A 115,343-nucleotide genomic window follows, 5' to 3' on the forward strand; every position below is an offset into this window, starting at 1 on the left:
TCGCTGCCTGCCGTCCTCGTGGACCGCGTCGGCGTCGTTCGCGTCGGGAGGCGCTTTATAGGCGGACAGACCGAACCCGGCAAGCGCTTTTTTCGCCCTCGCTGCATTTTTCTTCGTCAGAAGGCAGCGTTGGGGATTTCGTCCTCATGCCACGTGCGGCCATCGCGCTCGATGAGGGCGATGGCCTGGGACGGCCCCCAGGTGCCGGCGATGTAGGGTTTCGGCAGGTCATGACGCGCTTTCCAACCATCCAGGATCGCCTCGGCCCACTGCCACGCCGCTTCGACCTCGTCGCGGCGCATGAACAGGGTCGGGTTGCCGCGCACCACATCCATCAGCAGGCGCTCGTAGGCATCGGGGAAGCGGCCACCGAAGGTTTCGGCGAAGCTCAGGTTCAACGGTGCCGGGCGGACGCGCATGCCACCGGGGCCTGGCTCCTTGGTCATCAGATGCAGACGGATGCTTTCGTCCGGCTGGAGGCGGACGATCAGACGGTTGGCCTGCAACTCGCCGGCGCTCTGCGGAAAGATCGAGTGCGGGATCGGCCGGAACTGGATGACGATCTCCGACATCTTGGCCGGCAGGCGTTTGCCGGTGCGCAAGTAGAAGGGGACGCGCGCCCAGCGCCAGTTGTCGATCTCCACCTTCAGCGCGACGAAGGTCTCGGTGCCGCTGCCGGCGGGAATGCCCGCCTCGTCGGCGTAGGCCGGCACGGCGCCGCCGGCAACGGCGCCAGCGCGATATTGGCCGCGCACGGTGCAGCTTGTGATCTCGTCCTCGCCGATCGGCTTCAGGGAGCGCAGCACCTTGAGCTTCTCGTCGCGCACCGATTCCTGGGCGAGCGAGATCGGGCATTCCATGCCGACCAGACAGACGAGTTGCAGCAAATGGTTCTGCACCATGTCGCGCAACGCGCCGGAATGATCGTAATAGTCGCCCCGCCCCTCGACGCCGACCGTCTCGGCGACGGTGATCTGGACATGGTCGATGTGGTTGGCGTTCCACAGCGGCTCGAACAGGGAATTGGCAAAGCGCAGGGCCAGCAGGTTCTGCACCGTCTCCTTCCCGAGATAATGATCGATGCGGTAGATCTGCGGTTCGGCGAAGACGGCGCCGACCCGTTCGTTGATCTCCCGCGCGGAGTCGAGATCGCGGCCGATCGGCTTCTCCAGCACGACGCGGGCGTCCGGCGTCACCAGCCCGGCGGCGCGGAGCCCGTCGCAGATCGGGCCGAACAGGCTGGGCGAGGTCGCAAGGTAGAAGATGCGCACCGGCCCGTCGCGGCCTTCCAGCCGGCCAGCCAGCTCGCCCCAGCCGCTGTCGGTGGTCGCGTCCACCGGCACGTAATCGAGACGCGCCAGGAAGCGGTCGAGCAGCCCCTCGTCCAGCTCGTCGGGCGCCACATGGCGGCGGATCGCCGCGTCGGCCCGCGCCCGGTAGTCGGAGGGGGCGAGCGCGCTGCGCGACACGCCGATGATCCGGCTGCCGGCGGCGACCTGCCCGGCGCGGTCGCGCAGATAAAGCGCCGGCAGCAGCTTGCGCAGCGCCAGATCGCCGGTGCCGCCGAACACCGTGTAGTCGAAGGCGGGCAGCGGTGCGGCGGCGGCGGTGCGGGTGTGCGGCATCGGTCTTCGGCCCTCCGGTCGATCTTGGGGGTTCGGTGGCCGCGACCGGTCGGCCGGCGGCCAGCAGGGACAGGACGGCGTCACCACCGGCACCTGTGCGGCATCGTGCCACAGCGTCCGGCCCACGACAACCGCATCGGCGAATCCGGTCCGGAATTCAAAAGCTTCGCCGCGCGGCCCGGCCGCCTGTCCAGGCTATTGGTTGACCAGGATCTCCCGGCTCGGGCTGTAGTTGAGATGGAGCGGCAGGATCGCCGCTCCCAGGGCCGCCGCCTGCCGCCCGACCTGCCCGAGCCGCAGCGGCGGCGGCCGGCGCGCCTCCGGCACCGCCTCGTCCAGGCAGCGGTTGAGGCGGGATTCCAGGTCGCGCCGCACCTCCATCGGCAGGTCGGCGTCGATGACGATGGCTTCGACGTCGAGCAGGCAGGCCGCCGACAGCAGCGGCATCACCAGCGCGTCGGCGGCGTCGTCCAGCCATTCCGCCACCAGACCGGGGTGCAGCGGGATGGCGCGCTCCAGCTCGCTGCGCAGGACCACCTCGACGCCGTTGGCCCGCAGATGGCGGATCAGCGAATTGATCGAGGCGCGCGTCAGCAGGATGTCGCAGCTGTGGGTCGGGCGCGGGGCGGAGGCAAGACGCGACGGCCCGACCGGCATCAGCCCGATGTCGCCGGCGTTGCCGGTGACGCCCCGGTAATACTCGCCGTTCAGGACCAGCCCGCCGCCGATGGCCGAACCGATGAAGAGATAGGCGAAGGTCTGAAGCTCGCGGCCGCAACCGCGGAACATCTCGGCGACGGCGGCGGCGGTCCCATCATTCTCGCGGAACACCGGCAGGCCGGTCGAAGCGCCGAGCCGGGCGGCGATGTCCACGTCGTTCCACACCCTGTAGGCGTCGACGCGGATGTCCAGCTCGCGCCGCCAGCTTCCCATGTCGTAGGGGGCGGCGACGCCGATGCCGGCCAAGCGGTCCTTGGCATCGGAAGGCAGCGCGTCGCGCATCGCGGCGATGTCGCCCAGCGCCAGCGCCAGCGATTCCTCCGGCATCGGGAAGTCGCGTTCGTGGTGGCGGCGTTCGACGACATGGCCACGGAAGTCGACCAGCAGCGTGTCGACCGAACGGCGGCCGACCTTCACCCCGATGGAGTAGGCGCCTTCCGGGTTGAGCGACAGCAGGGTCGCCGGCTGCCCACGGGCACCGGACCGCTTGCCCTCGCTGCGGATCAGGCCGCGCTCCTCCAGCTCCTTGACGATCACGCCGGCGGTGTTGCTGGTCAGGTTGACGGAGCGCGAGAGATCCGCCTTCGACGCCTGCCCCAGCCGGCGCAGCGCGTTGAGGATCACCCGCTCATTGAACTGGCGCACGTTGACCGAGTTGCTGCCCTGACCGTTCCCGGCTCCATGGCCTGCCCCGGCCCCCGCCACGACGCCGGCCGCGCTGTTCACGCACATGACGTTGGACAACCCGACACCCTCCCCCGACCGCCCGTCCGTTGCGGTTCATTATGGCCGAATCCATGAAACCGGGTGAGCGTCTTGAACGCAACCGTCCGCATGACCACCGGCGTCGGGCGCCGTCACGGCCGGCCGCGCCCGCCGGCAGCCTTTTCCGAACGGCGGGCGAGCGCCGCCTCGATCTCGTCGCCGCCGGCGCCGAGGACCGCCGCCGGATCGACCGCCACCTCCAGGTCGGCCGGAGCGGGGGCGGATGCCGTTCGGCGGCCCCCTTCGCCGAGCAGGACATGGGCGATCACGGCCAGAACCGCCATCCCCGGAATGACGTCGGTCAGCGCCACGAAGGGGTTGGCGAACAGCAGCGCCGCGGCGGTGGAGCCGGCGAGGCCGCCGCCGATCTGGAGAAAGCCGGTCAACGCCGACGCCGCCCCGGCGATGGTCGGGTAGCCGGCCAGCGCGTCGGAGGTCGCCCCCGGCATGACCAGCGCGATGCCGAAGGCCCACAGCGCCGCCGGCCCCATGACGGTGGCGAGCGACGGCGGCAACAGCCGCAGCCCCACCGCGAAGCCGAGCGCGCCGAGCAGGACGAGGGCGAGGCCGGCCGGAATCAGGCGCCGCGCATCCACCTTGTGCAGCAGACGCCCGCTGAGCGCGGCGCCGGCCGTGTAGGAGCCGGTCTGCAACAGCATCGCCATGCCGAAATGGGTCGGGGTCATCCCGACCGTCTCGATCATGACGAAGGGCAGCAGGGCGGCCAGCGTGTAGAGCCCGCCCAGCGTCAGGCCGAGCACCAGCCCGGCCCGCATGAAGCGCCGGTCGGCCAGCAGGGTGGCGTAGTTGCGCAGCACCCGCGACGGGCGGGCGTTGTCCGGGTTGCGGGCGGCGTTGGTTTCCGGCACCCCGGCGAACAGCAGCAGCACCACCAGGCCATAGACCGCCATCACCAGGAAGATCGCGTGCCAGCCGACGGTCCCCAGGATCAGGCCGCCCAGCGTCGGCGCCATCGCCGGGGCGATGGCCAGCATCAGGCCGATCAGGTTGAGGATGCGGGCCGAATTCTGCCCGGTGAACTGGTCGCGCACGATGGCGCGCGAGATGGCGATGCCGGCCGCCGCCCCCACGCCCTGCAACAGCCGCCCGGCGAGCAGCCAGTCGATCGAGGCCGACAGCGCCGCGACGACGCTGCCCAGCGCGTAGACGGCGAAGAAGCCGAGCGCCACCGGCCGCCGGCCATAGGCGTCCGACAGCGGGCCGCAGGCGAGCTGGGAGAAGGCGAAACCGAAGAAATAGACGCTCAGCGTCAGCTTCACCGCCGCCGGGGTGGTGCCGAAGGCCTCCACCAGCATCGGCATCGCCGGGGTGTAGAGCGACAGGCTCAGCGGCCCGAGCGTGACGATCAGCGCGCCGACGACCGCGGTGCGCATTTCCGACATGACCGGTTTCATGGAGTCTCCGTTGGGCGCTGGGCGGAGCGTTCCCCTGGGCGTTTCCCTGGGCGTTCGTCATCCAGCAGCCGGGCGCGCAGGCGCAGCAGCATGGCCTTGCAGGCCGCGATCTCGCCGGGGGTGAAGTCGGCCAGCACCGTCTCCCGCGCAGCGCCCAGCACCTCCAGGGCGCGGGCCAGCAACGGTTCGGCGGACGGGGCCAGACGAACGGTCTTGGCGCGGCGGTCGGACGGGTCCGGCTCGCGCACGACCAGCCCGTTCGCCTCCAGCCGGTCGAGATAGCCGACCAGGGTCATCGGCTCGACGCCCATGACGGAGGCCAGCGCCGCCTGACGCGCTCCGGGGTGGCGCTGGGCGTAGATGAGGGCGCGCGCCTCGCCGGGCGTCAGCCCCAGCCGGGCATCCGTCAGCGCGCGGTCGTAGCGCGCGCGCAGCAGCCGCGCGGCGTCGATCAGCGCGAGGCCGAAGGGAATGTCGTCGTCCATGGTCATTTCATAAGGGACCCTTATCAAATGACGCAACCGCTCGGCGGGCGGGGCTGGCATGCGCCCCTCTTCGTCGCGGGACTGGAACCGTCAGGCCGGCGCGGCGGGCCGGGCGCCGTCCAGGAACAGGGCGATCGCCCGCCGGACGTAGCGGTCGACCTCCTCCATGGGAAGCGGCCGACCGGGCAGGATCAGCCGACGCCACAGGATGTTCCCGGAGATCATTCCCATGAAGGCCTCGGCGGCGGTCTCCGGGTCGTCGATGCGCAGGGTCCCGGCGTCCGACAGGCGCTTCAGATAGTCGGACAGGCGGCGGATGGTGGTTTCCGGGCCGATGTGGAAGAAGGATTCGGCGATGTCGGGGATGCGGGCGCCCTCCGACACCAGGATGTGGACGATGGAGACCGTCCGGTCATTGAGGAGGATCTGGACGAAGCGCAGCGCGAACTTGGTCAGCCCGACCTCGGGCGAGGCGAGATCGTCGGCCTGGGCCTCCGACAGCCCTTCCAGGATGTGGAGGCTGTTCTCCTCCATCATCGCGCGGAACAGCCCCTCCTTGTCGCCGAAATGCTCGTAGAGGGTCGCCCGCGACCCGCCGGCCCGGTTGATGATGTCGGTCAGCGTCGTCTTCTCGAAGCCCTTCTCGATGAACAGGAGCGCCGCGGCTTCGAGGATCGCCTGACGGCGCGCCAGCCCGCGCGGGCCGACCGTCGGGCCGCAGGGCGGCGTGACGGTCGAAGAGTCCTTGTCGCTGCTGCTCATCCTGTCTTCCTTCGACCGGGATTCCGGCCCCTCCGGCCCGCCATGTGACACGCCGGCACGCTAATGCAGAACACCGGCACGGGATAGGTCATCGACGCGCCGGCGGGAGAACGATCCTTGGCCCCCGCCCCGGCCCTTCCCCGCCCAGCGGATGAAGGCCGGGGCGGGGGCTCGCGTGCCAGCCCTTACCGCGACAGCAGGATCGGCACGTCGGCCCGGGCGAGGACGGTGCGGGTGGCGCCGCCGAAGACGAACTCGCTGATCTTGGAGCGTCCGTAGGCGCCCATCACCAGCAGGTCGGCGTCGAGGCTGCGGGCGCGCTCCAGCAGGATGCCGCCGGCGTCCGTCCCCGGACACTGCTCCAACACCACCTCGACCCCGTGGCGGGCGAGGTGGCGGGACATGTCGGCGCCGGGCTCCGCCCCCAGGCTGTTCTGCGCGCCCGGCACCACCACCAGATGCACGGACTCGGCCGCGACCAGGAAGGGCATGGCGTTGGCGATGGCGTTGGCCGCCTCCCGGCTGCCGTTCCAGCCGACGATGACGCGCTGGCCGACCCGGTTGGACGGCCAGCCGGCCGGCAGCAGCAGGGTCGGCCGGCCCGACGCGAAGATCACGTCCTCCGACAGGCTCAGCATCCGCCGCGGCCCCGCCGGGCGGGCGGGCGGACCGACGATGGCGAGGTCGGCGTGGCGGGCGTGCAGCATCAGCGCCTCGCCGTCCTCGTTCTCCGACAGGCGCCACTCACTGGAGACCGTGCCACGGTCGGTCAGGCTCTCGAACGCCTTGCGGGCGCGCGTCTCGGTGTCGCGGACGGCGGCGCGGTGCTTCTGCAACAGCGCCTCCACCCCGCTGCCGCGGGCGAAACCGTTGCTCGGGTGCAGTTCGATCCGGTTGGCGACGAAGGTCGCGATCAGATGGGCGCCCCAGCGTTCGGCGAGCGCGGCCGCGAAGGCCATGCGGCTGATCCGCGTGTCCTCTTCCTCGATGAAAACGACGATGTCCTTGGGAGTCACGGGCCTTGGCCTCTGTCGGCGGGTGAAGGGGAGATCGGGAGCGGAACGGACCGGGCGGCGCTCTCACCCGGTCGCCGGCACGCCCGGCGCGGGTCCGACCCCGCGCAGGAACATCCGGACGGCGGCGCGGACCTCGCGCTCCAACTCGGCGGGCGCCACCGGTTCGGCGGGAAGGATCAGACGCTTCAGCAGCAGATTGCCGGTGATCATGCCGGTGAAGGCGCGGGCCGCAACGTCCGCATCCTGGATGCGGATCCTCCCCAGCGCGGCGAGCCCGCGCAGGCAATCGGCCAGCCGCCGGTTGGTCTCCTCCGGGCCGGCGCGCAGGAAGGACTGCGACAGGTCGGGGATGCGCCCGCCCTCGGACACCAGCGTTCGCAGGATCGCCATCGTCTCGGGTGCCGCCAGGGTGCGGGCGATGTGCAGGCCGAACTCGTTCAGCCGTTCCTCCGGATCGTCCCGCGGCGTTCCCGTCGCAGCGGCGGGAGCCGCCATCCCATTGAGGACACGGGCGCAATGCTCCTCCATCATGCGGCGGAAGAGCCCCTCCTTGTCGCCGAAATGCCGGTAGAGCGTGGTGCGCGAGCCGCCGGCCCGCTCCAGTATGTCGGTCAGCGAGGTGGCGGCGAAGCCCTTCTCGACGAACAGCGCCGCCGCCGCGTCCAGCAGGGCGCGGCAGCGCGCCCAGCCCCGTGGGCGGACATCGGAGGAATGAAGATCGGCCGGATGAAAATCAGGCGGCCGGGCGTCGATTTCCGCGACGATTTCGGCAGGCCGGTCCGTATCAGCCACTGCGAACCCCCCTTGCGCGATGGGTCGATCTGAATGTATCGTCGAGTACAGTGTACTGTATGAGACAGTACTAAGAAAAGCGGTTTGTTTCGAGTGCAAGTTTCGGGCGTCCGGGGTCTCCGGCTCCCGCCCTGTTGAGGTCCCGCCGCACATCGCCCCAGCGCCCTTCGCGCGGCGGGGGCGCCTGACGAGGAAGCAGATGTCGAGAGCGAACACAGCATTGTCCCTGGCCGTGGCGGCCGCGCTGGCCGTGGCGCTCGCCGGGTGCCAGCAGAAGGCGAAGACCAGCGGCCCGCCGCAGGCCGGACCGGCCGAGGTCGCGGTGGCCACCGTCACGCCGCAGCGCCTGACGGTGACGACCGAGCTGCCCGGCCGCACCACCGCCTACCGGGTGGCGGAAATCCGGCCGCAGGTCAGCGGCATCGTGCTGAAGCGGTTCTTCCGCGAGGGCAGCGACGTCAAGGCCGGCGACCAGCTCTACCAGATCGACCCGGCGACCTACGAGGCGTCGCTGGCCAGCGCCCAGGCCGAGGTGCAGAAGGCCGAGGCCAATTTGCAGGCGGCCCGCAACAAGGCGTCGCGCTACAACGACCTCGTGCGCAACAGCGTCGTCAGCAAGCAGGACTTCGACGACGCGCAGGCCTCGCTGAAGCAGAACGAGGCGCAGGTCGCCGCCGCCAAGGCCGCCTACAACCTCGCCCGCATCAGCCTGGACTACACCCGCGTCTACGCGCCGATCTCCGGCCGCATCGGCAAGTCGGCGGTCACCGAGGGCGCGCTCGTCACCGCCAACCAGGCCACCGCGCTGGCGACCGTCCAGCAGTTCGACCCGATCTACGTCGACGTGACGCAGACGGCGACGCAGCTGATGCGCCTGCGCGACGACATGGCGAGCGGCCGCATCCGCCCGGCCGAGCCCGGCAAGATCCCGGTCACGCTGTTCCTGAACGCCGCCGAAAGCCCCTACCCGCAGCGCGGCGAGCTGCAATTCTCCGACGTCACCGTCGATCCGGGCACCAGCTCGGTCCAGCTGCGGGCCGTGTTCCCCAACCCCAACCAGGAGCTGCTGCCCGGCCTGTTCGTCCGCGCGCAGGTCGAGCAGGGGGTCGCCGACGGGGCGATCACCGTGCCGCAGGCGGCGGTGTCGCGCGGACCGGATGGCGGCGCGCGGGTCTGGGTGGTCGGCGACGGCAACAAGGCCACGCTGCGCCCGATCAGGACGGAGCGCGCCGTCGGCAACGCCTGGCTGGTGTCGGAAGGCCTGACCGCCGGCGAGCGCATCGTCGTCGAGGGCTTGCAGAAACTGAAGCCGGGCGCCGAGGTGAAGCCGGTTCCGGCGCCGAGCACGGTGGCCGCCCTGCCCGCCTCCGGACAGCCTGCTTCCGCCCAGCCCTCCCAGCCCGCGCCCAAGGCGCCGTAAGCCGGGAGCCGCAACCATGTCGAAATTCTTCATCGACCGGCCGGTCTTCGCCTGGGTCATCGCCATCGTCATCATGATGGCCGGCGCCCTGGCGATCCTCGGCCTTCCCGTCGAGCAGTACCCGAAGATCGCGCCGCCGACGGTGTCGATCACCACCAGCTATCCCGGCGCCTCGGCCAAGACGCTGGAGGACACGGTCACCCAGGTCATCGAGCAGAAGATGACCGGGCTGGACCATTTCCGCTACATGTCCTCCAGCAGCGATTCGTCGGGCAACGTCAACATCACCCTGACCTTCGAGCCGGAGGCCAACCCCGACATCGCCCAGGTGCAGGTGCAGAACAAGCTGCAACTCGCCGTGCCCCTGCTGCCGCAGGAGGTCCAGCAGCGCGGCCTCCAGGTGTCGAAGGCGGGCAACGACTTCCTGATGGTGGTCGGCTTCGTGTCGACCGACGGGCGGCTGACCCAGGGCGACATCGCCGACTACGTGTCCTCCAACCTTCAGGACACCATCAGCCGCGTCGGCGGCGTCGGCGACGTCACCGTCTTCGGTCCCCAGCACGCCATGCGCATCTGGATCGACCCGGAGAAGCTGAACAGCCACCAGCTCACCACGCTGGACATCACCGCGGCGATCAAGACCGAGAACGCCCAGGTTTCCGCCGGCCAGCTCGGCGGCGCGCCCGCCGTCCCCGGCCAGCGCATCAACGCCACCATCACCGCCCAGACCCGCATGCAGACGCCCGAGGAATTCGGCGGCATCCTGCTGCGCGTCAACCCCGACGGCTCGCAGGTGCGGCTGCGCGACGTGGCGCGGATCGAGATCGGGTCCGAGACCTACGAGATCACCGCGCGCTACAACGGCAACCCGGCGGCCGGCCTCGGCATCAAGCTGGCGACCGGCGCCAACGCGCTCGACACCGCCGCCGCCGTCAAGGCCCGCGTCGCCGAGCTGGCGGCCTACTTCCCGGCCGGGCTGGAGGTCATCTACCCCTACGATTCGACGCCCTTCGTCAAGATCTCGATCCACGAGGTCGTCAAGACGCTGTTCGAGGCGATCATCCTCGTCTTCGTCGTGATGTACGTCTTCCTCCAGAATTTCCGGGCGACGCTGATCCCGACCATCGCGGTCCCGGTGGTGCTGCTCGGCACCTTCGGCATCCTCTCGGCCTTCGGCTTCTCGATCAACACGCTGACCATGTTCGGCATGGTGCTGGCCATCGGCCTGCTGGTCGACGACGCCATCGTCGTGGTCGAGAATGTCGAGCGCGTCATGAGCGAGGACGGCCTGCCGCCGCGCGAGGCGACCCGCAAGTCGATGGACCAGATCACCGGCGCCCTGATCGGCATCGCGCTGGTGCTGTCGGCGGTGTTCGTGCCGATGGCCTTCTTCGGCGGCTCGGCCGGCGCCATCTACCGCCAGTTCTCGCTGACCATCGTCTCGGCGATGGGGCTGTCGGTGCTGGTGGCCCTGGTGCTGACCCCGGCGCTCTGCGCCACCATCCTGAAGCCGATCAAGCCCGGCCACCACCACGGCAAGCGCGGCCCCTTCGGCCTGTTCAACCGAGGCTTCGACGCCAGCAGCCGGGTCTACCTGCGCGGCGTGCGCGGGTCGGTGACGCGGCTGGTCCGCTTCGGCCTCGCCTATGTCCTGATCCTCGGCGGGCTGGCCTACCTGTTCCTACAGATGCCGTCCTCCTTCCTGCCGGAAGAGGACCGTGGGCAGCTCTTCGTCCTGTGGTCGGCGCCGCCCAACGCCAGCATCGAGCGCACGACCGAGACCGCCCGCGCCGTCACTGCCCATTTCCTGGAGAAGGAGAAGGACAGCGTCGAGGGCCTGTTCACCATCGTCGGCTTCAACTTCTCCGGCCGCGGCCAGAACGCCGGCATGGCCTTCGTGCGGCTCAAGGATTGGAGCGAGCGCGAGGCGCCGGAACGCAAGCCCGCCGCCATCGCGCGGCGCGCCATGGGCGCGCTGTCGGCGGTGAAGGACGCGATGGTCTTCGCCTTCCTGCCGCCCTCGGTGCCCGGCCTCGGCAACGCGACCGGCTTCGACATGCAGCTCGTCGACCGCGCCGGCCTCGGCCACGAGCGGCTGATGCAGGCGCGCAACCAGCTCCTCGGCATGGCGGCGCAGAATCCCAAGCTGGTCGGCACCCGCCCCAACGGGCTGGAGGACACGCCGCAATACCGGCTGGAGGTCGACCGCGAGAAGGCGAGCGCGCTCGGCCTGTCGCTCGGCGACATCAACACGACGCTGTCGGCGGCCTGGGGCTCGACCTACGTCAACGACTTCATCGACAACGGCCGCGTGAAGAAGGTGTATCTCCAGGCCGACGCGCCGTTCCGCATGCAGCCGACCGACGTCGACCGCTGGTACGTCCGCAACAACGCCGGGCAGATGGTGCCCTTCTCGGCCTTCACGACGGCGCGCTGGACCTACGGCTCGCCGAAGCTGGAGCGCTACAACGGCGCCTCATCGGTCAACCTCCAGGGCTCGGCCGCGCCGGGCATCAGTTCGGGCGAGGCGATGGCCGAGATGGAGGCGATGGCCGCCAAGCTGCCGCCGGGCATCGGCTACGAATGGACCGGCCTGTCCTTCGAGGAACGGCTGAGCGGCTCGCAGGCGCCGGCCCTCTACGCCCTGTCGATGATCATCGTGTTCCTGTGCCTCGCCGCCCTCTACGAGAGCTGGTCGGTGCCGGTCTCGGTGATGCTGGTGGTGCCGCTCGGCGTCATCGGCGCGGTGCTGGCAGCGCAGTTGCGTGGACTGCCGAGCGACGTCTATTTCCAGGTCGGCCTGCTGACCACCATCGGCCTGTCGGCGAAGAACGCCATCCTGATCGTCGAGTTCGCCAAGGCGCTCTACGACGAGGGCATGGAGCTGAAGGAGGCGGCGATCGAGGCCTGCCGCCAGCGCCTGCGCCCGATCATCATGACGTCGCTGGCCTTCATCCTCGGCGTGCTGCCGTTGGCGATCAGCAGCGGCGCGGGCTCGGAAAGCCAGAACGCCATCGGCGTCGGCGTGATGGGCGGCATGATCGCGGCGACGGTGCTGGGCGTGGTGTTCGTCCCGGTCTTCTTCGTCGCCGTCTACCGCCTGTTCGTGCGCCGGTCGGCCAAGGGTTCCGGCGAAACCGGCCCCGGCGACGCGCCGGGCGCGGCGGAGCCCGTCCACCAGCCGTAACGGGGGCGCCGCATGCCCCCACCCTGCCCCTCCCCCGCCCGGCGGGGGAGGGGCAGGGTGGGGGAGCCCGTGGCCGGACTCCGCTCCGGACCTGCCTAGCGGTCCGCCACCGGCGTCGCGTAGAGGTCGAGCCGGTAGCCCTTCAACCGGTAGCCCAGCCGGTCGGCGACCTCGGCCAGCAGCGCCGCCACCTCCGGCGCCTGGAATTCCACCACCCCGCCGTCGGTCATGTCGAGCAGGTGGTCGTGCGGGGTCTTGTCCGCCTCCTCGTAGCGCATCGTCCGGTCGCCGAAATCCAGCCGCTTCAGAACCCCGATCTCCTCGAAGATCGTCAGGGTGCGGTAGACCGTGGCGAGGCTGATCGAGCGGTCGAGCGCCACCACCCGCCGGTGCAGGTCGGCCGCGCTCAGATGCCCCTCCGCCTCGCTCAGCACCCGGATGATCAGCCGGCGTTTTCGGCCCATCGACAAGCCGTGCTCGACGCAGCGTTGCTCCAGGCTCTTCATTCCATCCCTCTCCCATCCCGCCCGGACGGAAGCCCGACCAGGATTCCGCCACTTCAGATAAGACGGTTGGAAGGGGGCCGGCTTTCATGCAAAAAAGTGAATCCGGCCGAAAAGACTCCCGGCCGGGCTTCCGCACGGCGATCCGCATAGTCCGTTCGGCGGAGTCGGAGGCGTCAGTCGCGGGGCGTCAGGCGCCATCCTCCAGAATCGACCGGCGCAGGGCGTTGCGGTCGGCCTTGCCGGTGCGGCCGAGCGGCAGATCCTCGCCGATGTGCAGCGCGTCCGGCAGCTTGAACCGCTCGATCCGCCCGGCCGCCCAGGCCAGCAGGGCGTCGCGGTCGAGCCGCGCGCCGGGGCGCGGCACCAGCAGCACATGGATGCGCTCGCCCAGCAGGGGATCCGGCACGCCGGTCGCGAGCGCGGCGGCGACGTCGGGGTGGGCGGCGAACAGGCGGTCGATCTCCAGCGGCGCCACCTTGTTGCCGCCGCGCGAGATCAACTCCTTGGACCGCCCGGCCAGCTCGACGAGGCCGTCCGGCCGCTGCCGCGCCAGATCGCCGGTGCGGAAATAGCCGTCGGCGAAGGAGGCCGCCGTCAGCTCCGGGTCGTCGAGATAGCCCAGCATGCCGAAGGGGCTGCGGATCAGCAGCTCGCCCACCCCGCCATTTCCGCCATCAGCGCCGGCCCCGCCCTCCGCGATGGCGATGCGGTGCTCCACCCCGCCGGTCGGCCGGCCGATGGTCCCCTGCCCGGCCGCCGAATCGCCGGGCGACAGGCAGAAGTCGCAGGAGCCGGTCTCGGTCAGGCCGTAGAGGTCGAACACCCCGGCCCGTGGCCAGGCGGCGGCGATCCGCTGGCCGAGCCCGCCGCCGAGCGGCTCGCCGCCGGTGAGGATCTGGCGCAGGGCCGGTGCCTCCCCAGCCCCCCCGGCGTCGGCGAAGAGGGCGCGCATCATCGTCGGCACGAAGGCGGCGGTGGTCGCCCCGTCGGCCAGCGCCGCGCGCGCCAGGGCCGGGGTGAAGCGCGGCATCATGCGCAGCCGGGCGCCCGACGCCAGCGCCAGCAGCCCGACCCAGATCCCGAAGATGAAGGTGATCTGCAACGGCAGCAGCACGACCGAGTTCTCGGAGAAGCCCAGCATCGCCTGGAGGGCGCGGATCTTCCCGGCGAAGCGCTCATGCCCCAGAACCGCGCCCTTGGGCGCGCCCGTCGATCCGGAGGTGAAGATGACCAGCGCGGCGCCGCGCAGCAGCGGCCGGGCGGGCGGCGGATCTCCCCCGGCGGCCAGTTCGCCCGTCGTCCCGTCGACCGTCAGCCGCGCCCCGGTGCGCCCGCGGATGTCGCGGGCGGTGGCGTCGAGCGCGCGGGCGTGCAGCGGCACCACCACGCCGCCGGCCAGCCAGACGCCGAGAAAGCTCGCCAGATCGGCGGCGCTGCTCTCGACCCGGACGATCACCGGCTCGTCCGGCCGGATGCCGGCGGCGCGCAGCCGCTCGGCCACGGTGCCGGCGTGGGCGGACAGCTCGGCGGCCCGCAGGGTCCGCGCCGGATCCTCGACGCGGGGGTCGCGCCCGGCGGCGAAGGCGTCGAGCAGCAGGGCCGCCAGCGGCGGCGGCGCGTCCGGTCGCGTCGTCATGCCTTGCCCCCGTCCGTCCAATCCTCCGCCGGGAAACGGGCGTCGCGCCAGGCGAGCGCCGCGCGCAGCCCCTCGCGGCGGGCGACCTCCATGAACCGGATCTTGTCGGGGCAGCCCTCGCCCTCGATGTGCAGGTCGATGTCGAGCGCCGCCTCCAGCGCCTCCCCCATGCCCATGATCTGGAAGGTCCGGTTCAGCGCGTGCTTGGTCTGGCGCATCAGCGACGGATCGACGGCGGCGACGTGGCGGGCGAGCGTCAGGGCGGTGTGTTCCAAAGCCGCGCCGGGGACGACGCGGTTGACGATGCCGATGCGCTCGGCCCGCTCCGCGGTGATGCGGTCGGCGCCGGTCATGATGATCTCCTTGGCCAGTTTCGGCCCGACGATCCAGGGCAGCAGCATCACCACGATGCCGGCGCCGAACTTCAGTTCCGGCTCGCCGAACAGGGCGTGGTCGGCGGCGACGGTCACGTCGCAGGCCAGCGCCAGCTCGAAGGCGCCGGCCAGGCAATGGCCGTTGACGGCGGCGATGGTCGGCTTCGGGAAATGCCAGAAGCGCATCACCGTGTCGAAGTCCTTGCGCAGCAGGCCGCGCCACTGGCCGACGCCCTGCGGCCGCAGTTCCATCTGGTCCTTGAGGTCGAAGCCGGAGGAGAAGGCACTGCCCGCCCCGGTGACCACGAGCGCGCGCAGCCCGTCATCGGCCGCCACCGCGTCGAGCGCCGCGTTGATCTCGTCCAGCATGGTCTGGCTCATCGCGTTCAGCCGCTCCGGCCGGTTCAGCACCAGCCACGCGACCTCGCCGCGCGCCTCCAGGCGGATGGTGTCGTAGGTCATGCCGTCGCTTTCCTGAGGATGGGGTGAAGAGAGGGCGGCCATCAGCGGCGGCCGTTGGCGATGCGGACCGCCGCCGGATGGGCGCGCAGCCGCAGCATCGCCAGCGTGCCGAGGAGCGGCCCGATGGCGAGGACGGCGAAGGCGTAGCGCCAGCCGACCCAGGCCACCGCGTAGGGGACCAGATGGATGCTGACCAGTGTCAGCAGGAAGCCCAGGCAGGTCTGTAGCGTCAGCATGGTGCCGATCAGCGAGCGGTCCGACAGCTCGGCCACCGTCGCCGAGAACTGGCCGGAATCGGCGATGACGCTGATTCCCCAGACGAGCCCGACGGCGACGATCGCCCAGGGCGGCCCGCCGAACAAAAAGCCGATGACGAGCGCGCAGCCGCCGCTGACCAGCATGGAAACCGAGGTGACCAGCGTCCGTCCCCAGCGGTCGGCGCACCAGCCGCCGCCCAGCGCGCCCAGCGCCCCGGCCCCGACGATGGCGAAGGTGGCGAGCTTGGCCGCCGGCCCTCCGCCGTCCGGCATGACCAGGGCGAAGCTCTCGTTGAGGAACAGGGCCAGCCACGCCCACATGGCGTACAGCTCCCACATGTGGCCGAGATAGCCGAGGTTGGCGAGGCGCAGCGGATAGTTCCGCCACGCCTCCAGCGCGTTGCCGGGCCGCAGCGGCGGCGCCTTGGCGACGTGCGGCCCGATGCCGACGAAGCACACCGTCACCGCCGCCAGCAGCGCGCCGGCCGAGGCGGCGACGTAGGGCACCCGCCAGTCCACCCCGCCCAGCACCGCCAGCAGATGCGGCGAGGCCGACCCCAGCGTCAATGCCGCGATCAGCAGCCCGATCAGCAGCCCGAGGTCGCGCTCCGCCCAGGTCGCCGCCAGCTTCATGCCGACCGGATAGACCCCGGCCATGCACATGCCGGTGACCAGCCGCAGGACCGGCAGCAGCGGGTCGGTCGGCTGGAGCGCCAGGATGGCGAGGTTGGCGACCGCCGCGACCAGCGCGCTGGCGGCGAACAGCCGGCGCGGGTCGAGGCGGTCGGGCAGGCTGAGCAGCGCGCTGACCAGCGTGCCGACGACGAAGCCGGCCTGCACGCTGCTGGTCAGCAGCGCCTCGTGGAACGGACCGAGCGTCCAATGCGCCTTGATGTCGGCCAGCGAGGCGGTGGTGGCGAACCACACCGACATCGCCGACACCTCGGCGACCAGCAGCAGGACCAGCGAGGCGGCCTTGCCCTTGGCGGTCCGGCCCTTGGCGGCGGTGAGGGGAACGGCGTCCATCGGTCGGCCTCTCGTCTCGTTCCTATTGGTTTTCCGCTCTCACTTGCTGGCGGCCACCAACGGGCATTCCGAGGTGGCGAGCGGCCGGAAGGCCTGATCGCCGGGGATCGTCTGCACCAGCTTGTAATAGTCGTAGGGGCCCTTCGACTCCGACGGCTTCTTGACCTCGAACAGGTACATGTCGTGGATGGTGCGGCCGTCGGCGCGGATGCTGCCCTTGCCGAACAGGGGGTCGTCGGCCGGCAGCGCCTTCATCGCCGTGACCGCCTCGCGGCCGGAGCGCGCCGCCTTCTTGTCGGGCATCGCCGCCACCGCCTTCATCCAGTGCAGCACCGACGCGTAGGTGCCGGCCTGGTTCATCGTCGGGTAGCGGCCGTTGGTGCGCTGGACGAAGCGCTTGGTCCAGGCCCGCGTCGCCTCGTTCATGTCCCAGTAGAAGGCTTCGGTCAGCAGCAGACCCTGCGCCGTCTCCAGCCCGATGGAATGGACGTCGGTCAGGAAGACCAGCAGCCCGGCCAGCTTCTGGCCGCCGCTGGTGATGCCGAACTCGGCCGCCTGCTTGACCGAGGCCACCGTGTCGCCGCCGGAGTTGGCGAGCGCGATGATCTTGGCCCGGCTGCTCTGCGCCTGGATCAGGAAGGAGGAGAAGTCGGGGGTCTGGAAGGGCGTGCGCACCGTGCCCAGAACCTTGCCGCCGTTGGCCTTGATGATCTCGGCGGCGTCGCGCTCCAGCGAATGGCCGAAGGCGTAGTCGGCGGTCAGGAAGTACCAGCTGTCGCCGCCCTGCCCGATCACCGCCTTGGCGGTGCCGTTGGCGAGCGCCCAGGTGTCGTAGGTCCAGTGCACGTTGTTCGGCGTGCAGGCCTTGCCGGTGAGGTCGGAGGTGCCGGCGCTGGCGACGAGGAACACCTTGTCCTTGGCCTTGGCGATCTCCGAGACGGCGAGCGCGATGGAGGAGGTCGGCACGTCGGCCACCACGTCCACCCCCTGCTGGTCGAACCAGGCGCGTGTGACGGCGGCGCCGACGTCGGTCTTGTTCTGGTGGTCGGCGGCCAGGATCTCGACGCGGAAGCCCTTGGTCTCGGGCTTGAAATCCTCCACCGCCATCCGCGCCGCCTCGACCGAGCCGAAGCCGGCTATGTCGGAATAGAGGCCGGACTGGTCGTTCAGCACCCCGACCCGGAACACCGGCAGATCCTGCGCGGCGGCGGGCAAGGTGGCGATGGGGGCGGCGAGGACCGACAGGGCCGTCAGGGCGGCCGTTGCGAAAGGACGCATGCTTTCCTCCCATGGTGTGACCGATCGCGCCGCTCCCCGGAAGTGACGGGGGCGGATGCCGCCGGCACCGGAGCCGGGGCGGTCCGGGGACTGGGGCGGGCGATGGGCGGCGGAGCCCACGGCCCCGCTCTTTTATGTCTGGGTCGGGACAGTTGGCCCCACAAACCGACATTTGTCAAACGAATAAAAAGATGTCTTTTTGCGGCCCGCGCGCCCATGTATCCTGCCAAGCTGGGACCGCTTGCGGGAAGGGAAGGACGGACGGCCATGCCGGTGGAGTTCGAGAACGTCGTCACGACGAGTGCCGCCAAGCAGATCGCCGACACGCTGCGGGCGGCGATCATGGACGGTCGGTTGCAGGAGGACGAGCGGCTGCCGACCGAGGAGGAGCTGGCCCAGCGCTTCAAGGTGTCGCGCCCGACGGTGCGCGAGGCGCTGAAGCGGCTGGCGGCCCAGCACCTGATCCGCTCGCGGCGCGGGCCCACCGGCGGGAATTTCGTGGCGAGCCCGGCGCCGGAGGACGCGGCGCTGTCGCTCGCCAACGCGACGACGCTGATGGTGGCGGCCGGCGCCATCCAGCTCGACGACATGGCGACCGCCCGGCTGGAGCTGGAGGGCATCTGCTGCCGGCTGGCCGCGACGGCGCGCACCGACGCCCAGCTGGAGGCGATGCGGGCGGAGCTGGCGCGCCAGCGCGACGTATCCCTGACCGACGAGGAGTTCTGCGCGTCCGACGTGCGCTTCCACCGCGCGCTGGTCGACGCGGCGGGCAACTCGCTGCTGTCCTTCCTGATGCACGCCGTGGTCGAGGCGCTTCAGCCGGTCAGCAACATGATCATCTTCCGGGTGCGCGAGCGTCAGGCCATCGTCGCCTTCCACGAGCGCATCCTGGGCGCGCTGGAAAGCCGCGACGCGGAGGCTGGCGTCGCCGCTCTGGGCGATCTGGTCGCCTACACCCGCGACCGCTACCGCGACGCGCTCGACCGCCGCGCCGAACGCGCCGGCTGACCGAACCCGGTTCGACAGGCACAGCCTTTGGCGGGTCCTGCCCCCGCTCTCGGCGGACCGAAGGTCCGCCGAGAGCGGGGGAGGATGGGTGGGGGTCTAACCTGCCAAAGGTCGCGCCAATCAGGCGGTCAGGTCGAGGACGGCGCGGCCGCGGATCTGGCCGGCGACGATCCGCTCCGCCAGCCCCGGCAGCGCGTCGAAGGGATGGACCTCGTACATCGCGGCAAGGTGCTTGCGGTCGAGATCGCGCGCCAGACGCGCCCAGGCGGCGGCGCGGCGGTCGGCCGGGGCCATCACCGAATCGATGCCGATCAGCGTCACGCTGCGCAGGATGTGCGGGATCACCGTGCCGGGCAGGTCGGCCGAGCCGGCCAGTCCGCAGGCGGCGATGGCGCCGCCCCAGACGGTCTGCGCCAGCGCGTTGACCAGCGTCGTGCCGCCGACCGAATCGACGCCGCCGGCCCAGCGCTCCTTCTGCAAAGGCCCGCCCTTCTCGGCCAGCGCGGCGCGCTCGACGAAGCTGGTGGCGCCGAGCCCGCGCAGATACTCGTGGGTTTCCGGGCGTCCGGTGGAGGCCGTCACCGCGTAGCCGCGCTTGGCGAGCAGCGCCACCGCCACCGAGCCGACGCCGCCGGCGGCCCCGGTGACCAGCACCTCCGCCCCGCCGGGCTTGATGGCGCCCCAGCTTTCCAGCGCCTCGACGCACAGCGCCGCGGTGTAGCCGGCGGTGCCGATGCCCATCGCCTCCTCCAGCGAGAAGGCGTCGGGCAGGCGGATCAGCCACTCCGGCTTGACGCTCTGGTAGCGGCTGTAGCCGCCGTTCTGCGTCTCCGACAGGCCCCAGCCGTTGACGACGACGCGGTCGCCCGGCGTCCAGTCCGGGGAGCGCGATTCCACCACCGTGCCGGCGAGGTCGATGCCGGCCACCAGCGGCAGCTTGCGGGCGATCCGGCCCTTGCCGCTGACGGCGAGCCCGTCCTTGTAGTTGACCGTCGAGTAGGCGACCTCGACCAGCACGTCGTTGTCCGGCAGGTCGGCGCGGGAGATCTGCTTGAAGGCGCCCTTGGGCTTGCCGTCAACGTCCTCGATGACAAAGGCCTTGAAGCGTTCGGTCACGGTGGCTTTCACGGTGGCATGTCCCTTCAGCAAGGAGAATGGCGGGCGGGGCATGGAGCGCGTCCGGGCGGAAACGCCCGTCGCCGCGAGGCTCCCACCCCAGCTGATTCCGACGATGACGTCGGACCCTCTATTTGTCAAACAAATATCCGTCGGTCTCTTGCCGTGGCACGCCCCGCCGGCGAACCGGCAAACGAAAAGGGCCGGCCCGCTTGCGCGCGGCCGGCCCGGAACGGACGGATGAAACGAGGATGTTCAGCGGAACGGGAAGTTCATCTGGACGCTCACGCCCGAGGGCGGGGGCGGCGCGTAGACGACCGCCGGCGGGGGCGCGTAGACGACGCGGGGCGGCGGCGGGGCGTAGACCACGGCCGGCGGGCGCTGCATGACCACGACGGGCGGCGGCGCCTCATAGACAACGACCGGCCGGTCGCGGTGGTGCTTGTGGTGCCCGTAGCCATGCCCATGACCACGCTTGTGGTCATGGGCCGAAGCCGGAGCCGCAAGGACCAGAGAAGCGGCGACCGCCATTACCGCCACGCCCAAACCACGAATCACACGTCCGGTGCCCACACTGTCCTCCCTGGCGCTTTCCAAAGCCGGCCTGAACCGCAGGCTTTCCCCTTTATGCTCAGGCTGACGTTTGCCCGGTTGGGACATTTTTGCGCACTCGCTGCCGTGAATCCTACAGTTTCAACATGTTGAGGCAACAGGAGGCTGTCCACCCCGTCGAAAGCGGTAGCGGCGCGGCGCAAGGGAGGCATCACCCCGCCCGCATGCGGCCGACCAGCGTGTCGACCTGGGAGCCCAGCGAACGCACCTCGTCGGCCACCGTCGAGGAGGCGGTCAGCACGCGCCCGGCCGATTCGCCCGATTCCACCGCCGAGCGCGCCACCGTGTCGATGGTGGAGCGGACATGCTGGGTGCCATCGGCGGCCTCGCCGATGTTGCGGGCGATCTCGCGGGTGGCGGCGCTCTGCTGCTCAACCGCGGCGGCGATGGTGGCGGCGATCTCGTTGATGTCGCCGATGGTGCCGGCGATGGAGCGGATGGCGTCCACCGCCTCCCGCGTCACCGCCTGCATCGCCGCGATCTGGGCCGAGATCTCCTCGGTCGCCTGACCGGTCTGGTTGGCAAGGCTCTTGACCTCGCTCGCCACGACGGCGAAGCCCTTGCCGGCCTCGCCCGCCCGCGCCGCCTCGATGGTGGCGTTGAGCGCCAGCAGGTTGGTCTGGCTGGCGATGTTGTGGATGAGCTGCACCACCTCGCCGATCTTGTTGGCGCTCTGCGCCAGCCCCTCGACCGTGCGGTCGGTGCGCTCGGCGTCGTCGGCGGCCTTGCGGGCGATGCGGCTCGACGCCGTGACCTGGGAGCCGATCTCCTGGATCGAGGCCGACAGCTCCTCGGTGGCGGCGGCGACCGCCTTGACGCTGCCCTCGGCCTGCTGCGAGGTGCTGGCGGCGGTGGCCGCCTCGCCGGTGGTCGCCTCGGCGTTGCGGCTCATGCGCTGGGCCATGTCCTGCATCTCGCCGGCCGCCCGCGACACGCGGTCGAGCACCGAGCGCACGCTGCTCTCGAAGGTCTCGGCCATCTCGACCATGGCGCGGCGGCGCTCGCCGGCGGCGCGGCCGCGCTCGGCCTCGGCCCGCGCGTCGGCCTCGCGGGCCTGGTTGGCGGTGTCGCGGAAGATGGTCAGGGCGCGGGCCATGTCGCCGATCTCGTCGGCGCCGGCGTTGGGGATGGGCGTGTCCAGCCTGCCGCCGGCGATGGCGCGCATGGCGTCGGAGAGCTGCCCGACGCGCGACGCGATGCCGCGTCCGGCGACGAACCAGGCCAGCGCCACGGCGACGACCAAACTGGCGGCGGCGAACAGGACCAGCATCAGGCGGCCGGAATCGATGGCGGCGGTCGCCCCGGCGGCGGCGCTGTCCGCCTCGGCCTTCATCGCGGCGATCTGGCGGTCGACGGTGGCGGCGAACTCCTCGGCCAGCTTGCGGCTCTGCGCCAGCACGCCGTTGTTCTCGCGCTGGGCGGCCAGCTCGGCCCGGCGCAGGGCGAAGACGCTCGCCTCGCCCCGGCCGAAGACGGCGAGCGCCTCGGCGGCGGCGGCCAGACCGCGGACATCGCCCTCACCTTCACTCCCGCCGCCGCGCCCGACCCGCGCCAGCCGGGCGGCCAGCGCCATGGATGCCGCGGCGTGGCGGCGCTCCAGCACGGCCAGACGCTCCTCGTCGGGGGCCAGGGCCGCCTCGTTCAGCGCGCTGGTCACGGCGTCGCCCTGGGTCGAGAGTTCCAGGAAGGCACGGAAGCGGTCGAGCCCGTTGCCCAGCAGGTCGGTCATGGACTCCTGGATCTGCGAGCGCACCTCGAAGTTCGCCCGCTTGATCTCGGACTTCACCGCGCGCAGAGGCGGCTGGAGCTGTTCCAGCAGCACGCCCGAGCGGATGCGCGCGTCAGCCAGCCGGGCGAGGATGCGCTGGTCGAGCGCGGACCGCCCGCCCTCCGGCCCGTCCATCGCGGCGCGGCGCAGGTCGAAGACGCTCTCCTGGCCGTAGCCGAGCTGGAAGAAGGCGTCGAGCGCCCCGGCCGTCTCGGCGCCGAGCCGTTCGCGCAGGCCGTCGACGGCGGTGGTCGCCTGCGACGAGGATTCCAGGAACGCCTGCTGGTTCTGGGTGATGGCGGACACGGTGGGAGCGGTTCCCGCCCGGCTCATCGCCTCGGTGGCGGCGAGGATGTCGCCGCGCAGGTCGTAGAGCGCGATCAGCGCGCGCAGCGCCTCGGACAGGACGGACATCCGCTCCTCGGTGCCGGCGTCGAGCGCGTCGCCCCTGGCGCGCAGGGTGACGCCGGCCCCCTCGACCAGCGGCTTCAGCGCCACCAGGAAGGCGTCGTAGCCCTTGGCGACCGCCCCCATCGTCTCCTCGCGCTTGGCACGGACGGTCAGGTGGCGATCGACGGCGGCGTCCTCCGTCTCCAGCGTCGCGATCAGTGCCTTGGCCTTGTCGCGCACCGCCGGCAGCAGGGGATCGCCGGGGCGCCGGGTGCCCAGCTCGTCGACCAGGGCCAGCAGTCCCCTGGCCCGCTCCATGATGCCCGCGTTCAGCGTCTCCCGCTCCTGCTGGCTTTCCGCCGAGGCCAGGGTCGGCGCCGCCGCCGCGAGAACACCGCTTTCCCCCGACAACCGGGTCGCCAGTTCCATCTCCGGCAGGCTGGTGCCGACGATCCGGGCCAGCGGCCCCTCCACCGCCGAGAAGGAGGTCAGCCCGACGACGCTGGCGGCGACCGTCATGCCGGCCATTCCGGCGAAGGCCAGCATCAGCTTGGCGCGCACCCCGAACCGGAAACCGGCGCGGGGCGGGGTATGAAGGGCGGTGGTCATGCGGGCGCTGTCCCCATGGGCGGGTTCGGGTTGATGGAACGGAGGGCGGCCCACGCCGGAACGACGCACGCACGGACGCAACCCGGCTACCGGCTCGGCGATCGGGGGGTGCCTTGCGGAGGTTGTTCCTGTCTGCGACGTTAAGCCTCACCAGCCGTGGGCCGATGGTTCCGTGCATGGGCGGAGTACGTCAATCGCCATATTCCATTCAGAGAAAAAATTATCCCGTACTTTCCTCCAAGCAAAATCCTTGTTCGGAGGAAGCTGGATAAATTCCACTCAACGACATTTTTTGCATTTGCTTCAAAATGATGGGACGGGCGGACGCGATCCACCGAACTCCCGCCCGGTCCCAGTTCCGCTGGTCCGGTTTCGATTGGCCCGGTTTCGATTGGTTCGGTTTCGACTGAATGAAACGGGGTCATCGCCGGCCGCAGCGACCGGCCCGTGCAGACATGGGAAAAACGGGAGCGGGCGCCCATGCCCCGCCCCCGGCGCGGTGATCCCGCCTAGCGCAAAGCGCGGGCCAGTTGGTCGCCGCGCGTGGCGAGGTCAGCCAGCAGGGCCCGCGCGTCGGCCTCGCCGGTCCAACGGGCGACCGCCGTGACGCCCTCGCCGTCGTCGGGGGCGCCGTCACGCCCGCCGGCCTCGTCGGTCGGCACGCCGTAGACCCGGCCGCCGCGTGTCTCGACCACCGCGTAGCGGCCCTGGCAGGCGACCAACCGGAAGCTGCCATTCTCCGCGACCACCGTGACGTCCTTGCTTGCCCCGCTCATCGTCAACCTCCGTCCGGGTTCCAGTCATGCCCGCGTCAACCGCCGGTGGGGCGGAAGGTTGCGCGGCATGCCGACGGACGCGGCACCGGAGAGGATGGGGCGACGAGGCTAGCCGACGATCTTCCAGGACCCGTCGGGCTGCCGGCAGGCGGTGCCATGCGCCTGCTCGCTGCGCCCGCCGACCACGATGGTCTGCTGGAACTCGCGACAATAGGCGCCACCCTCGGCGTAACCGTCGCGCACCGGAACGATGGTGCCCTGGTTGCCGGACTGCGGGTTGTTCCAGCGGATGGGCTGGCCGATCGGCGAGTTGTAGGCGCGCACCGCCGCCTGGTTGGCGTATTGCTGGTCGGCCCTGTCGAGCGAGGAACCGATCTCCCGGCCGACAAAAGCGCCCAGCAGCGTGCCGACGCCGACCGCCACCAGCTTCCCGGAGCCGCCGCCGAAACGCGACCCGATCAGGCCGCCGGCCACGGCGCCGCCGACGGTGCCCACCCCTTCCTTGGTGCCCATCGAGCCGGTCTGGCAACCGGCCAGCGTGGTGGCGAGCAGAGTGGCGATCAAAGCGGCGGACAGGGTGGAGCGCATCGAAGAACCTCGTGATGGGCATGCCTACGCGCCGGCCTCGGCATGGCGGCACTGTGGTTCCGTATGACACACGGGCACGCACCGCGGGTCAATGGGGCACGGCGGCCGGCAGCCGATTCGGGCCGGGGACCGCGCCCCGAACGGCGCCCCGAACGGCGCCCCAAGCGGCGCAACGATCAGGCGCCGCTCCCGCCCGGCCGGGGGAGGACCGCGCGCCGTCCGGCCAGGGCGCGCAGGTCGCGCAGCGCCGCCTCGAACACCGGCTCCCAATCCTCGTCGGGGCCTTGGCGGTACAGGCGCATCGACGGGTACCAGGGCGTCGTCGTCCCCGACCGGCCATAGACCCAGTAAGGCACGTGCTGGAGCAGGTTCCACACCGGCGTGCCCAGCGATCCGGCGAGATGGGCGACCGAACTGTCGGTCATGATCACCAGGTCGAGCCGCTCGACCACCGCCGCCGTGTCGGCGAAATCCTCCAGCTCAGGCCCCAGCGGGACGATCGGCGTGCCCGGCGGCAGCCTGCCAAGCTCCTCCTCGGGCGGCCCTTTCTGCAAACTGTAGACGGCGACGCCCGGCACCTCCAGGAAGCGCAGGAACCGGTCGAGGGTGGTGGCGCGGATGGCGTTGCTCGAAAAGGCGGCGTTGCCCGACCAGACGACGCCGACCCGCAGCCGGCCGTCGTCCGGCCCCAACAGGCGGGCGGCCTTGGCGCGCGCCTCCTCCGGGACGGCCAACCGCACCGGAGGCGGCACGCTGTCGAAGCGGGTGCCGAAGCGGAGCGGCAGGCTCATGATCGAGCTGTGGACGTGGTAGAGCGGCGTCGGCGCCGCGTTTTCCGCGATGAAGGCGTCCACCCCCTCCATCCCCGCGAACAGGCGGCGCAGTTCGTCGCGCAGTTCGACCATCACGCGCCGCGCGCCCAGCGCCTTCAGCATCGGCAGGTAGCGGGCCATCAGCAGCGTGTCGCCGAATCCCTGCTCCAGCGTCACCATGATGAACTTGCCGTCCAGCGGCGCCCCGTCCCAGCGCGGCCCCCGATGAAGGCGATAGACATATTCGGGCAGCCAATAGCGCGATTCGTAATCGGCGAAACCACCCTCGTAATCCGCCCGGTGCAGGCGGATCTGCGACCGCCCCCACCGCATGACCGGGTTGTCGGGCTCCAGCCGGACCAGCCGCGCCAGCACCGCCAGTTCCTCGTCGAAATCGCCGGCCCGGTAGAGCGTGTTGGTGAGGTTGAGGCTGGCCAGCGGACTGTCCGGCCAGAGGGCGACCGCCACCCGGTTGCAGGCGACGGCCTCGGCGTGGCGGCCCCGCGCCGTCAGGCCCGCCGCCCGATGGGCCCAGGCCAGTTCCCGGGTGGGATCGACGACCAGGGCGCGGCGGTGGCAGAGGGCAGCCCGGTCGCCGGTCTGATCCGGCATCGCGCCCAAGAGGATCCAAGCGTCGGCGTCGGCCGGATCCCCCACCAGCCGGTGCCACGGATGGACCGGAACGGATGGTGCCGATTCCGGCGCCGGCGCACTCGTCGCCACGCCGTCCGAAACGAGTCCCGGCCAGGGAAGCGGGTCAAGCATCGGCGTCCCCATGCCGCCTTCGCCGGGAGAACGAGCCAGGGACGACCGGGCCGGGGGATATCATGCCGGCACCGCCGCACCGGCCGGGGCCGCCGCCGGATGCCCCTGGGGGAACCAGGCCATCTGGTAGAGCGGAGGGGTGACGTCCGTCACCCGGAACCCCAGCCGTTCATAGACCTGCCGTCCATGCGAACCCATCATCGGGGTGGACAGCGTGATCGGCAGCAGCAGGCCGGTCGCCGCCATCTGAAGACCGCGCAGCACGTCGGAGCCGATGCCCCTGCCCCGAGCCCCGATCGAGATCTGGAGCTCGGACACCCGCCAGTCGGAATAACCGAGATCGACCGTCAACCGGCCCACGCGGTCGCCGGCCTTCTCGATGACGAGGTCGATGTGTTCGGGATAGAGGCTCTCCAGCCCGGCCCGCATCGTCGCGTACTGCTGCTCGTGCAGCATGCGCAGGAAATCCCGGCTGCCTTCCGCCCAGGAGAGCCAGGGGCGGGCCTCGATGAACAGCTGGAGAAGGAAATCCTCGTCGGACGGGGTCGCGAAACGCGCCCCCAGATTGCCGGGAAAGGTGAAGGCTCCGGTAAAGCCGGTCATGCGTCGGCTGTTCCCTGGTTGGGGCGCCGTCCGTCCCGCTGGCGGCGGAGCGGACGGCGCCGGTTGCGGCGTCAGTTGAAGATGATCTGGAAGCAGGCCGTCCCGGCGTCGGCGGGAGCGGTGAGGATCCGCTCCACATGCAGCGGCCCGAGGCTCCCGACCACCGGATGGCGGAGCGTGAAGGCGGCGCCGTTGAAGAAGGGCAACCCCTCCGCCGGGCATTCCAGAACGAGGTCGAAGGCCGTCCGCGGGCTGCCGCGCATGGTGCTGCGCGGCCTCTCCTGGCAGTCGGTCAGGGTCGCCGCGATCTCGAGCCCGTCCTCCGAAACCATCGTGAAGACGGTGTTCAGGTGGGGCGTGAAGACGGCGGCGGACAGGAGGTGCAGTTCCATCACGGGCGGTTCGGATAAAGGCCTTGCATGGCGATGACGAAGTTCAGCGCGAGGAAGGGCTGGATGAGCGAGACGGCGGCCGAGCCACCGGCGGGACCGATGCTCACCGCGCCACCGACGACGCTGTTGATGGTGGTGGTCTGCTTGGGAAGGCTGGGGGAACCGGAGACGCTCATCGTCAGGCCGGACAGCGGCACGTTGGTTCCGCCGGCCGGGCCATACATCTTGATGCTGGTCGACGAGGGAGCGCCCAGCCAGGTGTTGGAGCCGCCGGGAATGTTCGTGGCGGTCGTGTTGGTGGTCGCCTCCATGGTCCCGGCGACGGACAGGTTCCCCGCGACCGCCGGAAACTCGATGGTCGTCGGGCTCACGACAGGGGTGAAGCCGGCTCCGTGGGTGTGGGCCGGCAGGTTCGCCTGCGAGAGGGTGACGCTGGCGTCGCCGCCCGCCTGGCCCGTGGGGAGGTTGCTCCAGGTGGCGGTGCCGGTGCCGACCGGCGCGCGCCCCTGGAGGTCCGGAATGCCGAAGGTGTTGAAGTGGTCACCACCATAGGTGCCGCCCAGCAGGGCGAAGAGGGCCTGGTATTGGCGGGTGGACAGGATCTGCCCCGCGCAAAGCAGCGTCCCACGTGGTGCCCAGTCCCAGGGAACGATGAAGATCATTCCGATGGTCATATCCATGCACAAGCCCTCCAGCATTGACGATAAGAAAATCAGTCAAGACGATGTCCGTGACGCCGGCTTCAGCCCCCTGGTTTCCCCGCGGTTCCTTGCCGCACGGCGAAGCGCCGGAACGGCCACGGTCATGCGTCGGCTGTTCCCTGGTTGGGGCGCCGTCCGTCCCGCCGGCGGCGGAGCGGACGGCGCCGGTTGCGGCGTCAGTTGAAGATGATCTGGAAGCAGGCCGTCCCGGCGTCGGCGGGAGCGGTGAGGATCCGCTCCACATGCAGCGGCCCGAGGCTCCCGACCACCGGATGGCGGAGCGTGAAGGCGGCGCCGTTGAAGAAGGGCAACCCCTCCGCCGGGCATTCCAGAACGAGGTCGAAGGCCGTCCGCGGGCTGCCGCGCATGGTGCTGCGCGGCCTCTCCTGGCAGTCGGTCAGGGTCGCCGCGATCTCGAGCCCGTCCTCCGAAACCATCGTGAAGACGGTGTTCAGGTGGGGCGCGAAGACGGCGGCGGACAGGAGGTGCAGTTCCATCACGGGCGGTTCGGGTAAATGCCTTGCATGGCGATGACGAAGTTCAGCGCGAGGAAGGGCTGGATGAGCGAGACGGCGGCCGAGCCACCGGCGGAACCGATGGCCACCGAGCCGCCGACGACGCTGTTGATGGTGGTGGTCTGCTTGGGAAGGCTGGGAGAGCCGGACACGCTCATCGTCAGGCCGGACAGCGGCACGTTGGTTCCGCCGGCCGGGCCATACATCTTGATGCTGGTCGACGAGGGAGCGCCCAGCCAGGTGTTGGAGCCGCCGGGAATGTTCGTGGCGGTCGTGTTGGTGGTCGCCTCCATGGTCCCGGCGACGGACAGGTTCCCCGCGACCGCCGGAAACTCGATGGTCGTCGGGCTCACGACAGGGGTGAAGCTGGCTCCGTGGGTGTGGACCGGCAGGTTCGCCTGCGAGAGGGTGACGCTGGCGTTGCCGCCCTTCTGGCCCGTGGGGAGGGGGCTCCAGGTGGTGGTGCCAGTGCCGATCGGCACCCGGCCCTGAAGATCCGGAATGCCGAAGTTGGAGGCGTTGTCGCCACCGTACCGGAAGCCCAGCAGGGAGAAGAGGGCCTGATTCTGGTTCACGGACACGGTCTGCCCCCGGCAGTAGGCCGTATCCCGCGGCGCCCAATCGAAGGCGACGACGAATATCATACCGATGGTCATATCCATGCGAAACCCCTCCCAAATTGATACCGGAAAGCCATTAAGACAATTTTGATGGCGTCGGCGACCCTTGGATTTCCCTTGGATCGTGCATATTCGGGATATCATTGGAAATTTAAAAAGTCGACAGGTTTTACCACGTTTCTTCCCAAACGATCCGCAGGACACAGCCATTGCGATGCAGCAAGAATACATTCTGCAAGATGTTACGAAACAGCCATGAGGCCTCGATGAACCTGATTCATTTCGTTTCAATATACTTCTAGTGGCAGGCACAACCTGCAACTGCCCGGAAACCGCCCGGTTCTCCGACGGTTCTTCACACGCGGACGGCTGACGGCGGAGCGATACGGGAACACCCGCCCCCGGCCATGGAGACGTCGCCACCTTGCGCAGCCACGGGCCGGAGCGCCGCTCGCTGGTGCTGCGGCGAAGCCCGCCCGCCTCACGCACGACGTGAAATTTGTCACAAGCGACCTGAAGGATAAATGTGCACCTTCGATCGCCATACCCGCGTTACGCTGCAATTTGGCACAGTTTGTCGTATATCTGTATGTTGCATGCAACGCGCGGCTTTTCTATAAATCAACGCTTGGTTTGAAGTCTTTTGTTCCCTGGCTACCGGCGGGCGATGCCATGAAGTCGATGTTCACGCTGTTCGCGAGCGAAGCGAAACCCGAAACCTCGCGTGGCCCGGCCCGGACGGCGGGAACCAGGCCGCCCCTGGCCTTCGCGTTGGAACCGCGCTTCATGTTCGATGCCGCCGGGGCAGCCACCGCCGACCCCGCGGCGGCCGACCACGCCGCCGACCCGGCCGCCGCCACGCACGACACCGCCCATTCCGCCGACCAGCCGCAGACCGACGCGCTCGCGGCCGCCGCCGCCCCAGCCACCGCCCCGGTCGCCCCCGTGGAAATCCGTGCAGCCGACCCGGCGCTGAACGGCGGCAGAAAGGAAGTCGTCTTCGTCGAATCCGACGTCGCCGATTATCAGACCCTGATCGACGGCGCGAAGGCCGGCGTGGAAGTGGTTCTGCTCGATTCGACCAAGGACGGCTTGTCGCAGATGGCTCAGTGGGCACAGACCCACAGCGGTTATGACGCCATTCACATCGTCAGCCACGGCGCGGAAGGGTATGTCTATCTCGGCACCGCTACGCTCAACGAATCAACCGTGGCCGCCCACGGCGCCGACCTCGCCACCATCGGCGGCGCCCTCACCTCTGATGGCGACCTGCTGGTCTACGGCTGCGACATCGCCAAAGGGGGCGATGGACTGACTCTCATCGGGAATTTGGCGTCTCTGACCGGCGCCGATGTCGCCGCTTCGACGGACAGGACGGGCGCCTCCGCGCTGGAGGGGAACTGGCAGCTCGAGCGATCCGTCGGTGACATCGAAACGAATGTCGCATTCCGTGATCTCACCGGCTACGACCATCTGCTCGCCAATGTCACCGTCGCCCCCGAAGCAACCCCAAACGCCGGGATAACGGTGAATGGGACTGCGGGTAGCGATGTATTTGTCGTCGACTACACATCCAATGGGGAGTTTAGTCGCGGAACTATCGTGAACGATAACTCAGGCGCTACACCGGACCAGTTGACGATAAAAAACATTATTATAGATTTCCAAGCCAACACTGACAAAATGTCATTCAGCAGCTATATAGCTGATTTTGATGTTTCCACGTTTGCATTCGAGAAACAAGCAACCTATCTGGCTCCAGACAATGGATCAAGAGCTTCGGCAGATCCAATTGTCGTGGTTACTCCTGGAAAACTCCAATCAGGCTCCGCGTCCACCACATATTCGAATGGGACAGACGGAACGATTGCCGTTATTTATGACGGGATCAATCTTTATCAATTCTTCTTGTCGGGCGTCACCTACACCGATTTGTCCTTGAGCAATTTCTATGTGGAACCCAACGTCGCCCCTGTTCTCGACGCCAACAAGACTCCGGTTCTGACAAACGAGAACCAGTCGGCGGCCGTCTCCACCCCGACGGGCGCGGTGGGCACCTTGGTGTCCAGCTTGGTCAGCATTGGCGGGACGCCCGGCAACGTCACGGACAGCAACGCCGGCGCGGTGACCGGGATTGCCCTGACCGGCACGGCCAACAGCAACGGAACCTGGTATTACACGACCGACGGCGGCGCGAACTGGTCGGCGGTCGGCACCGTCAACGCAGCGAACTCCCTGCTGCTGGCGGCGGATGCGAACACCCGGCTGTTCTTCAAGGCCAACACCGACTACACCGGCACGATCACCAACGCCATCTCCTTCCGCGCCTGGGACCAGACGTCGGGCACAGCGGGCAGCAAGACATCCACGGTCACGACCGGCAACGCCACCGCCTTCTCAACCGCGGCCGACTTCGCAGACATCACGGTCGTCGACGATGCACCCGTGATCCTGTCGGTGTCGGTGCCGTCGAACGGCACCTACAAGGCCGGCGACGTCCTGACCTTCACCGTCAACACCTCGGAAAGCGTCACGGTCACCGGAACGCCGCGGCTGGCGCTCGACATCGGCGGCACCGTGAAATACGCGCAATACACCGCCAGCGGTTCCACGGCCACCGCCTTGAAGTTCACGTACACCGTGGAAAGCGGATTGTCGGACACCGACGGCATCAGCGTCACCGGCGCCCTGCAACCCAACAATGGCACGTTGCAGGAAATCACCACCAACCATTCCGACCTCACGACGACGCTGAACAATCTCGGCAGCCTGACGAACGTCAAGGTGGATTCGGCCGCCCCCAGCTTCGACGTCCTCCCATCGGCGGTCAGCGTCACCGTCTCCGGATTCACCCCGTCGGCGAGCATCGACGAGGCCGGGACGATCTATTACGTGGTGGTCGCCAGCGGCGCCACGGCGCCGAGCGCCGCCCAAGTGGTGGCCGGCCACAACGCCAGCGACACGACGCCGTTGGCGGCAAACAGCCAAGCGGTCGCCTCCGGCCCCTACACCAGCAGCTTCAGCGCCGTCACCGGGCTGTCGGCCAGCACCGCCTACGACGTCTACATGGTGGCGGTGGACAACCTGAACAACATGATGTCCAGTCCGGCGATGGTCACCATCACCACCGCGCCGGCCGCGCCCGGCACACCGACGCTCGACTCCGCGTCGGACAGCGGCGCCAGCGGCGATGGCAAGACCAACGTCGCCACGCCCACCTTCACCGTCACCGGCGTCAGCAACGGCGCCACCGTCACGCTGTTCAACGACGCCAACAACAACGGCGTGGTGGACGCGGGCGAGGAGCTCGCCAGCGGCACCGCCGGCGGCACCAGCATCTCGCTGACCGTCGGGTCGGCGATCCCGGAAGGCACCTACGCCAACATCAAGGCGATCCAGACCATCGGCGGCCAGCCCAGCGCCGCCTCCACCGCCACCAGCCTGACGATCGACACCACGGCGCCGACCATCGGAATCTCCGTGATCGCCACCGACGACCGGATCAACGGCACCGAGGACGACTCGGCGGTCACGATCCAGGGCACCACCTCCGGCGTGGAGGACGGCCAGACGGTGACGGTCCACATCGGGACCGTGACCAAGACGGTCACCGTGTCGTCCAACGGCTGGTCGACAACCCTGACGAGCGGCGAGGTGCAGGCGCTGAGCGAAGGTTCCATCACCGTCACCGCCGACGTGTCGGACGTGGCGGGCAACGCCGCCACCCAGGCGACCCGCTCCATCACCTACGACCGGACCGCGCCCACCGTGAGTTCGGTCGGCGTGCCGACCGACGCGACCTATCGCGCCGGCCAAACCCTGAGCTTCACGATCAACGCACCGGAGAACATCACCGTCACCGGGACGCCGCGAATCGCGCTGACCATCGGTTCCAGCACGGTCTACGCCACCTACCAGTCGGGCGGCGGCGGCACGGCGCTGGTGTTCAGCTACACCATCCAGACGGGGGATCTGGACGCCGACGGCATCACGGTCGGCGCGCTCGAGCTGAACGGCGGCACCTTGGCGGATGCCGCCGGCAACGCCATGACGCTGGCCTTTACCGCTCCGGGCACGAGCGGAGTCCGGGTGGACGGCGTGGCGCCGACCGTGACCTCGATCACCTGGCAGACCCCGTCCACCCTCCACACCAACGCCGACACGCTGGTGTACCGGGTCACCTTCTCCGAGGCGCTGGCCGCCACGCCCAGCGCCTCGGATTTCTCGGTGTCCGGGACCACCGCCACGGTCACCAGCGTCACCTCGGTGGGTGGAAACGCCTACGACGTGACGGTGTCGGGGGGCGACCTCGCCGGCTACAACGGCGACGTGTCCCTCGGCTTCGCAAACAACCAGGGCATCACCGACAGCGCCGGCAACGCCCTGACCGCGACCACCCCGACCGGGACCGACCAGCGGCTCCACAAGCTGGACAACACCGCTCCCGGCGCCCCCGGCACCGCCATCGCCCTGGCATCGGGCAGCGACACCGGCTCCTCCTCCTCCGACGCGATCACCAGCGCGACGGCCCCGGTGCTGCGCGTCTCCCTGAACGCCACCAACGCCGTGGCGGGCGACACGCTGGAACTGCTGCTGGGGGGCGGCGCGCTGACCCACGCGACAGCGAAGGTCCTGGACGCCACCGACATCAGCAACGGCTATGTCGACTTCACGGTGACGAGCGGCGATCTCGGGGCGGACGGCGCCAAAATCTTCACGGCCCGGGTCACCGACGCCGCCGGCAACGTCGGCAACGCCGGCGGATCGCTGACCGTCACGCTCGACACCGCCGGACCGACCACCTCGGTGACGCGGCCGACCCTGAGCAGCCCGTCGGGAAGCAGCGCCTTCACCGTCACCGTGACCTATTCGGAAAACATCGACGCCTCGACCGTGTCGGCCAGCAACGTCACGATCACGGGACCGGCGGCGCTCACCGTCACCAACACCAGCGTGTCCGGCAACACGGTGACCTACACGGTCACCCCGAACAGCGCGTGGAATTCGGCGACCGACGCCGGCTCCTACAGCGTCGCGCTCGGCGCCAACCCGGTGAAGGACACCGCCGGCAACCCCGTCACCACGCTGACCCACAGCTTCAACGTCACCTACAACGCCGCGCCCGTGATCGGCAACCTGGCCGCCGACAGCGTCGCCTGGGCCGGGGCCGGCAACACGGTGGCGCTGGATCTCGGCGGCAACGCCACGGTGTCCGATGCCGAGAACAACAGCGTCGGCTGGGGCGGCGGCTCGCTGACGGTGCAGCGGGTGACCGGCGGCAGCGCCGACGCCACCGCCAAGGACGTGTTCTCGCTCAACGGATCCGGCTTCACCGTCGACGGCACCACCCTGAAGGACAGCGGTGCCGTGATCTTCGGCAACGTCACCACCAACAGCGGCGGTGTCCTGACCATCACCTTCAACGCCAACGCCACCTCGGCACTGGTGCAGACGGTGATGAGAAACGTCCTCTACGCCAACGACACGCCCTACGGCAACGCCACCATCCGCTTCGCGCTGTCCGACGGCAGCGGCAACACCACCGACGCCGACGTCACGGTGACCAGCAGCACCATCTACGTCGACCAGGCCACCGACGACAGCAACGGCAACGCCGCCGACGGCTTCTCCCTGCGCGAGGCGCTGGCGCGCAGCGTGGCGCAGACCGGCACCCCCGACACCATCGTCATCGCGATCGCCGACAGCAGCAGCATCACGCTGGGCAGCAACGTGACGCTTGGAAGCGGCGACACGCTGGACTTCGGCACCACCAGCGGCGTGACCGTCAGCGGCAGCGCCATCCAACTGGCGGGAAGCGCCACCGTCATCGTCGCCAGCGACAAGACCGCGACGGTCACCAGCACGGTGTCCGGCGGCACCTCCCTCACCAAGGACGGGGGCGGAACGCTGACGCTGTCGGGGTCGGGCACCAACAGCTACGCCGGCACCACCATCAAGACGGGCACGCTGGCGGTGGCCGGCGACGGCAACCTTGGCACCGGCACCGTGACTCTGCAAGGCGGCACCCTGGCCGTCACCGGCGCCACCACCATCGACAACACCATCACCCTGACCGCCAACAGCACCATCCGGACCGATGCCGCCGTCACCGTGTCGGGCAACATCTCGGGGCCGGTCGCCGGGCTGACCAAGACCGGCAACGGCACGCTGACGCTGACCGGGCACAACACCTACGGCGGCGCCACCACCATTTCGGCCGGCGGACTGACCGCCAACAGCGCCACAAGCGCGATCGACGACACGTCCACGGTCACGGTCGCCGCGGGCGCGACCTTCACCGTGGAGAAGGACGAGGCGATCGCCTCGATCGCCGGGGCCGGTTCGGTGGTGCTCAACGCGGTCCTGACCACGGCGGACAACACGAGCAACGAGGTCTCCGGCGTGATCTCGGGCAGCGGCAGCCTGATCACCGAGGGCACCGGAACGCTGACCCTGTCGGGCGCCAACACCTACACCGGCACCACGACCGTGCAGTATGGCGGAACGCTGGTCGTGGCGGGCGACGGCAACCTGGGCGGCGGCACGCTGACGCTGAACGGCGGCACGCTGACCGTGACCGGAGCCGGGACGATCGACAACGGCATCGTCATCGGAAGCCAGGACGCCACGGTCAACACATCCGCCGCCGTCACCCTGTCGGGCGTGATCTCCGGCAACAACCTGACCAAGACCGGCAGCGGGACGCTGACCCTGTCGAACGCCAACACCTACACCGGCAGCACCACGGTGTCGGCGGGCACGCTGCTCCTCACCGGCAGCCTCGGCAACGGGGCCGTGTCGGTGGCGTCCGGCGCGACCCTGGGCGGCACCGGAACCATCGGCGGCAACGTGACCGTCGCCAGCGGGGCGACCCTGGCGCCGGGCGTCGCGGGAAGCAGCAACGGCATCGGCACGCTGAGCGTCGGCGGCAACCTGACGATGAACGGCATCCTGGCGATCGAGCTGGCCGGCGCATCCAGCTACGACAAGGTCAGCGTCTCCGGCACCGTCACGATCAACGGCAGCAGCAGCGGCACCACCGGCAACAACTTCATCAGCGTCACCCGCGTGAACGGCTACGCGGCGACCAACACCACCTACGCGGTGATCAACAACACCGGCTCCAGCCCCATCAGCACAACCTTCCCCAGCCTCGCCGAGGGCGGCACCCTGACCACCAACGGCGACCTCTACACGGTCAGCTACGCGGCGGGCACGGGTTCCGACGATCTGGTTCTGACGGCGGTGGTCAACCCCACCGTGACGTCGGTGTCGGCGACGACCGCCGACGGCACCTACAAGGCGGGTGACACGGTGACGATCACCGTCACCTTCAACCGGGCGGTGACCGTGACCGGATCGCCGACCCTGAGCCTCGGCACCGGGCGGACGGCGACCTACACCGGCGGTTCGGGCGGCACGACTCTGAGCTTCACCTACACCGTGCAGGCCGGCGACAGTTCCGCCGACCTGGATTATGCCTCGACCACCGCGCTGTCGCTGAACGGCGGCAGCATCGTCGACGGCACCACCAGCATGGCCGCCACCCTGACGCTGGCGGCGCCGGGGGCAGCCAACTCGCTGGGCGCCAACAAGGCGATCGTCATCGACACCACCACCCCGGCGGTGACGGCGGTGGCGGTTCCGGCCGACGCCACCTACGCCACCGGCCAGACGATGGACTTCACCGTCACCTTCAGCGAGGCGGTGACCGTCACCGGCACCCCGACCCTGCCGATCACCCTCGACAACGGCGAGGTGGTGCAGGCGACCTACCTGTCGGGCTCGGGCGGCACGGCGCTGACCTTCCGCTACACGGTGGGCAGCGGCAAGCTCGACACCGACGGCATCGTCCTCGGCTCGGCGCTGAGCGGCGGCACCATCGCCGACGCGGCCGGCAACGCGGCGACCCTGACGCTGGCCAACGTCGTCGCCACCGCCGGCGTGCGCATCGACAGCGTCGGCCCGACGGTCGCCGCGGTGTCCTCCTCGACCGCCGACGGCACCTACGGCACCGGCGACACCATCACCATCGAGGTCAGCTTCTCGGAAGCGGTGACGGTGTCGGGCACGCCGACGCTGACGCTCAACACCGGGCGCGTCGCAACCTACAGCGGCGGCTCCGGCGGCAGCGTGCTGACCTTCACCTACGTGGTGCAGGCCGGCGACACCACCGCCGACCTCGACGCCGGCAGCCTCGCCCTGAACGGCGGAGTGATCACGGACACCACCGGCAACCCCGCCACCCTGGCCCTGCCGGGCGGCGGCGCCTCGCTCGCCGGCGGCAAGGCCATCGTCGTCGACACCACCCCGCCCAGCGTCGTCGGCGTCAGCGTCCCGGCCGACGGGGCCTACACCGTCGGCAAGACGCTGAGCGTCACCGTGCAGCTCAGCGAGGCGGTCATCGTCAACGGCACGCCGACCATCCTGCTCGACATCGGCGGCGTCCAGCGCGTGGCGGTCTACAACCCGGCCGGGAGCAGCGGAACGGCCCTGCGCTTCGACTATGTGGTGCAGGCCGGCGACAACGACGCCGACGGCATCACCGTCAAGGAACTGGCGCTGAACGGCGCCAGCATCACCGACGCCGCCCGGCTGGCTCTGCCGGCGACCCTGGGCGGCATCCCCGGCACCCAGGGCGTGCTGGTCGACACGCTGGCGCCGGACGCCCCGTCGGTCCCGGTCCTCGCCGCCGGGCAGGACAGCGGCAGCTCGGCCACCGATGGGCTCACCAACGTCGACCGGCCGACCATCGGCGGCACCGCCGAGCCGGGCTCCACCGTCACCGTGATGATCGACGGCGTCGCCCGCGGCACCACGACGGCCGGTCCCGGCGGGGCGTGGAGCTTCACCGTCACCGACCCGTTGACCGACGGCGCCCACTCGATCACCACCACGGCGACCGATCGGGCCGGCAACGTCAGCCCCGCCTCGCCGGCGCTGGCGCTGGTCATCGACGCCACGCCGCCGGTGCTCTCGACGCCGTCGCTCGCCCCCGGCTCCGACAGCGGGGTTTCGGCGACCGACCGCATCACCGGCGTGACGCGCCCGACCCTGACCGGAAGCGCCGAGCCCAACAGCAGCGTCCGCGTCATCCTCGACGGGGTGGTGATCGGCACGGCGACGGCGGGGGCCGACGGGCGCTGGAGCTTCACCGTCGCCGACGCGTTGGCCGACGGCGACCACAGCGTGGCGACCGAAGCGACCGATGTGGCCGGCAACACCGGACGGTCGGCCAGCCAGACCTTCACGATCCGCAGCACGGCGCCCGGCGCTCCCTCGGCTCCGACGCTCGCCTCGGGCGACAGCGGCGCCTCGGCCACCGACGGGCTGACCAGCACGACCCGGCCGGTGCTGACCGGCATCGCCCCGCCCAACGGCACGGTGACCGTCTATGTCGACGGCACGGCGGTCGGCACCGTGCGGACCGACGCGACGGGTGTCTGGAACCTGCCGCTGAACAGCCCGCTGACCGACGGCACCCACCAGGTGCAGGCCAGCGCCACCGACGCGGCCGGCAACGTCGGCACGCAGCGGTCCCAAGCGCTGGTGCTGACGATCGACACGCAAGCCCCGACCGTGACGGCGGGCGGCACGTCGCCAAGCCTGACCAGTGGCGGGACCGTGGCGGTCGGCGCCGGAATTTCGCTGTCCGACGCCAACACGCTGGACCGGGTGGTGGTCAGCCTGACCAACGCGCAGGCCGGCGACGAGCTGGTGATCGGCGCGCTGCCGGGCGGCATCACGGCAAGCCGGGACGGCAACCGGATCGTGCTGTCGGGCGTCGCCTCGGCGGCGGACTACCAAGCGGCGGTGCGGGCGATCGGGCTGCGGTCGAGCGCCGCCGACCCCAGCTTCGGCGGCACGGCGACAAGCCGGTCGATCACGGTGTCGGCGCGCGACGCGGCCGGCAACGAAAGCGGGGCGACGACGGTGTCGGTCAGTGTTCCCGCCACCGCGGTGCCGCCACCGCCTCCGGCGGCGACTCCGGTGACCACGATCTCCGGCAATGGCCCGTCGACCAACACCTCTTCCGGTTCCAGCTCCACCGGCAGCACCTCCACCGCGCTGCCGAGCCTGCCGGGCGGAAGCGGCGCAGCCAGCGGGAACGGCCCGATGATGGGATCCTCCGGCACCGACGCCGGCCGCTCGGTGACGCTGGGCAGCGTCGGCGGCTCGTCGGCCAGCACCGACGCCGGCCGCTCGGTGACGTTGGGCAGCGTCGGCGGCGCGTCGAGCAGCACCGACGCCGGCCGCTCGGTGACGCTGGGCAGCGTCGGCGGCCAGAACAGCGGCGGCTCCAGCAGCAGCTCCAGCGGCCTGTCGGGCGGCAGCGGCAGCACCGGCTCCAGCGGCGGCAGCCCGCTGGCCGGCGGGTTCGGTGGCGGGTTCGGTGGCGGCTTGGGCAGCGGTCTGGGAGGCGTGATCGGCGGGGCGCAGAGTCCATTCTCCGGACCGATCGGCCCACGCACCGGCCTCCAGCCCTCGGCCGGCGCACCGCAGAACGGCAACGCCCAGGGGCCGGGGACCAACGGCCAGCGCACCACCCCCAATCCGGGCAACGCCCCGGCCGGCGACGGCCAGAACCGGGAACCGCAGGGCCAACCCCAGGACCAGCAACCGCAGGGTCAGCAACCGCAGGGTCAACCCGAGGGCGGCGAGGGCGGCGACGACGCGCCGGGCGGAACCGCACCGCAGGGCACGGGAGCCGACGGCAAGCCGGCCGACCGGGCCGACGCGGCGCCGGTCGGCCGGGTGGCGCCGGGCTTCGCCCAGCAGGTCGCCCGTGCCCATGGCGGTCCGGCCGGAGCCTCGGCCCTGCTCGCCGCCCTCGCCAACCACACCCTGCCCGGCAGCCGCGCCGCCTGATGGCGGCGCGGATTCCCGTCTTCCTTTCCGAACGCTCCCGCCCAGCCTCTCCAACGCAAAACGGATCCAACCGTCCCATGAAGATGCCGTCCGCCCGCCTCCGCCGCCGCCCGCTCTCCTCGGTGTTTCCGCTCGTCGCGCTGTCCGCCTCGCTGCTCGCCGCCGGCTGCGCGGTGTCGCCGGAACCGCTGACGACCGAGGACAATCTGGCGCGCGTGCGCAAGGATCTCAGCGTCGTGTTCGCCCCGCAGGAGCCGGTGACCAGGGCGATCTCCATGCACGAGGCGATGGCGCGGGCCATCAAGTACAACCTCGACGAACGCGTGAAGATCATGGAGACGGCGGTCGCCAGCCAGCAGCTCGACCTGTCGCATTACGACATGCTGCCGCGCGTCGTGGCATCGGCCGGCTATGTCGGGCGCAACAACGACAGCGGTTCCGAGAGCCTGAACCTCGCCACCGGCCGGCGCACCGGCGAGAGCACCACGGCGGTCGACAAGCACCGCCGGGTCGGCGATCTCGGCTTCACCTGGAACGTGCTGGATTTTGGCGTCAGCTACCTGCGGGCGCGGCAGAACGCCAACCTCGTGCTGATCGCCGACGAGCGCCGCCGCCGCGTCGTCCAGGGCATCCTCCAGGACGTGCGCACCGCCTACTGGCGGGCGGTGGCGGCCGAACGGATGCTGGAGCGCATCGCCCCGCTGGAGGCGCGGATCGAAGGAGCCCGGCGCGACGCCCGCACGCTGGAGGCGCTGCGCGTCCAGGCACCGTTGCAGGCGCTGGGCTACACCCGCTCGCTGGTCGAGACGCTGCGCCAGTTGCAGTCGCTGCGGCGCGAGCTGGTCGCGGCCAAGTCGCAGCTCGGCGCCCTGATGGGCCTGCCGCCGGGCGAACCCTTCGAGGTCGAGCTGCCGGCCAAGGACGGCACCAAGGCGCCGCCCCGGCTGGAGATCCCGGTGGAGGCGCTGGAGACCTACGCGCTGCTGCACCGGCCGGAGCTGCTTGAGGAGAGCTACAACCAACGCATCTCGGCCGACGAGACGTGGCGGTCGATGCTGAAGCTGCTGCCGGGGGTGGAGCTGAACGCGGCGCTGCGCTACGACAGCAACAGCTTCCTGCTGAACCAGCGCTGGGCCGATTACGGCGCGCGGGTGAGCTGGAACCTGATCAACCTCGTCTCGGCCCCCGGCACGCTGTCCTACGCCAACGCGCAGGAGGAGCTGGTGACCTTCCGCCGGCAGGCGCTGAGCATGGCGGTGTTGAGCCAGGTGCGGGTGGCGATGCTGCAATTCAGGGAGCTGAACCAGGAATTCGGGCTGACCGCCGAGCAGGCCGATCTCGACACGCGCATCCGCACCCAGTACGCCAACGTCGGAACCGCCGGGCAGATCGGCGAGCTGGGAGTGATCCAGGCCGAGGTGACGGCGCTGCTGTCGGACCTGCGGCGCGATCTGGTCTACGCCGACCTGCACAACGCCTACGCCCGCGTGATGGTGTCGGCCGGTGTCGATCCGCTGCCCGAAACCGTGCCCTCGGCCGATCTGGCGACGCTGACCCGGGCGGTCGACCAGGGGCTCGGCTCCTGGCAGGAGCGCGCCAACAGCGCGCTGCGCGTCAAGGACCTCGCCAAGGGAGCCGATCCCAAGACCGAAGCCGCCAAACCCGAACCGGCGAAGCCGGAGACGCCCGCCACCCCGCCGGTCGCCGAAGCGAAACCCGCGCCGATCACGATCGCTCCGATCGCCAGCGGACCGGCCAGCGGGCCGTCGAAGACCGCTCCGGCCGTCGCCGCCGCCTTCTCCCCCGTCATCCAGGTGGAACTCGGGGCCTACACAAGCCACAGGATGGCGCAGAGCGATTGGGATACACTCGCCAAACGGTTGGGTCCGGCGGCCGACGGCAAGGGGGCGTTGTTCGTCACCACCAGCCGCAGCGCCGGCGGCCGGCCGATCGTCCAGTTGCGCGTGGGCGGCTTTACCGACCACGCCGACGCCGAGCGCTTCTGTCAGGATGTGAAGGGTAAGCAGCAGCGATGCACCGTCCGAACCGTCTCCGCCATGCAAGGCGCCCCGGCCGTGGCCGCCTCGTGATCCGTCCCGTCGCGGCGGCCGTCGCGGCGGCGCTCGCCGCAACGTTGCCCGGCTGGGCCGGCGGCGCGGCCCTGGCCCAGGACGCCGCCCAGGGGCAGGTCCGCGCGCTGGTCGAGGCCAAGCGGCACGCCGTGCTGTCGGCCGAAATCCCCGGCCGCATCGCCCGGCTGGGGGTCGAGGCCGGTCAGGGCTTCAAGGCCGGCGAGGTGCTGATCGCCTTCGATTGCGCCAGCTATCAGGCCGAGCTGGACGCCGCGCGCGCCCAGTTGAACGCGGCGGAGGTGACGGCGCGGGTCAACCGCAAGCTCAACAGCCTGCGCTCGATCGGCGAGGCCGAGGTCCAGTTGGCCGAGGCCAAGGCGCAGGTCGCCCGCGCCGACGTCCGCAAATACGACGTCCAGGCCAAGCGCTGCGAGATCCGCGCGCCCTTCGACGGGCGGGCGGTCGAGCGGCGCATCCAGGAGCACGAGTCGGTCCCCGCCGGGGCGCCGCTTCTGGAAATCCTGTCCGACCGCGACCTCAAGGTGGAGCTGATCGTGCCGTCGTCCTGGCTGGTCTGGCTGAAACCGGGTCAGCGCTTCGACCTGCGGGTGGACGAAACCGGGGCGTCGCTGCCCGGCGAGGTGGTGCAGCCCGGCGCCAAGGTCGATCCGGCCAGCCAGTCGGTGAAGGTCACCGCGCGGCTTCTCGGCGACAACGGCCCCGCCACCGGTCTGACCGCCGGGATGAGCGGCACCGCGGTCTTCCCGCTTCAGGCGCTGTCCTCCCTGCCCGCCAAGCCGGCCGCCACTCCGTGAGCTTGGCCCCGATGAATCCAGCATGAGCGAGCCGGGCATGAGCGGCATCAACCCGTCCGCCGCCAACCCGGTCAACGGCCTGCTGCTTCTGCTGGAGTTGCAGCGGCAGGCGTGGCGGCTGACGGCGGCGGCGGAGCTGCGCTACCACATCGTCAACCAGACCCGCCGGCTGATCGCCTACCGGCAGGCCGCCTTTCTGGCCCTTCCGCCCGGACGCAACCGTCCGGCGCTGGAGGCGGTGTCGAACATCGCGGTGCTGGAGCCGAACGCCCCCTTCGCCCGCTGGCTGGAGGACGCCGCCCGTGCCGTCGCCGCCGGGCCGGAGGGCCGGACCATCCACGTCGTCGATCCCGCCGCGCTGCCCCCGCCCGTGCGCGCCGCCTGGGGCGAGTGGGGACCGGCCCAGGCGCTGTGGTGCCCGCTGGCGGGGCCGGACGGCGTGCCGCGCGCCGGCCTGTGGCTCGGCCGCGACGAGCCGTGGACCGACGGCGAGCTGCTGCTGCTTGGGCATCTGGCGGAGGGTTACGGCCACGCCTGGTGGGCGCTTGCCGGCAAGCGGGCGCGCAAGCCGGGGCCGCGGCGCGCGGTGCTGCCGCTGCTGGCGCTGGCGCTGACCGGCGGGGTGCTCGCGCTGCCGGTGCCCATGTCGACCCTGGCGCCGGCCGAGATCCGCGCCAGCGACCCGGTGATCGTCGCCGCCCCGCTCGACGGGGTGATCGAACGCTTCCACGTCCAGCCCAACGAGACGGTGGCGGCCGGCCAGCCGCTGTTCAGCTTCGACGCCACCGTGCTGCGCAGCCGCCACGAGGTCGCCGCCAAGGGCCTGACCCAGGCCGAGGCGGAGCTGCTGACCGCCTCCCAGGCCGCCTTCGCCGACCCGCAGACCAAGGCGCGCGTCGGCCAGCTCCGCGCCCAGGTCGAACTGCGCCGCGCCGAACTGGGGCTTGCCCGCGACCTGCTCGACCGGGTGACGGTGCGGGCGGAGCGCGCCGGGCTCGCCGTCTTCACCGACACCAACGACTGGCTCGGCAAGCCGGTGGCGGTCGGCGAGCGCGTGCTGACGCTGGCCGACCCGCAGGCGCCGGAGATCGACATCCAGGTGGCGGTCGGCGACGCGCTGGTGCTGGAGGAGGGGTCGAGGGTCGAGCTGTTCCTGAACGTCGATCCGCTGCGCCCGCTGCGCGCCCGGCTGACCCACGCCAGCTACGAGGCCGGCCTCTCGGCGGCGGGGGTGCTGTCCTACCGGGTCAAGGCGGCGCTGGAGGCCGACCCCGGCCAGCCGCCGCCCCGCATCGGCCTGCGCGGCACCGCCAAGATCCTGGGCGAGCGGGTGCCGCTGGCCCTCTACCTGTTCCGCCGCCCGCTCGCCCTGCTGCGCCAGACGCTGGGCATCTGAGCGCGCGACCGCCCGAAAGGACGCCGCCTTGTCCATTGCCCTCACCGGCAGCGCCGCTGCTCCTTCGCCCAGCCGCAACCCGCCGGACAAAGTCCGGCTGCCGGCGCTGCGCGACGACCTGGCGCTGCTGCCGGCCCCCGCCGGGCTGGACGGGGCGCCGGGCTGGACCATCCACGACCCGGTGCGCAACCGCTACTTCCGCATCGGCCCGCAGGCCTTCGCGCTGATCGCCCACTGGCATCTCGGCGCGCCGCGCGCCATCGCCGCGGCGGTGGCGGCGGAAAGCCTGTTCGAGCCGACCGCCGACGACGTGATGGGCTTCTACCAGTTCCTCGCCGCCAACAACCTGACCGTCACCGCCGACACCGCCTATCTGGCGCGGCAGGCGGCGGCGCGCGAGACCGGCTGGTTCTGGTGGCTGGTCCACAACTACCTGTTCTTCCGCGTTCCCCTGTTTCGGCCCGACCGCTTCCTGTCGGCGACGGTCGGCTGGGTGGCGCCCTTCTACAGCCGGGCATGGCTGATCATCGTCCTGCTGGCCGGGGTGGCCGGGCTGCTGCTGGCGGCGCGGCAGTGGGACGCCTTCCTGCACACCTTCCAGCATTTCTTCAGCCCGGAGGGGCTGGCGCTCTACGGCGTCACGCTGCTGGGCACCAAGATCTGCCACGAGCTGGGCCACGCCTACACCGCCAAGCGCTTCGGCTGCCGGGTGCCGACCATGGGGGTGGCCTTCCTGGTGATGTGGCCGGTGCTCTACACCGACACCACCGACGCCTGGAGGCTGGTCTCGCGCCGGCAGCGGCTGGCGGTCGGCGCCGCCGGCGTGCTGACCGAGCTGACCATCGCCGTCTTCGCCACGCTGGCCTGGAGCTTCCTGCCCGACGGGCCGCTGCGCAGCGCCGCCTATTTCCTGGCGACGGTCAGCTGGGTCACCACACTGGCGATCAACCTCAGCCCCTTCATGCGCTTCGACGGCTATTACCTGCTGTCCGACGCGCTCGACGTGCCGAACCTCCAGGACCGCGCCTTCGCGCTCGCCCGCTGGAGGCTGCGGGAATGGCTGTTCGGGCTGGGCGAGCCGGCACCGGAGCCGATGCCGCCGCGCCTGCGCACCACGCTGCTGGTCTATGCCTACGTCACCTGGGTCTACCGGCTGGTGCTGTTCCTCGGCATCGCGCTGCTGGTCTACCATGTCGCCATCAAGGTTTTGGGGATCCTGCTGTTCGCCATCGAGATCGGCTGGTTCGTCGCCCGCCCCCTGTTCGCCGAGTTCCGGGCGTGGTGGGGGCTGCGCGACCGTTTCCGCGCCAACGGCCGCACGCTGCTGACGCTGCTCGGGCTGGCCGGCGCGGTCGGGCTGGCGGTGCTGCCGGTGACGACGACGGTGTCGGTGCCGGTGGTGTGGCGGTCCTCCGGCTTCGCGACCATCTACGCCCCCTTCCCCGCCCGGCTGGAGGAAACGCTGGTCAGGCCCGGCCAGACCGTGGCCGAGGGCGAGCTGCTGTTCCGCCTCGCCGCCCCGGACCTGGACGGCAAGCTCCGGCAGGCGACCCTGCGCATCGACTGGATGCAGGACCAGATGGCGAGGCTGTCGTCGAGCCGCGAGCAGCTCGACCGGCTGCGGGCGATGGAGGAGGATCTGGCGGCGGCTTTGGCCGAACGGCAGGGGCTGCTCGACAGCCGGACCCGGCTGGAGGTGCGGGCGCCGCTGTCCGGCACGGTGACCGACCTGGAGGACGCGCTGCTGCCCGGCCGCTGGCTGGGTCCGAAGCTGCCGCTGGCCACGGTGGTGTCGCCGGGGGCGGGCGAACTGGTCGGCTATGTCGGCGAGGGCGATTTCGACCGGCTGCAACCGGGGGCGGCGGCGCGCTTCCATCCCGACGACCCGCTGCGGGCGCGGCTCGGCGCGCGGGTGCGGGCGGTCGATCCGGTCAGCGTGGCGGTGCTGGACGTGCCGGCCCTCGCCTCGCTCCATGGCGGCTCGGTGGCGGTGGAGGGGCAGGCCGGCCAAGCGGGCTCGGGGACGGGACCGGGAGCCGTCTCCAGCCGCGCGGCGCTCACCCCCGTGGAGGCGGTCTACCGCATCGCCTTCGACGTCGAAAGCGGCGGCGACGCGGCGAAGGGGCCGCCGCACGTCACCCGCGGCGTCGCCCGTGTCGAGGGCGAGGCCCGCAGCCTTGCCGAACGCTTCTGGCGCGCCGCCGCCGCCGTCCTCATCCGTGAAACCGGGTTCTGACCGCCGCACGGAACCGCCTTGCGGAGCGGCGGAAGCGGCGGCGCCGTTCACCGCGCGGCCCGGCCCGTGGGTTCAGGTCGCGAACTCCAGCGTCACCTGACTGCCCTGGCCGGGGCGGCTGTCGATCCGCATCTGGCCGCCATGCGCCTCGATCAGCGACTTGACGATCGACAGGCCGAGCCCGGTCCCCTGCCCCGGACGGGTGGTCAGGGCCGATGCCTGGCCGAAGGGCACCACCGCCTGGCGCAACTGCTCCGCCGTCATGCCGACTCCGGTGTCGGTGATGCGCAGGACGCAACGCCCGCTCACCCCGCGCCCGATGGCGATGTGGATGCGGCCGCCCTCCGGCGTGAACTTCACGGCGTTGCTCAGCAGATTCAACAGCATCTGCTTCAGCGCGCGCTCGTCGGCGACGACCGGGGGGATCGCCGGCGGGCGGCTGATCTCCATGCGGATGAGCTTCGGCTCGGCCTGGGGGGTCACGATGCGGACCGCCCATTCGACGACGGCGACCGGATCGACCGGCTCCAGATGCAGCTCCATCCTGCCGGCCTGCAACCGCGACAGGTCGAGAATGTCGTCGATCAGCGTCAGCAGATGCCGGCCGGAGGCGTGGATGTCCTTGGCGTAGTCGGTATAGCGCGGCATCGCCTGCGGCCCCAGCATCTGGTCCTTGATGACTTCCGAAAAGCCGAGGATGGCGTTGAGCGGGGTCCGCAGCTCGTGGCTGACACGGGCCAGGAAGTCGCGGTTGACCGCCAGCGCCGCCTCCAGCCGCTCGGCGTTGCGGTGCTGGGCCAGCAGGAAGCCGGCGACGGTCACGATGGACAGGCTGAGCAGCGCCGCGATGGCCAGCATGTGGCGGCGCAGCCCGGCGACGGCCGTCTCCATGTCGACCAGCGCCGCGCCCACGGCGATGACCAGCGGATAGCCCTGGACCTGCCGGTAGGCGTAGGCGCGGCGCTGGCCGTCGGCAAGGCTGGTCTGCCAATAGACGCCGATCGGCGCCGCGCTCATCGCCGCCCACATTCCCGACCGGCTGATGGACAGGCCGACTCCGTCGTTCCCCCCCTGCTTGACCCCCCGCGCGCGGATGACATGATCGAGCCCGACCAGCGACACCACCCCGTGCGGGCCGATGTCGGCCTGCCGGTAGAAGTCGGACAGATAGTCGGGATCGACGTTGGCCGCGACGACCCCGGCGAAGCGGCCGTCGGCGTCGTCGATCCGGCGGGTGAAGCGCAGCAGCGGCCGCCCGGTTTCCGACCCGGCATAAGGCAGGCCGACGCGCATCAGCGAGCGGCCCACCCCCTGGTGGAAGGGAAGGATGGCCTCGTCGTCCAGCAGCTCGTCCCGCCTGTGTCCGGCGCTGCGGAAGACCAGGGCGCCGGTGCGGTCGAAGACGCTGAAATGATGGATCAGGTTGTGGTCGTACAGCCCCTCGTCGACGATCCGCCGCGCCTGCGCGAGACCGCCCTCGGCATGCTTCGCGACGAAGTTCTTCAGCGTGATGTCGATCTCGTGCAGCGTGCGGCCGGTGCTGCTCTCATAGGCGCGGGCGGTGGTTTCGGCCCCGGCGATGGCGTCGCGCTTCTGGCTCTCGAACAGCGCGTCGGCCATCTGGAAATAGCCGATCCACACCACCGCCAGCGCGATGGCCGCCGCCAACGGCACGCCCAGCCGGAAGGGCACCGGGTTCCTCACGCCGTACGCTCCACCGTTCCATGCCTCCCCGACCGGATTGCTGGGACCGGACCGCGACCACCCCGACCACATCCACGGGCCATGCGCCCCGCGGGGCGATGGGCCAGGGTCGATCGGGCGGAGCGTCGCCGGATCCGTCAGAGGATCCGACAATTCGATTTCAATATAAAATTGGCTTCCCCACCCGGCTGTCAAGGGAAGCGGCGGCGCAGCCTGTCGATGGCGGCGTCGAGCACCTCTTCGCGTTTGGAGAAGCAGAAGCGGATGCAGCTCCGCGGCGCGTTCTCGACGAAGAAGGCGCTGACCGGGATGGCGGTCACCCCGGCCTCGGCGACCAGACGGCGGCAGAACTCCTGGTCGTCGCCCTCGAAGCCGAAGCGCGCGACGTCGGCCACCACGAAATAGGTGCCGGCCGACGGCAGCACGTCGAAGCCGACGGAGCGCAGCCCCTCGGCCAGCCGGTCCCGCTTGGCCTGGAGCCCGGCGGCCAGCCCGGTGAAATAGGCATCCTCCTTGCCCAGCCCGTAGGCGACGGCGGTCTGGAGGTTGGGCGGGGTGGTGAAGGTCAGGAACTGGTGGGCCTTGGCGACCGGCTGGAGCAGATGCGGAGCGCCGGTGACGTAGCCGACCTTCCAGCCGGTCAGCGAAAAGGTCTTGCCGGCCGAGCCGATCTTCAGGCAGCGGTCGCGCAGGCCCGGCAGGGTCATCAGCGGAATGTGGGCGCGGCCGTCGAAGACCAGATGCTCGTAGACCTCGTCGCAGACCGCCAGCGTGTCGAAGCGCAGCATGAACTCGGCGATCAGCTCCAGCTCCGGGCGGCTGAACACCTTGGCCGCCGGGTTCAGCGGGTCGTTGACCAGGACCAGCTTGGTCTTCGGCGAGAAGGCGGCCTCCAGGTCGGCGCGGGTGAAGCTCCAGTCCGGGGCCTTCAGCGAGACGAAGCGCGGCACGCCGCCGGCCAGACGCACGATCGGCAGGTAGCTGTCGTACATCGGCTGGAACAGCACCACCTCGTCGCCGGGGTTGATCAGGCCGAGCAGGCAGGCGGTCAGCGCCTCGGTGGCGCCCGACGTCACCATCGTCTCGGTCTTCCAGTCGACATCGAGGCCGTAGAAACGCTTGGCGTGACCGGCCACGGCCTGCCGCAGATCCGGCGTGCCCATCATCGAGGGGTACTGGTTCCAGCCGGTCAGCAGCGCGTCGGACGCCGCCGCCAGCACGTCGGCCGGACCGCCGTCGTCGGGGAACCCCTGGCCCAGGTTGATCGCGCCATGCTCCTCCGACAAACGGGACATGACCTCGAAGATCGTGGTGCCATAGCTCGACAGAATCGCGTTGCCCGACTTCACCGGTGCCTCCAAGCCTCAAGCGGACGCACAAGATGGAGGCGGCGGCGGGTGGATGTCCAGCGTCACGGCCCTGCGCGGGGCTCAGCCCTGCATGCGCTTCTTCTGGCGGCGGACGCGCAGCTTCACCCGGAAACGCTCGACCGGGCCGAGCACGCGCGGATAGCGGCGCTTCATCCGCACGAACAGGCGCCGCGCGTCGGCGGAGTTGCGCAGCACCAGCACGCCGCCCAGCAGCATGACCGGCAGCCCGCCCGGCCCCGGCAGCGGCGAGATCAGCACGCCCAGCGCGATGATCGTGCAGCCGGTGCCGATCAGCGCCAGCTGGCGCATGCGGGCAAAGGTGGGAATCGACGTCTCGGTGTCGCTGCGAGGCATCGCGGGTTCGAACGCTCCAAATGGCCGGTCACCGCCATATGGGGAGGAACGCCGACGTGAAAAGAGCCCCCTCCCCCTTTGGACGGATTCGCCGGCGGGAAGTCCGTCAATGCAGGGCGTGGCCGGGGACCTTCGGCTCCCGGTCGAGCCGGGCCGGGTCGAGCCGGCTCAGCACGGCGTTCAGCTCGGCCGGCTTCGGGTCCCAGCCGAACTCCCGAGTCAGCAGGTCGCGCGCGGTGCCGGCGCGATGCGCCAGCGGATCGCGGTCCGGACACGCGGCGGACGGCGGACGCCGATCGACGCAGCTTTCCAGCATCAGCCGGATCATCCGCTCCCGCTTGGCGGCGTCGACGAAGCCGGACTTGTCGAAATAGAGCTTGGTGAATTCCATCTCGGCCAGCCGGGCCGAACTCTTGGGGTCGCCGACCAGCACGGCGGCCACCACCTCGACGCAGCGCCCGGCATAGGCCGGCAGGGGCGCCGTTCCGTCGTCCGCGCGGTCGAGGAGCCGCGCCGGCAGATCGACCAGCCGCCCGGAAACGTCCTTCACCAGATACCGGCGCCACACCTGCATGGTTCAGCCTCCCGCCCGGCCGAGCCGGTCCATGGGCCCGCAAGACCCCAAGCCTACACCAGTCGGCGGGGAGACGGAACCTGCCAAAGCGGCCGAGCCCGCGCTTGCCGGCGCCGGGCCTTGAGTTTCATGCGTTCAATAAGAAACGCATGAAACTCCAGCCTTGTGATGACGAGCGGATTCACGCTTCAAACCGATTCCGGTTTTGCGCGATCCGCTCTAGCGCGGCACCAGCGGCCAGAACAGCGCGATGGCGGCGGTGCCCAGCACCACCACCATGATCGACAGCGGCAGTCCGAGCCGCCAGTAATCGCCGAACCGGTAGCCGCCCGGCCCCATCACCAGCGTGTTGCACTGGTGCCCGATCGGGGTCAGGAAGTCGCAGCCGGCCCCGACCGCCACCGCCATCAGGAAGGCGTCGGGGCGCAGCCCGAGATGCTCGGCGAGGCTGGCGCCGATCGGCGCCATCACCAGCACGGTCGCCGCGTTGTTCAGGAAGGGGGTGACCGCCATCGCCGTCATCAGGATCAGCGCCAGCGCCCCGACCGGCGGCAGCCCCTGCGCCGCGTCCGACAGGGCGCTGGCGATCAGCTCGGTGCCGCCGGTGGTGCGCAGCGTCTCGCTGACCGGGATCAGCGCGCCCAGCAGCACCAGGATCGGCCATTCGATGGCGTCGTAGGCCTCCTTCGGCGTGACGACGCCCAGCACGGTCATGGCGACGGCGGCGCCGAAGAAGGCGATGGCGACCGGCACCGTCCCGCTGGCGACCAGCGCCACCGTGACCCCCAGCACCGCCAGCGCGATGGTCCGCTTCGGCGTGCGCCCGATGGCGAGGTCGCGCGCGGCCAGCGGCAGGCAGCCCAGCCCGGCCAGCGTGTCCGGCAATGTGGCGGCACGGCCCTGCAACACCACGAGGTCGCCGGGCTGGAGGCGGACCCGGCGCAGGCGCTGGCGGATCGGCCGGCCCCGGCGGCTGAGCGCCAGCAGGTTGACGCCGTGGCGCTCGCGCAGCGCCACCTCCTCGATGCTGCGGCCGATCAGGGGGGAGCGCGGCTCGACCACCCCCTCGGCCACCGCCATGTCGGCCTCGTTCTCGACGCCCTCCAGCTCCTTCTCGTGCATCATGCGCAGCCCGGCGCGCTTGACCAGGTCGGCCAGCGCCTGGGTGTCGGCCTCCAGCACCAGGATGTCGTTCCCGTACAGCACCCAGTGGCCGGAGGGGACGTAGCGGCGGTGCTTCTCGCGGATGACGGCGGCGACCGTCACCTCGCCCTCGCCGAACCCCTCCAGATCGGCGACCGTCTTGCCGACGAAGGGCGAATCGATGGGCAGCCGCGCCTCGGCCGTGTAGTCGTCGATGGAGAAGACCGGACCGGCGGCGGCGGCGCGCCCCTGCGGCAGCAGCCGGTAGCCGACCGCCAGGAAGGCCACGCCGGTGACCGCGATGACCAGCCCGACCGGGGTGAAGTCGAACATGGCGAAGGGCTCGCCGGTCATCTCGGCCCGCACCCGCGAGACGATGATGTTGGGCGAGGTGCCGACCAGCGTCATCAGCCCGCCGAGCAGCGAGCCGAAGGCCATCGGCATCAGCAGCAGCGACACCGGCGTGCCGTTGCGCCGGGCGATCTGCAACGCGATCGGCATGAAGATCGCCAGCGCGCCGATGTTCTTGACCACCGCCGACAGCAGCGTCACCGCCCCGGTCAGCACCACCACCTGGGCCCAGACGGTGCGCATGCGCGGCGCCAGCGGCCGCATCGCCGCCTCCACCACGCCCGATCGGCCGACCGCCGCGCTGACCACCAGCGCCGATCCGACGATGATGACGATGTCGTCGGAAAAGCCCTGGAACGCCTCCTTCGGCTTGACGATTCCGACGGCCAGCGCCGCGAGGAGAGCGATCATGGCGACGAGGTCGTAGCGCAGCCGGTCCCAGATCAGCAGCGCGATCACCGCGCCGATGATGCCGAACGAGAACATCTGGTCGATGGTCATGGAGAGGGCTTCACGTCCTTCTTGCTTGTGGTGTCCCGCCGGGGCGCCGGGGCCGTGTCACCGGCCGCTGCCGGCCGGGGCCGGCTTGCGGTCGGCCGCCGAACCGCCGGAGGCCTTGTCGTTCCTGCCGGCGCCGGGCTTGCGGGCGTCGCGCACCAGTTGATCGCAGTGTGGCTGCTCGTCGCTGCCCGGGTCAAGGAAGGGCAGCACGCCCGCCAGCGGGGTCAGCAGCGCGCCGAGCGCCACCGCGGCGGCTCCCCGCGCCGCCGATTCCGTCGGATCGATGCCGATCTCGGGGTCGCCGAGCTTGCCCTGCACATGCACCGGAATGTGGGTGGCGAGGAACTGCGGCGACTTGGCGTTGCCGACCACCCGCAGATCCAGCCCCTCGTTGCGCAGGTTGATGGTGCCCTGCCCGGTCACCAGCGTCTCCGGCGTGTCGAGCACCAGCGCCTCCGTGCGGGCGATCCCCTTCTCCACCGACAGGTTGGCGACGAGGCAGGTGAAGGGCAGCGGCTGCGACCCCGACAGCACGACGCCCAGCGTCTCCAGGATGTTGGTCTTCAGCCCCTTGACCGCGAGGCTGGAGATCTTGCCGCCGTCCACCGCCGCACCCAGCTTGCCGTCCGACGAGGCCAGCAGGTCGGCCACCGTGGTGCCGCTGCCGGCGAGCTGGAGGCGCCCCGACACCGTGCCGCCCATCTGCCCGGCGAAGGAGGTCTCGCGGAAGAAGGCCGAGAGCTGCATCTTGCGGATGTCGAGGTTGGTGCGCAGCACCGGCACCTTGCGGCTGCCGTCGACCTGCACCGTCCCGGCGATCCGCCCGCCGCCGATGCCGAGCGACAGCGGGTCGAAGCGCAGGTCGCCGGCGTCCAGCCTGATCCGCATGTCGAGGTCGTCGAGCGGCGCGAAGGGCGACTCGACCCGCTGGCCCTTCAGGCGGATGTCCATGTCGGTGTTGCGCAGCTTCTCGACGTTGACGGGGGTGGCGGGGATCACCCGGTCCTTGGCGCGGGTCGGGTAATCGCCGTTGCCGCGCGGCGAGGCGCCGACCAGGCCGGCCAGATCCTGCGCCGCCAGCCGCTTGGAGGTGAGATCGCCGGTCACCTTCGGCCGCTCGCCGGCGGTCTCCACCGCGACGCTGCCCGACAGGTCGCTCTCGCCGACCTTGCCGTGCATGCCCTCGAACGACCAGCGGGTGCCCTCGTAGCCGAGATGGCCGGAGATGCTGTAGGGCCGCGTCTTGGGCGTCGGAATCCCCAGGATCGGGAAGATCTCGGCCAGGTCGTCGCCGCGAAGGTCGACCGACAGGTCGATGCCCTGCATCTTGACCGGTTCCGCCACCGATCCCTCGATCCTGCCCCTGGTCTTGCCGACCGCCGCCTCGATCTTGATCGGGTAGGGTTCCGGGTCGTCGCGCAGGGTGAGCAGCGAGCCGCCCTCCGCCGCCAGGGTGAAGGGCTTGCCGGCGAAGCTGCCCTTGCCGTCCAGCTTCACCGTCTGGGTGTCGTTGTCGCCGGACGCGGTGTTGATGGTGTTGGCGATGTCGATGTCGCTGGTTGGATCGCGGTAGCGGATTGCGCCGTCGGCGATGGCGAGCTGGCCGATCACCGGGATGTCGCCGCGCTTGTCGGGGGTGGCCGCCTCCTTCGCGACCTCCTTGGTCGGGGTCGGCGCGAAGGTCCAGTTGTTCTCGCCCTTGTCGTTCTTCTCCAGCACCAGCTTGGGACCGTCGACGCGCAGCTCCGGCAGCTCCCAGTTGCCTTTCAGGATCGGCCAGGGCAGCAGCGTGGCATCGAGAACGCGGATGGCGAGCATGTCCTTCTCATCGCTCCACGGCGCGTTGGCGATGCGCAGCCCTTCGAGATGGATGCGGATCGGGTTGCCGAGCCGGACCTTCAGGTCGCCGTCGATGGCGACCTCGCGGCCGAGCGCGGCGCTGGCCCGCTTGGCGACGAATCCGCGCGCGTCGTTCCAGTCGAAGAGCAGCAGGAACGCCCCGATCCCCACCACCACGAGGCCGACCAGCCCCAGCAGCCCGTAGCCGATCCATTTCACCGCCGCCATCGCCCCGCTCCTCCTCCGTCCGCAACCGCCTCGATAAGTTAACGAAGGACCGGGCGATCCGGACGGGGATGGAGCGTAGGGTTAGCCCCAAGGATCCGGCTCCTGCCCGAACGTCATAGAATTCAAGCGCGAGATAGATTGGATTTAACGCAAAATTCAGGGTGTCGGCCCTGTAATGTCTCATCTCTTTTCCGCAGGCACGACCGGCTCCCCATGCGTTCCCTCACCAATTTCGCCCCCTCGACCTTCGAGGACCGCGGCGCCGCCGTCGCCTTCACCACGCCGGTGCTGGCCCAGACCCGTGTCCGCAAGGACAGCCGCGAACAGCTCGAGGTGCTCGTCCCCAACCTGTCGGAAGGGCGCGGCGTCTATGTGGTGCCGTGGAAGTCGCTGCCGCTGGCCTTCCCGATGACGGTCCACGACCGCATGCTGCACGATCTGATCGCCAAGGGGGAGGGCTGCTCGCCCGACGACATCCGCAAGGCGACGCTGGAGGCGGCGCGCTGCGGCCTCGCCGGCCCCGACGCGGTGGCGGCAGCGGAGGCGGCCCTGCGCGACGACGACGAGCAGCGGCTCCTCATCAACTACCAGCTCATCGTCGAGGCGCTGAAGGCGGTCGGGCTGGAATCGACGGAGATCCTGCGCGCCGGCCTCGCCTCGGCCGAAGGGCAGCGGCTGACCCGCGACCTGATGTCGAAGGCGGCGCACAGCCTGGGGCTGGAGCCGACCGAGCTGTATTCGCGCATCGCCGAGCTGGCCGCCTACGTCGAATCGATCGGGCTGGCGACCTCGCCCAAGCCGGCGCGGCTGCGCCGCCTGATGCGCGACCTCCAGGGCTTCCGCGACAGCATGACCGACTGGGCGACCGACAACGTGTCGGAGGCGGCCCCCATCGGCGGCTTCTGCGCCGAGGTGGCGGAGCACACGGTCAACCACGCCCGCACCGTGATGAAGCAGCTCGACCAGGCGGTCGCCTCCTTCGAGGTCCTGATCCGGCAATGGGACGTCAAGCGGGTCGTCGTGCGCAAGGCGGCGACGCGGCTGTCCTGGCTGCTCGACGGCTGGGAGTACCTGATCGCCCTGTGGGCCGATGCCGTCGCCAAGAGCCGGCACGAGCAGGATTTGACCGTCCACGAGATCTTCCGCGTCATTCCCCTGCTGCCCAAGAACGAGGGGCAGGGCGATCAGGCGTCGGCGGCCGACGCGCTGATGCAGAACAACCGGCGGTCCGTGCGCGCCTACGTCGACTGGCGCAGCGGGCAGCTCGACGTCGATCTCGTCATGAGAATCGAGACGATCAAGGGAAAGGCCGCCTGACGCCATGGAGATCCGGGATCTGCTCGCGCTGGGCGACCAGCTGCTCCACATCGACGAACCCAAGTTCCGGCAGATCGTGCAGCTGCTGGAGCAGATGGGCGACCATCCCGACATCCAGCGCACCATCGCCGTCCTCCGCCCGCGCATGGCGGAGCTGCGCATCAACCGCCGGCCGACGCTGAAGCGCCTGTTCTGCGACCCGTTCGAGGATCTGTTCGAAACCTTCGGCAAGAGCGAGCCGGCGCCCCTCAGCGTCATCGAACGCTCGCTGATGAACAGCCTGTGGTCGATGGTCGAGGCGCAGATCGGCAAGGACCGGCTGAAGGGCTACCGCGGCGCCCTCCAGGAGGGACCGCAGCAGAAGGCCGCCACCGAGGCCTTCTGGGCGGAAACCGCCGCCGTCGTCGCCGACATCGCCGCCGAGATGCAGGCCGGGCGGGTCGCCGAGGCGTTCCGCCTGCGCGTCACCCCCGACCGGGTGCGGGCGGTCGCCGACATCGCCACCATCCTGTCCATCGCGCCGGACATCCGCGACCTGAAGGCGGTGCTGTCGCCCAAGCCGGTGACCAAGCTGCACCAGGACCATCTCGACGGCATCCAGGACATCGCCCGCCGCATCGCCCGTGGCCGGCCGGACGCGCTGAAGATCTTCATCCTGGTCGCCGCCTCGCGCCTGTCCGAACCGGCGGTGCTGCTCGGCGGGCTGTGGGACATGGATCTGGGCCGCGCCGACCGCGCCGCCCTGTTCATGGATCTGTCCGGAACGGTGATGGCGCAGATCGAGGGCCGTTCCCGCTCGCTGAAGGGGGGGCCCGGCGCGGCCCCCGACCGGCTGGCGGTGGCCGATCTGGCGGTCGATCTGGTCGCCAGCCTCGACGCCACCCGCGACGCCATGGAGCGGAGCCGCAACAAGTCCTTCGACCAGCGGCTGAAGGAGGTCCGGGGATCGGTCCACGAGATGGTGCGGACCCAGGTCTTGCAGGGCGCCGACGGCGGAATCGTCACCGCGCTCGACGGGCTGGGGGACGGAACCGGCGACCGGGCGCAGATGGCCCAGGCCGAAAACCAGGCGCGCGCGCTGCGCAAATGTGCCACCATCGCAGACCAGCTCGGCCTGCGCGGCGAACTGAAGGCGGTGACGCAGAAGACGACGGCGACGCTGACCGACAAGGCCAGGGCGGCGCTGGGGCGCGGGCCGGCGGGGCCGGCGTCGCGGACCGGCTACACCGCCATCCGCATGATCGAGCTGATCGCCGGATCGGCGGAGGCCAACAAGGTCATGGACGAGATTCTGGGCGGCGGACGCCGTTGAACGGCAGAGGCTGAACGGAAGACACCGAGCGACAGGGGGCGGCATGGCGACGGGATACACGGGATGGCAGTTGCCCGACGACGAGCGGAGCCGCCTGCTGGCGCTGTTTCCCCCACGCTACGAGCGGCTGGTCGCCGACCATGTGACGCTTGAGTTCGGTGTCCGCCCCGACCATCCGTTGCCGGCGGCGACGTCCGGCGAGGTGGTCGGCAGCGTCGACGACGAGGCGGGCGTCCAGGCCCTGATCGTCGCCATCGACGGCAGCAGCGACCGCCCCGACGGCTCGACCCTCCACCTCACCTGGTCGCTGGCGCCGGGGCGCAAGCCGGCGGACTCCAACACCGTCATCGCCGAATTCGGCTGGCGCCCGGTGGAGCCGGTGGCGGTCCGGCTGATGCCAAGATTCTTTGGCCGCTGAGGGCGGGGCAGCCCGACTCCCCTTTCCGTCATGCCCGGCCTTGGGCCGGGGATCCACGCGCAAATCTCAGGTGCACTCGTGGATGACCGGGACGAGCCCGGTCATGGCATGGGTGGGAAAACGTGGGAGAGGAAACCGGCGCGGCTGCTTCCGCCCGTTGCCTACACGTGGTCCGACGCCGCCCCCGCCGCGGCCCCGCGCTTCAGGCTCTGCTCGCGGTGGAAGATGAACAGGCCGCTGCCGATGATCAGCGCGCCGCCCAGCGCCATCCGCAGGCTCGGCTGCGTTCCCCAGACGGCGAGGTCGAGCAGCACCGCCCACAGGATCGACACATACTGGAACGGCACGACCACCGCCGCCGGGCTGAGCTGCAATGAGCGGTTGATCATCGCGTGCCCACCCAGCGCCGTGATGCCGAGCAGGCCGAGCAGGAAGAAGTCCAGCCAGCCCGGCGTCGTCCAGGAAAACGGCAGCGCCGCGCCGCCCAGCACCAAGCCACCCAGCGTCTGATAGGTGACCAGCGGCAGGGTGCCGGCCTCGCGCAGCAGCCGGGTGAAGATCAGGCCCGACGCGAAGATGGTGGCGCCCAGCAACGCCACCAGCGACGGCAGGAGATCGAACTGGCCGGTCGGGTTGAGGACGATGACCACCCCGGCGAAGCCGACCACCACCGCGACCCAGCGCCGCCAGCCGACCGTCTCGCCGAGGAACAGCACCGACAGCGCGGTGACGATCAGCGGCGCCGACATGTAGATGGTCATCACGTCGGCCAACGGCAGATAGGCCACCGCCCAGTAGAAGCAGGCGATGTCCAGCGTCACCAGCAGCACGCGGACCAGATGCATCGGCAGCCGCTTGACCGCGAAGACGGTGCGCACGCCCTCGCGCAGGATCATCGGCAGCAGCACCGCCGTGCCGAACAGGCTGCGGATCGCCAGCAGCATGGCGACCGGGTATTCGGTCACCAGCCACTTGCCGAGCGCGTCGTTCAGCGTGAAGAACGTCATGCCGCCCAGCATCAGGAGGATGCCGAGGCGGCTGTCAGTGGCGGCGGCGGGGGTCGCGGTCATGGTGGGGGCTTGGTACTTTGGAGTGAACGGGACCGCACCCTACCCGCTCAGACGACGCCCTTGTCGCGCAATTCCGCGATGTCCGCCGCGCTCAAACCCAGGGCCTCGCCCAGTACCGCGTCGGTGTGCTGGCCGAGCGTCGGCGGGGCGGTGTCGTGGACCAGCGGGGTCGCCGAGTAACGGATCGGGCTCGCCACCGTCGGGACGGTGCCGAGATCCGGGTGCGGCAGATCCTGGCGGATGTTGCGGGCCTGGACGTGGGGGTCGGCGAAGACCGCCGCCAGATCGTTGATCGGGCCGCAGGGCACGCCGACCGTCTCCAGCGCGGCCAGCCAGTCGGCGCTGTCGCGGGTGCGGACGATCTCCTCCAGCAGCGGCACCAGCTCCTTGCGGTGGGCGACGCGGGCCGGGTTGGTGGCGTAGCGCTCGTCCTTCGCCAGTTCCGGCCGGCCGGCGACCTGGGCGAACTTGGCGAACTGGCCGTCGTTGCCGACCGCCAGGATGATGTGGCCGTCGCGGGTGGCGAAGGCCTGGTAGGGCACGATGTTCGGGTGCGCGTTGCCGAGCCGCTGCGGCGGCTTGCCGCCGACCAGCGCGTTCATCGCCTGGTTGGCGAGCACGGCGACCTGGACGTCGAGCAGCGCCAGATCCACCTGCTGGCCCTCACCGGTGCGGTCGCGGTGGGCGAGACCGCCCATGATGCCGATGGTGGCGTAGAGCCCGGTGAAGATGTCGGTCACCGCGACGCCGACCTTGACCGGGCCGGCGCCTGGCTCGCCGTCGGGCTGGCCGGTGATGCTCATCAGCCCGCCCATGCCCTGGATCATGAAGTCGTAGCCGGCGCGGTTGCGGTACGGCCCGGTCTGGCCGAAACCGGTGATCGAGCAGTAGACCAGCCGCGGGTTGATCGCCTTCAGGCTGGCGTAGTCGAGGCCGTACTTGACCAGCCCGCCGACCTTGAAGTTCTCGACGACGACGTCGGCCTCGGCCGCCAGCCGGCGGACCAGCTCCTGGCCCTCCGGGCGCTCGAAGTCGATGGTGATCGACCGCTTGCCCCGGTTGGTGGAGAGGAAATAGGCCGACTGGTCGCCGGCCCAGGGCGGCCCCCAGGCGCGGGTGTCGTCGCCGGCGCCTGGCCGCTCCACCTTGATCACGTCGGCGCCGAGATCGGCCAGCGTCTGCGCCGCCCAGGGGCCGGCCAGCACGCGCGACAGCTCAAGCACCTTGATGTGCGACAAGGGTCCGGCCAACTCCTGCTCCTTCCGTTCGTTCGTCTTCCCCCTCCCCCGCTGGGCGGGGGAGGGGGATCAGGCTCACGCCGAGACGAGTTCTTCCAGCGAACGCTCGATGATGTCCAGACCTTCGTCGATCACCGCGTCCGACGCGGTGAGCGGGACCAGCACGCGGATCACGTTCGCGTAGGTGCCGCAGGACAGCAGGACCAGACCCTTCTCCGCCGCCTTGGCGACCAGCGCCTTGGTCAGGTCGGCGGCCGGCTCCTTGGTCTGGCGGTCGGTGACCAGTTCCATGGCGACCATGGCGCCGAGGTTGCGGACATCGCCGACGACCGGCAGCGAGTTGCGCTGGCCCATGGCGCGGAAACGGTCGGCGATGCGCTCGCCGATCACGACCGCGCGCTCGCACAGCTTCTCCTCCTCGATGGCGTCGAGGACGGCCAGCGCCGCCGTGGTCGCCAGCGGGCTGCCGGCGTAGGTGCCGCCGAGACCGCCGGGAATCGGCGCGTCCATCAGGGCGGCCTTGCCGGTCAGCGCCGACAGCGGGAAACCGCCGGCCAGGCTCTTCGCCATGGTGATCAGGTCGGGCTCGACCCCGGCGTGCTCGACCGCGAACATCTTGCCGGTGCGGGCGAAGCCGGTCTGGATCTCGTCGACGATCATGACGATGCCGTGCTTGTCGCAGACCGCGCGGATCGCCTGGAGGAACTCCGGCGAGGCGATGTTGAAGCCGCCCTCGCCCTGCACCGGCTCGACGATGATCGCGGCGACGCGGGCCGGATCGACGTCGGACTTGAACAGGGTGTCGAGCGCCTTCAGGCTCTCGGCGACCGAAATCTCACGATACGCGTTGGGGAACGGCACATGGTAGATGTCGGCCGGGAACGGGCCGAAGCCGACCTTGTAGGGCACGACCTTGCCGGTCAGCGCCATGCCGAGCAGCGTGCGGCCGTGGAAGCCGCCGGAGAAGGCGACGACCGCCGGACGGCCGGTGGCGGCGCGGGCGACCTTGACGGCGTTCTCGACGGCCTCGGCGCCCGTGGTGAAGAAGGCGGTCTTCTTCGGGGTGTCGCCGGGGACCAGCGCGTTCAACTTCTCGGCCAGCTCGACGAAGCTGTCGTAGGGCGTCACCATCATGCAGGTGTGGGTGAAGCGGTCGAGCTGGGCCTTGACCGCCTCCATCACCTTGGGGTGGCGGTGGCCGGTGTTCAGCACGGCGATGCCGGCGCCGAAATCGATGTAGCGCTTGCCCTCGACGTCCCACATCTCGGCGTTCTCGGCGCGGTCGATGTAGATGGGCAGGCCGGCGGAGATGCCACGGGAGACGGCGGCCTCGCGGCGCGCGACCAACGACTGGTTGCTCATGATCGATGTCCTTGGGAGTCGTGCGTGAGCGTCAGGCGCCGAGGCCGACGCAGAGATACTTGGTTTCCATGAAGTCATCGAGGCCGTACTTGGAGCCCTCGCGTCCGATGCCGGACTCCTTGACACCGCCGAAGGGAGCCACCTCGGTCGAGATGATGCCCTCGTTGATGCCGACCATGCCGTATTCCAGCCCCTCGGCGACGCGCCAGACGCGGCCGATGTCGCGGCTGTAGAAATAGGCGGCGAGACCGAATTCGGTGTCGTTGGCCATGCGGATGGCCTCCTCCTCCGTCTCGAACTTGAACAGCGGGGCGACCGGGCCGAAGATCTCCTCGCGGGCGACCCGCATCTCGGTGGTGATGCCGGTCAGGATCGTCGGCTCGAAGAAGGTGCCGCCCAGCGCGTGGCGCTTGCCGCCCAGCGCGACCTTGGCGCCCTTCTCCAGCGCGTCGCCCATCAGCTCCTCGACCTTGGCGACGGCGTCGGCGTTGATGAGCGGCCCCTGGGTGACGCCGGCCTCGGTGCCGTCGCCGACCTTGAGCTGCTTGACCGCCTCGGCCAGCTTGGCGGCGAAGGCGTCGTAGACGCCGGCCTGCACCAGCAGCCGGTTGGCGCAGACGCAGGTCTGGCCGGCGTTGCGGTACTTGGACGCCATGGCGCCCTTGACCGCCTCGTCGAGGTCGGCGTCGTCGAAGACGATGAAGGGGGCGTTGCCGCCGAGTTCCAGAGACACCTTCTTGACCGTGCTGGCGGCCTGCCGCATCAGCAGCTTGCCGACCTCGGTCGAGCCGGTGAAGCTGACCTTGCGGACGATCGGGCTGTGGGTCAGCTCGTTGCCGATGGCCGCCGGCTCAGAGCCCATGACGATGTTGATGACGCCCGCCGGGAAGCCGGCGCGCTCGGCCAGCTCGGCCAGCGCCAGCGCCGACAGCGGCGTGTCCTCGGCCGGCTTGATGACCACGGTGCAGCCGGCGGCGAGCGCGGGCGCGCATTTGCGGGTGATCATGGCGATCGGGAAGTTCCACGGCGTGATCGCCGCGACGACGCCGATGGCCTCCTTCAGCACGACGATGCGCTTGTTCGCCGCGAAGGTCGGGATGACGTCGCCGTAGGCGCGCTTGCCCTCTTCCGCGAACCACTCGATGAAGGAGGCGCCGTAGGCGACCTCGCCGCGGGCCTCGGCCAGCGGCTTGCCCTGCTCGGCGGTCATCAGCCGGGCCAGATCCTCCTGGGCGGCCATGATCAGCTCGTACCAGCGGCGCAGCACGGCGGCGCGCTCCTTGCCGGTCTTGGCCTTCCAGCCCGGCAGGGCGGCGTTGGCGGCGTCGATGGCGGCGCGCGTCTCGGCGGCGCCCATGTCGGCCACTTCGGTGATGACCTTGCCGTTCGCCGGGTTGGTCACCGCGAAGGTCTTGCCGGAATCGGCCGCGCGCCACGCGCCGTTCACATAGCCCTTGGTCTGGAGGAGGCTCTGGTCGTTCAGCGACAGCATGTTGGTCCGCCCTGGATGCAGCCTGGAATGGGAAAGGGTGCGTGGAGGCCCCTGGGCTTCGCCTGAAGGATCACCTTCGGCGATCGACCTGGGAGGCATTGCTTGATCCACGAACCGAAGCCTACCATGTTTAATAAATTAAACAACCCCTGTTTAGCTGTTCATATTTTGATGACGGGGTTGCGCGGATCCGCTATTGCTTAGGGTTGAGGAACCAGGAGTCGGGTGATGGATTTCGACGTCGGCACGCGGTTGAAGCAGATCCGCGAGCAGCATGGGCTGTCGCAGCGGGCGTTGGCGCAGAAGGCCGGCGTGACCAACGGCACCATCTCGCTGATCGAGCAGAACCGCAGCAGCCCGTCGGTGTCGTCGCTGCGCAAGGTGCTGCAAGGCATCCCGATGACGCTGGCCGAATTCTTCTCTTCCGACGACCTTCCCCCTCCCGAGCAGATCTTCTTCAAGAACAGCGAACTGGTCGAGCTGGCCGGCGAGTTGAAGGGCACCGTCGGCAAGGTCTCCTTCCGGCAGGTCGGCGACCTGCGCGGGCGCAACCTGCAAATCCTCCACGAACGCTACGCCCCTGGCGCCGACACCGGCCGCACCATGCTCCAGCACGAGTCGGAAGAGGGCGGCATCGTCGTGCGCGGCCAGATCGAGCTGACGGTCGGCGACCGCAAGGAACTGCTCGGCCCCGGCGACGCCTATTTCTTCGACAGCCGCATCCCCCACCGCTTCCGCAACGTCGGCGAGGAGGAGTGCGAGCTGATCAGCGCCTGCACCCCACCCTACCTGTAAGCCACCTACGCCACATTCCCCTTCAGCCGCTCGTTGCGGCGGCGCAGCAGTTCGATCATCGTCAGCAGGCCGATCGAGATCACCGTCAGCACCACCGCCACCGCGGTGATGGTCGGGCTGATGTTCTCGCGGATGCCGCTGAACATCTCCCTGGGCAGGGTGCGCTGGTCCGGCCCGGCGAGGAACAGCACCGTCACCACCTCGTCGAAGCTGGTGGCGAAGGCGAACAGCGCGCCCGACGCCAGACCCGGCAGGATCAGCGGCAGGATCACCTTGCGGAAGGTCAGCAGCGGCGGCGCGCCCAGCGAGGCGGCGGCGCGCGCCAGCGTCATGTCGAAACCCTGGAGCGTCGCCGACACGGTGATGACCACGAAGGGGGTCGCCAGCGCCGTGTGCACCAGGATCAGGCCCAGATAGTTGCCGGTCAGCCCGAGCGGCGCGAAGAAGAAATAGACGCCGACCGCGGTGATCACCACCGGCACCACCATCGGCGACAGCACGACGGCCAGCACCAGCGGCTTCCACTTGCTCTTCCACTGCGCCAGCCCCAGCGCCGCCAGCGTGCCCAGCACCATCGACAGGATGGCCGAGGCGACGCCGATGATGGCGCTGTTCTTCAACGACAGCATCCAGCGCGGCGAGCTGAGGAAATCCTCGTACCAGCGCAGCGACAGGCCGGGCAGCGGATAGGTCAGGTAGGCGCCCGAGCTGAAGGACAGTGGCACGATGGCCAGGATCGGCGCCATCAGGAAGAAGAACACCAGCACCGAGGCGACGATCGTCGCGATCCAGGCGGCGCGCTGGCTGGCCGTGCGGGGGGAATGGTTCGCGCTCAACTCTTGAGTCCTCCCGTGGTCTGGCGGCCGAGCGCCAGCTTGCCGTAGACCAGCGCCAGCACCAGCGTGGACAGCAGCAGCACCGCCCCCAGCGCCGAGGCGAGGCCCCAGTTGACGGTTTCCGTGGTGTAGAAGGCGATGAAGGCCGAGATCATCTGGTCGCCGGCGCCGCCGACCAGCGCCGGCGTGATGTAGTAGCCGATGGCCAGGATGAAGACCAGCAGGCAGCCGGCGCCGATGCCGGGGATGGTCTGCGGCAGGTAGATGCGGAAGAAGGCGGTGGCCGGGGGCGCGCCGAGCGAAGCCGCCGCCCGCATGTAGGCCGGCGAGATCGAGCGCATCACGCTGTAGAGCGGCAGGATCATGAAGGGCAGCAGCACATGGGTCATCGCCATGTAGACGCCGAACCGGTTGTAGATCAGCCGCAGCGGCTCGTCGATCAGACCCAGCCATTGCAGCGAGCCGTTGACGATGCCCTCGCTCTGCAAAATCACGATCCAGGCGCAGGTGCGCACCAGCAGCGAGGTCCAGAAAGGCAGCAGCACGAAGATCATCAGCAGGTTCGACTGCGCCGTCGGCAGGTTCGCCAGCAGGTAGGCGACCGGGAAGCCGAGGATCAGGCAGAGCGCGGTGACGCCGAAGCCGATGGCGAAGGTGCGGCCGAAGACGTCGCGGTAGATCGCCTGGTCCTCCGGCGACGCGATGATCGCGCCATCCGGGTCGCGCGTCAGGTCGACGGCGGCCAGCAGATAATAGCTGGTGACCGGCCCGCTGGCGCTCCTGATCGCCGCCCAATGGGCGTGCTCGCCCCAGGCCGGGTTGATGCCGATCAGCGTGTCCTTGGCGGTCCCCGGCTCCGGGAGGGCCTTCAGGTTGCGCGCGGTCGAGGTCAGGACGGTGCGGTAGCCGTTGACGACGTAGTTCAGCCGCTTGGCCGCGACGCCGATCGAACCCGACGCCCGCGCCGCCTGGAGGTCGCGGGCCAGCGCCGCGTAGGCCGGCTCGTCGGGCAACCCCTGGCCGTTCCAGCTCGACAGGGCGGCGACGGTGTGGGGCAGCACCTGCGGCACCTCCCAGTCGTCCACCGAGCGCCAGATCATCCCGGCGATGGGACCGACGAAGGTGAAGAGCAGGAACAGGAGAAGCGGAAGCACCAGACCCAGCGCGCGAAACTGCCGGGCCCGCTCGGCCCGCCTCAATCGACGCTTCAACGGCACGTCGGCGCCGGCAACGAAAGCGGCTGTCATCGGGGTGTCCTGTCGAAATCTGCGATCGTTTCCCTCTCCCGCCCCGGGAGAGGGAGGGGACCCGCGAAGCGGGGAGGGTGAGGGGCAATCGGACCATGAAGTCCGTGGCCTCACCCGCTGGCCTCTCACCCTTCCCATGCTCCGCATGGGCCCCTTCCCTCTCCCGGGACGGGAGAGGGAGCAACACATCAGCCCGTTACTTGGCCGCCCACTTGTTGAAGCGCTCGGTCAGGCGGTCGATGTTCTCCAGCCAGAAGTTCACGTCGATCTCGACCGCGTTCTTCATGTTGGCCGGCGAGGTCGGCAGGTCGGCGAGCACGGCCGGCTGCAATTTGGCCGGAGCACCCTTGTTCGAGGTGCCGTAGGCGATGCCCTGCGACAGCTTGGCCTGGTTTTCGGCCTTGCCGACGAAGTCGAGGAACTTGTGCGCGGCCTCGACGTTCGGGCTGCCCTTCAGGATGACCCAGCTGTCGATGGTGAACAGCGCGCCGTTCCACACCATGCCGAAATTCTTCTTCTCGGCCTTGTTGGCGGCGTCGATGCGGCCGTTGTAGACCGAGGTCATCGCCACCTCGCCCGACGCCAGCAGCTGCGGCGGCTGGGCGCCGGCCTTCCACCAGACGATGTCGTTCTTGATGGTGTCGAGCTTCTTGAAGGCGCGGTCGATGCCGGCATCGGTGGCCAGAACCTTGTAGACGTCGGCGGGGGCGACGCCGTCGGCCATCAGGGCGATTTCGAGGGTGGTCTTGGCGCCCTGGCGCAGGCCGCGCTTGCCCGGATACTTCTTGGTGTCGAAGAAGTCGGCCCAGCTCTTCGGCGCGTCCTTGATCTTGTCCTTGTCGTAGCCGAGCACGAAGTCATAGACGATGGCGCCGACGCCGCAGGCGTTGACGGTGGCCGGCAGATAGGCCTCCTCGCCGCCGATCTTCGAGTAGTTGATCTTCTCGAACAGGCCCTCGTCGCAGCCCAGCGCCAGCTCCTCGCTCTCGACCTGGACGACGTCCCAGGTGGAAGCGCCGCCCTGGACCTTGGCGCGCAGGACGCCGACGCCGCCGTCCCAGGATTCGTCGCTCATCGGGGTGCCGGTCGCCTTGAACGGCTCGAAATAGACCTTCTTCTGCACTTCCTGATAGGCGCCGCCCCACGAGACGACGGTCAGATCGCGGGCGCTGGCGGCCGAGGCCAGCGCGGCGATGGCGGTGAAGGTCGCGACGAAACCGAGAGCCACCCTAAACTTCGACATGATCCCCGTCCTATGTCTGTGGTTGTTGTTCGACGTTTTTGAGACCGGCGTGGGAAAGCTCCTCAGACCGGATCCAGCGCCCGGCAATCCTCGGGCCGGAAGGCGATGGTCACCGCCTGCCCCTGCGCCAGCCCCGCATGGGCACCGGCGGGCAGCTTGACCATGAATTCGTCGTTGCCGGGGACCGCCAGCATCGCCAGCGTGTGGTCGCCCAGATAGATCAGGTCCGTCAAAGTGGCCGGCAGCCGGTTGAAGGCCGGATCCCCGTCGTCGCCGGTGCTGATCGCCACCCGCTCCGGCCGCACCGACAGCGAGGTCCGCGCGCCCGGCCCGGCGACGTTGACCGCCAGCGCCAGCACCGACCCGCCGGCGTCGAGCGCGACGCGGGCGTATCCGTGTTCGATATTTTCGACAGTGCCGTTCAGCACGTTGCTCTCGCCGATGAAGTTGGCGACGAAGCTGTTGACCGGGCGTTCGTAGAGCGCGTCCGGCCGGTCGATCTGCTGGACGATGCCGTCGTTGAACACGGCGATGCGGTCCGACATGGTCAGCGCCTCGCCCTGGTCGTGGGTGACGTAGACGACGGTGATGCCCATCGTCTCGTGCAGCCGCTTGATCTCCAACTGCATGTGCTCGCGCAGCCGCTTGTCCAAAGCGCCCAGCGGCTCGTCCATCAGCACCAGCGCCGGGTTGAAGACCAGGGCCCTCGCCAGCGCCACGCGCTGCTGCTGGCCGCCGGAAAGCTGGCCAGGATGGCGGGTGGCGACATGCTCCAGCTTGATCATCTTCAGCGCGTCGGCGACACGCGATTTGGCCTCGGCCTTGGGAACGCCGCGCACCGACAGCGGGAAGGCGACGTTCTCCTCGATGGTCAGGTGCGGGAACAGCGCGTAGTTTTGAAAGACCATGCCGATGTCGCGCTTGTGCGGCGGCGTGTTCTTGATCGAGCGGTCGCCGAGGAAGATCTCGCCGTGGGTCGGCACCTCGAACCCGGCCAGCATCATGAGGCAGGTGGTCTTGCCCGATCCGGAAGGGCCGAGGAGCGTCAGGAACTCACCCTTGCGGATGTCGAGATCCAGGCTCTTCACGACGAGATGCTCGCCGTCGTAGGTCTTCTGCACACCCACGAAACGCACCAGAGACTGCGTCGTCGCGATCATCCCACCGTCCATCGTCCTCTCCCGTCAGAGGGGGGCGGAAATCCACGGGCCAAGCCGCGTTTCCGTCCGTCTTGATGGCCCCGACGGTAACATGCGTTTAAGAAAATAGACAAGCAGATTGCTTATGTTGTGATCGCTTCAACAGTCTGATGGTTTATTGTGCATGTGCGAACGGTTTGCACAAGGGCCGACCGGCAGTCTGCGCTTTCAGCAGGCGATTGAGAAGGCGAATGATGGGCGGAACGGACGGACATACGGACGCATCCGGTCGTGCCGTAGGGCGGCGGGGGCGAATCGCCGCCCCCGCCCCTTCCCCTGCCCCCGCCTTACCGGCGCTGGGCCGACTGGCTGTAGACGAAGGCGTCGAAGCCGTTCTCGGCGACGCGGAACCACAACCGCTCCTCCTCCAGGAAGGGCTTCCACGCGTCATAGACCTTCTTGAAGCGCGGGTTGGTCGCCGCGAGCTGGTCGTACAGCTCGTAGGCCGCCTTCTCGCAAGCCTGCATCATCTCGCGCGGGAACAGGCGCAGCGCCGCCCCGCCGCCGACCAGCCGCTTCAGCGCGGCGGCGTTCAGCGTGTCGTACTTGGCCAGCATCCACGTGTTGGCCTCCCAGCAAGCCTGCTCCAGGATCACCCGGTACGACGCCGGAAGCTGCTCCCACGCCTGCATGTTGAAGAGCAGAGGGATCTGCGCCGAACCCTCCCACCAGCCGGGGTAATAATAGTTCTTGGCGACCTTGTAGAAGCCGAGCTTCTCGTCGTCGTAGGGGCCGACAAACTCGGCGGCGTCGATGGTGCCCTTCTCCAGCGCCGGGTAGATGTCGCCGCCGCCGATCTGCTGCGGAACCAGCCCGAAGGGCGTCAGGATCTGGCCGACGAGGCCGCCGATCCGCATCTTCAGGCCCTTCAGGTCGTCCAGCCCGCGGATCTCCTTGCGGAACCAGCCGCCCATCTGGGCGCCGGTGTTGCCGGCCGGGACGTGGATGACGTTGTACTCCTTGAACACCTCGCGCATCAGCTCCAGCCCGCCGCCGTGCATCATCCAGGCGACGTGCTGGCGGGTGTTCAGGCCGAAGGGCATCGCCGTGTCGAAGCAGAAGGTCGGGTCCTTGCCGACGTAGAAATAGGCGGCGGACTGCCCGCACTCGACCGTGCCGTTCTGCACGGCGTCGAGCACCTGGAGCGCCGGCACGATCTCGCCCGCCGCGAAGGGGCGGATCTGGAACTTGTTGTCGGTGGCGGCGGCCACCCGCCTGGTGATGAACTCGGCGGCGCCGTAGATGGTGTCGAGGCTCTTGGGGTAGCTCGACGCGAGGCGCCACTTGATCTCGGGCTGGCTCTGCGCGATGGCCGGGGCCGCGAGCGTGCCGGCGGCAACGCCGACGCCCGCGCTGGTGAGGAACGCACGCCGTTTCATGGTTGGAGTCTCTTCCCGACTTTATGTTGGTTGGCCGGCCATCATACTCCGTTCGCGCCGCCGATCGGCAAGCCCGGTTCGCCGACCCGGCAGGTCATTTTGCGGATTGTCGACACTCGAAACGAAAAATCCAGCCGCCAGGGCTGGATTTTCTGCGACGCAGCATTATCTGCTTTTTTGACCGCCTTATCAGGCGTTTCCTCCCTAAACTCGGGCCGCGGCTGTATAGCTAGCGGCCTTTTCCTTTTTACGCAATATGCTGAACGTCAGTATCACCAACGTTCCAATTTCCGACGTTGCCGCCAACCCGTCCGCGCCCGTGATATAGGACGGTCGGGATTCACGCCGGTTCCTTAAACCTCTCCGATCAGGCATAAGAAAAAAGACGAGACGGAGTCCGGAAGGTTCCCCCATGAGCAGCTTGGGCCTGCGCGCCACCGTGGCCGCCACCACCGCCATCCTGGTGCTCGGGCTCACGCTGGCGAAGGGCCTGTTCGTGGGCTCCCAGGCCGAGCAGGTGCTGACCCGCGAGATCGGCGATTCCATGGCCGAGCTGTCGCAATCGCTGGCCCGCCAGCTCGACGCCACCATGTGGGCGCGGGCCAACCAGATCGCCGCCCTGGCCCAGATCGACTCCCTGAAGGATCCGGCGGTGGCCCAGGCGACCATCGACGAGTTGAAGCGGCGCGACCCGACCATCGCCTGGATGGGGGTGACCGACCGCCAGGGCAACGTGGTGGCCGCCAGCGGCGGCCTGCTGCTCGGCAAGAACATCGCCACCCGCCCCGTCCATGTCGAGGGCATGAAGGGCCTCTTCGTCGGCGACGTGCACGAGGCGGTGGCGCTGAAGGGCAAGGTGCCGCACCTGCCGGGCGAGACGCCGAAATTCGTCGACGTGTCCGCCGCGCTGCGCGACGCCGATGGAACGGCCGTCGGCGCCTTCGCCGTCCATTACAGTTGGGAATGGGCGCGCGCCACGCTGCGCGACCTGATCGCCTCGCTGCCCGGCCGCGAGGGGCTGACCCTCTACATCCTGTCGGCCGACGGCACCGTGCTGATCGGCCCGGACGAGGCGGTCGGCACCGCCCTGCCCATCGACCGCAACAAGGAGGGCTGGAGCCTCGCCCGCTGGCCGGACGGCGGCAGCTACCTGACCGGCATCGCCCGCGGCCGCGGTCTTTACGACTACGCCGGGCTCGGCTGGACCGCGGTGGCCCGGCAGCCGGCGAACGTGGTGTATGGCGAGACCGGGCGGCTGCGCCTGACCATCATCGTGGTCGGTGCCGGGCTGGCCGTGCTGTTCAGCGTGCTGGGCTGGCTGGCCGCCGGCCGCATCGCCCGGCCGCTGGTCGCCATCGCCGACGCGGCCGAGCGCATCCGCCGGGGCGAGCAGGGGGTGGCGTTCCCCAACGTCGGCGGCACCACCGAGATCGGCCGGCTGTCGGCCTCGCTGCGCGACCTGATCGACAGCCTGACCAACAAGGACGCCGCGCTGATGCGGCTGGAGGACATCGCCTACGAGGACCGGCTGACGGGCCTGCCCAACCGGCGCTATTTCGAACAGTATGTCGACGCCTCGACCAGCGGCAACGGCGGCGACGGGTCCGCCACGATGATGTATCTCGACCTCGACGGCTTCAAGCCGATCAACGACCGGCTGGGCCACGACGCCGGCGACGTGGTGCTGCGGCAGGTCGGCCGCCGTCTGGCCGCCATCTTCCGCGACGACGACGTGGTCGCCCGGCTGGGCGGCGACGAGTTCGCCGCGATCCTGCCCCGCCGCACCGGCCGCACGGCTCCGGACACCGGCGTGCTGGCCGCCCGCATCATCGCCACCGTCAACGAGCCGGTGTCGGTCGGCGGCGAGACGGTGCGGGTCGGCTGCTCCATCGGGCTCGCCTCCTGGCCGGACGATTCCACAGACATGGCGACGGTGATGCGCCATGCCGACGTCGCGCTCTACAAGGCCAAGCGCGACGGGCGCAACCGCGCGGTCCGCTGGACGCCGGAGCTGACGGACAGCGACGCAGCCTCCGGCTGACGTCACGGGCCGGCCTCCGCCGCTCAGAGGGCGCGGACCAGCCCGTTCATGAAGCCCAGCTTTTCGATCACCGCCGGCGACAGGATGAAGGGGTAGAGGTCGGGCTGGCCCATGCTGCGGTTCAGGCTGTTCACCGCGTAGGTCAGCGGCAGCCAGGGCTCGATCAGATCCTCGATCCGCCGGGCCTTGTGCGGGTTGAAATCGACCTCGGCCTCCAGCTCGGCGCCCTCGCTGACGCGCGGGCGGATGCGCAGGCCGAAGGCGCGGGCGGTTTCCAGCGTGTCGACGATGTGCAGGTAATGCGCCCAGGTCTCGGCGAAATCCTCCCACGGGTGGGCGGCGGCGTAGCCGCTGACATAGTTGAACTGCCAGTCGGCGGGCGGGCCGGCGGCGTAGTGGCGCTTCAGCGCCTCGCCGTAATCGTCGCGCTCGTCGCCGAACAGCGCGCGGAAGCGCTCCAGCGTCGCCGGATCCTCGGACACCAGCCGGTCCCACACGTAATGGCCGATCTCGTGGCGGAAATGGCCGAGCAGCGTGCGGTAGGGCTCGCCCATCTCGGTGCGCCGCCGCTCGCGCTCGGCGTCGTCGGCCTCGGCGACGTTGATGGTGATCAGCCCGTCGGCGTGGCCGGTCAGCACCGTGGTGACGCTGCCGTCGGGGTTCACCGTGTCGGACAGGAAGTCGAAGGCCAGCCCCTTCTCCGGGTCTTCGGCGCGGGTGCGCAGCGGCAGCTTCAGGTTGGTCAGGGTATAGAACAGATGATGCTTGGCGAGTTCCAGCTTGCGCCAGCGCGTCAGGTTCTCGGCGTCGGACAGGTTGGGGATGGTGCGGTTGTGGCGGCAGGCGTCGCAGTGGGATTCCTCCGCCCCCTCCTCCAGCAGCCAGTTGCAGGCATCGAGCCCGGCGTTCCGGCAGAACTTGAAGCGCTTGCCCGGAAAGGCGAGCGCGGTCCACACGCCCTCCGTCTCCGTCGGCTCCAGCGCCGTCATCGTGCCCGGATCGGGCATGTAGCCAAGCCGGTGGCCGCAGCGCTCGCACAGCGTGTTCTCGAAATAGAGCGGCTGGTGGCAGTGCTGGCATTCGAACAGTTTCATGGCGGAGCGCTTTTCGGTGAGAAGAGGGGGTGGGGGCGGGAGAGCGCGCCGGACCGGGCACGGGCCCCGACCCCGAACCTCCCCCGCAGGGACGGGAAAGGGTTGGGTGGGGGCCCGTGCGCCGCCGCTCAGACGGCCGGTTTCTCGACCGGCCTCACCTCGGCATCCTCCACGCTCCCCACCTCGGGCTCGGCCGCCACCGCCGCTTCCTCGGCGACCGGCACCGGGGCCGGGCTCTCCGCTACCGACCGGAGGGCGCGGGCGGCGCGGCGCAGGGCGAAGGACGACTTGCCTTCCGGTTCAAGCGCCAGCAGCAGCAGCGAGCGGCCGGTCACCATGTAGGCGTCGCCGGTGTTGACGCGCGGCACCTCGTCGGGATCGGTGATGTTGGTGTCGACCAGACAGCGCCACACGCTGCCGCCGTTGACCTCCGGCAGGGTGAAGCTCACCACGTCGTGATGCGAGTTCACCACCAGCAGCAGCGTGGCGTCCATCGCCGGCCGCTTGATGCCGGTCGCCTGCGCCCGGCCGTCCAGCAGCATGCCCAGGCACCTGGCGTTGCCGTCGTGCCAGTGCCCCTCGGCCATCTCGTCGCCGGCCGGGGTCAGCCACGTCACGTCCTTGACGTCGAACTCGGCGTTGTAGTTGCCCGAGAGGAAGCGCCCGCGCCGCAGCATCGGGAAGGACTGGCGCACCGCGATCACCCGGCGGACGAACTCGACGAGCGACTGGCCGTCCTCGTCGATGCCGTCCCAGTTCAGCCACGCCGTCTCGTTGTCCTGGCAATAGGCGTTGTTGTTGCCGGACTGGCTGTTGCCGAACTCGTCGCCGGCCAGCAGCATCGGCGTGCCCTGCGACAGCAGCAGCGTCGCCAGCAGGTTGCGCTTCTGGCGCTCGCGCAGCTCCTTGATCTCGGGGTCGTCGGTCGGCCCCTCGGCGCCGTGGTTCCACGAGATGTTGTGGGAGTGGCCGTCGTTGTTGCCCTCGCCGTTCGCCTCGTTGTGCTTGTCGTTGTAGGACACGAGGTCGTTCAGCGTGTAGCCGTCGTGCGCGGTGATGAAGTTCACGCTCGACCACGGCTTGCGCCCGCGCTTGTCGAAGACGTCCCCCGATCCGCACAGGCGCGGCGCCAGCTCCGGCAGCTTGCCCTCGTCGCCCTTCCAGTAGGCGCGGACGGTGTCGCGGAACTTGTCGTTCCACTCGGCCCAGCCCGGCGGGAAGTTGCCGACCTGATAGCCGCCGGGGCCGCAGTCCCACGGCTCGGCGATCAGCTTGACGCTGGAGAGGATGGGATCCTGGAGGCAGCTGTCGAGGAAGCCGCCGCCCTCGTCGAAGCCGTAGGGCTCGCGCCCGAGGATCGTCGCCAGATCGAAGCGGAAGCCGTCGACGTGCATCTCGGTCGCCCAGTAGCGCAGGCTGTCCGTCACCATCTGGAGCACGCGCGGGTGGCTGAGGTTGACCGTGTTGCCGGTGCCGGTCTCGTTGATGTAGTAGCGCTTCTCGTCCGGCATCAGCCGGTAGTAGGAGGCGTTGTCGATGCCCTTGAAGGACAGGGTCGGCCCGCGCTCGTTGCCCTCGGCGGTGTGGTTGTAGACGACGTCGAGGATCACCTCCAGCCCGGAATCGTGGAGATGGGCGACCATCTCCTTGAACTCCTTGATGCTGTTGCCGCTGGCGGAATAGCGCGGCTCCGGCGCGAAGAAGCCGATGGAGTTGTAGCCCCAGTAGTTCGACAGCCCCTTGTCGACCAGATGCTGGTCCTGGACGAAGGCGTGGACCGGCAGCAGCTCCACCGAGGTCACGCCGAGGCTCTTGATGTAGTCGATGACCTCCTTGATCGCCATGCCGCCGTAGGTGCCGCGCAGGGCGTCGGGCACCGCCGGGTGCAGCTTGGTGAAGCCCTTGACGTGGGCCTCGTAGAAGATCGTCCGCTCCCACGGCACGGCCGGCGACGCCTCGCCGCGGCCCCAGGTGAAGGCCGGGTCGATCACCCGGCATTTCGGCATGAAGGGCGCGCTGTCGCGCTCGTCGAAGGTGGTGTCGTCGCCCGATTCCATCACATAGCCGAAATGCGCCGGGTTCCAGCGGATCTCGCCGGCCAGTTCCTTGGCGTAGGGGTCGAGCAGCAGCTTGTTCGGGTTGAAGCGGTGTCCGTTCTCCGGCTCGTAGGGGCCGTGGACGCGGTAGCCGTAGAGCAGGCCGGGCCGGGCGTCCGGCAGATAGCCGTGCCAGATCTCGTTGGTGAATTCGGGAAGCTCGATGCGCTCCAGCTCCTCCTCGCCGCTCTCGTCGAACAGGCACAGCTCCACCTTGGTGGCGTTTGCCGAAAACAGGGCGAAGTTCACGCCGATGCCATCCCATGTGGCGCCCAGGGGAAAGGGCCGCCCTTCACCGAGCCGTGTCGCCTGTTTCAGTATGTTCGCCATGATCCGCCTTTTCGCCGTGACCCGAGGGTATGGCTTCAAACCCGCGGGGCCTGCGCTTGTTCCTCGGCTCCTTTGGCCTCTCCGTTCGGTGTGGAGCCTTCTGAAAGCGGCCGCTTCTAAAGGCAGGGGCGGATGTAGGGCCGGTTGACCTCCCACAGCTCGTCCAGGATGGCGACGGCGGCGTCGGTCGAGGTGATGACCGGATCGATCAGCAGCGCCTGGAGGGCCAGTTCCCTGGAACCGCGCAGGGCGGCCTCGACCGCCATCTGCTGCACCCCGGCCTGGACCGACAGCAGCCTGAGCACGCCGTCCGGCAGGCGGCCCAGCGCCACCGGATGCACGCCGGCCGCGTCGGCGACCAGCGGCACCTCGACCGCCAGCTCGTCGGGCAGGCCGGGCACGACGCCCCGGTTGACGACGATGCCGGATTCGATGAAGCGCTTGCGGTTGTGCAGCATGCCCTCGATCACCGCGACGGCGCGCTCGCCCCAGGAGGGTCCGGTCCAGTCGTCGGGGATCGGCTTGCTGCCGTCGATCACCCCGTCCATCAGATCCTTCAGGATGACCCGGCCGCGCTCGTCGTTCTCGAAGTCGAAGCCGTGCTCCCCGCCCTCCCAGCCGTAGGGAAGATACTCGCCGACATGGTCGTCGCTGCACGTCACCCACAGGCCGAAGGCGCGGAACAGCCGGCGGGTCAGCGGCGTGAAGGCGGGGTCGTGCAGCGCCTCGCGCTCGCGCAGCAGCGGGTAGAGATCGCGGCCGGTGGCGCGCTCGCGGATCGCGGTCAGCCATTGGAAATGGTTCAGACCGGCGCCCCAGACATCGACCTCCTTCTCCGGCATGCCGAGGATCTGGCAGACGAACCAGCGGGCCAGGAAGATGCCGTGGCACAACCCCAGCGCCCGCACGCCGGTGCAGCGCGACAGCCCCAGCACGATGCGGCTTTCGGGATTGGACAGGTTGATGAACAGCGCGTCCGGGCAGATCGCCTCGACGTCGCGGGCGATGTCGACGATCAGCGGCAGGGTACGCAGCGTGAAGAACAGCCCGCCGGGGCCGCCGTTCTCGCCCAGCGTGTGGCGGACGCCGTGCTTCCTCGGCACCTCGAAATCCAGCCTCCACAGGCGGTTGCGGTCCACCGCGACGGCGCACAGCACGAATCCCGCCCCCTCCAGCGCCGCCTTGCGGTCGGTCGCCGTCTCGATGACCAGCCCGGCGTTGCCGCGCCGGTTCAGCACGTCCGCCAGCGCCGCCATGCGGACGAGCGCGTCGGGGTTGGTGTCCACCAGGGTCAGGGTGCTGCCGGCCAGCTCGCTGGAGGAGAACAGGTCCTGGAACAGGCTGAGGCCGAAGGCGGCGCTGCCCGCCCCGATGAAGACGATCTTGGTGACGTTCGCCATGGCGCTTCCTCCCGAGCAGAAGCCGGTTTTCCAGGATTCTACGCCCGCGCCCCGTCGCCGCCCAGCCCCGGCGTCATCCCCTGCGCCACCACGTCGCGGAAGCATCCGCGCCATGGCGGACCCCTCCGATTTGAGGCATGCTAACAAAAAACGAAGACCCGTCCGGGAGGACAACCGCATGACGTCGCTGACTTTCCCGCCCGGCTTCCGCTGGGGCGCCTCCACCTCCTCCTACCAGATCGAAGGCGCGCTCGACGCCGACGGGCGCGGCGCTTGCGTGTGGGACGTCTACACCGCCGCCGGCCGCATCCAGGACGGCAGCAACGCCGCCACCGCCTGCGACCACTACCACCGCTTTCCCGAGGACATCGCGCTGATGAAGGCGGCGGGCTTCGACAGCTACCGCTTCTCCATCGCCTGGCCGCGAATCCTGCCGGCCGGCAGCGGCGCCGTCGAGACGCGCGGCCTGGATTTCTACGACCGGCTGGTCGATGCGCTGCTGGAGGCCGGCATCACCCCGATGGCCTGCCTCTACCACTGGGACCTGCCGCAGCCGCTGGAGGATGCCGGGGGCTGGCAGGGGCGCGGCGTCATCGGTCCCTTCGCCGACTACGCCCGAATCGTCACCGCCCGGCTGGCCGACCGGGTGAAGGAATGGATGATGCTCAACGAGCCCAACGTCGTCGCCATCCACGGCTACGGCACGGGCGAGCACGCCCCCGGCCACCAGTTCGGCGAGGAGGGCGTGCTGCGCGCCCTGCACCACCAGAATCTCGCCCAGGGCGCGGCGCTGCGCGCCATCGCGGCGGAGCATTCCGGCCTGACGCTGGGCACCGTGCTGAATTTGCAGCCGGCGGTTCCCGACAGCGACCGGCCGGAGGACGTCGCGGCGGCGGCCCGCTGGGACGCGGTGTGGAACCGGGTGCCGCTCGACGGGCTGATGCGCGGGGAGATCCCGGCGCTGCTGGCGGAGCGGATGGCCGGCTTCGTCCTGCCCGGCGACGAGGAGGCGATCCGCTACCCGATCGACCTGCTCGGCATCAACTACTACTCCCGCATGACGATGAAGCACGAGGCGGGCCGGCTGTTCGACGTCTGGTGGGGCGAGGCGCGTTGCGAGCGCTGGACCGGCATGGCCTGGCCGGTGCAGCCCGAGGGCCTGCACGAGCTGCTGAGCGAGCTGCGCACGGAGTACGGCAACCCCGCCGTCTTCATCGCCGAGAACGGCTGCGCCTACGACGACGTGGTGTCGGAGGATGGGGAGATCCACGACGACCAGCGCGTGCTGTTCTTCCGCGAGCATCTGGAGGCGGTGGCGCGGGCGGCGCGGGAAGGCTGCGACGTGAAGGGCTATCTGTGCTGGAGCCTGCTGGACAATTTCGAGTGGGGCTTCGGCCTGTCGAAGCGGTTCGGCATCGTCCGCGTCGATTACGACACCCTGGCGCGGACGCCCAAGGATAGCTACCGCTTCCTGAGCAGCGTCGCGAAGAGCGGGAAGCGGTGACGTTTTGCGTGCTACCCCCCTGTTCGCGCGATCGACGCCACCCCATTCGTTGGTGATACGGAGGATCCGCAAGCCGAAAGCCCCGCGATGGACAGCATGACCGACGGCGCGGGCCGCGAGCCCTCCGGCTCCGCCCCATCCCAAACCCCGCTGGCCCACCACCCCCCGCCCAGCTTCACCCGGCGCTTCCTGCGTTTCGCCGGCGGCTACTGGACCGGGGAGAACCGGGTGGCGGTGTGGCTGCTCACCACGGCGCTGGTCGTTCTGACCGTCGGGCAGGTCGTCGTCCCGGTGCTGATCAACATCTGGAGCGAGCGGCTGTTCGACGCGCTGGAACAGCGCTCGATGGACCGTTTCGTCACGATGGTCGGGGCGGTCGGCCTGATCATCGCCTTCAACATCGTCAACGCCGTGCTGCACCTGCTGGTCAAGCGGCGCCTCCAGCTCGGCTGGCGGCGCTGGCTGACCGCCAAGCTGATGGAGGACTGGCTGCGGCGCGGCCGGCACCACCAGATCGCCTATCTGCCGGGCGACCACGACAACCCGGACGGCCGCATCGCCGAGGACATCCGCATCACCGCCGAGATGGCGATCGACCTCGGCCATTCGCTGACCTACTGCGCCATGCTGCTGATCAGCTTCACCAACATCCTGTGGATGCTGTCGGGACGCATCTCGGTCGATCTGTTCGGCACGGAATGGTCGGTGCCCGGCCATCTGCTGTTCATCGCCCTGCTCTACGCCGCCATGGGCACCACCATCGCCCTGCTGATCGGCACGCCGCTGGTCAACGCCGTCAACCGGCGCCAGAGTTACGAGGCGGATTTCCGTTTCGGCTTGGCGCAGGTGCGCGAGAACGGCCAGGGCATCGCCCTGCTGCACGGCGAGACCGCGGAGCGCGGCCGGCTCTCCAGCCTGTTCGAGGGGGTGACGCTGGGCTGGCACGGCCAGACCCGCGCGCTCAGCCACATGATGCTGTTCAGCGCCACCTATTCGGTGCTGTCGGCCGCCTTCCCGATCCTGGTCGCGGCGCCGCGCTACATCGCCGGCACCATCTCGCTGGGCGTGCTGATGCAGACGGCGCAGGCGTTCCAGCAGACGGTCGGCGCGCTGTCCTGGCCGATCGACAACCTCGCCCGCGCCGCCGAGTGGCGCGCCTCGGTCGAACGGATGCTGCGCCTGCACGAAGCGCTGCAACAGCTCGACCGCGAGGTCTGCGGGGACGGCGCCGACCACATCGTGGTGGAACGGTCGAAGGGGCACAGCGGCCTGAGCTTCCGCGGGGTGTCGATCGACGACCCGGACGGCAAGCCGGTCGTCCACGGCTTCGACCTGGAGGTCCGGCGCGGCGACCGCGTGCTGATCGTTGGCGACCCGGCGGCGGCGGTGCGGCTGTTCCGCGCGGTGGCCGGGGTCTGGCCCTGGGGACGCGGCCACATCGCCCTGCCGGCCGACACCCACGTCTTCTTCATGCCGGAGCATCCCTATCTGCCGCGCGACAGCCTGCGCGCCGTGCTGGCCTACCCCGGCGCGCCGTCCTCGGTGGACGACGGCAAGGGGGTGGAGGCCCTGGATGCGGTCGGGCTGGCGCACCTGTCCGGCCATCTCGACACGGTCGACCGCTGGGACGAGGTGCTGTCGGTGCCGGAATGCCAGCGGCTGAGCTTCGCCCGCCTGCTGATCCGCCGCCCCGACTGGATCTTCCTGGAGGACGCCACCGATTCCCTGGACGCCCAGGGCGAGGCGGACCTGATGGCGCTGATCGAGCGGACGCTGCCCGCCGCCACGGTGCTGACCATCGGCAACCACGCCGGGCTGGCGCCCCTGCACCAGCGCCGGCTGGTGCTGGAGCGCACCAACGGCGCCGTGACCCTGCGCGAGGATCCGCAGAACCAGCCCACCGCCGCCAGCGCCGTGTGACGCGGAACGGCGCGGCCCCGGAGGACCGCGCCGCCTCTCGTTCCCCGTGTTTCAGGCCGGCGGTCCCTCAGACCCAGGAATCGTCGCCGCCGCCGTTGTCGCCGCCGTCATCGAAGGACGCATCGTCGGTCTGATAGTCGGCGTCCTGCTGGTAATCCACGTTGCGCGCCTCGGGCGCGGCGCTGTCGCCGTAGAAGTTGTTGATGACGGTCTCCCCGCCCGGCACATGCGAGGCGGCCGACGCGGCGGCGTCGCCGAAGGGGCCGGGCGAGTGGCTCAGCATCGAGGAGATGGCGCTCGCCGCCAGCATGCCGCCGGCGACGCCCGCCGCCGTCGTCGCGGCGTTGGCCAGGAATCCGCCGCCGGCGCGCTGCGGGGCGAATCCCGGCTGCTGCGGATAGCCCGGCTGGCCGCCGCCATAGGCCCCCATCGGCGGCGCGTAGCCGGGTTGCGGCGCCCCGCCCCACGGGCTGCGGGAGGGTTGGGGCTGGACTTGCGGCTGCGGCGCCGGGCGCGGCTCCTCGGAACGCCCGCCCCAGGGGCTGCGGCCAATTCCCAGCGCGTTCGACAGGAAGCTGCCGCCGGACGGGGTCGGGGCGGCCGGCTGGGCGGCGCGGCTCTGCGCCTCCCTGAGTTGACGCTCCAGCTCCTCGATTCGGCTCTGGGCGGCGGTCAGGGCCTGCTGCTGGACCAGAACGGTCTGCGCCATGTAATAGGCGGACAGCGGCTGGCTCTGCACCGACTGGCGGATGAAGGATTCGGCCTCCGCGTCGCGCGGCTGACCTTCCACCTCGCGCAAATGGCGGAACAGGTCGGAAAGAAGCGTGCGTTCCTCGGGGGTCATGGCGGTCTCCTGAACACGTCGTCATCGCCGCGAGTCGGCGGCCATGCAGCCTATGTGTTCCGCCCGCTCCCCGGAAACAAGATCCGCCGCCTATCCGGACACGCCTATGCGCGACGGGCGGTGGTTGATGCTTTGGTCCTGCGACCTTCCGTGTGTTGCCGCCGCCCCGAAAGAGCGGCTAGACTCGGCCGTATGCCCCGCAAGCGCGGGAAAGAGCCGCGAAGACGGCTCGTGCGTCGCGCAGGACGCCGAATGCGGAAATCCAAACCGCCAAATTCAAATCAAGGGAGAACGCCCATGTCGGTCCTGGAGACGACTCCGGATCTGTACCGCGCGCCCGAGACGAGCCAGCTGGCGCCCGATGAGATCGCCGTGATCGCCCGGCACGAGCATCTGACCCCCGCCGAGGCCGCCGTGCGCGGCGCGGAGATGCTGCGCGAGCCCTGGGGGCACGCCGCCATGCGCCAGATGGTGTGGGACTGTCTGTGTGAGGCGAAACGCCGCGCCGACGCGGCCGAAACCGCCCGCCTGACCGACCTGTACCGCCGAACCTGCCGGCGCTACGCCTGCCCGCACGACCGCCGCGTCTCGCCGACGCGCGAAAAACACCCGTTTCCCTTCGGCGGCGGGGGCTGACGACCGCCCGCCGCCGCCCCCTATCCATATTATCCGTGCAATGCGGCGGAACCGCCTATGGCTCCGCCGTATTTGTTATAGGACGTTGACGCGGGTGCATTTTCCCGCCCATCTGTCGCAAAATCCGCGACGCGCCCACCGGGCGGCGCTGACGATCCTGACGACAAGGGGGCAAGGCGCCGAGCATGGTGGAGTTGACCGACCTGGAGCGCGACGCGCTGACCGAGTTGGTGAACATGGGCGTCGGCCGGGCCGCGACCCATCTCAGCCGCATGGTTTCCGACCAGGTCCTTTTGTCCGTGCCCTCGGTTGACATCGTCAGCCGCGACGCCGCGACGGAGTTCCTGACCACCCGCGAGCGCTCCGGCCTCGTCGCGGTGGAACAGCAGTTCCAGGGCTCCTTCGCCGGACGGGCGCTGCTGATCTTTCCCGAGGCCAACAGCCTGGAGCTGGCGCGCGCCGTGCTGGGCAGCGAGCTGACCCTGGCCGAAATCGTCGACCTGGAGCAGGACGCGCTGGCCGAGATCGGCAACATCATCCTGAACGGCTGCCTCGTCGTCATCGCCAACACGCTGAAGGACCGGCTGTCGATCTCGCTGCCCGCCGTGCTGCGCGGCAGCGGCGGCAACATCTTGCAGGACAGGAATGGAACGTCCGACGAACTGGTGCTCTTCCTCTACATCGATTTCTCGATACGCAGCCGCAGCATCCGCGGCTACATCGCCCTGCTGATGGGAGTCTCATCGCTGGAATCGCTGAAGCTTCTCATCCACGGGTTCATTGACGGAATCGCCACGCCGGCGCCGTCCGTCGAGGCCTCCAGGAACCAGCATGGCCCCGATCCCCTCTGACCATCCGGCCTGGGCCGAGGATGTACTGAACGCGCTGGACGCCGGAATTCTCCTGCTCGACCGGCATGGCCATGTCCGCTACTGGAACAACTGGATGGAGCGCGCGTCGGACGTGCCGGCCCGCGACATCCTCGGCCACGACCTGTTCGACGCCCTGCCGCACCTGCGCGAGTCGCGGCTGCACACCGCCGTGCGCGACGTGCTGGCGACCGGGGCGCCCGGCGTGCTGTCGAACACGCTGAACCCGATGCTGTTCCCCCTGCGCCTGCCCGACGGGCGCAGGATGGTCCACAACGTGCTGATCCGACCGCTGCCGCCCGACAGCGAGGCGCGCTGCCTGATCCAGGTGACCGACGTCACCGCCTCGGTCAACCGCGAGCGGGTGCTGCGCGAACAGCGCGACGCGCGCTACCGCGCCATCGTCGACACCGCCCCCGACGCCATCATCACCACCGACACCCGGGGCACGGTGCAGTGGATGAACGGCGCCGCCGCGCAACAGTTCGACTACCGCCCCGACGAGCTGATCGGCCGCAGCATCCACACCCTGCTGGACAAGGACGCCCCCGACTGGGTGGAGCTGTCCGAACACGGTCTCGACGGCCAAGGCCCCGACCGTTCCGGCGAGACGGTCGAGCTGGTCGGACGGCGGCGCGACGGCAGCCGGATCGACCTCGAGCTGTCGATGGCGCGCTGGATGTCGGAGGGCCGCAGCTTCATCACCGGCATCCTGCGCGACATCACCGAGCGCCAGCGCACGCGGGAGGAGCTGCGCGCCAACGCCCTGGCCATGCGCCAGCTCGCCGAGCAGACCAAGGCGACGCTGGACGCGCTGCCGGCCTTCATCGCCGTGCTCGACCCGGCCGGGCGCATCGTCTCGGTCAACCGCGCCTGGGCGGAAGCCGGGCCGGAAACCGAGTTCCTCGGCCAGGGCTGCATCGTCGGCGACAATTATCTGGAGATGTGCGTGCACGACGGCGCGGAGGCTCTCCCGCATGGGGAGGATCCGCAGGGCGAGGCGGTGCTGGAAGGGCTGCGCACCCTGCTGGCCGACGGCGGGCTCCCCCTGTCGGCGGAGTATGCCGGGCGCGGCGGAGCCGGCCACCACTGGTTCCGCTGTCTGGCCGCGCCGATGACCGCCGGCCCTTTCGGCGGCACCGTGCTGATGCACATCGACGTCACCGAGATCAAGTCGATGGAGGCGGCGCTGCGCAAGCTGGTCGGCCAGAAATCGACTCTGCTGCGCGAGGTCAACCACCGGGTCAAGAACAGCCTGCAACTGGTGTCCAGCCTGCTGACCCTGCAAACGCTGAGCCTGCCGGACGAGGCGGCGCGCGCCCATTTCCAGGATGCCCGCAGCCGGATCGAGGCCATCGCCCGCGTCCACAACCGGCTCTACCAGGCCGACCAGTTCCAGACCATCGAATTCGGGACCTATCTGCGGGAGCTGTGCGAGGATCTGGCCCGCGCGTCGGGCGGTGGCGAGCTGTGCGACGTGACGGTCCGCTCGGACATCGTCGATCTGCCGATCGATCAGGCGGCCCCGCTCGGCCTGATCGCCAACGAGCTGATCACCAACGCCATCAAGCACCGCGGCAGCGGACCGGCCCGTGTCGACGTCGCGTTCCGCCGCGATGCCGGCGGGCTGGTGCTGACCGTCTCTGACCAGGGTCCCGGCCTGCCGCCGAACTTCGACATGCGCAGGGGCCGCAGCCTGGGCATGCGGCTGATCGCCAGCCTGAGCGGCCAGATCCGCGCCCACGTCGCCATCGTCCCGTCGGAACGCGGCGCGGCCTTCCGCATCGAACTGCCGATGCCGGAGCCGGACCCGACCCTGGAGACCATCGCCGCCGGGGAGGGCGGGAAATGAGAATCCTTCTGGTCGAGGACGAGGTCCTGATCGCGATGGAACAGCGCCTCTACCTGGAAGCGGCCGGGCACGAGGTTCTCGGCCCGGCGGTGACCGCCGCCGAGGCGGTGGCGATGGCGGCGGAGGATCCGCCCGACCTGGCGCTGGTCGACGTCCATCTCGCCCGCAACTCCAGCGGCATCGACGCCGCGCAGGTGCTGACCCGGCAGGGCGTGCCGTGCCTGTTCATCACCTCCTTCCGCGACGAGATGCGGCAGGCCGGCATCCCGATTCCCGGCATCGGCTGCCTGCCGAAGCCCTTCTCCGAGCATTCCCTGCTCGGCGCCGTCGAGGTCGCCCGCACGATCCTGACCGGCGGGACGCCGCGCGACGTGCCGAAGACGATGGAGCTGTTCGACAATTGACCGTCCCGCCGGGAACCGCCGGTCACAGCTCCCCCAGCGCCTCGTGCAGGCCCTCGATCTCCTGGATGCGTGCCCGCCCGGCGGCTCCGGTCAACCGGATCAGCTCGGCGGCCAGCGCGTGGATCACCGCCATCACCGCGACATGGGTGTCGAGCGGCGCCAGGCTGCGGGTCTCGCAGCGGAAGGTCAGCGGCGGAACCAGCTCCTCCAGGGGGGAATGGCTGTCGGCGATCAGGATGGTCGGGATGCCGCGCTGCCCCGCCGCCTGAAGCACCCGGACGATGGCCGGCGGACGGCGCCGGATGCCGACCAGCAGCAGCGCATCCTCCGTCCCGAGATCGGCCAGCGTTTCGGCCAGCGTCTCTCCGGCGGCGACCATCTGGTGGACCTGCGGCCGCACCTGGATGAACTGCCAGCGGGCATAGCCCGCCAGGAACACGCTGTTGCGCGCGCCGCAGACCCAGACGCGCCGGGCCTCCGCCAACAGGCGGGCTGCCTGCTCCAGCGCCGCCGGGTCGATGCGCCGGGCGGTCGCGGCAATGGCCTCGGAGCTGTGCTGGAAATGCGCCTCCACCGGCGGAGCCGCCGCGTCCCCCGCCTCCGCCCCTCTCCCCGGCCCGTCGGGCTGGGCCAGCAGATAGAGCGGCGATCCCCATTCGGTGCCGCGCCGCGAGGCCAGCCGCGCCTCCTCGAAACTGGCGAAGCCGAGCCGGCGCACCAGCCGCGACACCGTCATCTTGGACACCCCGGCGCTCTGCGCCAGCTCCGTCGCCGAATAGCCGGACAGCTCGCCCGGACAGGCGAGGATGACGTCGGCCAACTGGCGCTCCGTCCGGCTGAGTTCGGCGTAGCGGCCGCGGATGCGGACGGTCAATGCCTGTTCACTGGGCTTTTTGCTTGTCCGGTCGGTCATCTGCGCATCGATTGGGCAAGGGTCGAGGCCGTCGTTTGGTTACGACAGTAACGCATTGGCCAATTTCTGGGATAAACGTAACAGTTCCGCCGCCTTAGGCCAACCGGCCCATCCCTCCCCCGACGTGGCACGCCGTTTGAAGTAGAACCGCACAACCCTCTTTCGGCTGGAGATCAGGTCCCATGCGGTTTGCAACGATACTCGGTGCGGTCGGCTTTGCCACGGCCCTTCTGACCGGCGGCCTGAACGGCGGTCTGATGGCGACGGCCCACGCCGACGCGCTGGAACGGATCACCAAGGACAAGGTGCTGCGCGTCGCGGTGCCGCAGGATTTCCCGCCCTTCGGCTCGGTCGGCACCGACATGAAGCCGGTCGGCTACGACATCGACACCGCCGCGCTGCTCGCCAAGGAGATGGGCGCCAAGGTCGAGCTGGTCCCCGTCACCAGCGCCAACCGCGTCCCCTACCTGACCACCGGCAAGGTCGACCTGATCATCTCCAGCCTGGGCAAGAACGCCGAGCGCGAGAAGGTCATCGACTTCTCGGTCGCCTACGCGCCCTTCTTCAACGGCGTCTTCGGCCCGGATTCGGTGAAGGCCGAGACGGTCGCCGACCTCGACGGCAAGACGGTCGGCGTCACCCGCGGCTCGGTCGAGGACATCGAGCTGTCGAAGCTGGTCTCCGACAAGGTCAACGTCCGCCGCTACGAGGACAACAACGGCACCATCTCGGCCTTCCTGTCGGGTCAGGTCGAGCTGGTGGCGACCGGCAACGTCGTCGCCGCCGCGATCATGGAACGCAAGCCGCCGCGCCTGCCGAACCTGAAGTTCCTGGTCAAGAACTCCCCCTGCTTCATCGGGCTGGGCAAGGACGAGGGGCCGCTGCTGGAGAAGGTCAACGCCATCCTGACCAAGGCGAAGACCGACGGCTCGCTGGCCGCCATCGCCGAGAAGTGGCTGCACGCGCCGCTGCCGAAGGATCTGTAAGCGGCGTCCGCTCGCCACCGAAGAGCCCTTCTTCCCTTACGGGAAAAGGGCTTTTCCCTCCCCTCCCGGCACGGACGGTCCCATGGCCTATCGTTTCGACTTCACGTCCCTGTGGGACTACGCGCCCGTGCTGGTCCACGGCGTCGCCACCACGGTCGGACTGACCGTGGCCGGCACCGTGCTGGGGGTGGGCATCGGCATCGCCGGGGCGGCGGCGCGCAACTCCGCCAGCCGCCCGCTGCGCCTCGCGGTCGGCGCCTATGTCGAGCTGATCCGCAACACGCCCTTCCTGGTGCAGCTCTTCTTCATCTTCTTCGGGCTGCCGTCGCTCGGCATCCGCATGCCGGAATGGGCGGCGGCGGTGCTGGCGATGGTGGTCAACCTCGGCGCCTATTCGACCGAGATCATCCGCGCCGGCATCGACGCGACGCCGAAGGGCCAAGTCGAGGCCGGCGCCAGCCTCGGCATGACCGGCCCGCAGATCTTCCGCTACATCATCCTCGGCCCGGCGATGGGCAAGATCTGGCCGGCGCTGAGCAGCCAGATCGTCATCGTCATGCTCGGCTCCTCGGTCTGCTCGCAGATCGCGGCGGAGGAACTGAGCTTCGCCGCCAACTTCATCCAGTCGCGCAACTTCCGCCCCTTCGAGGTCTATTTCGCGGCGACCGCGCTGTATCTGGCGCTCGCCGTATTGACCCGCTGGATCCTGGCCCGGCTGGGCGACCGCCTGTTCCTGAAGGGAGCCGCCCGTGCTTGAGTTCTCCTTCTGGGACATCCTGTCCAACCTGCTGCTGGCGGCGCGCTGGACCGTGCTGCTGTCGGTCATCGCCTTCGTCGCCGGGGGTCTCGCCGGGCTGCTGGTGCTGATGGCGCGCGTCGCCCCGGTGCCGCCGCTGCAACGCCTCGCCAAGCTCTACATCGAGCTGTTCCAGGGCACGCCGCTGCTGATGCAGCTCTTCATCGTCTTCTTCGCCCTGCCGCTGGTGGGCATCGAGACCTCGCCCTGGACGGCCGCCGCGCTGGCGCTGACGCTGTTCACCAGCGCCTACCTCGCCGAGATCTGGCGCGGCTGCGTCGAGGCGGTGCCGAAGGGCCAGTGGGAGGCCTCGGCCAGCCTCGCCATGGGCTTTTCCGAGCAGATGCGCTGGGTCGTGCTGCCGCAGGCGCTGCGCATCGCGGTGCCGCCGACGGTGGGCTTCTCGGTCCAGGTGGTGAAGGGGACGGCGGTCACCTCGATCATCGGCTTCGTCGAGATCACCAAGGCCGGCACCATGATCACCAACGCCACCTTCCAGCCCTTCCTGGTCTACGGCCTCGTCGGGCTGCTCTACTTCGCCCTCTGCTACCCCCTCTCGCTGTCGGCCAAGGCGCTGGAAAGGAAGCTCAATGTCGCTCGTTAAGCTCTCGGGCATCCGCAAGTCCTTCGGCTCCGTCGAGGTGCTGAAGGGCGTCGACATGACGGTCCGGGAGGGCGAGGTCGTCGCCATGATCGGGCGCAGCGGCTCCGGCAAGAGCACGCTGCTGCGCAGCGTCAACGGGCTGGAGCGCATCGACGCCGGCGTCATCGAGGTCGACGGCGAATGCGTCGATCCCGGCCAGATCGACCTGCGGGCGCTGCGGCTCAAGGTCGGCATGGTGTTCCAGCAGTTCAACCTGTTCCCCCATCTGTCGGCCGGCGAGAACGTGATGCTGGCGCTGAAGGTGGTGAAGAGGATGGGCAAGGCCGACACCCGCGCCGCCGCCGAGCAGGCGCTGGCGCGGGTCGGGCTGGGCCACAAGTTCGACGCCTACCCTTCGCAGCTTTCCGGCGGCCAGCAGCAGCGCGTCGCCATCGCCCGCTCGCTGGCCATGCAGCCGAAGGTGCTGCTGTGCGACGAGATCACCTCGGCGCTCGACCCCGAGCTGGTCAACGAGGTGCTGTCCGTCGTCCGCAAGCTGGCCGAGGAGGGCATGACGCTGATCCTGGTGACGCACGAGATGCGCTTCGCCCGCGAGGTCTGCGACCAGCTCGTCTTCATGCATGGCGGGCGCATCATCGAGCAGGGGCCGCCGGTCGCGCTGTTCGACCGCCCCTCCACCCCGGAGCTGGCGCAGTTCGTCGGCATGGTCGAGGCGCGCTGACCCGCGCGGGAAGACTTGCGACGTTTGACCGCACCCGCGTCCTGCCCCAGGATGCGGCCATCCTTTCGCTCATGGAGTTCGATCGTGTCCTTCACAGACGGTTGCCGGCGCCTCGCCTTGTCCTCCCTCCTGCTGCTGGGGCTCGGCAGCGCCGCCCAGGCGGCGGAGCCGGTCAAGGTCAAGGTCTTCGTCGGGGCCATGTTCGAGATCGGGAAGAACACCGGCGACCGCGCCGGCGAGTTCCAGAACTGGTACGAGCGCTACTGGCAGACTGCCGAGCCGCTGACCGTCAAGGGCGCGCTCAACCCGGTCTACTGCAACGCCGACGGGGTGTGCGGCGCCGTGCTGGGCATGGGCAAGGTCAGCTCGTCGGCCTCGATGCAGGCGATCCTGCTGAACCCGCAGCTCGATCTGTCGCATGCCTACTTCATCATCTCCGGCGTCGCCGGCACGCCGCCGTCGCGCGGCACCATCGGTGAGGTCAACTGGGCGACCTGGCTGGTCGATTACGACCTCGGCCACCGCTGGGCGCCGGAGGAGAACAAGCCGGGCGAACCGACCTTCATGCCGCGCAAGGGCTATGAATCGGTCCGCCTGTTCCAGATGAACCCGGCCCTGGTCAATTGGGCGATGAAGCTGACCGCCGACACGCCGCTGAAGGATTCCGAATCCGCCCGCACCTACCGCCAGCGCTACCCGCAGGAGGCCGCGCGCCGCGCCCCCTTCGTCGGCACCGGCACCCACATGACCGGCGACACCTTCTTCCACGGCCCCGGCATGTCGGAGCAGGCGCAGTACATCGCCAAGCTCTACGGCGCCGACGACTACGTCATCACCGAGATGGAGGCGGCGGCGATCACCCTGGTGATCAAGCGGCTCCAGGGCTCCGACCGGGTGATGAGCCTGCGCGGCGCCGTCAACTTCGACCAGGGCAACCCGAACGAGACCACCCTCCAGCACCTCGACCCCAAGCCCGGCGAGACGGCCGGCGGCTTCGCCGAGACGGTCGAGAACGTCGCCACGGTCGGCGCCCGGATGACCGACCACATCGTCGCCAACTGGAGCCAGTGGCAGGCCGGCGTCCCGGCCCCGTAAGCCTGACAGCCCCCTATTGTCCTATAATCAGGGACAATCATGTTCACACAGGCATGATTGTCCCTGAACGGGTCGTTGCCACATGATGCGTCAACGAAACGGCCCACTGGGCCACGGCGCAAGGGGCACCGGGCCACGGCCCGGGGGGCAAGGAGGACTGTCATCATGATCACGATCCGTCATCGGGACGAGCGCGGTGTCGCCAACATGGGCTGGCTGAACAGCAGCCACAGCTTCTCGTTCGGCCACTACCACGACCCGCGCCAGATGGGGTTCCGATCGCTGCGCGTCATCAACGAGGACCGGGTGATTCCCGGCGCCGGCTTCCCCACCCACGGCCACGCCAACATGGAGATCGTCTCCTACGTGCTGGACGGGGCGCTGGAGCACAAGGACTCGATCGGCACCGGCTCGATCATCCGGCCCGGCGAGGTCCAGCGCATGAGCGCCGGCCGCGGCATCCGCCACAGCGAGTACAACGCCTCGCAGGAGAAATCCGTCCATTTCCTGCAAATCTGGATCCTGCCGGAAGCCCAGGGCCTCGCCCCCAGCTACGAGCAGAAGGCGTACCCGGAGGCCGAAAAGCGCGGAAAACTCCGTCTGGTCGGCTCGCGCGACGGGCGTGACGGCAGCGTGACGATCCACCAGGACATCGATCTCCACGCCGCCCTGCTCGACGGCGACGAGAGCGCCAGCCTGGAGATCCGCCCCGGCCGCCACGCCTGGGTGCAGGTGGCGCGCGGTCAGGTCCATGTCAACGGCACCCTGCTGAAGGAGGGCGACGGCGCCGCCTTCAGCAACGAGCCCGTGGTGACGCTGGACAAGGCCGATCTCGCCGAAGTGCTGGTGTTCGATCTGGCCTGAGTCCTTCCCCCTCCCCCGCCCAGCGGGGGAGGACCGGGGTGGGGGCACGGATCGACCATTCTCCCACCCCATTCTCCCCCCCCATTCTCCCACCCCAATCGCCGCACCCCACGCGCAAACGCTGGCCGGAGCCGTGAAAAGCGCGTACATCTGCGCTCTCGCGAACGCGAACGATTCGCATTTTCCATGAGCGCTCCATGATCCCGCCCGACATCGCCGCCGTGACCGATTACGAGGCGCACGCCCAGGCCCGCATGACGGAACAGGCGTGGGCCTACATCGCCGGCGGCTCGGCCGACGAGATCACCGTCCGCTGGAACCAGGAGGCCTTCGCCCGCCTGAAGCTCCAGGCCCGCGCCCTGCCCGATGTGCGCGACGTCGACACCCGCGTCGCACTGTTCGGGCAAACGCTGGCCCACCCGATCCTGCTCGCCCCCACCGCCTACCACAAGCTGGCCCACCCGGACGGCGAACGGGCGACGGTGCTGGCCGCCGCGGCGCTGGAAGCCGCGATGGTCGTCAGCACCCAGGCCAGCGTCTCGCTGGAGGACGTCGCCGCCGAGGCGCGGAGCGCGCAAAGCCAAGCGCCCCTGTGGTTCCAGCTTTACCTGCAAGCCGACCACGGACTCAGCGGCGCGCTGGTGCGGCGGGCCGAGGCGGCGGGCTATCGGGCCCTGGTGGTGACGGTGGACGCGCCGGTCAGCCTACGCAACCGCGAACAGCGCGTGGGCTTCACTCTGCCGCCGGGGATCGAGGCGGTGAATTTGCGCGGTCAGCCCGCGCCCCCGGCGCCTGGGGACGCACGCGACGCGCTGCGCCATCTGCTCGCCACCGCCGCCGGCTGGCCGGACATCGCGTGGCTGCGCGGCTTCACCAAACTGCCGATTCTGGTGAAGGGCATCACCAACCCGGAGGACGCCGAGCGCGCCGTCGCCCACGGCGCCGACGGCGTCATCGTGTCGAATCACGGCGGGCGGGTGCTCGACACCGTGCCGGCGACCATCGACGTCCTGCCCGCCATCGCCGACCGGGTCGCCGGGCGGGTGCCGCTGCTGCTGGACGGCGGGGTGCGGCGCGGCACCGACATCGTCAAGGCGCTGGCGCTGGGGGCGTCGGCGGTGCTGATCGGGCGCCCATACCTGCACGGGCTCGCGGTCGGCGGCGCCGTCGGGGTCGCGCATGTGCTGACGATCCTGCGCACCGAGCTGGAGGTCGCCATGGTTCTCACCGGCCGCCCGACCCTGGCCGCCATCGACCGGACCGTCCTGTGGCCGGAGGGTTGACGGAAGCGTTCCGCCCACGAAAAAGCCCACCGGCGCGGCTGCGCGGGTGGGCTTTTATTTCGTTTGGAACACACGACGCCTGTCGGTTCGACGGGTGTCTCCTGTGCCTGAGCGACCTGGCGGCGACCTACTCTCCCACGCCTTAAGACGCAGTACCATCGGCGCAGAGGCTTTTCACGGCCGAGTTCGGGATGGGATCGGGTGTTTGACACCTCGCCATGACCACCAGGTCACCGAGGCACAAGACCGACACCGCCTTCCGAACCAACTCGCTTCGCGTGTCCGCAACGGAGCGCTTATGTACGCGCCCGGCTCCGCTGGGTCAAGCACGAAAACGCGGCCGTCGCACGAATCCCGTCAGTCGCGGCCATCCGCCGGCAGCGGGGTCTTGCCGAGCACCATCGAGGTTGATTCCAGCGCCTCGATCATGCCGGCGCGGGCGGGGGCGCCCGGCCCGGTGACGCTGCCCTGCCAGGCCTCCCGTCCGGCGCGCAGGTCGTTCTGCACATGGGTGACGCCGGACACGGCCTCGGCGATGTCCTCGGCCCGGTGCCTGGAGGCGCGGTCCTCGACCGTGCCGGCCAGCGTCACCTCGCCCTGCGCGACCGAGACGTCGATGTCCGTCGCGTCGATGCGGGGGTCGTCGGTCAGGCGGTCGATGATGTCCTCGCGGATGCGTTCGTCGGAGCGGCGGTAGCCGCGCGGCCCGACACCGCGGAAGTTCGCCGCCGGCCCCTCCCGCTCCCAGTCCTGACGATGCATGGGATCGCTCTCCTTTGCCTCTGATTGTCCTTCCGCTGGCCGTCAGCCGCCGTGGGCGTGATGCTCGGCGTTGCGCTTGCGGGTCGCCGCCGCCTTTTTGGCCGAGGCCGACCGCTCGGCCGCCGTGCGCGAGGCCGACGCCTCGCCGCCCTTTTCCCCGCCCTTGTGGGCGGCGGGGTGGCCGGTGTGGGCGCCGCGTCCGGACCCGCTCTTCTTGCCGCCGCCGTCGTCCTTGTTGACGGTGGCCCAGGCCCGGCGCTCGGCCTCATCCGCTGGGACTCCGCGCTTCTCGTAGCTTTCCTCGATGTGCTCGGCCTTGCGGATCTGCTTGTCCGTGTAGGCCGACTTGTCGCCGCGTGGCATGGCCGTCTCCCTTGCCGCGAAATGCGATGGGTTCTTCCCCGTCAACAGGACGGCGCGGCGGCGGGTTCCGTGCGACGTTCAGCCCGCCCCGCTTCCCAGCGCCCCAAGCTGGTCGCGGAGCGCCGCCAGGATTTCCGCCGACAGCTCCGGCTCGGCCCGCGCGGTGGCTCGGGCCAGCGCCATGCCGCCGACCAGGGCCGACACGATGGCGATGGCGCGGGCGCGGCGGCCGGTCTCATCCGCCTCTCCGTCCGGCAGGCGTTGCGCCACGACCTCGAGGAAGCGCTCGACGCCGACGCCGAAACGCTCCTGCACCGCCGGGTCCAGCCGCCCCACCTCCATGGCGAAGATCGACATCGGGCAGCCGCCGTCGGGGCGGTCGCGGTGCAACTCGCTCAGGTAGCGCGTCAGGAAGGCATCGAGCGCCCCGTCCGGCGACACCTCGTCGGCCGGCAAGCGGTTCAGGCTCTCCGCGAAGGCGGCCTCGCACGCCTCGGCGGCCAGCGCGTCCTTCGAGGCGAAATGACCGTAGAAGCCGCCATGGGTCAGGCCGGCGGCCTTGGTGATCTCCGCCACCCCGACCTTGTCGAAGCCGCGCTCGCGGAACAGACGCCCCGCCGCCTTGACGATGGCGGCGCGGTTCTCCGCCGCCTTCTCCTTCGAAACCTTCACGTCCTCACCTCGCGCATGGCTGCCGCGCCTCCGGGGAGGGGGCGCCCGCGGTTATTCATGATGGACATCATCAATAACCGTATTCATGATGATCATCATCATAACTCATCGGGCATGGAGCGGACAATGATGGACATGAGCGGCGGCGTCGCCCTGGTCACCGGCGGCACCTCGGGCATCGGGCGGGCGACCGCGCTGGCCTTCGCCAAGGCTGGAGCCACGGCGATCGTCACCGGCCGGCGCGAGGCCGAGGGTCTGGAGACGGTGGAACTGGCGGCGCGGGCCGGCGGCCGGGCGGTCTTCGTGGCGGCCGACGTCGCCGACGCCGCGTCGGTCGCCGAGCTGTTCGCCCGCATCGAGCGCGACCATGGCCGGCTCGACTACGCCTTCAACAACGCCGGCATCCATTTCAACCGCGCGCTGGCCGAGACGACCGAGGACGACTTCGACCGCATGGTCGCCGTCAACGTCAAGGGCGTCTGGCTGTGCCTGAAGCACGAGCTGCCGATCATGCTGCGGCAGGGCAAGGGCGCCATCGTCTCGACCGGCTCGGTGCTGGGCCAGATCGGGCTGACCGGCAACAGCGTCTATTCGGCCAGCAAGGCGGCGGTCGAGGGCATGACCCGCAGCGCCGCCATCGAGGTCGCCAAGTCGGGCGTGCGGATCAACGCCGTCTGCCCGGCGATCATCCAGACGCCGATGAGCGCCGGCTCCTTCGGCGGCGAGGAGGCGGTGAACGCGGCGCTCGGGCCGCTGCACCCGGTCGGCCGGGTCGGCCAGCCGCGCGAGGTCGCCGACACGGTGGTCTGGCTGTGCTCCGACGCCGCCTCCTTCATCACCGGCCAGTCGATCAACGTCGACGGCGGCTTGACGGTGCAGTGACCCCCACACGCTTCAGGGAGTTCGCGATCATGGATGTTACCGATCCCGTCGTCATCGTCGCCGCCGCGCGCACGCCACTCGGCCGTTTCCAGGGTGAGCTGTCCGCCCTGCCCGCCCACGCGCTGGGCGCTCACGCCGTCCGCGCCGCGCTCTCTCGTTCCGGCTTGGCGCCGGAGCGCGTCGACGAGGTTCTGCTCGGCTGCGTGCTGCCCGCCGGCCAGGGGCAGGCGCCGGCCCGGCAGGCGGCGCGCGCCGCCGGCCTGCCCGACGCCACCGGCGCCACCACCATCAACAAGGTCTGCGGATCGGGCATGAAGGCGACGATGCTCGCCCACGACCTGATCCGCGCCGGCTCGGCCGACATCGTGGTCTCCGGCGGCATGGAGTCGATGTCCAACGCGCCCTACCTGCTGGCCAAGGCGCGCGGCGGCTACCGCGTCGGGCACGACCGCATCCTCGACCACATGATGCTCGACGGGCTGGAGGACGCCTATGAGGGCGGCCGGCCGATGGGCGATTTCGGCGAGGCGACCGCCCAGCTCTACGGCTTCACCCGCGCCGAGCAGGACGATTACGCCGTCGGGACGCTGACGCGCGCCCGGACCGCCATCGAAAGCGGCGCCTTTACCGCCGAGATCGCCCCCGTCACGCTGGCCGCAAAGGGCGGCGATCGGCTGGTGGCGGACGATGAGAACCCGCTGAAGGTCTCGCCGGAGAAGATCCCCGGCCTGAAGCCGGCCTTCCGCCCCGACGGCACCATCACGGCGGCCAGTTCGTCCGCCAACGCCGACGGGGCGGCAGCGCTGGTGCTGACCCGCCGCTCGCTGGCCGAACGCGAGGGGCTGCCGGTGCTGGCGACCATCCTCGGCCACGCCACCCACAGCCAGGACCCGGCCTGGTTCACCACCGCGCCGATCCCGGCGATCCGCAAGCTGCTCGACCGCGTCGGCTGGGGCGTCGGCGACGTCGATCTGTTCGAGATCAACGAGGCGTTCGCCGTCGTCGCCATGGCCGCCCAGCGCGACCTGGGGATTCCGCGCGAGGCGCTGAACGTCAACGGCGGGGCCTGCGCGCTCGGCCACCCCATCGGCGCCACCGGCGCGCGGCTGATCGTGACGCTGCTGCACGCGCTGGCCGCGCGGGGCTTGCGGCGCGGCGTCGCCTCGCTCTGCATCGGCGGCGGCGAGGCGACCGCCATCGCGGTCGAACGGCCCCTCTGACCTTTCCCGCCAGACCGGATTCCCATCCATGCTGTCCTCCCCCGTCGCCGCCGCGCTGGCGCGGCGCAACATCCATTACGGCTGGGCCGTCGTCGGCGTCACCTTCCTGACCATGCTGGTGTCGGCGGGCGCGGTCGGCGCCCCCGGCGTGCTGCTGCTGCCCTTGCAGCGCGAGTTCGGCTGGTCCACCGCCGACATCTCGGTGGCGCTCGCCATCCGTCTGCTGCTGTTCGGCCTGATGGGGCCGTTCGCCGCAGCGCTCATCAACCGCCACGGCGTCAAGCGCATGGTGCTGTCGTCGCTGACGCTGGTCAGCGCCGGGCTGCTGCTGTCGCTCGGCATGAGCGAGGTCTGGCAGTTGATCCTGCTGTGGGGCGTCGTCGTCGGCTTCGGCACCGGGCTGACCGCCATGGTGCTGGGCGCCACCGTGGCGACGCGCTGGTTCAGCCAGCGGCGCGGGCTGGTCGTCGGGCTGCTGACCGCCAGCTCGGCCACCGGGCAGCTCGTCTTCATGCCGCTGCTGTCGATGCTGACCGAACGGATGGGCTGGCGGGTGGCGCTGGCGCTGCTCTGCGCGCTGCTGTGGGTGGCGGCGCTGGCCGTGCTCGCCCTGATGCGCGACCGGCCGTCCGACCTCGGGCTGGCCGCCTATGGCGAAGAGGGCGGAGCGGTCGCCCCGCCAGCCCCGGCCGGGTCGGTGGTCGCCGCCGCGCTGGGCGCTTTGCGCGACGCGTCGAGGACGCGGGTCTTCTGGGTGCTGTTCGCCACCTTCTTCATCTGCGGGGCGAGCACCAACGGGCTGATCCAGACCCACCTGATCCCGCTCTGCGTCGATTTCGGCGTGCCGGAGGTGCAAGCCGCCGGGCTGCTGGCGCTGATGGGAATCTTCGACTTCGTCGGCACCGTCGCGTCGGGCTGGCTGTCCGACCGCTACGACAACCGCTGGCTCTTGTTCTGGTATTACGGCCTGCGCGGGGTGTCGCTGCTGTTCCTGCCCTATTCCGACTTCACGCTGTACGGCCTGTCGCTGTTCGCGGTGTTCTACGGGCTGGACTGGATCGCCACCGTGCCGCCGACCGTCCGGCTGACGGCGGAACGTTTCGGGCGGGAGCGCGCCAACCTCGTCTTCGGCTGGATCTTCGCCGGGCACCAGATCGGCGCCGCCTGCGCCGCCTTCGGGGCCGGCTACGCCCGCAGCACGCTGGACAGCTACCTGCCGGCCTTCTTCATCGCCGGCCTGCTCTGCCTCGTCGCGGCGCTGCTGGTTCCGACGCTGGGCCGCCGCCCGGAGGCCGCCAAGCCGGTGCCGGCCACCTGACGCCACCATTCACCAAAGCCCCATCGACTTCGGGCCGGGTCGTGCTTAGATAGGCGCACCCGGCCCGTTCCGTTTCCGCGACGCGCCGCCCAACACAGTCGCCCCCTACAGTCGATGGACCGCCCATGGACAAACTGCACGCGATGCGCGTCTTCGTCCGCGTCGTCGAGGTCAACAGCTTCACCAAGGCCGCCGACACGCTGGGCCTGCCGCGCGCCTCGGTGACGACGACCATCCAGAACCTGGAGGCGGCGCTCGGCGTGCGCCTGCTGCAACGGACGACGCGCAAGCTGAGCCTGACGCTCGACGGCGCCGCCTATCTGGAGGGCGCCACCCGCATCCTATCCGACCTGGAGGAGATCGAAACCTCCTTCACCAGCGCCCGCAAGACGCCGCGCGGGCGGCTGCGGGTGGACATGCCGGGCTCCGTCGGCCGGCTGATCATCATCCCGACCATCCACGAGTTCCACGCCCGTTATCCCGACATCGAGATCATGATCGGGATGAGCGACCGCCCCATCGACCTGATCCAGGAGGGGGTGGATTGCGTGCTGCGGGTCGGCGATCTGGCGGATTCGAGCCTGATCGCCCGCCGGGTCGGCGCCTTCCGCCCCGTCACCGTCGCCAGCCCGTCCTACCTCGCCCGCTACGGCACGCCGACGACCATCGAGGAGCTGGAGGGGCACGTCGCCGTCAACTACTTCACCCGCACCGGCAAGATGCACGAGATGAGCTTCGAGCGCGACGGCATCACCCACGAGGTGAAGCTGAACGGCCCCGTCTCGGTCAACGACGCCGACGCCTACGTCACCTGCGCGCTGGAGGGGCTGGGCATCGGGCAGGTGGCGCGCTTCATGGCGCTGCCGCACCTGCGCAGCGGCGCGCTGGTCGAGATCCTGAAGGAGTGGCGGCCGGAGCTGATGCCGATCTCGGCGCTCTACCCGCACAACCGCCACCTGTCGCCGAAGGTCCGCGCCTTCGTCGACTGGGTCGCCGAGCTGTTCGAGGGCTGCCCGCTGATGCAGGGCGAGGAGATCGAGGGCTACGACTGCCCGGAGCGGGCGGCCAAGAAGGAGACGCAGAAGGAGCCGCAGAAGGCCCCGGTGACGGTGGGCACCGTCGCCCTGGATTCGGAAACCGCCTGCCTCTGCGTGGTGTGACGCCTTCTGGCTGAGCCCTCTCCCCCCGGGGAGAGGGTTGGGTGAGGGGGACGCGTCGCATGCCGTGAACCGGAAGCCATGGCTGAGCCATCGTTTTTTCCGCCCTGCCGGGCGTAACGCCCCCTCACCGGTCCTTCGGGCCAGAGGTCGCTCGCAAGTCTCGCGACCGCGCTCCACCTCTGGTCACCTTCGGTGCCCAGCCGGCCTTCGGCCGGCCGGTTCCACGCCTCTCCCCGGGGAGGAGAGGGTTAAGGTTGCAGTGCGTCCAGTCGCCCCCGATTGTTCATTCCATCCGAATTGTGTTGGCGTTGACCGCGTATTTATTCCGATCCCGCTGGCGACCACACTCCATCCTGTTGCAATGCGGGAGGGGTGCCGAGGCACCAGCGGATCATGGGTCGGTCATCGGACCAGTCGAAAGCACATAAGCCAAGCGCGGCGGGCTCCGGCTCCCCCTGCCCGCTCACGGTCGATGAGCGGACCATCGCCGGCCACGCCCAGGACATCCGGCTGCGGCTCTACCGGCCGCTGATCGGGCTGACCGTCCCGGCCCTGCTCTACCTGCACGGCGGCGGCTTCACCTCCGGCTCGCTGGAGGAGGCGGAGAGCGCCGCCGCCGCCATTGCCGAGAGCGTGCCGGCGCTGGTCGTCTCGGTCGGCTACTCGCTGGCCCCGGCCCACTGCTTCCCCACCGCCGCCCACGACGCCCACCGCGCCGCCCTGTGGACCGCCGCGTCGGCCCGCGAACTGAACGTCGCCAAGGGCGGGATCGGCGTCGCCGGGCACGACGCCGGCGGCCATGTCGCCGCCTCGCTGACCTTCCTGGCCCGCGACCAGGGCGACGTGGACATCCGCGCCCAGGCCCTGCTCGGCCCGATGCTCGACCCCAGCCTGACCCGGGCCGGCGACGCGCGATTGGTGCAGTCCGACGTGCCGGCCGCGACCTACGCCCGCTGCTACCGCGCCTATCTGCCGGACGCGGCGCAGCGGCTGCACCCCTACGCCGCGCCGCTGGATTCGCGCCGGCTGGCCGGGCTGCCGCCGGCCCTGATCGCCACCGCGCAGAACGACGTGCTGCGCATCGAGGCCGAGCATTACGCCGCCAACCTGATCGAGGCCGGCGTCTCCACCGAGGTCGTCCGCTTCCCCGCCATCTCGCACGCCGCCCTGCCCGGCCACCGCCCGGCCCTGCTGGCGGTCGCCGACTTCTTCCGCCGCCGCCTGTCCCCCGCGGACCGCGCCGGCGCCATCGCTTGACTCCCCCAGGAGATTTCCCAATGACCTTGTCCCGTTCGAAGCTCGCCATCCTGCTCGCCGCCGGTGCCGCCACCGCCGCCGTCACCGGTTTCGCCACCACCCAGGGCCACGCCGACGCGCCCGCGGCGGCCACCGCCGCCCCGCCGCCGCCCGAGGTCGACGTCGCCCCGGTCGTCGCCCGCAAGATCACCGACTGGCAGTCCTACTCCGGCCGGCTCGAAGCGGTGGATCGGGTGGAGGTGCGCCCGCAGGTATCCGGCGCCATCACCGCCGTGCATTTCCGCAACGGCGCGCTGGTGAAGAAGGGCGACGTCCTCTTCACCATCGACCCGCGCCCGCACGTCGCCGAGGTGGCGCGCGCCGAGGCCCAGCTCGCCGCCGCGCAGTCGGCGGTGCGCTTCACCGCCGCCGACCTCGACCGCGCCCAGCGGCTGGTTCAGAACAACACCGTCTCGCGCCAGACGCTGGACGAGAAGGACAACACCGCCCGCGAGGCCGCCGCCAACCTGAAGGCGGCGCAGGCCGCCCTCGACCTCGCCCGCATCGACCTGGAACACACCCAGGTGACGGCGCCGATCTCCGGCCGCGTCTCGCGCGCCGAATTCACCGTCGGCAACGTCGTGGCGTCGGGCGCCTCGGCGGCCCCGCTGACGACGCTGGTGTCGGTCTCGCCGATCTACGCCTCCTTCGACGTCGACGAGCAGACCTACCTGCGCCACATCGCCAGCGTGAAGGATGCGGCCGACGTGCCGGTCCATCTCGGCCTCGCCAACGAGAGCGGCTATTCGCGCGACGGCGTCGTGGAGCATGTCGACAACCGGCTCGACGCCGTGTCCGGCACCATCCGGGTGCGCGCCAAGTTCGACAACCCGGACGGCATGCTGGTGCCCGGCCTCTACGCCCGCATCAAGGTCGGCGGCAGCACGCCGCACGACGCGCTGATGGTCGAGGACCGCGCCATCAACACCGACCAGGACAAAAAGTTCGTCCTCGTCGTCGGCGGCGACGACACCGTGCAGTACCGTGCCATCGTCCCCGGCTCGGCGCAGAACGGGTTGCGGGTGGTGCAGAGCGGGCTGGCGGCCGGCGAGCGGATCGTCGTCAACGGCACCCAGCACGCCCGCCCCGGCGCCCGCATCACCCCGAAGCTGGTCGCCATGGGCACCCCCGCCGACGCCGTCCAAACCGCCTCCAAGCCATGATCCGGGTCCCGCCGGGAGAGCCATCATGAACATCTCGAAATTCTTCATCGACCGCCCGATCTTCGCGGGCGTGCTGTCGGTGGCGCTGTTCCTGGCGGGAGCGATCTCGCTGTTCCAGTTGCCGATCTCCGAATATCCGGAGGTCGTCCCGCCGTCGGTCGTCGTCCGCGCCCAGTTTCCGGGCGCCAACCCCAAGGTCATCGCCGAGACGGTCGCCTCCCCGCTGGAGGAGCAGATCAACGGCGTCGAGAACATGCTGTACATGCAGTCGCAGGCCAACAGCGACGGCAACATGGCGCTGACCGTGACCTTCAAGCTGGGCACCGACCCGGACAAGGCACAGCAGCTCGTGCAGAACCGGGTGTCGCAGGCGCTGCCGCGCCTGCCGTCCGACGTGCAGCGGCTGGGCGTGACGACGGTCAAGAGCTCGCCCACGCTCACCATGGTCGTGCATCTGCTGTCGCCCAACGACCGCTACGACATGACCTACCTGCGCAACTACGCCATCCTCAACGTCAAGGACCGGCTGAGCCGGATCTCGGGCGTCGGCGAGGTGCAGGTGTGGGGGGCCGGCGACTATTCGATGCGCGTCTGGCTCGACCCCAACAAGGTCGCCCAACGTGGGTTGACCGCGTCCGACGTGGTGGCGGCGATCCGCGAGCAGAACGTCCAGGTCGCGGCCGGCGTCATCGGCGCCTCGCCGTCGCTGCCCGACACACCGCTCCAGCTCTCGATCAACGCGCAGGGCCGCCTGAAGACGCCCGAGGAGTTCGGGTCGATCATCCTCAAGACCGGGGGCCAAGGGAGCAACGCGCAGGGCGGTGTCACCTACCTGCGCGACGTCGCCCGCGTCGAGCTGGCGGCGGCGCAGTACGGCCTGCGCTCGCTGCTCGACAACAAGCCGGCGGTGGCGCTGGGCATCAACCAGTCGCCGGGCGCCAACGCGCTGGCGATCTCCGACGCGATCCGCGCGACGATGGCCGACCTCAAGGCCGACATGCCGGACGGCGTCGATTTCTCCATCGTCTACGACCCGACGCAGTTCGTGCGCTCCAGCATCGACGCGGTGATCCACACGCTGCTGGAGGCCGTGGCGCTGGTCGTGCTGGTGGTCATCGTCTTCCTGCAAACCTGGCGCGCCTCGATCATCCCGCTGCTGGCGGTGCCGATCTCCATCGTCGGCACCTTCTCGCTGATGCTGGGGCTCGGCTATTCGATCAACGCGCTGTCGCTGTTCGGCATGGTTCTGGCCATCGGCATCGTGGTGGACGACGCCATCGTCGTCGTCGAGAACGTCGAGCGCAACATCGAGAACGGCCTGTCGGCCAAGGAGGCCACCTACCGCGCCATGCAGGAGGTCAGCGGCCCGATCATCGCCATCGCGCTGACTCTGGTCGCCGTCTTCGTGCCGCTGGCCGCCATGTCCGGCCTGACCGGCGAATTCTACAAGCAGTTCGCGATGACCATCGCGATCTCCACCGTGATCTCCGCCTTCAACTCGCTGACCCTGTCGCCGGCGCTCGCCGCCGTGCTGCTGCGCGGCCACGACCAGCCTCAGGACTGGCTGACCCGCGCGATGAACAAGGTCTTCGGCGGCTTCTTCCGGCTGTTCAACCGGGTCTTCCACCGGGCGTCCGACGGCTACGGCCGCGGCGTCGGCGGGGTGGTGCGCCACAAGGGCCTGATGATGGTCGTCTATGTCGGGCTGCTCGCCGTCACCGTTCTGCTCGGCCGCGCCGTGCCGATGGGCTTCGTCCCGGCCCAGGACAAGGAATACCTCATCAGCTTCGCCCAGCTTCCCAACGGCGCCTCGCTCGACCGCACCGAGGCGGTGATCCGCCAGATGACCGACATCGCGCTGGCCCGCCCCGGCGTGCAGAGCGCCGTCGCCTTCCCCGGCCTGTCGGTCAACGGCTTCACCAACAGCTCCAGCGCCGGCATCGTCTTCGTCACGCTGAAGCCCTTCGCCGAGCGCCACGACCCGTCGCTGTCGGCGGCCGCCATCGCCGGCGACCTGCAAAAGCGCTACGCCGGCCTGAAGGAGGCCTTCGTCGCCATCTTCCCGCCGCCCCCGGTGATGGGTCTCGGCACGCTGGGCGGCTTCAAGATGCAGTTGGAGGACCGTGGCGCGCTCGGCTACGAGGCGCTGAACGCGGCGGTCAACGCCTTCGTCGCCAAGGCGATGCAGACTCCGGAGCTGGGGCCGAGCTTCTCCAGCTACCAGATCAACGTGCCGCAGCTCGACGTCGATCTCGACCGCGTGAAGGCCAAGCAGCAGGGCGTCGCCATCGGCGAGGTGTTCGACACCATGCAGATCTATCTGGGTTCCCTCTATGTGAACGACTTCAACAGCTTCGGCCGCGTCTACCAGGTCCGCGTCCAGGCCGACGCGCCCTTCCGCGCCGAATCCGCCGACATCGGCCTGTTGAAGACCCGCAACGCCCAGGGCGACATGGTGCCGCTCTCCTCGCTGGTCACGGTCAAGCAGAGCTACGGGCCGGAGATGGTGGTGCGCTACAACGGCTACACCGCCGCCGACATCAACGGCGGTGCCGCGCCCGGCTACTCCTCCGGACAGGCGCAGGCGGCGGCCGAGCGCATCGCGCACGAGACCCTGCCGCGCGGCGTGCGGTTCGAGTGGACCGACCTGACCTATCAGGAGATCCTGGCCGGCAACGCAGCGCTGTGGGTCTTCCCCATCAGCATCCTGCTGGTCTTCCTGGTGCTGGCGGCCCAGTACGAGAGCCTGACCCTGCCGCTCGCCATCCTGCTGATCGTGCCGATGAGCCTGATGTCGGCGCTGGCCGGGGTGTGGCTGACGGGCGGCGACAACAACATCTTCACCCAGATCGGCTTCATGGTTCTGGTCGGCCTGTCGGCGAAGAACGCCATCCTGATCGTCGAGTTCGCCCGCGAGCTGGAGCATCAGGGGCGCAGCGTCGTGCAGGCCGCCATCGAAGCCAGCCGGCTGCGGCTGCGGCCCATCCTGATGACCTCGATCGCCTTCATCATGGGCGTGGTGCCGCTGGTGACCTCGACCGGGGCCGGCTCCGAGATGCGCCACGCGATGGGTGTCGCGGTGTTCGCCGGGATGATCGGCGTCACCCTGTTCGGTCTGGTGCTGACGCCGGTCTTCTACGTCCTGCTGCGCAAGATGGCGGGCGCCGGCAAGCCGGCAGCGGCGGAGCCGTTCGGCGGGTCGCTGGCCCACGGGCATGGGGACGATTGAGGGCAAGGGAGCCGCCTTCCCCTGACACAAAAGGTTGATTTGAGAAGCGACGGGCGGGCGCGGCAGGATGCCGTCGCCCGCTCCGCCGTTTTCCGCCGTTGACGGGCCGAACCTTCGAGGTGGGCCATGACCGACAAGACCTACAACGTGCTGTTCCTCTGCACCCACAATTCCGCGCGCAGCGTCATGGCGGAATGCCTGCTGCGCCGCTGGGGCGCCGGGCGCTTCAACGCCTTCTCCGCCGGCAGCTTTCCGTCGGGCACCGTCAACCCGCACACCATCGCCACGCTGAAGGCGTTCAATCACAAGACCGACGGCCTGCGTTCCAAGAGCTGGGACGAGTTCGCCACGCCGGACGCCCCGGTGATGGATTTCGTCTTCACCGTCTGCGACCAGACGGCCGGCGAGCTCTGCCCGGTCTGGCCGGGCGCCCCGCTGACCGCCCATTGGGGAGTCGAGGATCCCGCCGCCGCCGAGGGCGGCGAGGACAAGGCGATGAAGGCCTTCCGCCGCGCCTATGTCGAGCTGGAAAGCCGCATCAAGATCTTCTCCAGCCTGCGGGTCGAGGCGCTCGACAACCTGACCCTGCAAAGCTCCCTGCACCTGATCGGCACCGTGCGCGGCCCGCAGGACGAGGCGCAGCCCACCGGCGCCTGATCTCCGGCACCGGCAAGGACAGGGGGCCGCGCCGGCCCCCGCTGTCGTTTCGATGAACCCGCCCGCTCACGCGGAATCACGACCGGCGGGGAGGCGGCCGCCCCCGATCCCGTCGGACCGCCGGGAAGGCGGGTGGAACCCGTCATCCCTCGTCAAACCGCCACAAACGGCGTCATAGAAGGCGCTGTCGAACACGTGGTCGAAGCGGTCGCGCAGATCGAGAAACGGATCGCCGCTGCGGAAGAAGCCCGACATGGCCGGCATGCCGGCCCAGCGGTTCAAGGGAACCGTCTCCAGCTTTGCAATCGATCTCGCCTTCCCCACCGTCCACGGCGCGGCGTGCGGCCTGCTGGGCAGCGCGTTGGGCGGCGTCTGCGTCGGCATGGTGTCCTCCATCGCTGGATGTCACCCGGCTCCCGGAGCACGGCATCCCCGGCGCCAGCGCACCCGAGCCGTTCGAGGCGGAAGTGTCCGCCGATCACGGACCGATGAAAAGATCCTCAAAGGCGCTAGAGGCACAAGGTCGCACCCGGTTCCGGCCCGCGGATCGCCCGCCGCCCCGGCCCTCCCTGGCGCTTGCCGGAAGCGGTCCATGAAAGGGCTTGACAGCCCCGCCCGAAGACCGGATGGTTACTTTGTCGGACAAACGGATAAACCGATATCCGGCCAAGCGGAACGCTTGCGGCGAAAGCACCAAACAAAAATCTGGGGAGTAAACGGCTATGAAGCGATACGGCGCCCAGCTTCTCGGTCTGGCGATGCTCGCCTCCGCACCGGCGGGATCGGCGATTGCCGAGATTCCCGAGCGCGGGATCACGATCGGCGTGCTGACCGATCTCAGCGGGGTCTACACCGACCTGACCGGCAAGGGATCGGTCGAGGCCGCCAGGATGGCGGTGGAGGATTTCGGTGGAACCATCAACGGCAAGCCGATCCGCATCCTGGCGGCCGACGGCCAGAACAAGGCCGACGTCGGCGCCGCCATCGCCCGCAAATGGATCGACGAGGACAAGGTCGACGCCATCGCCGACACCCCCAACACCTCGATCGCGCTGGCGGTGCAGGAGATCACCCGCAACACCAACAAGGTCCTGCTGAACACGGGCGCCGGCTCGACCATCTTCACCAACAAGGCCTGTTCGCCGACCGCCTTCCAGTGGGTCTACGATTCCTACGCCATGGCCTACGGCACCGCGAAGTCGGTGATCGCCGAGGGCGGCACGAGCTGGTACTTCCTGACCGCCGACTACGGCTTCGGCCATTCGCTGGAGAAGGACGCCAGCGAGGTCGTCAACGCCGCCGGCGGCAAGGTGCTGGGCAGCGCCCGCCACCCGCTCAACAGCTCCGACTTCTCCTCCTTCCTGCTCCAGGCCCAGGCGTCCGGCGCCAAGGTGATCGGGCTGGCCAACGCCGGCGGCGACTTCATCAATTCGATCAAGCAGGCGCGCGAGTTCGGCATCGGCGGCGAGGGGCAGCGGCTGGCCGCCATGATCACCTTCATCACCGACATCCACGCGCTGGGGCTGGAGGCCTCCAAGGGGCTGCTGCTGACGACCGGCTTCTACTGGGACATGGACGAGCGCAACCGCGCCTGGTCGGAGCGCTGGTCCAAGCGCATGGAGGGACGCAAGCCGACCATGCTGCACGCCGGCGTCTATTCGGCGGTCCTGCATTACCTGCGCGCCGCCAAGGCCGCCGATTCCACGGCCGGCGACGTCGTCGCCGCGAAGATGCGCGAGCTGCCGATCGACGATTTCTTCGCCCGCAACGGGGCGATCCGTGCCGACGGCCGGATGATCCACGACATGTATCTGGCGCAGGTCAAGACCCCGCAGGAATCCAAGGGGCCGTGGGACTATTTCAAGATCCTGCGCACCATCCCGGCGGCCGAGGCCTTCATGCCGCTGTCGCGCAGCGAGTGCCCGATGGTCAGGAAGTGACCGCGGCCAACTGACCTCAAGAGGATAGAACAGCCATGACCGTGGCCATGACCGCGCAGGAAGACGGCGGAGCCTTGCCCACCAACGGCTTCGGCACGGCCGAGCTGGAACGGCACCTCGCCGGCGCGGTGCCGTCCTTCCAGGGTCCGATCACCCTGGAGCGGATCTCGGGCGGGCAGTCGAACCCGACCTTCTTCGTCACCTCGCCGACCCACCGGCTGGTCCTGCGCAAGCAGCCGGCCGGCACGGTCCTGCCCTCGGCCCACGCGGTGGACCGCGAGCACCGCATCCAGGAGGCCCTGCGCGGCAGCGACGTCCCGGTTCCCCGCATGGTGCATTTCTGCGGCGACGCCTCGGTGATCGGCACGCCCTTCTACGTGATGGAGCGGCTCGACGGCCGGGTCTTCGCCGACTGCCGGCTGGCCGAAGCGCCACGGGAGGAGCGGGCCGCCATGTACCGCTCGGCGGCGGAGATGCTGGCGCGCCTGCATGCGGTGGACTGGCGCGCCGCCGGGCTCGACGGCTACGGCCGGCCCGACGGCTATTTCGAGCGGCAGGTCGCGCGCTGGACCCGGCAATGGACCCAGTCGCGCACCCGCGAGCTTCCGGAGATCGAGCGTCTGATCGAGTGGCTGCCCCGGCATTTCCCGGCCGCCGGGCCGGCCACCATCGCGCACGGCGATTTCCGCATCGGCAACCTGATGTTCCACCCCACGGAGCCGCGCGTCGTCGCCGTGCTGGACTGGGAGCTGTCGACGATCGGCGACGCGATGGCCGACGTCGCCCATTTCGCCCTGACCTGGGAGACGCGGCCCGACGAGTATGGCGGGCTGCTCGGCGAGGATCTCGCCGCCCAGGGGCTGCCCTCCCAGGCCGATTTCCTGTCCTGGTACGGCGCCGCCGGCGGGCGGGCGGAGCGTTTCACCCTGTTCCACACGGTGTTCGCCCTCTTCCGCTTCGCGGTCATCTTCGAGGGCATCGCCGACCGGGCCAGGAACGGCAACGCCGCCTCGGCCGAGGCGGCCGATGTCGGCCGGCTGTCGGCGAACTTCGCCCGGCGCGCGGTGGAACTGACCGGCGGCGGCGGCCGGCCGCGCTGACGCCAAGGCCCCGAACAAGAAACACGAGAAAGGAAGACGGGATGGATTTCGCCTATTCGGACAAGGTCGAGGGGTTGCGTGCGCGCCTGGACGACTTCATGCGGACCCATGTCCTGCCTGCCAACACCGCGTGGCACCGCGCCGTCGAGGACGGCCGCTACCCGCTGGAGCTGGTCGACCGGCTGAAGGCGAAGGCCCACGCCGAGGGGCTGTGGAACCTGTTCCTGCCGGCCCTGCGCGACGACGAGCCGGGCACCCGGCTGACCAACCTGGAATACGCGCCGCTGGCCGAGATCATGGGCCGGCTGCCCTGGGCGTCGGAGCTGTTCAACTGCAACGCCCCCGACACCGGCAACATGGAAATCCTCCACATGTTCGGCACGCCGGACCAGAAGGCCCGCTGGCTGGCGCCGCTGCTCGACGGCTCGATCCGCTCCTGCGTCGGCATCACCGAACCGGACACCGCCTCGTCGGACCCGACCAACCTCCAGACGACGATCCTGCGCGACGGCGACTCCTTCGTCATCAACGGGCGGAAATGGTTCACCACCGGGGCCAGGCACCCCAACGCCCGCTTCGTCATCGTCATGGGCCTGTCCGACCCGCGCCCCGACGCCGACCCGCACGCCCGCCACTCGATGGTCATCGTGCCCTTCGACACGCCGGGCGTCCGCGTCGTCCGCGACGTGCCGATCATGCACCACCACGCCCCGGAGGGGCATTGCGAGCTGCTGTTCCGCGACGTGCGCGTGCCGGCCGCGAACCTGCTGGGCGAGGAGGGCAAGGGCTTCGCCATCGCCCAGGCGCGGCTCGGTCCCGGACGGGTGCACCATTGCATGCGCACCATCGGCCAGTGCGAGCTGGCGCTGGAGCTGATGATGGAGCGCGCGCTGGAGCGCCGCACCTTCGGCCGCCACCTGGCCGATTACGCCAACATCCAGGACTGGATCGCCGAATCCCGCATTGAGATCGACCAACTGCGGCTCCAGGTGCTGCGGGCGGCGTGGCTGATGGACCGCGCCGGCAACCACGCCGCGCGCGTCGAGGTGTCGGCGATCAAGGTCGGCGCGGCGCGTCTCCAGACCCGCGTGGTCGACCGGGCCATGCAGGTGTTCGGGGCGATGGGGCTGACGCCCGACACGCCGCTGTCCTTCCTGTGGACCTGGGGCCGGGCGCTGCGCTTCATCGACGGGCCCGACGAGGTCCATCTGCGCACCATCGCCCGCGACGAGCTGAAGAAGGCCAAGGGGCGGCGCGGGGAATCGCTGGCCTATCTGGTCACGCCGCGCGAGCATCTGGCGTGAAGGACAGCCCGGAAAAAGGAGGAACGCCATGAAGGCCTGGACCGTGGAGCGCATCACCGAGGACGGCGCGATGGCGTTCACCGAACAGCCGCGCCCGGCGGCGGACGGCGACGGTTGCGTGATCCGGGTCGAGGCGGCGGGGGTCAACTTCCTCGACACGCTGATGATCCGCGGCCAGTACCAGGTGAAGCCGCCGCTCCCCTTCACGCCGGGGATCGAGGTGGCCGGCACGGTGGTGGAGGCCGGCCCCGGCAGCCCTTACCGCGAAGGCGACCGGCTGTGCGCCCTGCTCGACCATGGCGGTTTCGCCGAATACGCGCGGGTGCCGCGCGTCGGGTCGGAGCGCATCCCCGACGACTTCCCGATGCGCGAGGCCGTGGCGTTGCCGATCATCTACCCGACCGCGCATCTGGCGCTGCGCCACCGCGCCAACCTGCGGGCGGGGGAAACGGTGCTGGTCCATGCCGGGGCGGGCGGCGTCGGATCGGCCGCCATCCAGCTCGCCAGACATTGGGGGGCGCGGGTGATCGCCACCGCCGGCGGGCCGGACAAGACGGCGCTGTGCCGGGAGCTGGGCGCCGATCTGGTGATCGACTACACGGCCGAGCCGCTGGTCGAGGCCGTGCGGGCGGCGACCGGCGGGGCCGGGGTGGACGTGGTGGTCGATCCGGTGGGGGGCAAGGTGGCGACCGACAGCCTGCGTTGCCTTGCCTGGGGCGGCCGGCTGGTGATCGTCGGCTTCGCCGGCGGCGCCATCGCCGACCTGCCGGCCAACCGGCTGCTGCTGAAGAACGCGGCGGCGCTCGGCGTCTTCTGGGGCGAGTACCGGCGCCACCACCCGGAACTGATCGCGCCGCTGTTCGCCGAGCTGTTCGAGCTGCGCCGCGCCGGCATCATCAAGCCGCTGATCCGCGACGTCTTTCCCCTGGCCGACGCACCCAAGGCGCTGGAGGCGCTGGGCGCCCGCCGCACCGTCGGCAAGGTCGTCCTGGTGCCGTGAGGGGGGCTCCGACCATGGCGTTCGATCCCGACCGGCTGCGCGCGCTGCGCTTTCCGGCCGTCGAGCAGACCCTCACCGAGAAGGACTGCATCCTCTACGCGCTGGGCGTCGGCTACGGCAACGACCCGGTGGATGGGGAGCAGCTCCCCTTCGTCCACGAACAGGACGGGCGCGGGCTGCGGGCCGCCCCGACCATGGCGAGCCTGCTCGGCTATCCCGGCTTCTGGTACCGGGATCTCGACACCGGGCTCGACGCCGCGCGGGTGGTGCACGCGGCGGAGCGGATCGAGCTCGACGGCCCGCTGCCGACATCCGGCAGGCTGCGCTCGGAAGGCGGCGTCACCGCCGTCATCGACAAGGGGGCGGCGCGCGGCGCCCTGGTGGTCAGCGAGCGGCGGATCACCGACACGGCGACCGGCCGCCGGCTGGCGACCGTCACCCAGACGGCGCTGTGCCGGGGGGACGGCGGCTTCGATCCCGATGGGCCGGCCGCCTCGCCGCCGCGTCCCGCACCGCCGGGCCGGCCGCCCGACGCGGCACTGACCCTGCCGACCCAACCCCAGGCGGCCCTGATCTTCCGCCTCAGCGGCGACATCAACCCGCTGCACGCCGATCCCGCCGCGGCGCGCGCGGCCGGCTTCGAGCGCCCGATCCTGCACGGGCTGGCAACCTACGGGCTGGTCGGCCACGCTCTGGTCCGGCTGGCCTATGACGGGCAACCGGAACGGCTGCGCGGGATGGAAGCCCATTTCACGGCCCCGGTCCTGCCCGGCGAGTCCGTCCGCACCGAGATCTGGCGCGACGACGGCCACACGCGCTTCCGGGCGCTGGTCGGGGAACGGGTCGTGATCGACCATGGGCGGGCCTGGGGCGTGGGCGGCTGGGGGGCCGCCTGCTGAGAGGGAAGGCCCCTCTCCCTCGGGGAGAGGGGGGCAAGCCAACGATACGAACCACCGGCCGGCCGCCCGGCAACGGTGGATGACAGGAGGGAAACAGCATGATGATCCGCCGGGAATCCCATTTCGGCCGCGTGGTGCCCTGCCTCGCCGAGCGCCCGCCGTCCGTCGACGCCCTGTTCCGCGCCGCCGCCGCCGCCGCCCCGGCGGCCCTGGCCGTCATCGACGGCGCCCGGCGCCTGACCTACGGCGACCTCGACTGGTGGGTCGGGCGGCTGGCCAACGGGCTGGCGGCACGGGGCCTGCGCAAGGGCGACCGCCTCGCCACGCTGATCGGCAACCGCACGGCCTTCGTCGAGCTGTCGCTGGCCTGCGCCCGCCTCGGCCTCATCCATGTGCCGCTGAACACCCGGCAGCGCCGGCCCGAGATCGAATACGCCCTGACCCAGAGCGGCGCCTCGGCGCTCGTCCACGAGGCGGCCTTCGCCGCCGAGCTGCCCGACCCGGCGGCGGTTCCCGGCCTGCGGCTGCGCTTCGCCGTCGACGGCACGGCCGACGGGTCGGAACCCTACGAGGGGCTGATGGGGGATGCTGAGGGCGGAACCGCGGCGTCGCCGGCCGGGGAGGAGGATCCCGTCTGCATCCTCTACACCTCCGGCACCACCGGCCGTCCCAAGGGGGCGGTGCTGTCGAACCTCGGCGTCGTGCAGTCCTGCCTGAACTACCGCGACGCGCTGGGTCTGGGGCCGGCCGACCGCATGGTGCTGGCCGTCCCGGCGGCCCATGTCACCGGGCTGGTCGGCGTCGTCCACGCCATCCTGGGGGCCGGCGGCTGCCTGATCGTCATGCCCCAGTTCAAGGCGCGGGCCTTCCTGGAGCTGGTGGAGCGCGAGGCGGTCACGGCAACGCTGATGGTGCCGGCCATGTACAATCTCTGCCTGCTCGACCCCGAGTTCGACCGCTTCGACCTCTCCTCCTGGCGGGTCGGCGCCTTCGGCGGCGCGCCGATGCCGGAGGCGACCGCCCGGCGTATGAAGGACAAGAGCCCCGGCCTGACCCTGTTCAACGTCTACGGATCGACCGAGACCAGCTCGCCGGTCACCATCCTGCCCAGGGATTCCGGGCCGGAACGCCTGAACTCGGTCGGCACGGCGCTGCCCACCGTGGATGTGCGGATCATGGACGAGGAAGGACGCGAGGTCCCGCCCGGCGAGCCGGGCGAGCTGTGGATCGCCGGCTCCACCGTGGTTCCCGGCTACTGGAACAACCCGGAGGCCGACGCGTCCGCCTTCGTCGGCGGCTACTGGAGATCCGGCGACATCGGATCGATCGACGAGGCCGGCTTCGTCCACATCCTCGACCGCAAGAAGGACATGATCAACCGGGCCGGCTACAAGATCTACTCGGCCGAGGTCGAGGACGTGCTGACCCACCACCCCGGCGTCGCCGAGGTGGCGGTCGTCGGCTACCCCGACCCGGTGCTCGGCGAGCGGGTCCAGGCCTTCGTCGTCACCCGCCGGGACACCAGCGAGGAGGAGCTGCGGCGTTTCTGCGCCGAACGGCTGTCCGACTACAAGGTCCCCGACCGCGTCACCTTCGTCGAGGGCGGCCTGCCGCGCAACCCGAACGGCAAGCTGCTGAAGACCGCGCTGCGCACCGCCTAGATCATATCCCCCAGGATCATCTCCATTGTCGGACAAGCGGATGATGTGGCAGGATCATTCCCTTTTTCCAAGGCTGCGGCACCCGTCGCGCGCCGCAGAGCCGCCCGAGGATGCCGGATGCAGAGCATGGACAACGACCCCGAGGACCAGGATGGCGGAGCCGACACGGGGGCCGGGAACCGCTTCGGGCCGATCGCCGCGTCGCCGGCCTACAAGCTGGTCGCCGACGCCATCGAGCGGCAGATCGTTTCCGGCCGCGTCCGCCCGGGCGAGGCCATCGGGACCGAGGCGGATCTGGTCAAGCAGTTCGGCGTCAACCGCTCGACGGTGCGCGAGGGCATCCGCCTGCTCGAACAGGGCGGCCTGATCCGCCGCGACTCCAGCCGGCGGCTGTACGCCAGCGTCCCGCGCTACGACCGCCTCGCCACCCGCATCAGCCGCGCCTTCGTCCTGCACGAGGTCACCTTCCGCGAATTGTGGGAGGCGACGATGGCCATCGAATCCGCGGTCGTCGAGCTGGCGGCGGACCGCATCTCGGACGAGGGGCTGGGCGAGCTGGACCTCAACCTGCGCAAGTCGCGCGCCGCGATCGACAAGCCGTCCGAGCTGGCCATTCTCGACATCGAATTCCACACCATCCTGTGCAAGGCCGCCGGCAACCGCGTCCTGCAACTGGCGCGCGAACCGGAGAACAAGCTGTTCTTCCCGACCACCGAGATGCTGTTCCAGAAGAACCCGCAGGCGGCCCGGCGCAACGTCGACGCGCACGGCGCCATCGTCGCCGCCCTGCACAGGCGCGACAAGGCCGACGCGCTCCTGTGGATGAAGCGTCACGTCAACGACTGGAAAAAGGGCTTCGAGCTGATCGGCAAGTCGATCGACGAGCCGATCGACCGGGTCTATGCCCAGCACGTCCTGGAATCGAACCTGTGATCCGCAGGGGCCGCGCGTTCCGCGGCCCCTTGCGGAAACCAACCGCCGTCCGGAGCGTTTCCGCTCCATGATGGACAGCGCCGCATTCCAGGACCCGCCCCCCGCCACCTCGCCACCCTCCTCCACCCCGCAGGAGGACGCCGCCTGCGCCGGGCTGCTGTACGTCTCGGACGACGAGCCCGGCATCCGCCGCCGCCGCGCCGGCAAGGGCTTCGCCTACCGCTGGCCCGACGGAACCCCGGTGCGCGAGGAGGAGACGCTGGCCCGCATCGCCCGGCTGGCGATTCCGCCGGCCTACCGCGACGTCTGGATCTGCGCCGACCCGGACGGCCATCTCCAGGCCACCGGGCGCGACACGCGCGGGCGCAAGCAGTACCGTTACCACCAGCGCTGGACCGAGCTGCGCGAGGGCACCAAGTTCGGCCGGATGCTGGAGTTCTGCCGCGCCCTGCCCGGCCTGCGCGCACGGGTCGACGCCGATCTCGGGCGGCGCGGCCTGCCGCGCGAGAAGGTGCTGGCCGCCGTGGTGCGGCTGCTGGAGGCCACGCTGATCCGCGTCGGCAACGAGAGCTACGCCCGCGACAACCGCAGCTACGGCCTGACCACGCTGCGCGACCGCCACGCCGCCATCGAGGGCGCGGAGCTGCGCTTCTCCTTCAAGGGCAAGTCGGGCAAGGCGTGGAAGGTGTCGCTGCGCGACCGCCGGCTGGCCCGCGTCGTGCGCGCCTGCCGCGACGTGCCGGGCGACGAGCTGTTCCAGTATGTCGACGGCGACGGCGCCCGCCACGCGGTGACGTCGGGCGACGTGAACGCCTATCTGCGGGCGGCGACCGGCGAGGACTTCACCGCCAAGGATTTCCGCACCTGGGCCGGCACCGTGCTGGCGGCGATGGCGCTGACCGAGTTCGAGAGCTTCGACAGCGCAGCCGCCGCCAAGCGCAACGTCACCCGCGCCATCGAGCAGGTGGCGGCCCGGCTCGGCAACACCCCGGCGGTCTGCCGCAAGAGCTACGTCCACCCGGAGGTGCTCGGCGCCTATCTCGACGGCAGCCTGCTGGCGGCGCTGAAGCGCGAGGTCGAGCACGAGCTGCGCGACCAGCTCGACGGCCTGGACGGCGAGGAGGCCGCCGTGCTGGCCTTCCTGCGCGAACGGCTGACGCGGGAGACCGAGTCCCGCGCCCGCGAGGGCGCGCGGCGGCGCAGGACGAAGACCGGCTGAGGAACGAAGGCCCTCAGACCGTCTCCGCCGCCTCCGCCACCGGCAGCAGGCGCCGCAGCACGAGACAGACCAGATCACCGGCCACGCCCTCCGGCCCGGCGTGGGCCTGGACGGAGCGCAGCACCAGCTCGGCGCGGTCGCGGGCGGACAGGCCCCGGCTCTGCTGCAACAGGGCGACCAGCCGCTCCTCGCCGAACGGCTCGCGCCGCGCGTCGACCGAGCGCAGCAGCCCCTCGGTGCAGAGGAACAGCGCGTCGTCCTGGCCCAGCACGCTCGTCGCCTCGCCGTAGGGGGAGCCCTTGCGCACGCCCAGCGCCGGGCCGCCGGCCTCGCTCAGCGGCTCGACGGTGCCGTCGGCCAGGATGCGGCAGGCGCCGCGATGACCGGCGGCGGCGTGCTGCACCGCGCCGGTCGTCCGGTCGTAGATGGCGACGAAGGCGGTGGCGAACCCGTCGAAGGGACTCTCGCCGCACAGCCGGTCGTTGGCGCCGGTCAGGATGGCGGCGGGGGTGGCGTCCGGGCGTGCCAGCTCGCGGATGGCGCCGCGCACCATCAGCATCAGGAAGGCCGCCGGCACGCCGCCGCCCGACACCCCGGCGGTGACGAGCAGCGCGCGGTTCTCGTCCAGCTCGATCACGTCGTAGAAATCGCCGCTGACCGCGTGGGCCGGCACCAGCGCGCCGTAATACTGGCTGTCGCGGCCGACGGGAAGCTGGCGCGGCAGCAGGTTGGCCTGCACGTCGCGGGCGGCGCGCTGCTCCTCCTCCAGGATGTGCTCGGCGATCGCCAGCTTCTCGGTCTTGGTCTCCAACTCGGCGCCGCGCATCAGGAGCTGGGCGTCGAGCGTCTCCTCGCGGGCGGTCGCCTCCATCGCCATGCGGCGGAAGACGCGCGACAGGCGGCCGAACTCGTCGTCGCGCTCGGTCGCCTCGTTGAGGGTGAAGGGGTTGAA

Annotated in this window: 90 protein-coding genes, 1 rRNA gene and 1 pseudogene (1 of these 92 running past the window's edge); 43 read left to right on the forward strand and 49 right to left on the reverse strand. The window is 70.0% G+C overall.

From position 1 onward, the window contains the following. Positions 1-116: 116 nt before the first annotated feature. From zwf to J2847_RS21300, 7 genes are all read right to left on the reverse strand, one after another. Positions 117-1,625, reverse strand: a complete 1,509-nt coding sequence (zwf, locus tag J2847_RS21270; protein ID WP_209780845.1) for a glucose-6-phosphate dehydrogenase — start codon at positions 1,623-1,625, stop codon at positions 117-119. A gap of 195 nt (positions 1,626-1,820) precedes the next feature. After that, positions 1,821-3,089, reverse strand: a complete 1,269-nt coding sequence (locus J2847_RS21275; RefSeq protein WP_209780846.1) for an ROK family transcriptional regulator — start codon at positions 3,087-3,089, stop codon at positions 1,821-1,823. Between the two features lie 113 nt (positions 3,090-3,202). Further along, complete coding sequence (locus J2847_RS21280; RefSeq protein ID WP_209780847.1) at positions 3,203-4,525, reverse strand: multidrug effflux MFS transporter; 1,323 nt, start codon at positions 4,523-4,525, stop codon at positions 3,203-3,205. Beyond that, positions 4,522-5,010: a MarR family winged helix-turn-helix transcriptional regulator gene (locus J2847_RS21285; protein WP_209780848.1), complete on the reverse strand. Its 489-nt coding sequence runs from the start codon at positions 5,008-5,010 to the stop codon at positions 4,522-4,524. The genes J2847_RS21280 and J2847_RS21285 overlap by 4 nt, the downstream gene beginning before the upstream one ends. Before the next feature lie 90 nt (positions 5,011-5,100). After that, the gene (locus J2847_RS21290; RefSeq protein WP_209780849.1) at positions 5,101-5,772 is read right to left on the reverse strand and encodes a TetR/AcrR family transcriptional regulator; all 672 of its coding nucleotides are present in this window, start codon (positions 5,770-5,772) and stop codon (positions 5,101-5,103) included. 185 nt (positions 5,773-5,957) lie between these two features. Continuing rightward, a complete protein-coding gene (locus tag J2847_RS21295) occupies positions 5,958-6,788 on the reverse strand; it encodes a universal stress protein (protein ID WP_325169453.1) in 831 nt (276 codons plus the stop codon). A gap of 63 nt (positions 6,789-6,851) precedes the next feature. Beyond that, the gene (locus J2847_RS21300) at positions 6,852-7,580 is read right to left on the reverse strand and encodes a TetR/AcrR family transcriptional regulator (protein ID WP_325169454.1); all 729 of its coding nucleotides are present in this window, start codon (positions 7,578-7,580) and stop codon (positions 6,852-6,854) included. A 199-nt stretch (positions 7,581-7,779) separates the two neighbouring features. Between J2847_RS21300 and J2847_RS21305 the strand changes: the two genes are divergently transcribed. Continuing rightward, positions 7,780-9,000 (forward strand): efflux RND transporter periplasmic adaptor subunit, encoded by a 1,221-nt coding sequence (locus J2847_RS21305; protein WP_209780850.1) that lies wholly within the window; start codon positions 7,780-7,782, stop codon positions 8,998-9,000. 16 nt (positions 9,001-9,016) lie between these two features. Further along, positions 9,017-12,187, forward strand: coding sequence for an efflux RND transporter permease subunit (locus tag J2847_RS21310; RefSeq protein ID WP_209780851.1), 3,171 nt, complete (start codon positions 9,017-9,019; stop codon positions 12,185-12,187). A gap of 95 nt (positions 12,188-12,282) precedes the next feature. Here the strand turns inward: J2847_RS21310 and J2847_RS21315 are convergent, their stop codons facing one another. From J2847_RS21315 to J2847_RS21335, 5 genes are all read right to left on the reverse strand, one after another. Beyond that, entirely contained in the window at positions 12,283-12,693 is a 411-nt protein-coding gene (locus tag J2847_RS21315; RefSeq protein WP_209780852.1) for a Fur family transcriptional regulator, read from the reverse strand. Positions 12,694-12,880: 187 nt separating this feature from the next. Beyond that, entirely contained in the window at positions 12,881-14,329 is a 1,449-nt protein-coding gene (locus J2847_RS21320) for a class I adenylate-forming enzyme family protein (protein WP_209780853.1), read from the reverse strand. Then, positions 14,326-15,165, reverse strand: a complete 840-nt coding sequence (locus J2847_RS21325) for an enoyl-CoA hydratase/isomerase family protein (RefSeq protein WP_209780854.1) — start codon at positions 15,163-15,165, stop codon at positions 14,326-14,328. The genes J2847_RS21320 and J2847_RS21325 overlap by 4 nt, the downstream gene beginning before the upstream one ends. 41 nt (positions 15,166-15,206) lie before the next feature. Continuing rightward, on the reverse strand, positions 15,207-16,448 hold the full coding sequence (locus tag J2847_RS21330) for an MFS transporter (protein WP_209780855.1): 1,242 nt from the start codon (positions 16,446-16,448) through the stop codon (positions 15,207-15,209). 39 nt (positions 16,449-16,487) lie between these two features. Further along, positions 16,488-17,726 carry an ABC transporter substrate-binding protein gene (locus J2847_RS21335; RefSeq protein WP_209780856.1) on the reverse strand — a complete coding sequence of 413 codons (1,239 nt, stop codon included), beginning with the start codon at positions 17,724-17,726 and terminating at the stop codon, positions 16,488-16,490. 267 nt (positions 17,727-17,993) lie between these two features. Here J2847_RS21335 and J2847_RS21340 point away from each other — a divergent pair, with 267 nt between their 5' ends. Beyond that, the gene (locus tag J2847_RS21340) at positions 17,994-18,734 is read left to right on the forward strand and encodes a FadR/GntR family transcriptional regulator (RefSeq protein WP_209780857.1); all 741 of its coding nucleotides are present in this window, start codon (positions 17,994-17,996) and stop codon (positions 18,732-18,734) included. 120 nt (positions 18,735-18,854) lie between these two features. Here the strand turns inward: J2847_RS21340 and J2847_RS21345 are convergent, their stop codons facing one another. The 11 genes from J2847_RS21345 to J2847_RS21395 all read right to left on the reverse strand — a co-directional run bounded on the left by J2847_RS21345 (position 18,855) and on the right by J2847_RS21395 (position 29,043). Next, positions 18,855-19,862 carry an MDR family oxidoreductase gene (locus J2847_RS21345; protein WP_325169455.1) on the reverse strand — a complete coding sequence of 336 codons (1,008 nt, stop codon included), beginning with the start codon at positions 19,860-19,862 and terminating at the stop codon, positions 18,855-18,857. A gap of 243 nt (positions 19,863-20,105) precedes the next feature. Then, positions 20,106-20,423, reverse strand: coding sequence for a hypothetical protein (locus tag J2847_RS21350; protein ID WP_325169456.1), 318 nt, complete (start codon positions 20,421-20,423; stop codon positions 20,106-20,108). A 190-nt stretch (positions 20,424-20,613) separates the two neighbouring features. After that, positions 20,614-23,229, reverse strand: a complete 2,616-nt coding sequence (locus J2847_RS21355; protein ID WP_209780858.1) for a methyl-accepting chemotaxis protein — start codon at positions 23,227-23,229, stop codon at positions 20,614-20,616. Between the two features lie 509 nt (positions 23,230-23,738). Next, entirely contained in the window at positions 23,739-24,005 is a 267-nt protein-coding gene (locus J2847_RS21360) for a hypothetical protein (RefSeq protein ID WP_209780859.1), read from the reverse strand. Positions 24,006-24,113: 108 nt separating this feature from the next. Continuing rightward, positions 24,114-24,593, reverse strand: coding sequence for an RT0821/Lpp0805 family surface protein (locus tag J2847_RS21365; protein ID WP_209780860.1), 480 nt, complete (start codon positions 24,591-24,593; stop codon positions 24,114-24,116). A gap of 176 nt (positions 24,594-24,769) precedes the next feature. Then, positions 24,770-26,170, reverse strand: a complete 1,401-nt coding sequence (locus tag J2847_RS21370; RefSeq protein ID WP_209780861.1) for a tetratricopeptide repeat-containing glycosyltransferase family protein — start codon at positions 26,168-26,170, stop codon at positions 24,770-24,772. Between the two features lie 60 nt (positions 26,171-26,230). Beyond that, positions 26,231-26,773 carry a GNAT family N-acetyltransferase gene (locus tag J2847_RS21375; RefSeq protein WP_209780862.1) on the reverse strand — a complete coding sequence of 181 codons (543 nt, stop codon included), beginning with the start codon at positions 26,771-26,773 and terminating at the stop codon, positions 26,231-26,233. A 71-nt stretch (positions 26,774-26,844) separates the two neighbouring features. Continuing rightward, positions 26,845-27,165, reverse strand: a complete 321-nt coding sequence (locus tag J2847_RS21380; protein WP_211114807.1) for a DUF6916 family protein — start codon at positions 27,163-27,165, stop codon at positions 26,845-26,847. Further along, positions 27,165-27,845, reverse strand: a complete 681-nt coding sequence (locus tag J2847_RS21385; RefSeq protein WP_209780864.1) for a phage tail protein — start codon at positions 27,843-27,845, stop codon at positions 27,165-27,167. The genes J2847_RS21380 and J2847_RS21385 overlap by 1 nt, the downstream gene beginning before the upstream one ends. A 197-nt stretch (positions 27,846-28,042) precedes the next feature. After that, positions 28,043-28,363, reverse strand: coding sequence for a DUF6916 family protein (locus J2847_RS21390; protein WP_211114808.1), 321 nt, complete (start codon positions 28,361-28,363; stop codon positions 28,043-28,045). Continuing rightward, positions 28,363-29,043: a phage tail protein gene (locus J2847_RS21395; RefSeq protein WP_209780866.1), complete on the reverse strand. Its 681-nt coding sequence runs from the start codon at positions 29,041-29,043 to the stop codon at positions 28,363-28,365. The genes J2847_RS21390 and J2847_RS21395 overlap by 1 nt, the downstream gene beginning before the upstream one ends. A 744-nt stretch (positions 29,044-29,787) precedes the next feature. On the opposite strand from J2847_RS21395, the pseudogene J2847_RS34965 reads away from it, so the two are divergent. The 6 genes and pseudogenes from J2847_RS34965 to J2847_RS21420 all read left to right on the forward strand — a co-directional run. Next, positions 29,788-30,417: pseudogene (locus J2847_RS34965) on the forward strand (DUF4347 domain-containing protein); the annotation flags it as partial. 522 nt (positions 30,418-30,939) lie between these two features. Beyond that, the gene (locus J2847_RS21400) at positions 30,940-39,870 is read left to right on the forward strand and encodes an Ig-like domain-containing protein (protein WP_233474685.1); all 8,931 of its coding nucleotides are present in this window, start codon (positions 30,940-30,942) and stop codon (positions 39,868-39,870) included. Positions 39,871-39,947: 77 nt separating this feature from the next. Then, entirely contained in the window at positions 39,948-41,960 is a 2,013-nt protein-coding gene (locus J2847_RS21405) for a TolC family protein (protein WP_209780868.1), read from the forward strand. Beyond that, a complete protein-coding gene (locus J2847_RS21410; protein ID WP_325169457.1) occupies positions 41,957-42,757 on the forward strand; it encodes an efflux RND transporter periplasmic adaptor subunit in 801 nt (266 codons plus the stop codon). The genes J2847_RS21405 and J2847_RS21410 overlap by 4 nt, the downstream gene beginning before the upstream one ends. Positions 42,758-42,779: 22 nt before the next feature. Further along, positions 42,780-44,153 carry an efflux RND transporter periplasmic adaptor subunit gene (locus J2847_RS21415; protein WP_209780870.1) on the forward strand — a complete coding sequence of 458 codons (1,374 nt, stop codon included), beginning with the start codon at positions 42,780-42,782 and terminating at the stop codon, positions 44,151-44,153. Positions 44,154-44,181: 28 nt separating this feature from the next. After that, positions 44,182-46,389, forward strand: a complete 2,208-nt coding sequence (locus J2847_RS21420) for a site-2 protease family protein (RefSeq protein WP_209780871.1) — start codon at positions 44,182-44,184, stop codon at positions 46,387-46,389. A gap of 72 nt (positions 46,390-46,461) precedes the next feature. Here J2847_RS21420 and J2847_RS21425 read toward each other — a convergent pair whose 3' ends face one another. From J2847_RS21425 to J2847_RS21450, 6 genes are all read right to left on the reverse strand, one after another. After that, positions 46,462-48,093, reverse strand: a complete 1,632-nt coding sequence (locus J2847_RS21425) for a sensor histidine kinase (protein ID WP_325169458.1) — start codon at positions 48,091-48,093, stop codon at positions 46,462-46,464. Between the two features lie 191 nt (positions 48,094-48,284). Beyond that, positions 48,285-49,442 carry an aminotransferase gene (locus tag J2847_RS21430; protein WP_209780873.1) on the reverse strand — a complete coding sequence of 386 codons (1,158 nt, stop codon included), beginning with the start codon at positions 49,440-49,442 and terminating at the stop codon, positions 48,285-48,287. Between the two features lie 81 nt (positions 49,443-49,523). After that, a complete protein-coding gene (locus J2847_RS21435) occupies positions 49,524-49,817 on the reverse strand; it encodes a hypothetical protein (protein ID WP_209780874.1) in 294 nt (97 codons plus the stop codon). A gap of 106 nt (positions 49,818-49,923) precedes the next feature. After that, entirely contained in the window at positions 49,924-50,391 is a 468-nt protein-coding gene (locus tag J2847_RS21440) for a hypothetical protein (RefSeq protein ID WP_209780875.1), read from the reverse strand. A 219-nt stretch (positions 50,392-50,610) separates the two neighbouring features. Further along, positions 50,611-52,386, reverse strand: coding sequence for an SLC13 family permease (locus J2847_RS21445; RefSeq protein ID WP_209780876.1), 1,776 nt, complete (start codon positions 52,384-52,386; stop codon positions 50,611-50,613). A 57-nt stretch (positions 52,387-52,443) separates the two neighbouring features. Next, on the reverse strand, positions 52,444-54,453 hold the full coding sequence (locus tag J2847_RS21450) for an AsmA family protein (protein WP_209780877.1): 2,010 nt from the start codon (positions 54,451-54,453) through the stop codon (positions 52,444-52,446). Positions 54,454-54,666: 213 nt separating this feature from the next. Here J2847_RS21450 and J2847_RS21455 point away from each other — a divergent pair, with 213 nt between their 5' ends. From J2847_RS21455 to J2847_RS21465, 3 genes are read left to right on the forward strand one after another with little or no spacing between them, the layout of a single operon-like run. Next, a complete protein-coding gene (locus J2847_RS21455; RefSeq protein ID WP_209780878.1) occupies positions 54,667-55,770 on the forward strand; it encodes a hypothetical protein in 1,104 nt (367 codons plus the stop codon). A gap of 4 nt (positions 55,771-55,774) precedes the next feature. Continuing rightward, a complete protein-coding gene (locus J2847_RS21460; protein ID WP_209780879.1) occupies positions 55,775-57,082 on the forward strand; it encodes a hypothetical protein in 1,308 nt (435 codons plus the stop codon). 43 nt (positions 57,083-57,125) lie between these two features. Then, the gene (locus J2847_RS21465) at positions 57,126-57,500 is read left to right on the forward strand and encodes a hypothetical protein (protein ID WP_209780880.1); all 375 of its coding nucleotides are present in this window, start codon (positions 57,126-57,128) and stop codon (positions 57,498-57,500) included. Positions 57,501-57,661: 161 nt separating this feature from the next. On the opposite strand, the gene J2847_RS21470 is transcribed toward J2847_RS21465, so the two are convergent. The 4 genes from J2847_RS21470 to J2847_RS21485 form a co-directional block, all read right to left on the reverse strand. Then, a complete protein-coding gene (locus tag J2847_RS21470) occupies positions 57,662-58,570 on the reverse strand; it encodes a DMT family transporter (RefSeq protein WP_209780881.1) in 909 nt (302 codons plus the stop codon). Between the two features lie 47 nt (positions 58,571-58,617). Next, entirely contained in the window at positions 58,618-59,820 is a 1,203-nt protein-coding gene (locus J2847_RS21475) for a CaiB/BaiF CoA transferase family protein (protein WP_209780882.1), read from the reverse strand. Between the two features lie 63 nt (positions 59,821-59,883). After that, a complete protein-coding gene (gene gabT / locus J2847_RS21480; protein WP_211114810.1) occupies positions 59,884-61,170 on the reverse strand; it encodes a 4-aminobutyrate--2-oxoglutarate transaminase in 1,287 nt (428 codons plus the stop codon). A gap of 31 nt (positions 61,171-61,201) precedes the next feature. Then, on the reverse strand, positions 61,202-62,662 hold the full coding sequence (locus J2847_RS21485; protein ID WP_209780883.1) for an NAD-dependent succinate-semialdehyde dehydrogenase: 1,461 nt from the start codon (positions 62,660-62,662) through the stop codon (positions 61,202-61,204). 228 nt (positions 62,663-62,890) lie between these two features. Between J2847_RS21485 and J2847_RS21490 the strand changes: the two genes are divergently transcribed. Further along, complete coding sequence (locus J2847_RS21490) at positions 62,891-63,457, forward strand: cupin domain-containing protein (protein WP_085554589.1); 567 nt, start codon at positions 62,891-62,893, stop codon at positions 63,455-63,457. A 5-nt stretch (positions 63,458-63,462) separates the two neighbouring features. Here J2847_RS21490 and J2847_RS21495 read toward each other — a convergent pair whose 3' ends face one another. From J2847_RS21495 to J2847_RS21515, 5 genes are all read right to left on the reverse strand, one after another. Continuing rightward, entirely contained in the window at positions 63,463-64,293 is an 831-nt protein-coding gene (locus J2847_RS21495; protein ID WP_209780884.1) for an ABC transporter permease, read from the reverse strand. Beyond that, positions 64,290-65,540, reverse strand: a complete 1,251-nt coding sequence (locus J2847_RS21500) for an ABC transporter permease (protein WP_209780885.1) — start codon at positions 65,538-65,540, stop codon at positions 64,290-64,292. Before J2847_RS21500 ends, J2847_RS21495 begins: the two co-directional genes overlap by 4 nt. A gap of 196 nt (positions 65,541-65,736) precedes the next feature. Beyond that, the gene (locus J2847_RS21505) at positions 65,737-66,783 is read right to left on the reverse strand and encodes an ABC transporter substrate-binding protein (RefSeq protein ID WP_209780886.1); all 1,047 of its coding nucleotides are present in this window, start codon (positions 66,781-66,783) and stop codon (positions 65,737-65,739) included. Positions 66,784-66,845: 62 nt separating this feature from the next. After that, positions 66,846-67,943, reverse strand: a complete 1,098-nt coding sequence (locus J2847_RS21510) for an ABC transporter ATP-binding protein (RefSeq protein WP_411800642.1) — start codon at positions 67,941-67,943, stop codon at positions 66,846-66,848. A 326-nt stretch (positions 67,944-68,269) separates the two neighbouring features. Next, complete coding sequence (locus J2847_RS21515) at positions 68,270-69,361, reverse strand: TRAP transporter substrate-binding protein (protein WP_085554584.1); 1,092 nt, start codon at positions 69,359-69,361, stop codon at positions 68,270-68,272. 412 nt (positions 69,362-69,773) lie between these two features. On the opposite strand from J2847_RS21515, the gene J2847_RS21520 reads away from it, so the two are divergent. Further along, on the forward strand, positions 69,774-71,402 hold the full coding sequence (locus J2847_RS21520; RefSeq protein WP_209780888.1) for a GGDEF domain-containing protein: 1,629 nt from the start codon (positions 69,774-69,776) through the stop codon (positions 71,400-71,402). A gap of 23 nt (positions 71,403-71,425) precedes the next feature. Here the strand turns inward: J2847_RS21520 and J2847_RS21525 are convergent, their stop codons facing one another. The 3 genes from J2847_RS21525 to J2847_RS21535 all read right to left on the reverse strand — a co-directional run bounded on the left by J2847_RS21525 (position 71,426) and on the right by J2847_RS21535 (position 76,322). Further along, positions 71,426-72,496, reverse strand: coding sequence for a zinc-binding metallopeptidase family protein (locus J2847_RS21525; protein WP_209780889.1), 1,071 nt, complete (start codon positions 72,494-72,496; stop codon positions 71,426-71,428). A 128-nt stretch (positions 72,497-72,624) separates the two neighbouring features. Beyond that, positions 72,625-74,922, reverse strand: a complete 2,298-nt coding sequence (glgX, locus tag J2847_RS21530; protein WP_209780890.1) for a glycogen debranching protein GlgX — start codon at positions 74,920-74,922, stop codon at positions 72,625-72,627. 116 nt (positions 74,923-75,038) lie between these two features. After that, positions 75,039-76,322 carry a family 4 glycosyl hydrolase gene (locus J2847_RS21535; protein ID WP_209780891.1) on the reverse strand — a complete coding sequence of 428 codons (1,284 nt, stop codon included), beginning with the start codon at positions 76,320-76,322 and terminating at the stop codon, positions 75,039-75,041. Between the two features lie 178 nt (positions 76,323-76,500). On the opposite strand from J2847_RS21535, the gene J2847_RS21540 reads away from it, so the two are divergent. Together J2847_RS21540 and J2847_RS21545 are read left to right on the forward strand one after the other, a co-directional pair. Beyond that, positions 76,501-77,826 (forward strand): GH1 family beta-glucosidase, encoded by a 1,326-nt coding sequence (locus J2847_RS21540; RefSeq protein ID WP_209780892.1) that lies wholly within the window; start codon positions 76,501-76,503, stop codon positions 77,824-77,826. 96 nt (positions 77,827-77,922) lie between these two features. Then, the gene (locus tag J2847_RS21545) at positions 77,923-79,746 is read left to right on the forward strand and encodes an ABC transporter ATP-binding protein/permease (protein ID WP_209780893.1); all 1,824 of its coding nucleotides are present in this window, start codon (positions 77,923-77,925) and stop codon (positions 79,744-79,746) included. A 67-nt stretch (positions 79,747-79,813) separates the two neighbouring features. On the opposite strand, the gene J2847_RS21550 is transcribed toward J2847_RS21545, so the two are convergent. After that, complete coding sequence (locus tag J2847_RS21550; RefSeq protein ID WP_209780894.1) at positions 79,814-80,590, reverse strand: DUF2076 domain-containing protein; 777 nt, start codon at positions 80,588-80,590, stop codon at positions 79,814-79,816. A gap of 297 nt (positions 80,591-80,887) precedes the next feature. On the opposite strand from J2847_RS21550, the gene J2847_RS21555 reads away from it, so the two are divergent. The 4 genes from J2847_RS21555 (at position 80,888) to J2847_RS21570 (ending at position 84,351) form a co-directional block, all read left to right on the forward strand. Further along, positions 80,888-81,226, forward strand: a complete 339-nt coding sequence (locus tag J2847_RS21555; RefSeq protein WP_233474686.1) for a hypothetical protein — start codon at positions 80,888-80,890, stop codon at positions 81,224-81,226. Between the two features lie 185 nt (positions 81,227-81,411). Continuing rightward, positions 81,412-82,077, forward strand: a complete 666-nt coding sequence (locus tag J2847_RS21560) for a chemotaxis protein CheX (protein ID WP_209780895.1) — start codon at positions 81,412-81,414, stop codon at positions 82,075-82,077. Beyond that, positions 82,058-83,947 carry a sensor histidine kinase gene (locus J2847_RS21565; RefSeq protein ID WP_209780896.1) on the forward strand — a complete coding sequence of 630 codons (1,890 nt, stop codon included), beginning with the start codon at positions 82,058-82,060 and terminating at the stop codon, positions 83,945-83,947. Before J2847_RS21560 ends, J2847_RS21565 begins: the two co-directional genes overlap by 20 nt. Beyond that, positions 83,944-84,351, forward strand: coding sequence for a response regulator (locus tag J2847_RS21570; protein WP_209780897.1), 408 nt, complete (start codon positions 83,944-83,946; stop codon positions 84,349-84,351). Before J2847_RS21565 ends, J2847_RS21570 begins: the two co-directional genes overlap by 4 nt. Positions 84,352-84,373: 22 nt before the next feature. Here J2847_RS21570 and J2847_RS21575 read toward each other — a convergent pair whose 3' ends face one another. Then, the gene (locus J2847_RS21575; protein WP_233474687.1) at positions 84,374-85,225 is read right to left on the reverse strand and encodes a MurR/RpiR family transcriptional regulator; all 852 of its coding nucleotides are present in this window, start codon (positions 85,223-85,225) and stop codon (positions 84,374-84,376) included. Positions 85,226-85,446: 221 nt separating this feature from the next. On the opposite strand from J2847_RS21575, the gene J2847_RS21580 reads away from it, so the two are divergent. From J2847_RS21580 to J2847_RS21610, 7 genes are all read left to right on the forward strand, one after another. Further along, positions 85,447-86,250, forward strand: coding sequence for a transporter substrate-binding domain-containing protein (locus tag J2847_RS21580; protein WP_209780899.1), 804 nt, complete (start codon positions 85,447-85,449; stop codon positions 86,248-86,250). 82 nt (positions 86,251-86,332) lie between these two features. After that, the gene (locus tag J2847_RS21585) at positions 86,333-87,007 is read left to right on the forward strand and encodes an amino acid ABC transporter permease (protein ID WP_209780900.1); all 675 of its coding nucleotides are present in this window, start codon (positions 86,333-86,335) and stop codon (positions 87,005-87,007) included. Further along, positions 87,000-87,650 (forward strand): amino acid ABC transporter permease, encoded by a 651-nt coding sequence (locus J2847_RS21590; protein ID WP_209780901.1) that lies wholly within the window; start codon positions 87,000-87,002, stop codon positions 87,648-87,650. The genes J2847_RS21585 and J2847_RS21590 overlap by 8 nt, the downstream gene beginning before the upstream one ends. Beyond that, a complete protein-coding gene (locus tag J2847_RS21595) occupies positions 87,637-88,371 on the forward strand; it encodes an amino acid ABC transporter ATP-binding protein (RefSeq protein WP_209780902.1) in 735 nt (244 codons plus the stop codon). Before J2847_RS21590 ends, J2847_RS21595 begins: the two co-directional genes overlap by 14 nt. 84 nt (positions 88,372-88,455) lie before the next feature. Further along, a complete protein-coding gene (locus J2847_RS21600) occupies positions 88,456-89,466 on the forward strand; it encodes a purine-nucleoside phosphorylase (RefSeq protein WP_209780903.1) in 1,011 nt (336 codons plus the stop codon). 165 nt (positions 89,467-89,631) lie between these two features. After that, entirely contained in the window at positions 89,632-90,330 is a 699-nt protein-coding gene (locus J2847_RS21605; protein WP_209780904.1) for a pirin family protein, read from the forward strand. A 197-nt stretch (positions 90,331-90,527) separates the two neighbouring features. Further along, positions 90,528-91,613: an alpha-hydroxy acid oxidase gene (locus J2847_RS21610; protein ID WP_209780905.1), complete on the forward strand. Its 1,086-nt coding sequence runs from the start codon at positions 90,528-90,530 to the stop codon at positions 91,611-91,613. A 114-nt stretch (positions 91,614-91,727) separates the two neighbouring features. On the opposite strand, the gene rrf is transcribed toward J2847_RS21610, so the two are convergent. The 4 genes from rrf to J2847_RS21630 form a co-directional block, all read right to left on the reverse strand. Next, positions 91,728-91,843 (reverse strand): 5S ribosomal RNA (gene rrf / locus J2847_RS21615). Between the two features lie 127 nt (positions 91,844-91,970). Then, positions 91,971-92,375: a BON domain-containing protein gene (locus J2847_RS21620; RefSeq protein WP_209780906.1), complete on the reverse strand. Its 405-nt coding sequence runs from the start codon at positions 92,373-92,375 to the stop codon at positions 91,971-91,973. Between the two features lie 42 nt (positions 92,376-92,417). Continuing rightward, on the reverse strand, positions 92,418-92,738 hold the full coding sequence (locus tag J2847_RS21625; protein ID WP_209780907.1) for a plasmid stabilization protein: 321 nt from the start codon (positions 92,736-92,738) through the stop codon (positions 92,418-92,420). 78 nt (positions 92,739-92,816) lie between these two features. Beyond that, positions 92,817-93,410, reverse strand: a complete 594-nt coding sequence (locus J2847_RS21630; RefSeq protein ID WP_209780908.1) for a TetR/AcrR family transcriptional regulator — start codon at positions 93,408-93,410, stop codon at positions 92,817-92,819. Positions 93,411-93,536: 126 nt separating this feature from the next. On the opposite strand from J2847_RS21630, the gene J2847_RS21635 reads away from it, so the two are divergent. The 8 genes from J2847_RS21635 to J2847_RS21670 all read left to right on the forward strand — a co-directional run bounded on the left by J2847_RS21635 (position 93,537) and on the right by J2847_RS21670 (position 104,335). Next, entirely contained in the window at positions 93,537-94,292 is a 756-nt protein-coding gene (locus tag J2847_RS21635; protein ID WP_209780909.1) for an SDR family oxidoreductase, read from the forward strand. Between the two features lie 29 nt (positions 94,293-94,321). Next, a complete protein-coding gene (locus tag J2847_RS21640; protein ID WP_209780910.1) occupies positions 94,322-95,512 on the forward strand; it encodes an acetyl-CoA C-acyltransferase in 1,191 nt (396 codons plus the stop codon). Positions 95,513-95,540: 28 nt separating this feature from the next. Beyond that, complete coding sequence (locus tag J2847_RS21645; protein ID WP_209780911.1) at positions 95,541-96,830, forward strand: MFS transporter; 1,290 nt, start codon at positions 95,541-95,543, stop codon at positions 96,828-96,830. Between the two features lie 125 nt (positions 96,831-96,955). After that, positions 96,956-97,990 carry a LysR family transcriptional regulator gene (locus J2847_RS21650; RefSeq protein WP_209780912.1) on the forward strand — a complete coding sequence of 345 codons (1,035 nt, stop codon included), beginning with the start codon at positions 96,956-96,958 and terminating at the stop codon, positions 97,988-97,990. A 393-nt stretch (positions 97,991-98,383) separates the two neighbouring features. Then, a complete protein-coding gene (locus J2847_RS21655) occupies positions 98,384-99,247 on the forward strand; it encodes an alpha/beta hydrolase (RefSeq protein WP_209780913.1) in 864 nt (287 codons plus the stop codon). Between the two features lie 20 nt (positions 99,248-99,267). Continuing rightward, positions 99,268-100,449 carry an efflux RND transporter periplasmic adaptor subunit gene (locus J2847_RS21660; protein WP_209780914.1) on the forward strand — a complete coding sequence of 394 codons (1,182 nt, stop codon included), beginning with the start codon at positions 99,268-99,270 and terminating at the stop codon, positions 100,447-100,449. Positions 100,450-100,474: 25 nt separating this feature from the next. Next, a complete protein-coding gene (locus tag J2847_RS21665; protein WP_209780915.1) occupies positions 100,475-103,678 on the forward strand; it encodes an efflux RND transporter permease subunit in 3,204 nt (1,067 codons plus the stop codon). A gap of 126 nt (positions 103,679-103,804) precedes the next feature. Further along, positions 103,805-104,335: an arsenate reductase ArsC gene (locus tag J2847_RS21670; RefSeq protein ID WP_209780916.1), complete on the forward strand. Its 531-nt coding sequence runs from the start codon at positions 103,805-103,807 to the stop codon at positions 104,333-104,335. Between the two features lie 66 nt (positions 104,336-104,401). Here the strand turns inward: J2847_RS21670 and J2847_RS21675 are convergent, their stop codons facing one another. Next, a complete protein-coding gene (locus tag J2847_RS21675) occupies positions 104,402-104,731 on the reverse strand; it encodes a hypothetical protein (RefSeq protein ID WP_209780917.1) in 330 nt (109 codons plus the stop codon). Positions 104,732-105,057: 326 nt separating this feature from the next. Between J2847_RS21675 and J2847_RS21680 the strand changes: the two genes are divergently transcribed. The 8 genes from J2847_RS21680 to J2847_RS21715 all read left to right on the forward strand — a co-directional run bounded on the left by J2847_RS21680 (position 105,058) and on the right by J2847_RS21715 (position 114,391). Then, positions 105,058-106,275 carry an ABC transporter substrate-binding protein gene (locus tag J2847_RS21680; RefSeq protein WP_209780918.1) on the forward strand — a complete coding sequence of 406 codons (1,218 nt, stop codon included), beginning with the start codon at positions 105,058-105,060 and terminating at the stop codon, positions 106,273-106,275. 35 nt (positions 106,276-106,310) lie between these two features. Then, positions 106,311-107,375 (forward strand): phosphotransferase family protein, encoded by a 1,065-nt coding sequence (locus J2847_RS21685; protein WP_209780919.1) that lies wholly within the window; start codon positions 106,311-106,313, stop codon positions 107,373-107,375. A 41-nt stretch (positions 107,376-107,416) separates the two neighbouring features. Beyond that, a complete protein-coding gene (locus J2847_RS21690) occupies positions 107,417-108,679 on the forward strand; it encodes an acyl-CoA dehydrogenase family protein (protein WP_209780920.1) in 1,263 nt (420 codons plus the stop codon). A 28-nt stretch (positions 108,680-108,707) separates the two neighbouring features. Continuing rightward, complete coding sequence (locus J2847_RS21695; RefSeq protein WP_209780921.1) at positions 108,708-109,679, forward strand: NADPH:quinone oxidoreductase family protein; 972 nt, start codon at positions 108,708-108,710, stop codon at positions 109,677-109,679. Positions 109,680-109,693: 14 nt separating this feature from the next. After that, the gene (locus tag J2847_RS21700; RefSeq protein WP_209780922.1) at positions 109,694-110,578 is read left to right on the forward strand and encodes a MaoC/PaaZ C-terminal domain-containing protein; all 885 of its coding nucleotides are present in this window, start codon (positions 109,694-109,696) and stop codon (positions 110,576-110,578) included. Positions 110,579-110,676: 98 nt separating this feature from the next. Continuing rightward, positions 110,677-112,239 carry a class I adenylate-forming enzyme family protein gene (locus J2847_RS21705; protein WP_209780923.1) on the forward strand — a complete coding sequence of 521 codons (1,563 nt, stop codon included), beginning with the start codon at positions 110,677-110,679 and terminating at the stop codon, positions 112,237-112,239. 126 nt (positions 112,240-112,365) lie between these two features. Beyond that, the gene (locus J2847_RS21710) at positions 112,366-113,172 is read left to right on the forward strand and encodes a FadR/GntR family transcriptional regulator (RefSeq protein WP_209780924.1); all 807 of its coding nucleotides are present in this window, start codon (positions 112,366-112,368) and stop codon (positions 113,170-113,172) included. A gap of 67 nt (positions 113,173-113,239) precedes the next feature. Then, on the forward strand, positions 113,240-114,391 hold the full coding sequence (locus tag J2847_RS21715; RefSeq protein WP_325169459.1) for a DNA topoisomerase IB: 1,152 nt from the start codon (positions 113,240-113,242) through the stop codon (positions 114,389-114,391). A 13-nt stretch (positions 114,392-114,404) separates the two neighbouring features. Here the strand turns inward: J2847_RS21715 and J2847_RS21720 are convergent, their stop codons facing one another. Beyond that, positions 114,405-115,343 carry the final stretch of a PP2C family protein-serine/threonine phosphatase gene (locus tag J2847_RS21720; protein WP_209780925.1) on the reverse strand. Its footprint extends 1,038 nt past the window's final position, so the window shows 939 of its 1,977 coding nt (coding positions 1,039-1,977); the start codon falls outside the window, past its right edge; the stop codon is at positions 114,405-114,407.

It is taken from the genome of Azospirillum agricola (assembly GCF_017876095.1).
Lineage (GTDB): Bacteria > Pseudomonadota > Alphaproteobacteria > Azospirillales > Azospirillaceae > Azospirillum > Azospirillum agricola.

Coding starts and splice junctions, on each gene's coding strand:
- J2847_RS21580 (WP_209780899.1), top strand. CDS start 85,447: ATGCGGTTTGCAACGATACTCGGTGCGGTCGGCTTTGCCACGGCCCTT.
- J2847_RS21335 (WP_209780856.1), bottom strand. CDS start 17,726: ATGCGTCCTTTCGCAACGGCCGCCCTGACGGCCCTGTCGGTCCTCGCC.
- J2847_RS21520 (WP_209780888.1), top strand. CDS start 69,774: ATGAGCAGCTTGGGCCTGCGCGCCACCGTGGCCGCCACCACCGCCATC.
- J2847_RS21415 (WP_209780870.1), top strand. CDS start 42,780: ATGAGCGAGCCGGGCATGAGCGGCATCAACCCGTCCGCCGCCAACCCG.
- J2847_RS21395 (WP_209780866.1), bottom strand. CDS start 29,043: ATGGATATGACCATCGGTATGATATTCGTCGTCGCCTTCGATTGGGCG.
- J2847_RS21405 (WP_209780868.1), top strand. CDS start 39,948: ATGAAGATGCCGTCCGCCCGCCTCCGCCGCCGCCCGCTCTCCTCGGTG.
- J2847_RS21620 (WP_209780906.1), bottom strand. CDS start 92,375: ATGCATCGTCAGGACTGGGAGCGGGAGGGGCCGGCGGCGAACTTCCGC.
- J2847_RS21535 (WP_209780891.1), bottom strand. CDS start 76,322: ATGGCGAACGTCACCAAGATCGTCTTCATCGGGGCGGGCAGCGCCGCC.
- J2847_RS21485 (WP_209780883.1), bottom strand. CDS start 62,662: ATGCTGTCGCTGAACGACCAGAGCCTCCTCCAGACCAAGGGCTATGTG.
- J2847_RS21545 (WP_209780893.1), top strand. CDS start 77,923: ATGACCGACGGCGCGGGCCGCGAGCCCTCCGGCTCCGCCCCATCCCAA.
- J2847_RS21390 (WP_211114808.1), bottom strand. CDS start 28,363: ATGGAACTGCACCTCCTGTCCGCCGCCGTCTTCGCGCCCCACCTGAAC.
- J2847_RS21500 (WP_209780885.1), bottom strand. CDS start 65,540: ATGACAGCCGCTTTCGTTGCCGGCGCCGACGTGCCGTTGAAGCGTCGA.
- J2847_RS21465 (WP_209780880.1), top strand. CDS start 57,126: ATGGCGACGGGATACACGGGATGGCAGTTGCCCGACGACGAGCGGAGC.
- J2847_RS21515 (WP_085554584.1), bottom strand. CDS start 69,361: ATGAAACGGCGTGCGTTCCTCACCAGCGCGGGCGTCGGCGTTGCCGCC.
- J2847_RS21280 (WP_209780847.1), bottom strand. CDS start 4,525: ATGAAACCGGTCATGTCGGAAATGCGCACCGCGGTCGTCGGCGCGCTG.
- J2847_RS21585 (WP_209780900.1), top strand. CDS start 86,333: ATGGCCTATCGTTTCGACTTCACGTCCCTGTGGGACTACGCGCCCGTG.
- J2847_RS21660 (WP_209780914.1), top strand. CDS start 99,268: ATGACCTTGTCCCGTTCGAAGCTCGCCATCCTGCTCGCCGCCGGTGCC.
- J2847_RS21290 (WP_209780849.1), bottom strand. CDS start 5,772: ATGAGCAGCAGCGACAAGGACTCTTCGACCGTCACGCCGCCCTGCGGC.
- glgX (WP_209780890.1), bottom strand. CDS start 74,922: ATGGCGAACATACTGAAACAGGCGACACGGCTCGGTGAAGGGCGGCCC.
- J2847_RS21555 (WP_233474686.1), top strand. CDS start 80,888: ATGTCGGTCCTGGAGACGACTCCGGATCTGTACCGCGCGCCCGAGACG.
- J2847_RS21460 (WP_209780879.1), top strand. CDS start 55,775: ATGGAGATCCGGGATCTGCTCGCGCTGGGCGACCAGCTGCTCCACATC.
- J2847_RS21510 (WP_411800642.1), bottom strand. CDS start 67,943: ATGATCGCGACGACGCAGTCTCTGGTGCGTTTCGTGGGTGTGCAGAAG.
- J2847_RS21340 (WP_209780857.1), top strand. CDS start 17,994: ATGCCGGTGGAGTTCGAGAACGTCGTCACGACGAGTGCCGCCAAGCAG.
- J2847_RS21385 (WP_209780864.1), bottom strand. CDS start 27,845: ATGGATATGACCATCGGAATGATCTTCATCGTTCCCTGGGACTGGGCA.
- J2847_RS21655 (WP_209780913.1), top strand. CDS start 98,384: ATGGGTCGGTCATCGGACCAGTCGAAAGCACATAAGCCAAGCGCGGCG.
- J2847_RS21670 (WP_209780916.1), top strand. CDS start 103,805: ATGACCGACAAGACCTACAACGTGCTGTTCCTCTGCACCCACAATTCC.
- J2847_RS21705 (WP_209780923.1), top strand. CDS start 110,677: ATGATGATCCGCCGGGAATCCCATTTCGGCCGCGTGGTGCCCTGCCTC.
- J2847_RS21470 (WP_209780881.1), bottom strand. CDS start 58,570: ATGACCGCGACCCCCGCCGCCGCCACTGACAGCCGCCTCGGCATCCTC.
- J2847_RS21675 (WP_209780917.1), bottom strand. CDS start 104,731: ATGGAGGACACCATGCCGACGCAGACGCCGCCCAACGCGCTGCCCAGC.
- J2847_RS21375 (WP_209780862.1), bottom strand. CDS start 26,773: ATGACCGGCTTTACCGGAGCCTTCACCTTTCCCGGCAATCTGGGGGCG.
- J2847_RS21525 (WP_209780889.1), bottom strand. CDS start 72,496: ATGAAACTGTTCGAATGCCAGCACTGCCACCAGCCGCTCTATTTCGAG.
- J2847_RS21310 (WP_209780851.1), top strand. CDS start 9,017: ATGTCGAAATTCTTCATCGACCGGCCGGTCTTCGCCTGGGTCATCGCC.
- J2847_RS21645 (WP_209780911.1), top strand. CDS start 95,541: ATGCTGTCCTCCCCCGTCGCCGCCGCGCTGGCGCGGCGCAACATCCAT.
- J2847_RS21540 (WP_209780892.1), top strand. CDS start 76,501: ATGACGTCGCTGACTTTCCCGCCCGGCTTCCGCTGGGGCGCCTCCACC.
- J2847_RS21560 (WP_209780895.1), top strand. CDS start 81,412: ATGGTGGAGTTGACCGACCTGGAGCGCGACGCGCTGACCGAGTTGGTG.
- J2847_RS21490 (WP_085554589.1), top strand. CDS start 62,891: ATGGATTTCGACGTCGGCACGCGGTTGAAGCAGATCCGCGAGCAGCAT.
- J2847_RS21665 (WP_209780915.1), top strand. CDS start 100,475: ATGAACATCTCGAAATTCTTCATCGACCGCCCGATCTTCGCGGGCGTG.
- J2847_RS21455 (WP_209780878.1), top strand. CDS start 54,667: ATGCGTTCCCTCACCAATTTCGCCCCCTCGACCTTCGAGGACCGCGGC.
- J2847_RS21710 (WP_209780924.1), top strand. CDS start 112,366: ATGGACAACGACCCCGAGGACCAGGATGGCGGAGCCGACACGGGGGCC.
- J2847_RS21550 (WP_209780894.1), bottom strand. CDS start 80,590: ATGACCCCCGAGGAACGCACGCTTCTTTCCGACCTGTTCCGCCATTTG.
- J2847_RS21650 (WP_209780912.1), top strand. CDS start 96,956: ATGGACAAACTGCACGCGATGCGCGTCTTCGTCCGCGTCGTCGAGGTC.
- J2847_RS21435 (WP_209780874.1), bottom strand. CDS start 49,817: ATGCCTCGCAGCGACACCGAGACGTCGATTCCCACCTTTGCCCGCATG.
- J2847_RS21610 (WP_209780905.1), top strand. CDS start 90,528: ATGATCCCGCCCGACATCGCCGCCGTGACCGATTACGAGGCGCACGCC.
- J2847_RS21450 (WP_209780877.1), bottom strand. CDS start 54,453: ATGGCGGCGGTGAAATGGATCGGCTACGGGCTGCTGGGGCTGGTCGGC.
- J2847_RS21325 (WP_209780854.1), bottom strand. CDS start 15,165: ATGACCTACGACACCATCCGCCTGGAGGCGCGCGGCGAGGTCGCGTGG.
- J2847_RS21330 (WP_209780855.1), bottom strand. CDS start 16,448: ATGGACGCCGTTCCCCTCACCGCCGCCAAGGGCCGGACCGCCAAGGGC.
- J2847_RS21715 (WP_325169459.1), top strand. CDS start 113,240: ATGATGGACAGCGCCGCATTCCAGGACCCGCCCCCCGCCACCTCGCCA.
- J2847_RS21685 (WP_209780919.1), top strand. CDS start 106,311: ATGACCGTGGCCATGACCGCGCAGGAAGACGGCGGAGCCTTGCCCACC.
- J2847_RS21320 (WP_209780853.1), bottom strand. CDS start 14,329: ATGACGACGCGACCGGACGCGCCGCCGCCGCTGGCGGCCCTGCTGCTC.
- J2847_RS21285 (WP_209780848.1), bottom strand. CDS start 5,010: ATGGACGACGACATTCCCTTCGGCCTCGCGCTGATCGACGCCGCGCGG.
- J2847_RS21570 (WP_209780897.1), top strand. CDS start 83,944: ATGAGAATCCTTCTGGTCGAGGACGAGGTCCTGATCGCGATGGAACAG.
- J2847_RS21595 (WP_209780902.1), top strand. CDS start 87,637: ATGTCGCTCGTTAAGCTCTCGGGCATCCGCAAGTCCTTCGGCTCCGTC.
- zwf (WP_209780845.1), bottom strand. CDS start 1,625: ATGCCGCACACCCGCACCGCCGCCGCCGCACCGCTGCCCGCCTTCGAC.
- J2847_RS21440 (WP_209780875.1), bottom strand. CDS start 50,391: ATGCAGGTGTGGCGCCGGTATCTGGTGAAGGACGTTTCCGGGCGGCTG.
- J2847_RS21635 (WP_209780909.1), top strand. CDS start 93,537: ATGATGGACATGAGCGGCGGCGTCGCCCTGGTCACCGGCGGCACCTCG.
- J2847_RS21315 (WP_209780852.1), bottom strand. CDS start 12,693: ATGAAGAGCCTGGAGCAACGCTGCGTCGAGCACGGCTTGTCGATGGGC.
- J2847_RS21360 (WP_209780859.1), bottom strand. CDS start 24,005: ATGAGCGGGGCAAGCAAGGACGTCACGGTGGTCGCGGAGAATGGCAGC.
- J2847_RS21445 (WP_209780876.1), bottom strand. CDS start 52,386: ATGACCATCGACCAGATGTTCTCGTTCGGCATCATCGGCGCGGTGATC.
- gabT (WP_211114810.1), bottom strand. CDS start 61,170: ATGAGCAACCAGTCGTTGGTCGCGCGCCGCGAGGCCGCCGTCTCCCGT.
- J2847_RS21365 (WP_209780860.1), bottom strand. CDS start 24,593: ATGCGCTCCACCCTGTCCGCCGCTTTGATCGCCACTCTGCTCGCCACC.
- J2847_RS21700 (WP_209780922.1), top strand. CDS start 109,694: ATGGCGTTCGATCCCGACCGGCTGCGCGCGCTGCGCTTTCCGGCCGTC.
- J2847_RS21605 (WP_209780904.1), top strand. CDS start 89,632: ATGATCACGATCCGTCATCGGGACGAGCGCGGTGTCGCCAACATGGGC.
- J2847_RS21370 (WP_209780861.1), bottom strand. CDS start 26,170: ATGCTTGACCCGCTTCCCTGGCCGGGACTCGTTTCGGACGGCGTGGCG.
- J2847_RS21680 (WP_209780918.1), top strand. CDS start 105,058: ATGAAGCGATACGGCGCCCAGCTTCTCGGTCTGGCGATGCTCGCCTCC.
- J2847_RS21305 (WP_209780850.1), top strand. CDS start 7,780: ATGTCGAGAGCGAACACAGCATTGTCCCTGGCCGTGGCGGCCGCGCTG.
- J2847_RS21695 (WP_209780921.1), top strand. CDS start 108,708: ATGAAGGCCTGGACCGTGGAGCGCATCACCGAGGACGGCGCGATGGCG.
- J2847_RS21640 (WP_209780910.1), top strand. CDS start 94,322: ATGGATGTTACCGATCCCGTCGTCATCGTCGCCGCCGCGCGCACGCCA.
- J2847_RS21355 (WP_209780858.1), bottom strand. CDS start 23,229: ATGACCACCGCCCTTCATACCCCGCCCCGCGCCGGTTTCCGGTTCGGG.
- J2847_RS21380 (WP_211114807.1), bottom strand. CDS start 27,165: ATGGAACTGCACCTCCTGTCCGCCGCCGTCTTCACGCCCCACCTGAAC.
- J2847_RS21505 (WP_209780886.1), bottom strand. CDS start 66,783: ATGTCGAAGTTTAGGGTGGCTCTCGGTTTCGTCGCGACCTTCACCGCC.
- J2847_RS21625 (WP_209780907.1), bottom strand. CDS start 92,738: ATGCCACGCGGCGACAAGTCGGCCTACACGGACAAGCAGATCCGCAAG.
- J2847_RS21690 (WP_209780920.1), top strand. CDS start 107,417: ATGGATTTCGCCTATTCGGACAAGGTCGAGGGGTTGCGTGCGCGCCTG.
- J2847_RS21565 (WP_209780896.1), top strand. CDS start 82,058: ATGGCCCCGATCCCCTCTGACCATCCGGCCTGGGCCGAGGATGTACTG.